At 46.3% G+C, this 115,343-nt stretch carries 84 protein-coding genes and 4 pseudogenes (1 of these 88 running past the window's edge); 48 read left to right on the forward strand and 40 right to left on the reverse strand.

The annotated features are described in order from the left end of the window. Positions 1-24: 24 nt before the first annotated feature. The 8 genes and pseudogenes from U2F10_RS35945 to U2F10_RS35980 form a co-directional block, all read right to left on the reverse strand. Positions 25-1,223, reverse strand: a pseudogene (locus U2F10_RS35945) (IS4 family transposase). Positions 1,224-1,431: 208 nt separating this feature from the next. Then, entirely contained in the window at positions 1,432-2,997 is a 1,566-nt protein-coding gene (locus tag U2F10_RS35950; RefSeq protein WP_499874870.1) for a TrbI/VirB10 family protein, read from the reverse strand. Between the two features lie 15 nt (positions 2,998-3,012). Beyond that, on the reverse strand, positions 3,013-3,867 hold the full coding sequence (locus U2F10_RS35955; RefSeq protein WP_499874871.1) for a hypothetical protein: 855 nt from the start codon (positions 3,865-3,867) through the stop codon (positions 3,013-3,015). Then, a complete protein-coding gene (locus tag U2F10_RS35960) occupies positions 3,864-4,985 on the reverse strand; it encodes a hypothetical protein (protein ID WP_499874872.1) in 1,122 nt (373 codons plus the stop codon). The genes U2F10_RS35955 and U2F10_RS35960 overlap by 4 nt, the downstream gene beginning before the upstream one ends. A gap of 2 nt (positions 4,986-4,987) precedes the next feature. After that, positions 4,988-6,013, reverse strand: a complete 1,026-nt coding sequence (locus U2F10_RS35965) for a hypothetical protein (RefSeq protein WP_163668390.1) — start codon at positions 6,011-6,013, stop codon at positions 4,988-4,990. A gap of 12 nt (positions 6,014-6,025) precedes the next feature. Next, on the reverse strand, positions 6,026-8,821 hold the full coding sequence (locus U2F10_RS35970; RefSeq protein WP_499874873.1) for a putative type IV secretion/conjugal transfer ATPase: 2,796 nt from the start codon (positions 8,819-8,821) through the stop codon (positions 6,026-6,028). Then, entirely contained in the window at positions 8,818-9,138 is a 321-nt protein-coding gene (locus U2F10_RS35975) for a hypothetical protein (RefSeq protein ID WP_006513277.1), read from the reverse strand. The genes U2F10_RS35970 and U2F10_RS35975 overlap by 4 nt, the downstream gene beginning before the upstream one ends. Positions 9,139-9,190: 52 nt before the next feature. Next, positions 9,191-9,784 carry a hypothetical protein gene (locus U2F10_RS35980; RefSeq protein ID WP_499874874.1) on the reverse strand — a complete coding sequence of 198 codons (594 nt, stop codon included), beginning with the start codon at positions 9,782-9,784 and terminating at the stop codon, positions 9,191-9,193. A gap of 434 nt (positions 9,785-10,218) precedes the next feature. On the opposite strand from U2F10_RS35980, the gene U2F10_RS35985 reads away from it, so the two are divergent. Together U2F10_RS35985 and U2F10_RS35990 are read left to right on the forward strand one after the other, a co-directional pair. Further along, positions 10,219-10,599, forward strand: coding sequence for a hypothetical protein (locus U2F10_RS35985; RefSeq protein WP_499874875.1), 381 nt, complete (start codon positions 10,219-10,221; stop codon positions 10,597-10,599). Between the two features lie 6 nt (positions 10,600-10,605). Further along, positions 10,606-11,301 (forward strand): hypothetical protein, encoded by a 696-nt coding sequence (locus U2F10_RS35990; protein WP_499874876.1) that lies wholly within the window; start codon positions 10,606-10,608, stop codon positions 11,299-11,301. On the opposite strand, the gene mobF is transcribed toward U2F10_RS35990, so the two are convergent. After that, positions 11,258-12,955, reverse strand: a complete 1,698-nt coding sequence (gene mobF / locus U2F10_RS35995; RefSeq protein WP_499874877.1) for a MobF family relaxase — start codon at positions 12,953-12,955, stop codon at positions 11,258-11,260. The two genes, U2F10_RS35990 and mobF, sit on opposite strands and share 44 nt — an antisense overlap. A 432-nt stretch (positions 12,956-13,387) precedes the next feature. Between mobF and U2F10_RS36000 the strand changes: the two genes are divergently transcribed. The 7 genes from U2F10_RS36000 (at position 13,388) to U2F10_RS36030 (ending at position 20,005) form a co-directional block, all read left to right on the forward strand. Then, complete coding sequence (locus U2F10_RS36000; protein WP_499874878.1) at positions 13,388-13,840, forward strand: hypothetical protein; 453 nt, start codon at positions 13,388-13,390, stop codon at positions 13,838-13,840. A 34-nt stretch (positions 13,841-13,874) separates the two neighbouring features. Next, on the forward strand, positions 13,875-14,690 hold the full coding sequence (locus tag U2F10_RS36005) for a P-loop NTPase family protein (RefSeq protein WP_499874879.1): 816 nt from the start codon (positions 13,875-13,877) through the stop codon (positions 14,688-14,690). A 69-nt stretch (positions 14,691-14,759) separates the two neighbouring features. Then, complete coding sequence (locus U2F10_RS36010; protein WP_499874880.1) at positions 14,760-15,266, forward strand: DUF192 domain-containing protein; 507 nt, start codon at positions 14,760-14,762, stop codon at positions 15,264-15,266. A gap of 129 nt (positions 15,267-15,395) precedes the next feature. Next, on the forward strand, positions 15,396-16,199 hold the full coding sequence (locus U2F10_RS36015; protein WP_499874881.1) for a RecB family exonuclease: 804 nt from the start codon (positions 15,396-15,398) through the stop codon (positions 16,197-16,199). Positions 16,200-16,865: 666 nt separating this feature from the next. After that, entirely contained in the window at positions 16,866-17,243 is a 378-nt protein-coding gene (locus U2F10_RS36020; protein ID WP_499874882.1) for a Pepco domain-containing protein, read from the forward strand. 19 nt (positions 17,244-17,262) lie between these two features. After that, on the forward strand, positions 17,263-19,269 hold the full coding sequence (locus U2F10_RS36025) for an SUMF1/EgtB/PvdO family nonheme iron enzyme (protein WP_499874883.1): 2,007 nt from the start codon (positions 17,263-17,265) through the stop codon (positions 19,267-19,269). 31 nt (positions 19,270-19,300) lie between these two features. Beyond that, complete coding sequence (locus U2F10_RS36030; protein WP_499874884.1) at positions 19,301-20,005, forward strand: hypothetical protein; 705 nt, start codon at positions 19,301-19,303, stop codon at positions 20,003-20,005. A 268-nt stretch (positions 20,006-20,273) separates the two neighbouring features. On the opposite strand, the gene U2F10_RS36035 is transcribed toward U2F10_RS36030, so the two are convergent. From U2F10_RS36035 to U2F10_RS36045, 3 genes are read right to left on the reverse strand one after another with little or no spacing between them, the layout of a single operon-like run. Next, positions 20,274-21,083, reverse strand: coding sequence for a hypothetical protein (locus U2F10_RS36035; protein WP_499874885.1), 810 nt, complete (start codon positions 21,081-21,083; stop codon positions 20,274-20,276). A gap of 1 nt (position 21,084) precedes the next feature. After that, entirely contained in the window at positions 21,085-21,453 is a 369-nt protein-coding gene (locus U2F10_RS36040; protein WP_499874886.1) for a hypothetical protein, read from the reverse strand. Further along, positions 21,450-22,586, reverse strand: coding sequence for a hypothetical protein (locus U2F10_RS36045; RefSeq protein WP_499874887.1), 1,137 nt, complete (start codon positions 22,584-22,586; stop codon positions 21,450-21,452). Before U2F10_RS36045 ends, U2F10_RS36040 begins: the two co-directional genes overlap by 4 nt. 448 nt (positions 22,587-23,034) lie before the next feature. On the opposite strand from U2F10_RS36045, the gene U2F10_RS36050 reads away from it, so the two are divergent. Then, positions 23,035-23,328, forward strand: a complete 294-nt coding sequence (locus tag U2F10_RS36050) for a LexA family protein (RefSeq protein WP_499874888.1) — start codon at positions 23,035-23,037, stop codon at positions 23,326-23,328. A 10-nt stretch (positions 23,329-23,338) separates the two neighbouring features. Then, positions 23,339-23,722: pseudogene (locus tag U2F10_RS36055) on the forward strand (Y-family DNA polymerase); the annotation flags it as partial. On the opposite strand, the gene U2F10_RS36060 reads toward U2F10_RS36055, so the two are convergent. After that, positions 23,686-23,862 (reverse strand): hypothetical protein, encoded by a 177-nt coding sequence (locus tag U2F10_RS36060; protein ID WP_499874987.1) that lies wholly within the window; start codon positions 23,860-23,862, stop codon positions 23,686-23,688. The pseudogene U2F10_RS36055 and the gene U2F10_RS36060 overlap by 37 nt on opposite strands. Between U2F10_RS36060 and U2F10_RS36065 the strand changes: the two genes are divergently transcribed. Continuing rightward, positions 23,843-24,601: a DinB/UmuC family translesion DNA polymerase gene (locus U2F10_RS36065; RefSeq protein WP_499874985.1), complete on the forward strand. Its 759-nt coding sequence runs from the start codon at positions 23,843-23,845 to the stop codon at positions 24,599-24,601. The two genes, U2F10_RS36060 and U2F10_RS36065, sit on opposite strands and share 20 nt — an antisense overlap. Before the next feature lie 156 nt (positions 24,602-24,757). Here the strand turns inward: U2F10_RS36065 and U2F10_RS36070 are convergent, their stop codons facing one another. Next, positions 24,758-25,273 carry a hypothetical protein gene (locus tag U2F10_RS36070; RefSeq protein ID WP_499874889.1) on the reverse strand — a complete coding sequence of 172 codons (516 nt, stop codon included), beginning with the start codon at positions 25,271-25,273 and terminating at the stop codon, positions 24,758-24,760. Positions 25,274-25,515: 242 nt separating this feature from the next. Here U2F10_RS36070 and U2F10_RS36075 point away from each other — a divergent pair, with 242 nt between their 5' ends. From U2F10_RS36075 to U2F10_RS36085, 3 genes are all read left to right on the forward strand, one after another. Further along, positions 25,516-25,977 (forward strand): hypothetical protein, encoded by a 462-nt coding sequence (locus tag U2F10_RS36075; protein ID WP_499874890.1) that lies wholly within the window; start codon positions 25,516-25,518, stop codon positions 25,975-25,977. Between the two features lie 1,551 nt (positions 25,978-27,528). Then, on the forward strand, positions 27,529-27,966 hold the full coding sequence (locus U2F10_RS36080; protein ID WP_006513347.1) for a hypothetical protein: 438 nt from the start codon (positions 27,529-27,531) through the stop codon (positions 27,964-27,966). A gap of 172 nt (positions 27,967-28,138) precedes the next feature. Further along, entirely contained in the window at positions 28,139-28,798 is a 660-nt protein-coding gene (locus U2F10_RS36085; protein ID WP_499874891.1) for a SprT-like domain-containing protein, read from the forward strand. Positions 28,799-29,032: 234 nt separating this feature from the next. Here U2F10_RS36085 and U2F10_RS36090 read toward each other — a convergent pair whose 3' ends face one another. The 3 genes from U2F10_RS36090 to U2F10_RS36100 all read right to left on the reverse strand — a co-directional run bounded on the left by U2F10_RS36090 (position 29,033) and on the right by U2F10_RS36100 (position 32,143). Beyond that, positions 29,033-30,694: a hypothetical protein gene (locus U2F10_RS36090; RefSeq protein ID WP_499874892.1), complete on the reverse strand. Its 1,662-nt coding sequence runs from the start codon at positions 30,692-30,694 to the stop codon at positions 29,033-29,035. Positions 30,695-31,180: 486 nt separating this feature from the next. Next, the gene (locus tag U2F10_RS36095) at positions 31,181-31,471 is read right to left on the reverse strand and encodes a hypothetical protein (RefSeq protein WP_499874893.1); all 291 of its coding nucleotides are present in this window, start codon (positions 31,469-31,471) and stop codon (positions 31,181-31,183) included. Positions 31,472-31,627: 156 nt separating this feature from the next. Continuing rightward, positions 31,628-32,143 (reverse strand): hypothetical protein, encoded by a 516-nt coding sequence (locus U2F10_RS36100; protein ID WP_499874894.1) that lies wholly within the window; start codon positions 32,141-32,143, stop codon positions 31,628-31,630. A gap of 172 nt (positions 32,144-32,315) precedes the next feature. Between U2F10_RS36100 and U2F10_RS36105 the strand changes: the two genes are divergently transcribed. From U2F10_RS36105 to U2F10_RS36150, 10 genes are all read left to right on the forward strand, one after another. After that, positions 32,316-32,486 carry a hypothetical protein gene (locus tag U2F10_RS36105; RefSeq protein ID WP_499874895.1) on the forward strand — a complete coding sequence of 57 codons (171 nt, stop codon included), beginning with the start codon at positions 32,316-32,318 and terminating at the stop codon, positions 32,484-32,486. 58 nt (positions 32,487-32,544) lie between these two features. Then, positions 32,545-32,745 (forward strand): hypothetical protein, encoded by a 201-nt coding sequence (locus tag U2F10_RS36110; RefSeq protein ID WP_499874896.1) that lies wholly within the window; start codon positions 32,545-32,547, stop codon positions 32,743-32,745. A 47-nt stretch (positions 32,746-32,792) separates the two neighbouring features. Further along, the gene (locus U2F10_RS36115) at positions 32,793-33,386 is read left to right on the forward strand and encodes a hypothetical protein (protein WP_499874897.1); all 594 of its coding nucleotides are present in this window, start codon (positions 32,793-32,795) and stop codon (positions 33,384-33,386) included. A gap of 92 nt (positions 33,387-33,478) precedes the next feature. Continuing rightward, the gene (locus tag U2F10_RS36120; protein WP_499874898.1) at positions 33,479-34,027 is read left to right on the forward strand and encodes a hypothetical protein; all 549 of its coding nucleotides are present in this window, start codon (positions 33,479-33,481) and stop codon (positions 34,025-34,027) included. Between the two features lie 60 nt (positions 34,028-34,087). Beyond that, positions 34,088-34,384: a hypothetical protein gene (locus U2F10_RS36125; protein ID WP_499874899.1), complete on the forward strand. Its 297-nt coding sequence runs from the start codon at positions 34,088-34,090 to the stop codon at positions 34,382-34,384. Beyond that, positions 34,372-36,621, forward strand: a complete 2,250-nt coding sequence (locus U2F10_RS36130) for a hypothetical protein (RefSeq protein WP_499874900.1) — start codon at positions 34,372-34,374, stop codon at positions 36,619-36,621. Before U2F10_RS36125 ends, U2F10_RS36130 begins: the two co-directional genes overlap by 13 nt. 525 nt (positions 36,622-37,146) lie before the next feature. Continuing rightward, positions 37,147-38,151 (forward strand): ParM/StbA family protein, encoded by a 1,005-nt coding sequence (locus U2F10_RS36135; protein ID WP_499874901.1) that lies wholly within the window; start codon positions 37,147-37,149, stop codon positions 38,149-38,151. Between the two features lie 12 nt (positions 38,152-38,163). Then, entirely contained in the window at positions 38,164-38,445 is a 282-nt protein-coding gene (locus U2F10_RS36140; protein WP_499874902.1) for a hypothetical protein, read from the forward strand. Positions 38,446-38,505: 60 nt separating this feature from the next. Further along, on the forward strand, positions 38,506-38,760 hold the full coding sequence (locus U2F10_RS36145) for a hypothetical protein (RefSeq protein ID WP_499874903.1): 255 nt from the start codon (positions 38,506-38,508) through the stop codon (positions 38,758-38,760). Between the two features lie 118 nt (positions 38,761-38,878). Further along, positions 38,879-39,262, forward strand: coding sequence for a hypothetical protein (locus U2F10_RS36150; RefSeq protein ID WP_499874904.1), 384 nt, complete (start codon positions 38,879-38,881; stop codon positions 39,260-39,262). A gap of 109 nt (positions 39,263-39,371) precedes the next feature. On the opposite strand, the gene U2F10_RS36155 is transcribed toward U2F10_RS36150, so the two are convergent. Beyond that, complete coding sequence (locus tag U2F10_RS36155) at positions 39,372-39,548, reverse strand: hypothetical protein (RefSeq protein WP_499874905.1); 177 nt, start codon at positions 39,546-39,548, stop codon at positions 39,372-39,374. 33 nt (positions 39,549-39,581) lie between these two features. Here U2F10_RS36155 and U2F10_RS36160 point away from each other — a divergent pair, with 33 nt between their 5' ends. From U2F10_RS36160 to U2F10_RS36175, 4 genes are all read left to right on the forward strand, one after another. After that, on the forward strand, positions 39,582-39,794 hold the full coding sequence (locus tag U2F10_RS36160) for a hypothetical protein (RefSeq protein ID WP_499874906.1): 213 nt from the start codon (positions 39,582-39,584) through the stop codon (positions 39,792-39,794). 125 nt (positions 39,795-39,919) lie between these two features. Continuing rightward, entirely contained in the window at positions 39,920-40,720 is an 801-nt protein-coding gene (locus U2F10_RS36165) for a ParA family protein (protein WP_499874907.1), read from the forward strand. Further along, entirely contained in the window at positions 40,713-41,846 is a 1,134-nt protein-coding gene (locus tag U2F10_RS36170) for a ParB/RepB/Spo0J family partition protein (protein ID WP_499874908.1), read from the forward strand. Before U2F10_RS36165 ends, U2F10_RS36170 begins: the two co-directional genes overlap by 8 nt. Before the next feature lie 79 nt (positions 41,847-41,925). Continuing rightward, positions 41,926-43,002, forward strand: a complete 1,077-nt coding sequence (locus tag U2F10_RS36175; protein ID WP_499874909.1) for a PDDEXK nuclease domain-containing protein — start codon at positions 41,926-41,928, stop codon at positions 43,000-43,002. Between the two features lie 279 nt (positions 43,003-43,281). Here the strand turns inward: U2F10_RS36175 and U2F10_RS36180 are convergent, their stop codons facing one another. Continuing rightward, positions 43,282-44,301 carry an IS701 family transposase gene (locus tag U2F10_RS36180; protein ID WP_499874910.1) on the reverse strand — a complete coding sequence of 340 codons (1,020 nt, stop codon included), beginning with the start codon at positions 44,299-44,301 and terminating at the stop codon, positions 43,282-43,284. Between the two features lie 539 nt (positions 44,302-44,840). On the opposite strand from U2F10_RS36180, the gene U2F10_RS36185 reads away from it, so the two are divergent. Further along, on the forward strand, positions 44,841-45,050 hold the full coding sequence (locus tag U2F10_RS36185; protein WP_499874911.1) for a hypothetical protein: 210 nt from the start codon (positions 44,841-44,843) through the stop codon (positions 45,048-45,050). A 303-nt stretch (positions 45,051-45,353) separates the two neighbouring features. Here U2F10_RS36185 and U2F10_RS36190 read toward each other — a convergent pair whose 3' ends face one another. Further along, complete coding sequence (locus U2F10_RS36190) at positions 45,354-45,812, reverse strand: tyrosine-type recombinase/integrase (protein WP_499874912.1); 459 nt, start codon at positions 45,810-45,812, stop codon at positions 45,354-45,356. Between the two features lie 26 nt (positions 45,813-45,838). Next, positions 45,839-46,687 (reverse strand): class I SAM-dependent methyltransferase, encoded by an 849-nt coding sequence (locus U2F10_RS36195; RefSeq protein ID WP_499874913.1) that lies wholly within the window; start codon positions 46,685-46,687, stop codon positions 45,839-45,841. A gap of 239 nt (positions 46,688-46,926) precedes the next feature. Between U2F10_RS36195 and U2F10_RS36200 the strand changes: the two genes are divergently transcribed. After that, positions 46,927-47,577, forward strand: a complete 651-nt coding sequence (locus U2F10_RS36200; protein WP_499874914.1) for a class I SAM-dependent methyltransferase — start codon at positions 46,927-46,929, stop codon at positions 47,575-47,577. Between the two features lie 289 nt (positions 47,578-47,866). On the opposite strand, the gene U2F10_RS36205 is transcribed toward U2F10_RS36200, so the two are convergent. From U2F10_RS36205 to U2F10_RS36215, 3 genes are all read right to left on the reverse strand, one after another. Next, entirely contained in the window at positions 47,867-48,871 is a 1,005-nt protein-coding gene (locus U2F10_RS36205) for a zinc-binding dehydrogenase (RefSeq protein WP_499874915.1), read from the reverse strand. 85 nt (positions 48,872-48,956) lie between these two features. Further along, positions 48,957-49,625 carry an NADPH-dependent F420 reductase gene (locus U2F10_RS36210; protein ID WP_499874916.1) on the reverse strand — a complete coding sequence of 223 codons (669 nt, stop codon included), beginning with the start codon at positions 49,623-49,625 and terminating at the stop codon, positions 48,957-48,959. A gap of 68 nt (positions 49,626-49,693) precedes the next feature. Continuing rightward, positions 49,694-50,146: a nuclear transport factor 2 family protein gene (locus U2F10_RS36215; protein WP_499874917.1), complete on the reverse strand. Its 453-nt coding sequence runs from the start codon at positions 50,144-50,146 to the stop codon at positions 49,694-49,696. A 114-nt stretch (positions 50,147-50,260) separates the two neighbouring features. Here U2F10_RS36215 and U2F10_RS36220 point away from each other — a divergent pair, with 114 nt between their 5' ends. From U2F10_RS36220 to ltrA (U2F10_RS36235), 4 genes are all read left to right on the forward strand, one after another. Further along, entirely contained in the window at positions 50,261-51,160 is a 900-nt protein-coding gene (locus tag U2F10_RS36220) for a LysR family transcriptional regulator (protein WP_499874918.1), read from the forward strand. A 357-nt stretch (positions 51,161-51,517) separates the two neighbouring features. Further along, positions 51,518-52,084: a GNAT family N-acetyltransferase gene (locus tag U2F10_RS36225; protein ID WP_499874919.1), complete on the forward strand. Its 567-nt coding sequence runs from the start codon at positions 51,518-51,520 to the stop codon at positions 52,082-52,084. Positions 52,085-52,851: 767 nt separating this feature from the next. Continuing rightward, positions 52,852-54,531, forward strand: coding sequence for a group II intron reverse transcriptase/maturase (gene ltrA / locus U2F10_RS36230; protein ID WP_499874920.1), 1,680 nt, complete (start codon positions 52,852-52,854; stop codon positions 54,529-54,531). A gap of 630 nt (positions 54,532-55,161) precedes the next feature. Beyond that, a complete protein-coding gene (gene ltrA, locus U2F10_RS36235) occupies positions 55,162-56,880 on the forward strand; it encodes a group II intron reverse transcriptase/maturase (protein WP_499870311.1) in 1,719 nt (572 codons plus the stop codon). 119 nt (positions 56,881-56,999) lie between these two features. Here ltrA (U2F10_RS36235) and U2F10_RS36240 read toward each other — a convergent pair whose 3' ends face one another. Further along, the gene (locus U2F10_RS36240; RefSeq protein WP_499874921.1) at positions 57,000-57,167 is read right to left on the reverse strand and encodes a hypothetical protein; all 168 of its coding nucleotides are present in this window, start codon (positions 57,165-57,167) and stop codon (positions 57,000-57,002) included. Between the two features lie 214 nt (positions 57,168-57,381). Next, positions 57,382-57,540 (reverse strand): annotated as a pseudogene (locus U2F10_RS36245) (ISKra4 family transposase); the annotation flags it as partial. Between the two features lie 48 nt (positions 57,541-57,588). Here U2F10_RS36245 and U2F10_RS36250 point away from each other — a divergent pair. Both U2F10_RS36250 and U2F10_RS36255 read left to right on the forward strand, forming a co-directional pair. Then, positions 57,589-58,002, forward strand: a complete 414-nt coding sequence (locus U2F10_RS36250) for a hypothetical protein (RefSeq protein WP_499874922.1) — start codon at positions 57,589-57,591, stop codon at positions 58,000-58,002. Between the two features lie 30 nt (positions 58,003-58,032). Then, positions 58,033-58,311, forward strand: a pseudogene (locus U2F10_RS36255) (Tn3 family transposase); the annotation flags it as partial. Here U2F10_RS36255 and U2F10_RS36260 read toward each other — a convergent pair. From U2F10_RS36260 to U2F10_RS36315, 12 genes are all read right to left on the reverse strand, one after another. Beyond that, positions 58,307-59,269, reverse strand: coding sequence for a cupin-like domain-containing protein (locus U2F10_RS36260; protein WP_499874923.1), 963 nt, complete (start codon positions 59,267-59,269; stop codon positions 58,307-58,309). The pseudogene U2F10_RS36255 and the gene U2F10_RS36260 sit on opposite strands and share 5 nt — an antisense overlap. A 44-nt stretch (positions 59,270-59,313) precedes the next feature. Further along, positions 59,314-60,258 (reverse strand): cupin-like domain-containing protein, encoded by a 945-nt coding sequence (locus U2F10_RS36265; RefSeq protein WP_499874924.1) that lies wholly within the window; start codon positions 60,256-60,258, stop codon positions 59,314-59,316. 116 nt (positions 60,259-60,374) lie between these two features. Then, positions 60,375-61,142: a sulfotransferase domain-containing protein gene (locus tag U2F10_RS36270; protein WP_499874925.1), complete on the reverse strand. Its 768-nt coding sequence runs from the start codon at positions 61,140-61,142 to the stop codon at positions 60,375-60,377. A 300-nt stretch (positions 61,143-61,442) separates the two neighbouring features. Then, positions 61,443-63,080 (reverse strand): cyclic peptide export ABC transporter, encoded by a 1,638-nt coding sequence (locus U2F10_RS36275; RefSeq protein ID WP_499874926.1) that lies wholly within the window; start codon positions 63,078-63,080, stop codon positions 61,443-61,445. 54 nt (positions 63,081-63,134) lie between these two features. Further along, positions 63,135-67,133, reverse strand: coding sequence for an amino acid adenylation domain-containing protein (locus tag U2F10_RS36280; RefSeq protein ID WP_499874927.1), 3,999 nt, complete (start codon positions 67,131-67,133; stop codon positions 63,135-63,137). Positions 67,134-67,178: 45 nt separating this feature from the next. Further along, entirely contained in the window at positions 67,179-68,765 is a 1,587-nt protein-coding gene (locus tag U2F10_RS36285) for an MBL fold metallo-hydrolase (protein ID WP_499874928.1), read from the reverse strand. 27 nt (positions 68,766-68,792) lie between these two features. Then, entirely contained in the window at positions 68,793-76,655 is a 7,863-nt protein-coding gene (locus tag U2F10_RS36290; protein ID WP_499874929.1) for an amino acid adenylation domain-containing protein, read from the reverse strand. A 3-nt stretch (positions 76,656-76,658) separates the two neighbouring features. Continuing rightward, positions 76,659-81,302 carry an amino acid adenylation domain-containing protein gene (locus U2F10_RS36295; protein ID WP_499874930.1) on the reverse strand — a complete coding sequence of 1,548 codons (4,644 nt, stop codon included), beginning with the start codon at positions 81,300-81,302 and terminating at the stop codon, positions 76,659-76,661. A gap of 42 nt (positions 81,303-81,344) precedes the next feature. Continuing rightward, positions 81,345-82,142 (reverse strand): phytanoyl-CoA dioxygenase family protein, encoded by a 798-nt coding sequence (locus tag U2F10_RS36300; protein WP_499874931.1) that lies wholly within the window; start codon positions 82,140-82,142, stop codon positions 81,345-81,347. Between the two features lie 1,267 nt (positions 82,143-83,409). Next, a complete protein-coding gene (locus U2F10_RS36305; RefSeq protein ID WP_499874932.1) occupies positions 83,410-83,583 on the reverse strand; it encodes a hypothetical protein in 174 nt (57 codons plus the stop codon). A 242-nt stretch (positions 83,584-83,825) separates the two neighbouring features. Beyond that, positions 83,826-84,047 carry a hypothetical protein gene (locus U2F10_RS36310; RefSeq protein ID WP_499874988.1) on the reverse strand — a complete coding sequence of 74 codons (222 nt, stop codon included), beginning with the start codon at positions 84,045-84,047 and terminating at the stop codon, positions 83,826-83,828. Then, entirely contained in the window at positions 83,942-84,217 is a 276-nt protein-coding gene (locus U2F10_RS36315) for a glycosyltransferase family 39 protein (protein WP_499874933.1), read from the reverse strand. The genes U2F10_RS36310 and U2F10_RS36315 overlap by 106 nt, the downstream gene beginning before the upstream one ends. 1,032 nt (positions 84,218-85,249) lie before the next feature. On the opposite strand from U2F10_RS36315, the gene U2F10_RS36320 reads away from it, so the two are divergent. From U2F10_RS36320 to U2F10_RS36335, 4 genes are all read left to right on the forward strand, one after another. Further along, a complete protein-coding gene (locus U2F10_RS36320) occupies positions 85,250-86,014 on the forward strand; it encodes a thioesterase II family protein (RefSeq protein WP_499874934.1) in 765 nt (254 codons plus the stop codon). 221 nt (positions 86,015-86,235) lie between these two features. Beyond that, positions 86,236-87,408 (forward strand): HlyD family secretion protein, encoded by a 1,173-nt coding sequence (locus tag U2F10_RS36325; RefSeq protein ID WP_499874935.1) that lies wholly within the window; start codon positions 86,236-86,238, stop codon positions 87,406-87,408. A 17-nt stretch (positions 87,409-87,425) separates the two neighbouring features. Then, positions 87,426-88,637 carry an ABC transporter permease DevC gene (gene devC / locus U2F10_RS36330; protein ID WP_499874936.1) on the forward strand — a complete coding sequence of 404 codons (1,212 nt, stop codon included), beginning with the start codon at positions 87,426-87,428 and terminating at the stop codon, positions 88,635-88,637. A 121-nt stretch (positions 88,638-88,758) separates the two neighbouring features. Continuing rightward, positions 88,759-89,436, forward strand: a complete 678-nt coding sequence (locus U2F10_RS36335; RefSeq protein ID WP_499874937.1) for an ATP-binding cassette domain-containing protein — start codon at positions 88,759-88,761, stop codon at positions 89,434-89,436. Positions 89,437-89,465: 29 nt separating this feature from the next. On the opposite strand, the gene U2F10_RS36340 is transcribed toward U2F10_RS36335, so the two are convergent. Next, on the reverse strand, positions 89,466-90,548 hold the full coding sequence (locus tag U2F10_RS36340) for a cupin-like domain-containing protein (RefSeq protein ID WP_499874938.1): 1,083 nt from the start codon (positions 90,546-90,548) through the stop codon (positions 89,466-89,468). Positions 90,549-90,971: 423 nt separating this feature from the next. On the opposite strand from U2F10_RS36340, the gene U2F10_RS36345 reads away from it, so the two are divergent. From U2F10_RS36345 to U2F10_RS36360, 4 genes are all read left to right on the forward strand, one after another. Beyond that, complete coding sequence (locus U2F10_RS36345) at positions 90,972-92,132, forward strand: hypothetical protein (RefSeq protein ID WP_499874939.1); 1,161 nt, start codon at positions 90,972-90,974, stop codon at positions 92,130-92,132. 110 nt (positions 92,133-92,242) lie between these two features. Next, positions 92,243-94,081, forward strand: coding sequence for a carbamoyltransferase family protein (locus U2F10_RS36350; RefSeq protein WP_499874940.1), 1,839 nt, complete (start codon positions 92,243-92,245; stop codon positions 94,079-94,081). Between the two features lie 9 nt (positions 94,082-94,090). Then, complete coding sequence (locus tag U2F10_RS36355; RefSeq protein WP_499874941.1) at positions 94,091-94,510, forward strand: SxtJ family membrane protein; 420 nt, start codon at positions 94,091-94,093, stop codon at positions 94,508-94,510. After that, on the forward strand, positions 94,510-94,674 hold the full coding sequence (locus tag U2F10_RS36360; RefSeq protein ID WP_499874942.1) for a DUF5989 family protein: 165 nt from the start codon (positions 94,510-94,512) through the stop codon (positions 94,672-94,674). The genes U2F10_RS36355 and U2F10_RS36360 overlap by 1 nt, the downstream gene beginning before the upstream one ends. A 107-nt stretch (positions 94,675-94,781) precedes the next feature. Here the strand turns inward: U2F10_RS36360 and U2F10_RS36365 are convergent, their stop codons facing one another. Further along, complete coding sequence (locus U2F10_RS36365) at positions 94,782-95,777, reverse strand: TauD/TfdA family dioxygenase (RefSeq protein WP_499874943.1); 996 nt, start codon at positions 95,775-95,777, stop codon at positions 94,782-94,784. A 642-nt stretch (positions 95,778-96,419) separates the two neighbouring features. On the opposite strand from U2F10_RS36365, the gene U2F10_RS36370 reads away from it, so the two are divergent. The 3 genes in view from U2F10_RS36370 to U2F10_RS36380 are tightly spaced (at most 3 nt apart) and all read left to right on the forward strand, a layout consistent with a single transcriptional unit that may run on beyond the window. After that, complete coding sequence (locus tag U2F10_RS36370; protein ID WP_499874944.1) at positions 96,420-103,310, forward strand: SDR family NAD(P)-dependent oxidoreductase; 6,891 nt, start codon at positions 96,420-96,422, stop codon at positions 103,308-103,310. Next, entirely contained in the window at positions 103,307-114,277 is a 10,971-nt protein-coding gene (locus U2F10_RS36375; RefSeq protein WP_499874945.1) for an SDR family NAD(P)-dependent oxidoreductase, read from the forward strand. Before U2F10_RS36370 ends, U2F10_RS36375 begins: the two co-directional genes overlap by 4 nt. A gap of 3 nt (positions 114,278-114,280) precedes the next feature. After that, on the forward strand, positions 114,281-115,343 hold the 5' end (the start) of the coding sequence (locus tag U2F10_RS36380) for a type I polyketide synthase (protein WP_499874946.1). 3,830 nt of this gene lie beyond the right edge of the window; 1,063 of the gene's 4,893 nt are visible here — the first part of the coding sequence; its start codon is at positions 114,281-114,283; the stop codon falls past the right edge of the window.

Here is a 115,343-nt window from a genome sequence, read left to right on the forward strand (position 1 = left end):
GTACCTTAAAAGGTGACAGCGTAGCTATAAAGCATGTTCCATAAGGGACAGAGCGAGAAAACCACGTTGAAAATAGAGCCGTTTATTAGGTTTGAGAGCGATCAACTTCAAGGCCCAATCAGCCCATATAGTCATGGCAACTATCCACCGTTGTCCATACAAACCCAAGCTAAAATCACTGTGATAGGGAGCCTTGTCTAAGTGACTTTTGATACATCCAGCATACTCATCTATCCGTAATGCTTTCATCTGTTGCCCGTGCATCGTAGCCAAACTATAGGCGAGCACAATGACCACGACCAAGGCTAAAAAGCGACGGTCGTTCACCTTGGTCTCTTCGAGGTGATACCCCCCGCTTTTACAATCTTTGAAAAATTGTTCAATTCCCCAGCGACATCGGTAAATTCTTAAGGTTTGTTTGAGGGAAGGGAGATTTGTCAGGATATACCAGGGAGCTTTCGGTCCCGTCTTGCGATACTTGCGTTTCCAATAAACCGCCAGATTAAAGGGACCTAATCCGTCTCCTTTATTCCCTCGAATGCCGCCATAAAATTGAGACCTACCTGGCTTGAATCCTTGGTCTTTGAGGACTTGGTACTCGTCACCAGGGTGTTGTTGGAAGTGGAAGTCTTTTTTCTGACGTAAGGCAAAGAATACCCCTTGTTGGTCCAGCCATTCGGCCAATTTGGGACTATGAAATTCTCGGTCTCCTATCACCAACGTTGGATAGGGTTTCAATACTTTCAGAGCGATTTTTAAGACTCGTTTTTGGGTCCTCAGATTACTGTTGCCTACATGATCTAATAGCTCCCAATAGAGCGGTAAGGCATGAGTCCCCCATACCAGGGTCACCATAAACAGATTCCGCCCTTTCCATTGGGTTCGGTCTATCGCAATCAACCAATACCCATACTTCTGATGGGTCTTTTTTTTAGCTGACGACGCTGATCTCGATTGAGACGATGCCCGGTTTGAGCTTGTCGAATCCAATATTTGATCAATGGAAACCACAACACGGTAAGACTCAGACGAGGCAGGACTAGAAACCGTTGTAGGTTCCGTTTACGACTCGCATATTTGATCGGTTGAGGGAATAGACTGGCTAAGGTTCCAAGCGTGACTTGACGATGCGCTTGTATCAAAAGTAACACCAGCTCTAGCGTTAGATACTGCTGTTCATTGAGATGCTTACGGCAAATCGTTTGGTATACTTGAGGCAACATTTTATTTTTTGTGGGGGATGCATAGTCCCCTATTTTTTTGCCCTTTTATTTTCCCAAATCATTGCCGACTATAGGCTTGAAGTTCCTTGTCACCCTTTAAGTTCGAGTACCTGAAGTGCCTGGGCGGTAGGTGCTGAGATCGCAAGACTGGCCCAGGCAGCTGTGAGTGGGAGTAACGCTCTAAAACGGTTCATGAGTGTCGCTCTCCTCAGATCTGCATCGGTTGATTGACAAAGAGCTGTACTGGAGTTCCGGCTGGTAGATACCAGGTTGATGGACGCTCAGCGAGATCTTCAATGGCCTGGTCATTGCGGTCGGCTAATCGTTCCGCTAAGGCACCGGCTCCCCCTTCGAGAACAGCGCCTAAAAAGTTTGGATCGTCATATTCAGTGGCGATGGTGCCTTGAAAATCTGAATTGATGACTGTAGAACTGCGAGGCCGATTTAAGATGGTGCCGAGATTTGCCAAGCCACTGATGACAAAGAGACCCGCATCCATTGAGAAAATAGCTCCACCTGGATCGTTAAATCGATCGGCAACAAGAGGATTGCCATCCTTCCCACGAATGTGCAGATGTCCGTTAGGAATGGAATAGGACTGGTCATCTCGGAGGATGGCGAGAACATCCAGAGTGGCGACTCCAGATTCAGTATCCATCGGGGCTACGGTGACAACCAGCTGAGCAGCTCTTGGAAAGACAATTCGCTCGTCTGCTGTCATCAAGGGGGCATCCAAGGTGACGATGTACTTGGGTGTGTCTGGCGATCTGGAATTGGTCACCTGACTTCCATCTCCGGGCCATAGGATGGGTGTGGTAACAGTCGCTGTTACGGTTGTTCCGACCGGAATGGTTTGAGTGGTGGGATGACGCATTCCAGGAATAGGTGTGTAGCCATTCACATAGGTGCCAAGAGAGGATTCTGGTGTTTGGGCAACCGCTGGTGTGTTAGTTTCAGGAGCTGGAACACGAACAACTGGCTGTTGAGGTGCTGCGGTGCCAGGGGATACGGTGCGTGCAGGTCCAATGGTGGTTTGAGATTGGCGAGTGATGGTAGGTTGTGGTGTTCGGTTAGTCGTGTTGGGGCGAGCTGTGGGTTGAGCGTTGGGTTGGGTATGGGCCACAAATTGCACTTGACCGAGAGTGCCGGACAGGGCAAACTGTTGCCATTGCTCCCAAGGACCGATGGGTTCAGGCGCTATCTGCACCGCTGGTTGTGATTGAGGCATTGGCTGGACGGGGGCTGGTTGAACTGGCGCGGGTCGTGGGACAGCGGGTGCAGGTTGTGGAGCGGCCCGAGTAACAGTATCTGTGGATGATGTTTCCTCATCTGAACTGTTATTTGAGGGGGCATCATCAGCTTCTGTAAGCGGATCACCGTCGAGATCCTGCAAATCCTGGGCCTGGTCTTTGAGCGCTACTTCAGTTCGTAATTCTCCCAGTTCACCTTTTTCATCATGGGTGGGTGGTTCTAGAGAGAGCGTTAGCTGATCGTCCGCTTCATAGGTGGTTTCAGTGGGTTCATTCGTCGTAACGGTGACAGGCCGAAAGATTTGGTTGGTGATCAACCCAACTAATAGGGCAACGACAGAGACTCCGCCAGCAACAAAGAGGAGTTTGGTGGAGCCCATTTGGGAGAATCGACGAGGGCTAGGCTCATCCTCAGGATGATGGAATGCTCCATTGCCGTTGTCGGGTTCAGCGGCGGTGGACTGATCAAAATTGACGAGCTGTGCCATCTCTCGATAGGCTGCGTCCTGGTGTAGATCGCTCATGGTCAGTATGGGGGCTTATTCAGTGAATTCTTGAAGCTGGAGATCTCGCATGCCGGTGATTTCTAACCCCGATAGCCGAACCGCGTAAATGGCAGCGGCTAAGGGCGTGAGTGTATTGGGTGCCGGTGGTGGGGGCACATTAATGGACTGAACGTAGATGCGTTTATTGAAGGGAACAGCATTGCCAGTTGGTGTTTGGGGAGAATACACCATTAAATCGGCCACCACATCAATACTCCAGGCACCAGGGGTATCGGTTTGGGTTGCGGGATAGCCCACCTCACGGATTTTGAGGACCACTTCTTTTTGGCCTGCAAAGATATCTTCTGGGGTCATGGTGGCCAGCTTCTGCAAGAACTCGGTGCGGAATTCTTCTTCTAAAGTGAAGGAGGCCTGCCAGGCAGGTGTAGTGACCTTTTTAGTAAAGCCATCCTCGAGGTCGACATCGATACCGGCATCCTGGGGAGCTGAGGTGATTGAATCAAATTTGCTGGTCGGTTCAGAGGAGGGCAGATCCGCAGACCAGTTCATTAGATAGATGAGACTATCGGTAACAAATTTACGAATCACCTCCGGTTCACGGTCATGATTGGGCGTTTCATTAACGCGGATGCTGGTACCATCGGTGAGCTGAACTAAGGCTGCGGCTGGTTTCTTGGCTAGATAACGTGTGTAGGAAACGTTAGACAGAATAAGGATGGCAATCAGCCCAGATAGACCAAGATTGGAGATGAGTAAGATCGCGAGAAAACTCTTTTGCCCAACTCGTGTCCAGTTGGTGCCTGATACGGGTTGTTGTCCATTGAGGTTGGTCACCGATGCTCCAATAGAGGCATCTGCTGGCCGATGACCGTTGAGAAAACGCATCATGATTTACCTCCAGGGTAGATATAGGAGCTGATACCAAATGAAGCAATGCCGAATGTGAGCTGTTGAACGGTGGCGAGCACACCATTGAAGACGGCCATGCCACCCCCTGCGGCCATGGCAAACGAGAGAACGGGCGCTAATAGACCCAATAAAATCATGTTGACCATGGGATCTAGGGGACCGGCCTGATAAATCATGGTGACTAACATGGCGGTGACCACGTTAAAACAGAGCTTGGCCAGACCTACAGAGAGAAATGAAATAATCCAGGCATAGAGGGCAATACCGCCGAGAGGTGAGAGTGTGAGTCCGAGCGCAATAGGGCCTAACATGGCTGTCAGGATAAAACTCAGCTCGACTAGATAGTGAAATGCATTTTGTAGGGCGGCTAAAAACGCCTCAATGGCCAAACTGATAAGGGGATTAACAACAGCACCTTTCAAGTTAGCGCCGAGAATCGGGTTATCTCGTAAGTCTGAAATGGCTGTTTTAACCAGATTCGTAAGTCGATTTCCCCAGACCATGGTGCCATATCGAGCATTGAATCCATCCACAATGGCTGTGGCTTGTTGATGCCCCTGTTCTAAACAGGCGACTAGCTGTTCATTGTTGGTCATGCCATTACACTGAGCCCGCACATCACGAATTGCTTTTTCAGCATTGCCATAGTCCAACACTTCATTGAGATGGGTCTCATAGACCAGAGATGCATTAGCGATTTCCAGAACCTGCGCATTGGTTTGGTTGATCAAGGCTCGCATCGTGGTTGAAGTTTGCCGTAGCAAGCTGGCATCATTGCTAAGCAAAATAACAACGACCAGGGGCCAGACCAGCTGAGACATGGCATCGTAGGATTCATCGGCCAGAGCGGCTCGGAGAAATTTGTACATAAAGAACCCGAGCGATAGCAGGGCAAACAATCGACCGATATTGACCAGCGCAATGTAAATCTGACTGGGCTCACCAATAAACAACGTCCAGGATTCATCCCAGGCATTGGCCATTTGTTGAGACAGGGCTGTGCCACAGTTGAGGGCGAAGTCATTCTTATCGAAGAAGGGACTGACGCATTCTTCTACGACCTCGGGTATTTGACTAAAGAGAATCGGATATAGCATGGTTACCTCATCACATGAACGAGCCGGGTGGTGCGGGCCGCATCTTCTGTGGCTCCCGCTGAGGTGGCCATGTCTCGCTGAATGGACTGGTTGAGTTGTTGGTTGAGCAGCTGTAGGTTTTTGCCATTTACAAAGGTGCCATCACGAATCTCACGGCCAAAGTGAAGATCAAGGACTGATAGCTGGGTGTTAATGGCATCCTGTTGCCGACCGTAAGCCACCTGGCTAGAGGTGGTGAACTGGAGCGACACCATTCCAGATAGGGCGGTTTTGAGCACATCTTGAGTGCTGGTTTGCTCGTTAGTAGAGGCTACGACTTGGTCAGCGGCTTCTGCTTGCTGGGCCAAGGCTTGAATGGATTGTTCAACCAGTGCTTTGGAGTTATCCGCTCCAGTTTGAGCTGCCGTGAGTCGTTGTTTGGTGGCTGCTTGACCTTCTTCTGAGAGGCCAATGGCCGTCATCGCTTCAGTGAGGGTACCAACGGCATCTACGTTAGCAGCAACTGTCGGATTTACGCCCGGTGTGATGCTGGCTGATGCGCCACTGAGGACCGATAGAACCGGTGGTATGTTCCCACCAGGGGTATTGGTGCCACCACCAGGGGGATTGTTGCTGCTAGGACAGCTTTGAGGTAAGAAACAGTTCTCTCCTCCCAAGATATCGCCCAGAATGTCATCAAAGATCTCACCTGGATCGGGCAAGCCCATATCTCCCAGGATGCTGCCGAGGTCGATATTGCCGAGATTGAGAATATCCTCTAGACCGCCGATGGAGAGATCTGGAATGCCCGCTGTAATATCGCCGAGGACACTGGAGATATCGGGTAGGTTGATACCGAGATTGCCAATGATATCGCTGAGGCCGCCAATATCACCCAGGCCACCAGCACCGATGGACCCAAAGTCGATGTTGCTTGGAATCAGGCTGGCGTTAGCGGAGGATGTTGTAAGGGGCAAGGATAAAAGACAAACTGCTGATAGAAGGCCGATCAGCTGCCGTCGAGTGGGGTGACGGGATTGAGTTTTCATAGGAAGTCTGGATTAAGCAACCAATGGATGAATCGATGGGCTCTTAGGCAGTTCAATGGCACGTCCCTGTTGGATAGCCGTGACTAAGGCATGGGAGAAGGCGACTAATCCTGCTAGAGGAGATTGGCCAACTGCTTCAGCCTGGGCCATGTAGGCATCACGGGCGGTCTGTTCATCGGGGTTATTCGCGACAGCGGCTAACTGCAGATACGGGGCGTAATACCGACACACGGTAAAAATGCCGGTGTCTTCTAACAGCCATTGACTGTAGAGTTCATCGCGTTTTGGAAAGAAACTCTCACTCGCATTACGAGCGATGAGGTGAGGAGGAACCTTGAGAATGTGGGTGAAATTTTGTTGAGCTGCCGGTTGGATACGACCGATCAGCTTGGTGGATAGATTCGGAAAAATATCAGCCGATGCCTTGGCCCGTGCGATAGTAACCGGATCTTGAGCTGAGATAATCACCCGCACTCCTGACTTGGCACCATTAGCACAGAGACGAGCAACGAGGGCAGCGACTTCTTCGTATTTGAAGAGAATCGGAGCCTCGTCAATAAAGAAGATAGAGGCGGGTGAGGCCAGAGCTCGACGGACGGCAGCTGAATAACAAGACAGCGACAGGATTGCCGCATCTTCATCGTCACTCAACCCGCGCAGGGCAAAGACTAAGAGCTGGGCATCGGTGCGAAATGAAGAGGGTTGACCGATGGCTTTGCCGACGGCTGAATCAAGCCAGAAGTTGAGACGGAGATTGATTTGTGAGATCGCATCCTCAGCTCCCTTCGATACCTCCGTATACTGCTCAATCGTGTTCTTGGTACAAAAGCCCAGATAGTCCCTCAATGTGGGAATCTGACACCAGGCAGCAGAGCCCACACCGTCAGCTAAAGCGGCATCATACCGCTGCTGAATGATTGGATTTTCAAAGAACGTGGTCAGCGTTAGGGTGAGCACCGAACGAATATTCTGTCGCATGATGCGGGTATCGGCACTAATATCTTCGGTGGACGCCCCAAAGACCATGGTCATCAGAGCACTCACCAAAAAGTTCTTATAGTCCTTCATCCGCTCCAGCTGCTCATCACGGGGCAGATTGTGCAGATCAGGAATTTCAAATAGGTTGTTGGACTCCTTTGAGATGTCGAAATAGGCTCCATTGTTACCCAGGAGACCGGTGTAATCCGTGAAGGTGGATGACCCGTCTTGCTTTGGAAAGTCCATTGCCACCACAGGCATCCCGGTGGCTAAAGCATGGGTAAGAATGCCAGAGACGAGAACAGACTTTCCTGAGCGGGTAGTTCCAGCAATAAAGAGATTCCGATGGGCAGTGTAGAGGTCAATATGAATGGGTGTTCCGGCTTCTTCGGCAATCAGCTCAAAGCCTGAGCGATCCAATTGCTTGGTCATCAATAACGGCATCAAACCAATGGCTTCGCTAGCCAGATAGGTCTTTTGCCTACGAAAGGGCGTAAATAAAGGACGCTCTAACGTGAGCTGTGGCTGACACTGAAGCCAGGTGCGCCAGGCATATTCTCGTTCCCGCTCCAGACCAGCCGGTCGCTGGAAACAGTTCATTAAAAAACGACAGGCATCGTCTAATTCTCCCTTGGTCTGTCGTCGTACCAAAACAACTAACGACAGCATCAGGGGAATATCTCCGCTGTAGAGCTTGGCCTGGGCTTCAGTGGCAATGGATGAGCGGAGCTGATTGACCACATCGATAGACGAATGCCGAGCCGAGACTTCCTGGGCCACATTGGCTTGTTTTTGTAACCGCTGGAGATCTGCCTTGATCAGATTGGCATTGCCCTTGGATAAGGTACACACTAACGTGACATCAGCGACCGCATCACGAGCCAGGGCCGACCAGAGGTATCGCATCTGAGCGGCTTTATCGACCCAACCACCGGGTTTGTGCTCAAAGGCCAGCACACCGACATAACCATCGCGATAGGCGACCCATTCACGGTCGGCCACAGGAACCGTCTGAGCTGTTTCAAACATGTATGATGCCGGATGCTCGGAAACATCTTGCTGACAGTGGCACTGCTTGCCATCAAACACCGTGAGCTGAGGCAGGGGCCTTGGTTCAGTGGTATTAAATTCATTCCACTGGATAGCCCATAGATCTTCAGAGGTAAGGGCAACCACATCGAGACCAATTTGAGTGGTCAGCAGCTGTTCCCAGTTCTGAAAGTCAGTGAAAGCTTTTTGGAAGATGCGACTCAGTTTGACACTTTTTTGATGTTGGTCCTCGCCAATAAACTGGAGCCACTTGTTGCCCATTAAGGCCGAGACTTTTTGAATAAATGCTTCGATGGTGTCTTCCGTATCGGCGGCATCGGAATCGATAGTGGCAGAACAGTAAATATGGAGTGACTTAGGTTTGCGTACACCCTGACGTGTGAGCTGCTGCACCCGTGCCTTTTCACTCATCAAAATGGCTTTGAGTTCGCTGTTGGGTGCGGTGTCATAAAGCCGGTCTAGTTGCCGTTGCCGATCAGTATCCGAGGCAATGGAGGTAAACACCAGACTCATGTGCTCACGGCTGGGAAAACATTTGAGTCCGGATTCCACCGCATCACAGAGTTTGGCTAGAGTATCTGCATCGAGGGTGGGATGAATACCGGTAGACCGAAAGGCAAAGCGAAACTGGAGCTGTTGTTTGTGCTTGAGTAAGACCGCACCCACCCGACGCTTACCAATGAGAAACTCAACGTAGTCCGAGAGATGAATTGAGTCTTCAATGGGCGTATATCGTTTTCCTGCATGGTGGATGGCTCCGATTTTTGTCGTGGCTTTCATCGACGACGTTTCCTTGAACGCTGTGGAGAGTGGAGCGAAAAGGGAACAAACAACACATAGCCTTTGGCCCAGCGGGGGACGACTTGAAATTTAGCAAGAAACCGCCAGGGTGTATTTCCAGTGAGAATCCACCAAACAGCCATGCCGCTGAGGATAAAGACCAGAGTCCATACCCAGTTCAGGGCTAGCAGCTGACAGACCAGGAGTGTAATGACACCAATAGAGCCCCAGGGGAGAATCAGCTCAGCGGGAACGGGGCCTAGCCGAGGACGAGCACCCAGATTTTGATTGACGGAACGGAAGGGATGAGGAGACATTAGACAGACGCTAACGATGTACACTCAGAACAAAACAGGTGTGCTAGCCTAGCTAGGTGCCAGCACCACCAATCACGAGATTTGCCATCAGATCACCGATAACGATCGCCATGACGATAATGAGTGGCGTCCGCGCCAGTGTCGTCCAGTCGTCGTCGTTCCTCGCGGCGACCAGGACGCGAATAACAGCAATGGCAATATAGATAACAAAGATGGCTCGCAAGACTCCAAAAATAAGTGGAACCATGGTGGCAGGTACATTACTGCTGCTGAGCAGGTTGGCGATAAACGTTTCGGCATTTTGTAGAAATTGAGCCTGAGCTGGAGCCAGTGTCAGGTCTGTCAGAATATAGGAAACCAGGATCAGTAATGATGGAAGGGAGGTAACGGCTAATCGACGCAGACGGGTTTTGCGGCTCCAACGAGCCAGCCGATTAAACTTCAACCGAATGGCAGCAGACCAGATGGTGCCGATGGAAAGTGCCACTAGCATCATGCTGAATAAGATGCCTTTGAGAGAGGCATCAAAGAGGAGTGAGACCGTCGCAACTCCTAGCAGAATGCTAACAGGCGGCATCTGAAAGAAACGGCTAGATTGAGGCGTGAATGCTTTGGGTGCTGACGAATGAAAGTGTTGCGAAGACATAACGTCACCTATGAGAGATTAGCCTCATCCTATGAAAAACTCTCTTAGGCGTAAACGGCAGCGATCTCAAGTTTCTTAAGAGAGATTTTTTGGGATCTTTTAAGGGAATGTTCAAAGAGTAGAATTTCGGGTGGTAATAATAAGCATTTAGGATCCAAAGCAGCCCATTTATGTGGGTGGCACCCGGCAAATGGAACGGTTTATGTGGGAGCACCCCGGCAATCTATCAAGGTTCGGTGGGGACTGCCTAGCTACCCAAAATTTAAGAAACTTCATGATGGCATCTTGAACACCCAGATGACGAAAAAATCGCTAGGATAGAAACCATTTAAAGTCTCCTGGTAAATCGTCAAGGCAATGTCAAGTTGCCATGAATCGGCTAGGGCTTGAGGTCCAGGGTATCTCTACGTTTGACCTATATAAGGAGAACTTGCATGACCGCGCAATCGAGCCCTTCAAACCTGACACAGTCAGGCTCAGCGCCCTCAAATTCAACGGATAGAACACGACTACATATTGATTTACGAGATCCCAGCTTAATGTCCAAATTGAAGGATCAGGCATCTCATTCAGACCAAACGCTTAAGGCGTTGGTCAATGATGTGCTGGAGCGCTTTTTGGCGCAGCCAACAGTTTTCTCCGATGATTTTATCAATAATCTAGATCGAATGTTTTCAATGTTTGAGTCATTGCCGATGGACCAGATTTATCAGCTAGCGGAGACGAGTCATCGTTCTCCTGATCAGATGCTATTGCACCTGTTGATAAAGGGCTTGACGGTCTATAGCTCGTTAGAGGTATTGGAACGCGATTGACCGGTCATGACAGCACATAAACCATGGTCTGAGGATCTGAGTAAGGGGATTCAGGATCTTCCCATTGTGGAATCTCCGGCCCATTTTGACCTGAGTGAAGCCGATGTCGCTGCCGCGCGGGAACAGGGGTTGGAGATTACGAGTATTCGTGCGTTTCATGCCCATGCTGAGGACCGGTTATATGAGACCCAATCGGTGATTCCAGATGACCAGGCCATGGCGCTGATGGAGCGTCTTGTTACCACAGGTCGTCATTTACCGACTCCAGATAAACCCCGTTATCAGCTAACCTATGACCCCAGTGGCAGCATCACTTTAACGACTTCTGAGGGGCGATTGCTATATCGCTATTCGGGAAATATTCTCCTGCATAATGGTCTGTCACCAGAGGATGATGCTTATTTGTCATCTCAGCTTGCGGCGAACCAGACGGTCACGGTTGTCGATGGAAAGCGCCTGATGCATCAGGTGGTGGCAAATTTAGATAAATGGTCGCAGGACCCATCTGTGGTGTTGGAGCTGGACTATGTGGCCGGTCAGCACATTTTGCTGAAGCGGGCTGATGGCACGACGGTGTTTCATCAGGTTGAACAAACCGTTCTCTGCAGTGATTTTCTACCAGCAGAATGGCAATCGCTGACACATCGGTTAGCCCGTATTAACGATCCAACTCCAGACCCCGATCCAGATTTGGAACTGTGATGGCCTTAGGCTCACGCTGCGTGTCGAGTTGGTAAACCGTGATGGGGATATGGACCTTTTTTCTTAACTGATTCAGCCGTTGATCGCCGATGTTTCCCACCAGATGGATTTCATCAATGTGCTGTTTGGGCAGGGTTTTCCCTGTGTGAACCCAGGCAAACTCAAATGCTTTGGGATGCTCAAGGTTCCAATCGGTGACCTTCCCGTTACGGTGTCTGAGCTGAACCCATCCAGGACGATCACTGGCTTCAACCTGAACGTACACAGGGCCAACCCGGCCTGGAATCCGTAAACGATCTCCTGAACAAATGGTGACATCAATGGAATCCATTGATGTCTGTTGTAGCGCGGTTTGAGGAGAATGCAGGATGCCTAATTGTTTGAGCCGTTGCCGAATGGCCTGGGTAAGTCTGTCGTGAAGTTCAGCAGGGGCAATTAACAATGCTCGCGTATTCTGGGCAATGGCATGGGCGAACTGGCCAACCGCATCGGTGTAGGGATAGGGCGTCATCAGTGTTTTTGTTGGCCGATTTGGAGCCTGGATAGGGATGTGGGCAGAGCGACACAGGTGACCGTTTTGCTCATACAGATGTCTATCTGCTTTAGCGTCCGTGATGGCCTGAGCTAGGTCACGATAGCCAAAGAGCTGGTCAGGATTGCCCCAGCCGTCATCACCGAAGACCTGCTGCATCAGGGTAAGGGTATCGAGGGTTTCGGTGAGACCAAGGGACTGGGTCAAATGCTCCAGGGCTGCTCTAGCTGCATCTAATCGATAGGCCGCATCTGGGGTCTGAGAAAGTTGGGGTTGGGGATGTTCAATGCCCAGGCCTATCTGTTGGTTTTCTGTATCCCATTGCTGACGCAGTGATTCCAGAGAGCGGTGTCCCTGTTTTTTAGGGCGGGTACGGAGACAGGCGATTTGTTTTTGGGCTCGTGATGCGTGATGGCCGACTGTCTGGAGAATTTGCTGGCGTCGTTTAGACCAGTAATCAAGTTGTTCAGGGGTATAGCCAGCCAGTTCTAGATGTCCCTGGTAGCGCGTTATTGCATAGCCTAGCTGCTGAGCATTGATGGCAAGGTCTTGATGATAGACCGTTTGCCACAGCTTGCGGTGCTTAAAGAGTGTGCGGGTGTCGAGGGCTCGCCAATCCTGGCCGGTATGGGTGGTATTCAGAACAACATTATGGGTATGGAGCTGAGGATCTTGGGCACGACTGGTGGTATGGGCGAATTGAGCAATGATGAGATTTTCCGTTCGTTCAAAGAATATGCGCTGACCGTTCCAGCGGCGAGCACCACTTTGACTCTCAATCAGGGCTAAGGCTGTTTTGACGGCCTGGTGGTGAGCATTGAAGAGGTCCACAGCACCCTGCCAAAGGGTGGCCAAGCTGATGGATTTGGGGGCACTGAAGGTGAGATCGATACCAGCGACATGATGCATTTTGAAAGCTTGGTGGAGTGGCTTGCCATCAGGGGTATAACCATTCAACAGTGTGGAGAAGATTTGATTCTCGACCGGGCCATCCAGCTGTAGCGCATCACAACCGTTGCCAGTCCATTGACTGGCGGTTTTAGCTTCGTCCAGGGAGCAATAATTGTCGGCTCCATAGTAATGAGCCGCGTGTTGGCTGGAGACAGAGGCAATGGACAACATGGCAGGTGTGATGAAGGGGCAGTTTACAAATGTCAATATTCTTGCAACAGTGTGGCCGTAGATTTCGGGTGTAGATACCCATGTAGATTTGTTATGTAGATACCCATGTAGATTGACTGTGGATATCCATGTAGATGCACTGTAGATATCTGATGGTGATATGGGTGTTGAGTCGTTGTAGACATCACTGTTGAGTCAATGGTGATAGTTGTTGAATCACCGTTGATTGAGGAGGTTAGTCTTTGTAGATAGGGTGTAGATATCACCGTTGAGTCAATGGTGAGTCTCTGTAGAGTTGATAGAGAATCTAAAGAAAGACTTTGTTGATGCAGAATTTCAACAGTCTTGTTGTTATGGTAGTGACTATTGGTTGTGTGTTATTCAATCCGTCAGACTGAAACGAATTAGTTCTCGCCGCAGTAATAGTTCAGCATGACCCATGCGAGGGAGTCTCTAGAAACCTTTCTGGGTGAACCCGGCCCCGGCGGTAGACTGTCAGATCGTAATGTTGTGGGCCAAATTTTCCCAGAAATTGAGACGTATCGACAACGAGGGTACTCATTAAGTGCAATTCATAGTGCACTGGTGCGTGGTGGGGATTTGAGCTGTACGATTACCACATTTAGAACGTATTACTATCAAGAGCGACAGCAGCGGTCTGATGAACAGTTATTACCAGAACAAGGTTCAACGACTGACTTAGCTGTCCCAATGACAGAGCCTCTTCCATTGCAGAATGCTGAAGAACAGATTTTGACAGACACATCTGATTCAAAGTCATTATTGACGATCAGTGACACAGAGTTAAAGGCTCAACAAGCATTGGCCAAGCGTATGTTTGCCCAACGACGGGCTGAGTTGGGAATGACCCGACGCGAAAACTAGACACTAACAACCCATTAAATTTTGGAGGACTCCCATGAGTAGTTCCACAAAGAAACAGGCTGGCTCGAAGTCAGCAGAAAAGCCACGTATTCATTTGGTGAGCGGTGATAAAGGGGGCACAGGTAAATCGGTAGTCTCGGCCATGCTGGTGGATTATTGTCGATCTAAACAGCAGGTGATTCAGCCGATTGATGGGGATATGACCAATCCCACCTTGAGTGGGGCTTATCCCGATGCGATTGAAATGGTGGTGTCGGATGATCGCGATATGCGATCGCAACTCAACACCATTTTTGTTTCTGCCCAAAAAGAGGGCAAAACGGTGATTGTTGACCTACCGGCCCGGTCAGAATCGGCCCTGAGTGCCTGGTTTAGTGAGTACAATGTGCTGTCATTGGCCGAGGCTCAGGAGATTAAGTTTATTAAGTGGTGGGTGACGGATGGCGATCCATCAACGCTGGATTTGTTTTCCAAGTCGGTTAAGGGCTTCCCTGAGATTCGCCATATCTTTGTGAAGAATATGGGCCTGACCAAGCCGGTGCATTGGACGGTGTTGGAGTCATGGCCAGAGATTGGTCAGTGGCAGCAGGATGGCACCATAGAGATGATCGAGTTTCCGTGGATGGATAAGCTACTGATTTCTCGGGTACGTCGAGCCCAGCAAACGTTTGGTGAGCTGGCGGATGCGGCGGCGACGGATGATATTTTGACCCAGGGTAGAATCCAGGGATTCTTGCGACAAGGGTTTATGGCATTGGAGCAGACCAGTGTGTTTAGTCAGGAGCCTGACAAGATACTGGCGAGGAAGTCTGTTGCGTCGGCTTCTGAAAAAGAAACTGTCTCCAAATAGAAATAGTGTTTGCGCTTTAGATGGTGATGATGGGTGTATCAGGTTCTTGTTGATTATATCTGATGAATCATGAATAGAAAACGATGGGTGTTTGGGATCCTGGGCGCAGGTGCGTTAGGAGCAGTGTTGTTGGTTTCTTCGCTGGGGCGTTCTGGCGACAAGATTGTACCCGTGGCGGCACAACAGTTGCCGGTGACGGCGAAAGCGGTGATTGGGGGTGAAACGATAGAATTGGAAGTGGCTTCGACAGCTGAGGAACAAACGATTGGGTTAATGTTTAGGGACTCATTGCCTGCGAATCGTGGGATGTTGTTTGAGTTGCCGCGACCCAAGGCGCAGGTGCTGTGGACCAAGGATGTGAATTTTCCGATTGATGCGGTATTTCTGTTGGATGGCAAGGTGGAGATGGTGCTGGCTGAGTTGCCGCCTTGTTCGGGGGAGCCTTGCCCGGTTTATGGGGTGAGTAAGGCGGTGGACCAGGTGTTGGAGTTGCCGGGTGGGCGTGCGGCTGGTTTGGGATTGGTGCCAGGGAAAGAGGTGCGGATTCAACAGGTAGATTATGAGATTCAAGGCTGAAGATGTAGGTTGCGTTGGCGAAGCCGCTCCAGCGGAGCATCGCATGTTTTGAGAATTGCGATCGCATCCTCCAGGTTTCCTATGACAACTTGATAAAACCCTGTGCCGTAGCTGAATGTCAGCAGTAAAATGCTGGCTATGGCGTATCTTCTCTCGGCAACTAAGCTCAAGTCCTATGCCCAGTGTCCCAGGGCGTATTACTTTCGCTATGAGTACGGTTTGAAAAAATCGTCAGTGTTTGGTGCGGCGGTTTTGGGTAGGGCGTTGCATGGTGCCCTGGCGCAACTGTATCAGGATTGGCATTATCAGGATCCGCTACCGTCTGAGGAGTGGCTACGCTATTGCTGGGAGAATCAGATTGGTGCGTTGACTGCGGCCCAGGTGGAAGAGGGGTGGCAGATTCTGTGGCGGTATTTTGAAACTGAGATTGTTCCGTTGGGAGTGATGCAGCGTCCGTTAGCAACGGAGGGCAGAATTCAAGGTTTGACCCAAGTGAATGGTCTGGAATTTAAGCTGACGGGGCGCTATGACCGATTGGATAGTTTGGAAGAAGGTCTGGAGCTGATTGATTATAAGTCGGCAAAGAATCCAGTATTGCCTACGGAAGAAACGGTGGACCTGCAACTGGGATTATATAGTTTGGCGTTGGAGCAGCGTTATGGAAAATTGCTGCGGCGTATGAGTTTGCTATTCCTGCGCACCGGGGAGCGGGTGACCTATGAGGTGACCTATGAGCATCGACGGCAGGTGGAAGCAGTGATTGGTGAGTTGGCGTTGCGGCTGTTAGATGAGGAGGATTGGCAGCCTAGGTGTGGAGAGCAGTGTGGGCAGTGTGCCTATGCGAGGTATTGTTCGGCAACGGAGTCTGAGCCGGAACCTTTGCCAGAGGTGCGGCAGAAGACGCGGAAGTTGCAGTTGTGTTTTAGTTTTTGAGTATTGGCAGGATTGGCTAAGATCTTAACTGAGAAATGATCAAAGTTGAGACCCTGGCCAATACAGATCAAGAGTAATTCTTGTCATGAGTGAAGAGCGATTCGTTTTGGATACGAAGGATGCCAGCGAATAGCACCTGGTTTATCTGTGTAGATTGCAATGAGACGCCCATCGCTTCCAAAAATGTGGCAAAAGTCGTCAGATCAGCTGTAGCTAACTATTTGAAGTTTTTTGATAATATCTGAGAGTAGATTTCATACTCAAAGCATCTTGTTAATGTATCTATCGATTTACATTTACTGTATAAAATAAATTAAATGTAAATCTCCTAAATTTACCATCAATCTTGATTCACTTTCGTGTGAAGAACTCCCTCATAGTTTCTTCTTGAAAGTTCAGTCTTAATTTGAACTCTATCAAAACTGGATGTATCTAAACTTATCTGAGGTTTTATATCGTTATGCTTTTGAGCATATTTCCCTTATTTTTGGTTTTAGAATTATTTCAATAGAGCTAAATAAAATATAGAAACCTAACAAGGTTAATGATATTTCTTTTTTCGATATGTATCTTTACTGAATGTGCTTCAAAAATGTTGTGTTGAGCCTAGATATTAGAGCTAGAAACATGTTAAAAACTTGAAAAACTAGAGATAAGTTGCTCGCTATGTCCGATATACCTACGATCTGGGTTGCTGTAGAAACAGCGCTTTCCAGTGAAGATACGACTACTGAAGGTGAGCGGAGTGGTCATGTTGATATTGGGCCAAGATTTGGAGCTTCTGAACCAGAAATAAGAGAGACAGAACATGTTGTAAACCGTCAACGTATTCCCTTAGATGTCAAGCTCTTGAAGGAGCAAATGTCCGGTCTGTTAACTGTAGTCAATGATCTTTTTGTGCAAGCAGCTCAACAATCAGAAATGAAGCTTGATGAGTTAGAGCTTTCAGTAGAAGTTGATGGCGAAGGAAAGGTTAATTTGATTGGTAACGGAGTAAGGCTAGGCAGTAGTGGTGGTATAACTATGAAATTTAAATCTAAGTAAGCTACTTTGAGAAGATTTGATGGGTAAAAATTTAGCGATCACAGTTGGAATCAATCATTACCAAAATCTTCAACCGCTAAAGTATGCGAGAAAAGATGCGATAGATATGCATCGTTACTTTGAAGAGTTAAATTGTGAAACGACATTTCACTTTACAGCCGCTCTTCCTTATTTGTCACAAGAAGAAGAGGAAATAAAATGTTTTCCTCCTAACTACACTACACTCCGCCGGTTTTTTCAGATTCGATTTGAACGCCCTTTTCTCTTTGCTGGTGATAATTTATGGTTTTTCTTTGCAGGTCACGGTTGTCGCTATGGGGATCAAGACTACTTGATGCCCAATGATGCTGATCCAGGAGACGTCCCTTATACGGCACTTCCTTTACACTATATAACCGAGCGGTTGAGACGTTCTGGTGCAGGTAATGTCATTCTATTTATTGACGCTTGTCGCAGTGTTGGAAATCGCCAGAGAGATGGAATAGGAGTAGGGCAAGATAAGCAGAAAGGAGTGATAGCTATTTACTCTTGTAGTCCTGCTCAATCGTCATATGAAATTGATAAGTTAGAGCAGGGATCTTTTACCCATGTTTTATTACAAAGCTTAAGACTAGAAGGTGCAGATAATTGTGCCACTGTTGGGCGTTTGTATCAAAGGCTGTTACATGAAGTCCCAAAACTAAATCAAGAATATGGAAGACCGATTCAAGTGCCATATGGTCGGATTGAACCTCCTACGAAACTTTATTTAGTATTACTGCCGAAGCAAGCAACTAGTAGCGATAGAGCAGATCTTCAAAAGAATGCAAGAAAAGCTGAGTTACAAGGAGACCTTAATCTAGCTAAGGATTTTTGGGTTCGAGTGTTAGAGGTTGCTCCTGGCGACAATGAAGCTGTAGAAGGAATAGGAAGAATAGCCCAAATTAAAGCTGGCTTAGAAACAGTTCAATCGAATTCTTTGTCTTCAGTCTCTAAAGAAGATGCAGAAAAACATGATTTTGCGAATGAAAAGTCTGAACAGGTTGAGACTGTTGATAGAGGCTGGCAAAAAGCTCTAGAACAATTTACTGCAAGGGAAGCTTTGCAACCACGTGTAGTATTCTGTACTGCTACTTTAGATAAAAACTGTAATGAGACAGAGTATAATCAAAAATATGTTGAATATCATGAGGAAGAGTTAGGAGAGTCTTCCACTCTTATCTTAGTTAAGATTCCTGCCGGTGATTTTTTGATGGGATCACCAGAGACTGAAGTAGGACGAAGGAATAGAGAGTCTCCACAACATTTTGTTAATGTCATTTCTTTTTGGATGGGAATGCATCCTGTTACACAGAAGCAGTGGCGTGCTGTTTCAGCATTACCAAAAGTAAAACGTAAGTTAAGAGCGAACCCTTCTAGGTTCAAAGGGGATAACCGACCGGTTGAAAGAGTGTCTTGGAATGATGCTGTTGAATTCTGTGCACGACTATCCAAACGTACAAATAGACAATATAGATTACCTAGTGAAGCTGAGTGGGAGTATGCCTGTCGTGCAGGGACAGAGACGCCATTCCATTTTGGTAGAACTATTACTTCTGAACTTGCCAATTATGATGCCAGTTATTTATATGATCAAGGACTCATAGGCATATATAGAGAAGAAACTGTAAACGTAGATGAGTTTAGGATAGCTAATAACTTCGGGTTATATGGCATGCATGGAAATGTTTGGGAGTGGTGTCTAGATCCTTACCATAAAAACTATGTCGATGCACCGAATGATAGTAGACCTTGGAAGGAAGATGGTATTGCCTTCCAAAGAATAATGCGTGGTGGATCCTGGTATCATCTACCGAGAGATTGTAGATCTGCCTTTCGTCGAGGAGCTGGGCACAATCAAAGAAATCAAGATTTTGGATTCCGCATCGTATGTTTCTCTACAAAACGCATTCTGCCTTCTTCTAAGGCTACTCAACAAGATTTGAAAGATAAAGTGAACCCATACTCCACTTGGGTCTCTTCCTTTGATAAGGATGACTATTTTTAACACTTGGATAGATAATGAGGCATCAGATTAAATGACTAAGAAAAAGATTGGATTCTTCAGTAGAAAAATTCCAGTTGTTCTACTAAATGTTTATGGTGATATCTTTTCCCGCATAAAACGCTCTCGTTCTGGCTTAGATAAGAGAGCAAAAGAAGTTGACCCTCAATCTTTAACTCACATATTCTTGACTGTCGAATATATTTTAAAAGGTTTGCTGTTTCTTGGTTTATTCATTCTTTTAACAGCTTTTCTATTTAAGATTGGCTCTAAATTATTTATTAGTTCTTCTGCTACAGTTCCCGAGCATCCCTCCAGATCTTGGACAACTCAGGATCTACTCTTCTATATAGTTATTCTAGGTGGTCTCTTCAGTATTTTCTATTCTGTCAGCCGTGTTAGGATATTCACTGCACTTATCAAGTTTGTAGCTTTTGTGCTTTTTGGTATGGGGCTGTGGAGTCTTACTTCTGATTTTACCACTGAATTATCAGAATTAGAAAACTTTGACAGTGTGAGCTTTTTTAACTTTATTGATAGCATTGCACAGCCTGAATTTTTAGACAAAATAACAGAAATTGATTTTATTACGGGAGTAATACGCAGAGAGAGACATTCTTTATTACTTATGGGGCTTGCCTCGTTCCTTGGCTTTATAAGTGAGTTTGCTGCTTCTATTGGTTCTCGTTCAAATGAACGTAACATACTATCTGAAATAATTTCTCGAACAAGAGGATGAAAACACCATCATTATAGATGGTGTTTTGGTTAGTAGAATTAGTTGAATGTAAGTTACAGCAAAGTCATGATTTTTTATAACAAATTTTAGAGAGAGTCTTGCGTGAAACTTTGCATATGCGGCATAGTCAATCTTCAACTCATCAAGAGCTAGAAGGTATTAGTATTGTTAGTACGTCTGAAAGAGATGTTCGAATACCCGAATTCTTTTATAGAAATCAGCTAACTCGTCGAAAAAATTATCTAGAAGTACCAGGTAAATCTCTTTTCTAGTTAGTTAGACGTAGTCTTTCATATAATTTTCTGAGATTTTCAGGCAAGACAACTTCTGCGATACTTTCAGCTGAAGTAGGAAGGCCAGTTAGTTCTTCAATTTCTTGAATTTTACGTCCAATAATTCTTAAAAAGGTGCCGTTCTCTGCCAAAGTACGGATATCATTAATGTCCAGCACTATGACAGGTTTGCCAGTATCGATATAAAAGAGAAGCTGTCTTAATCGAGCATTGCCAACATTTTGTGAAGTTTTTTTGCCTTGATTAGCAAAGCCAGAAGCGCCTTTCAGAGTGAAAAAAACACCTAAAATAGATGTGTTCTTCAAATTGGTTTGCATGATGCTGCATAGCCTTGCAAATTGAGCATCATTTACTTTGGCTTTAGTTGCCTTTGCTTCTACTACAATACTGGTTAAGTGTTCTGGAATTTTCAAAGGTAATAAAGACAGCGCAGTTTTCCAGTCTAATCCCTCTCCAGACATAAGAAGATCGTACTGTGAGCTTGCAGAACGATAGCTCTTAATAGATGACCAACCTCTCAATCCATGAAAAACGGCCAAAGTAAGCTCTTCTAACTTGTAACCCGCTAACTGCCTTTCTTTCTGAGTAGGCCTTGGTTTTTGATAATATGAGTCTATTTCATCAATTAACTCTTTTACCAAGACTTTATCAGGACTATAGAAATAAGAATGATGCAATAAATCGTAGTTATGACCAAAATCTTTGCGATATTGATGGATCTTCTCCCGAAAATTTTGGAAAGATTCAATAACGTCTTTTTCTAGCTCCTCTCTATTTTGACGCATTTTAAGTAAAGATTATTGGTGCTTTAGAAATAGCCATTAAGCTGAAAGAAAGTTCGTCTATATTTTCGATTTGCTCTTGACAATTATCACAAAACCAAGGGAGAGAAGGAAAACCCTTTTCAAAAGGGATGTACTCTACAGCATAATCAGGTTCGCAATTGTGATATACAACTATATAGTTTTCACTTAAACTTGCTGCTTGTAATGCTGTTAATATGTTAATGGCTTGGCAATTAGAAATATTCAATGGCCCTGAAATTTCATGAGGCATTATTTTAACTCCAGTTTTTTTGAATTTTGAGTTCAAAAAAACTTTTTGATTGGAGTCTAAATAGTCAAAAATTCCTTGGCAATTAAAGACTGACATCACATGGCCATTTCCTGAAGCAAAAACTTTAAAGCACCATTACTGTTACCATATTCGGAAAAACATTTCAGATGCTGAAAAGCATCTTCTGTTTCCAAATCTTCACGTAGCCCAAAATTACAGAAAGCTCGAAACACTTTTTCTTTTCTTGATTTATCATTTTCATATCTATCTAAGCTAAACTCATAAGCCATTGCACCCCAATCTTTTATCAAAGTTTTCAATAATCTGGTTTTAAGAGTTTCTTGTGCCATTTCCTCACTTTCACTATCAAGTTCAATAGACAAATCATCATGTTCCAATAAAGAATCTAAAGCTGATGTTGCAAGTGCGTCTGCTAAAGCTACTAATCCTTTTAAGTTTATTTCGGAAGGACCTTTTGGAGAAGATTTTGCATTGAGTGCTACTCCAGAAGATTCAGCTTTAATTCTTAAATGCCCCCACTCATAGATATCTGAGTAAAGAGTATTGTTTAAGTATTTATTCCATAGTTTCTCTAATACTAAAGTATATAAATCTGGATATTCCCAAGAAGCTTGAGTTATTTCTGCTAATTCTTCAAAAATCTCAGGAATATGCTTCCAAAAAGGAAACTGATTAGCTCTGCGATTAATATCTTCTCTATATCCAAAACCGTACCAAGATAGTGCAGCATAGTCTTCAGCAATCTTCGCAACAACAGACCAGCGATAGTATCTAGCTTCTGTTACTTTGTCCGTTTCTTCATCATATTGAATTGGCTCCATAACCCGTTTGATATATATGTAATAAAAGCTATATTCATTATCGTCCTGTATAGGGCCATACCAACCAGGAGTTCCAAATTCATTTAATAGGGCGGTAGCTCTTTTCTTTTTAGGTATGCGATTATAGTTTCCTACTTTAAAGCTCAACCACATTCTTGCAGATTTTACATATTCCTTTAAAATATCGTCAGCACAGATACTTCCTAACTCCAGTAAATTGATGGTCTTTGCTATCAAATCAGGTTTTCTCTGACTTTTTTTAATCCTACTGCCTGAAGCAATAATCAACTTCACCAGTGTTTGAGAATTTAGTTCTTGTTCTAGAAATGACTCTAGAAAATCAGTCGAGTCTGCATTATCTTCCCAAGTCAATACTTTTTTAGTAGCCATACATTATCTAAGAATATTTCTTTCAAATGATTTTCAGGGATCGAAATACTTTCATATTTTAATGGCTTATCTCAAGATTCCTCTATTTTGCAAGGATTTACTCGGTTTTCATCATGAGTAATAAGTGATTGCACAATAAAATTCAAAAACTTTAGCTAGGTTAATGCCCAAAGTCTATATCAGATTTTCACGATACACTGATTTACCTAAAAAATAGGCGAATCTTGATGAGTGATGTTGAACTTTTTCCGTTAGTCGAAGTGAGGTGAGCGAAAGAGGATTTTTGGAGATGAGAGCGCACTCCCGTCTTTAAAATTATTTGCGATCTCACCCAACTACACCCCATACAAACTCTCAACATCCCAAAGTTCATAGCCTCTTTGTCTTTAACCCTTGGCAGAAAGCTACTGTATTTGATACAAATGAACTATCTTTATCCATAGTTCCCATGGGATTTCCTATCCCAGGCGATGCCATCGAGCAGCGCCTTGACCTAAACCAGTACCTAATCAAACGCTCAGCCGCAACCTTCCTAATGCGAGTGGACAGTGCCATGGCCACTCATGACGACGTCCAGTCCGGCGATTTACTCATCGTCGATCGCTCCCTCACTGGTCAACCCGGCACCCTAGTCGTCGCCGTTCAAGACGGCGAACTGATGGTCACCCGTTTAAGCACAGACGACTCTCGACCCATAGACCTCTGGGGAGTTGTCACATCCCTAATCCGTCAGTTCTCATGAGGGCAACAAAATGTTAGCCTTAGTGGACTGCAACTCGTTTTTTGTTTCTTGTGAAAGAGTCTTTCGACCAGACCTGGAAGGCAAGCCAGTAGCGGTATTGTCCAACAACGATGGCTGTGTCGTTGCCCGTTCTGCCGAAGCCAAAAAACTGGTTCCCATGCAAGTAACATTGTACTCCATTCGCCACCTGGTACAACAAAAATGCCTGCACGTTTTCTCATCTAACCCGGTTCTCTACAAAGACATGTCTCGCTGGGTGATCGAGACCCTACAATAATTTAGCCCTGAAGTAGAACAATACTCCATTGACGAAGCCTTTCTCGGCCTGGGTGGCTTTACCCACCTGGATTTAACCGACTATGGCCACACCATTCGCCGTACCGTCAAGCAGTGGACCAATATCCCCGTATCCGTCGGCATCGCCCCCACCAAAACCCTGGCCAAGATAGCCGCCCATTTAGCAAAGCGATCGCAAACCACAAACGGCGTCCTTAACCTAGAAACCGTAAACGATGTGGACGGATTGCTAGCCACTATCGATGTGGGAGAAGTCTGGGGCATTGGCCGTCGCAACAAAGCCAAGCTGCTCCAGGCAGGCATTAAAACCGCACTCCAGCTAAAGCAGGCAAGAGACAGCTGGATCAAAAAACGATTTGGCATTTTTGGCCTGCGGACAGTTCTAGAACTGCGGGGCATCCCTTGCTTTGCCATGGAACCCGTGGCCCCTCCCAAGAAAATGCGCATCGTGTCGCGGTCCTTTGGGCACCTGGTCACTGAATTGTCTGATTTGAAAGAAGCGATCGCAACTTACACCACCCGCTGTGCCGAAAAACTCCGTCAGGATAATCTGCTGGCCGGTTGTTTTACCGTCATCATGCGTACCAGCTATTACCAAGAAGAGAACCAGTATTCAGCCGCGCGGACCGTACAGCTAGATCCACCCACCCATGACACTGGCCGATTAATTCAGGTCGCCATGCAGTTAGCAGAAATGGCCTATGAACCCGGCTATGAGTATCTCAAAGCAAAAGTGATTGCCACAGAATTAGTGCAGGCCGATGAAGTACAAGGTAGCCTGCTGGGTGGGCCAGTCCATGATGAAAAGCGAGCCCGCCTAATGGCAATGCTGGACCAGATTAACAGCAAGCTATCGACCGATGCAGTTAAGTATGGCGCGATGGGCCTGGCACCCACATGGGGCATGCGGTCAGAATATTTCTCCCAACGCTACACCACCCATTGGGATGAGCTACCCCTGGTGACCATTGGGTGATTCTTTCCATTCCCACAAAAAAGCCCCTACCCTTTCGGTAGAGGCTTGGAGTGTGTGTGTAGGAGAGTCTGATGAGAAAAAGGGTGCCCTGAAAGTAATGAAGCTTCACAGGAGCCTGCACCGGGCACCCGAGCACCGCAACAGCTCAGCAATCTGTTAGCGGACGACGGACTTAGTACGAGCATCTAGTGCATCTAGGCGAGCTTCCTGGATGTTGTCGATAGCTTTTGTCCGGGCATCCAACGCTTCCAAACGAGCGGCTTGAATATCCTCAACCGCTTTGGTTTGGTTGTTGAGGTGCTCAAGACGTAGCTTGTGAACGCTGTTCTTGGTGCGAGAATCAAGAGCGTTTAGACGTTCAGCTTGGATATTTTCAACAGCTTTAGTGCGAGCATCCAGAGCATCTAGCCGAGCTTCTTGAATATTATCGATAGCCTTGGTGCGGGCATCCAGAGCATCCAGACGAGCCGCTTGGATATCTTCGATGGCCTTAGTCTGGTTGTTGAGATGCTCAAGACGTAGCTTGTGGACGGAATTCTTAGTGCGACGGTCGAGGGCTTCGAGGCGGGTTTCTTGAATATTGAAGTTAGCGGGCTCAATGGCGGAGGCAACGGGTGCGATCGCAGCGGAAGCAACGAGAACAGTTAAAGCGGAAAGAAGTGTGCGTTTCATGGTTAAAGCTCCTTGGGAATCAGTGAATGAACTTCATTGACTACAGAATGCCGGGGGTACCTGAACGCTATCTGACCGGTAACTGAAGGTTGCTTAAGGGGTTTCTGAATTTGGCTGAGGAAATGTCGTGATAGAGGTCACAAGGTGTGGTTAGGCGGTTGCGATCGCAACTCTAATTTGCTTTAACGGAGTGACTAAAGCTGAATGCGCTGAACTTATTGGCTGTGATACCCATCCTGAAAATGAATCAATCTGATATTGAACATCGTGATCAAGTCCTGCGAGCTTACTTTAAGGGACGCAACTGGGACCAAGCCGGTGAGCAAGCACTAAAACGACGGTTTGTTTTGGATAGCAAAACACTGTTGCCTGATTACCCTTTTGTTATTGATGACGAATGGGAAGTAGAGCCAGGCCGAGCAAACGAAGGACGCGGAGATTTAGTCTTTACTGATGGCAATGGCTGCTTTGCCGTTGTAGAGGTGAAATACATTGACCTGACTGGTGATAATCGGCTGGGGACTGGCAAAACCAGGAGAAAAAGTAATCAGGGGAAGCGTAAGACTGTCAAAGACCAGGCTAAAAAATATGCAGCTCACCTTTTAGAAAAACTCGATGCTACTGCTTTAGTAGAGGCCTACTTTTTCACTAATGAACATGAGGTACCTCAGCGGGTAGAGCTGTTGGATGTGGACGAAAGATAGGATGCGATGCTCCGCTGGAGCGGCTCCTCCTTAGCGCAGCCATGCCCTTTGGGTTATACGCAACCGGCTAATATTAATTCAATATAAGAAGCCTCCATGAACCTTAGTGTCCATAGGGGCTTCGGTTTAGATATAGAGGCTTAAGTAATACAGTGTGCTGTTTACTTACCTAAATTCATTTAGGCGATATAGGGTTCGAGATAGGAAGTTATGCAATAGTTTGCTTTGTCCGTGAATCCACTGTATGCCGATATGTGGCAGACCACTCCCTTGGCAGAATAACCCCACCGTCTGCTTACACAACCATCATTTCTTCTTAGGTTAGGTGTGTGATCACAGCGTAATGAGTTGTTTTGATGTTAACTGAAGGATTCTTGGGCTGCCTTAGGCCATGGCTCAGTGAGGTGTAGCGTTGGGCGATTGGTCTAGTGAAGCTTTAAAGCACAACAACACCCAGAACGATCTACCTGAGGAACTCTTCTACATTAGATCAAGACGCTCAAGAGTTGTTGTTAGAAGAGTAATCTTGACTAAAAACAATGCTCTCTAGTGCAAGCAAGAAGAAATATCAGTGACCTGGTTGGGTGCTGGTATTGAGCCGTCAAACGATTTTGTTGAGATATCGATTGTTGACCTCCTTTGTCGTGTTTGCGAGCTTTTCAACTCATGTATTTAGAATATTCCTAGAGTGGATCAATGTCTCTTCTCTGACATAAACGTTAATGTTGTTAGTTTTTGTTACTGGTCAGTGAGGTAGGTCTCTAGGATATTGTGGTTGATGATACTACAAGCGGTGATTTGATCCGTTTAAAATCGAACCGTTCAATCGTGGGTTAAGAGCCGATGCGCTGACCAAGACCGCAAATTGCTAGCCAAGGGGCAGACCCGTTGCCTAAATCGCAGAATGCGACGGGCAAGTTGAAGTACTTTCGACCATCAACTTGCGGTTACACTAAATGCCTACTTATTCAGGCTAAATAAAAGGGGGGAATTGAGTTGAGAGCGTATCACCCCATTGGTCACATTCAAATGCTATGAATTCGTAATGTGAAAGTGTGGCAAATGTATTGCCTAAATCGGGAATAAAGTAGTTTTCAGGGTGTTACAGGTCATTTGCTTTACACTTTGAAGTAACGTAGCCTCTACGTTTCAGCGTTTGGTATACTTGGCCCATGAAGATGTATGCGCTAAAAGACCAGGTATTCAAACTTTGGCGGAAGCTCAATTCTTGGAAAGGCGAATTGACCAGTCCGCCGCAAAATTACGTGTCTGAAATTCGTAGTTACGGAGATCGACGGTATAAGCGAACTTGGATCAATGCGTTGTGCCGGTTGTACTCTACCTGGCTGTATGAAACGACGCTCGATTCCCACATGTTGATTACCCACGGGTTGAATTTCCACGAGTCCGATTCGCTATATCCATACAGACATCAGATTTTAGATGAGTTCCTAATGTTCGAGGATGGTTTAGACATCATCCGTCATGGGTTAGAGGTTGTATTTACGACTGATGATTTCACTACCGAAGAACGCGAGGACGTAAAAAATAATGGGGTTCTTAGACTTTTGGCGGCAGGAGCAGGAAACGCAACCCTCGGAGCATCAATTAACCCTATCAGGTGATTCAGAGAGGCTACCTGACAAACGAGGTAGGACTGATGGGGGCAAGATATTCAAACGCTTCACTGATAGCATCAAGGCTAACGGTGGAGATTGTTACAACGATGCTGTACAAGAAGAAACTGCTGAACTTTTTGGATGTGGTGTACGTGAACTGTACAAGGCAACTGGTGGAAAACGTAGAGACCGATCAACTTTGCCTGAAATAGTTCAGCAGGCATACATGGCTAACGAAGTGCTCACCGCTGTAGAACTCGAAAGGTGGATCGGCAGTCTGCCCCATCAAGAGCAAGAAGCGGTTAACGAAGCGATTCTCAATATTGTTAGGGATGAGTCTAAGAAGACCCGAAATCGTTTGCCCTGGTAGCTGGGTTAGGATTCATCTCTATACAAGCGCCAGTAACCACAGTAGCCATCTTTGATTCTAAAAATTAAATCGTACGATTTAATTAATCAATTAAGTTACTTATTCAAGCTCAATCGGGCATACTCTAGTATTTAAATCGTACGATTGATTAACTCTGAAATGAGTCATCCTGATGACCGTAACGGCTGCAACTCCTACAAAACGAACCTATGACGAACTAAATAGAGCCTATGCATACTTTAATGCCAAGCTCTTTCGTAACGCTTTGCCAGGGTGCCTGATCACCATGCAGCGTAAACGAGGTGCCTATGGGTATTTTGCAGGCCAGCGGTTTACTACCCGTGATGGCGACGAAACTACTGATGAGATCGCCCTGAACCCAGCCCATTTCAAGAGTAGATCGGTTGAGGAAATTCTTTCCACCCTGGCCCATGAAATGGTTCATCTATGGCAGTTTCGGCATGGCAAGCCCAGTAAGAATGGCTACCATAATAAGGAATGGGCTCAGAAAATGAAATCTATCGGGCTGATGCCTACCTCGACGGGAGCCCCTGGCGGTAAAGTGACTGGCTCCAAAATGACACACTACATTATCAAAGACGGAGCCTTTGATACCTGCTGTAAGGAGCTAATTGCCCAAGGGGTAACTCTGCCTTATGTAGAGGTACACAGTGAAGAGCGCCTTCGTCTGAAGGCTAAAAAGGGAGCCAGCAAAACAAAATATTCTTGCCCTCAATGTGGCACCAATGCCTGGGCAAAACCGAAGACTCGTCTCATTTGTGGTGATTGTGTCATTCTGTTAGTTGCTGAGACGCAGGATGAGGATGATTAATAAACCGGATTCCTCGAAGGACAAAGTGATAAAGGGCCTTCGGCCTGGAGATCTCATTGGTCTTTGCCAGCAACCAGTACAGCAATCTTATGAGGTCATCCAGTGCCACCAGCAAAAAGTTCTTGCTGTAAACTGCAAAAGATTTTCTCTGCGGTTGATTGCTGTAGAGGACATTACTCCACCCTTTTGAAATGAGAAAACTCTGGTCAAGTCTGGCCACTGCCTTCTCAATCCTTACGGTTCTCCATTGTGCTTAAACCACTTCCTCGCTTCTGCACTCAAGATAGGGTCGCCTGAGTCACGCCACTGCTCCATTCGTGCCCTATATAAATACTCTATCCGTGCGGTATCCGATTGATTGTAGGTAGTCTGCTGATTCTGGCGTCGTCGTTGCTCAAAGGCCAGCGCCTTTCTAATGTCATCTTTGATCGTTTGGACCTTTTCTTCTGGTGTTAGAGGCGTAGAAGCCTGATTGGTTGGCTGATTACACTCAAGATTGGTTTTGTTGTTATTTTGTTGTTCGCTGGAGTTGTTGTGTCTAAAGGAATCACACTCTATAAAAGGCAATAAGCTTGACTGTGATTTTGTGAAGGCCCTTGCTCTCCTCGCAGAGGGGCCTTCACAAAATCCAGCCTTAAGATCTGGCTCTGTTTGTGTTGCCTCATTCAGTAAGTGCTTGGGGTGCCATAAATCGCGGTGTTTATACAGGGTTTGACCACTAATACCCAGGGCGGTTAATGCGTCATATCGGGCTGTGATACCTGACGGGAGTAAGTTCTCTTCGAGAAGTTTTTTGACTCCTTCGTTGATTCGTTCTCTAGCTTTGTTTTCTACCTGCTTATTTCTCTCAGCTCGTTTATCTGGCTTGTCCAGGTCAGTTTTGCGGATAGAGTCATACCCATAGTGATAATAGTGACTATTTTCTATGCAGGAGACCCATTCACTGACTCGTTTTTCCAGTTCATGTTTATGACTGCAATAATCATCAAAGCCTGGGAGCTGTCTTGCAACTTCTACTACCTTTTTTGCTAGCGCCTCACCTTCAAGTGGCTCGCTTGCACCAAGGACATGTCCGAAGACGAAGTAAAACATGACGATGCGCCCAAGGAGGCGATTGGTTTGCCCAGCGCCTGTCCATCCATATTCAATTTCTACTTTGAGGTCGTTGAGAAATTTTTCTGCTTTGCTGGAGATGCGATAGGTTTTTCGGTAGGCAGTCTTAAGAACTTTCTTGAGTTTTTTCGGTGTTAGGTCGTTCTTTGCCTGAGTAAATTTCCAATGGCGGATAAATGTGTCTTCGTCTCCGTTGATGATTGGTTCCAGTTCATCATTAAGTAAACAGAAGCCGTGCTTAAAGCATGGAAGCCTATGACCGTTAAATAAGTTCAATTGGCCATCACTGCCAAAGTGACGAGCATTGGGAAATACTTCGAGCTGACCAGCCGAAACGGAGAATCCTGCATTTTCAAGAACACTGGTAAGGGCTATCCCCAGTTCCCAGGAAGTAAATTCCTGGTCGAGCGGTAAATATAAGTGGAGACCTTCACTGTAAGAACTCTGGCATGTTACTGAAGTAACGATCCCCATCGTTTTTTCCAGTACTGATTGGATTCTATTAAGTGCTAAGGGGTCTCTCTTTGGGTGATAAGCCGAGCCGGTGTCAATATCGATGAGTGCATAGTTAGTGGTCGGGCCAAACCTTACTCCATATAAATAACTGCCCTGCTCAATAAGTCGATCTGAGAGCGGATGCCGATCCTCGGTAAACCAGATCGGTTTTTCGCCTGGCCGTGGATGGTGTGCGTAGATGAAATCGTATCGATGCTTGAATATTTCTAAGAGGGGATTATCCTGCTCTTCTACAAACGTAGAAGCAGGTGCGCTCTGTGTCTTCACTCTTTAAAACCCATTGCCACTTCACGACACGAAGCAGGAGGCAATTATCTGCAATGGAAGCCTCTTACCCCGTTTGGAGTGCCAGGGATCAAGGAATAGGTTGTAAAGAAAACGCCTTTCCGCTACTAGTAGTGGTAAAGCTGTTACAAGACCCTATCCCGACACTACCGAGAGTGCAGGGATGGATTCAGTCAATGGTTTTAGCTGTTCTCTGCGACTGATAAAGTTGCCAAAATCGCAGATCCGCCTTAAAATACATAAACGAATCCCTCGGTTTTCCAATTTGCCCGTCAAAGCTTTCTGGAATCCGAACCCTAAAACTGAATATCTTTTGGTTTTGCAAAGTCCCGCCTACTGCCAATAGGTTGGGATTTTTGCTATTTAAGACTTATTCATCCATTTCCTCCTTTTTTCACGTTAAGACAGCTACAGGTATCCTGCCTCGATACACTGCAAGCCTATATCGATACAGTGCAAGTGTACTTGTTAGGCTGCTTCTGATGTTTGCTGTTCGGCGAACTGCTGCATCATTTTGGTGAGTACCTCCAGCGCGTTGAGCCCTTCTGCTGAACAGGCAGCACTGAATTGCCCGTACTGAGTCATGAATGGAATCACGACATCACGCATGTTGAGCCCATCGGCTGCACATGCGCTCTTGAATTGATTCCTGGTGACGGCAGGAACCCGCTCAACCTTGAAGGTGATCGTGGACGCGGTTTGTAGTCCAGGTGTGCTCATGGCTTTAGGTTCGCTTGTACTGTTTAAGCTCTCACGCATATTAAGTGATCCAGGCCATATGTCCCGGACGTAACGTCCGATCTTTACAAAATTTAATATTTTGTTTGTGATTGATTTTTCTACTTTGGTGCATTGAGGGTCTGTGTTTGTGGTGTCGAAACTATGGTGCCTCCTTCTGCCTTAATGTTGAGTGACTTATGATTCCAGGCCAGGAGATGGTCTATCCTGACCTATCTGCCCTGCAAGAAATTGTGTTTCTGTAAGGATTGTCGGCTGAGATTTTGCCCACTCAATATCTTCTGCGCCATATGGATAGGAACGCTGAGTGAGGAGTACGTAAGCAGCCTCAAAGGTAAGACCGTTGGTGTTAGCAAAGCTGGTTATTGCTGTGTGGTAGCGGCTGGTGAACTTTTCAAAATACTCCCTCAGATTTTTTACAGCTAACGCCTGAATGCTCGTCACACGTCCTTCTAAATTGCTGGCGAGCGTTAGTTGTTGCGCTAACAGCGTATTTGGCGGAACGATTCCAGTGGTGACTTGAGCACTCGGTAAGCTCGCAGGCACCCGTGGAAATCTGTCTGGGTATTGCGACTCACAACATAACCTAACCAGGTGACCTACCAGGCTTCCTCTCGTCTCGCCAAGGGCTTCAGCCCATTCAGTGAGCGTCTCTGCGTATTCATCTGGAATATTTATAGAAAATTTGGCCATCGTCAGCATTGCTCTAATGCGCTCAGTGTAAATGAACGAGCGCCCTCGCTAATATTGAACCTTTTTGAGTGCTTGACAGAACCTAATTAGGTGACTTATAAAAAGTCTAGCAGGCAATCGCCCCGAATTTGATCCAACAATCGCCCTGATTGACTCATAAATTTTCCCAGCCATGACCAAATCACCCGATAGAAGAGTTCCTCTGACGGCAGTAAATTTCGCTGAGATTGACCGAATCCGTGGTGAGTTAACCATGACGGAGTATTTGAATACTCTTTTGACTCAAATTCTTCAGCCGGTAAAACTTCCCATTATTCACCCTACCTCTCTCAAGAAGTCGTAATGCCTTGCATGGCTTCCTAGATCTTGTTTTCTCTTGTTCACATTACAAACGTTTTCTGATGACGTATGTTTCACCGTCCCGTGACCAAAGCGCATCGTCACCACAGCGACTTCCCATAAGAGCTGTCCTTAGTTTGGCCTTAGCTGCTGGCACCTTCGTTGGTGGCTTTTGGCTTCGCCATAAAGTAGACCCACTGATTGAAGTGTTGGAACGGACGAGCCCTGTTGTCTCAAGGATTCAGCGCTTTTTTCCTAATTAATCCTTGATTGATTCCCACCGTCACCATGGGGATATGGAGGTGTCCAAGTGACAGCAGACAAAGAACGAAAAGTTAACCCCTCTCAGCTCCTGGCAAATCTGCGAAAAACTGACAGCGCCAATGAGCTGAAACAGCAGACACCCCAGCGAGTAACGGTCAGTGTACCGATTGAACTTGTTAACTCACTGGTGCAGTTGGAAGAACGGCAAGGCGATCTTTCTGCCGACCTTGCAACCTACCGACGGCTCCACTCCCGCTCTTTAAGTGACATCAAAGGAACCGTTAGTGAGCTGCACACCGACATTGAACGAGGAATAAGAGAATTCAAAATCCTTAGACAGGAGTTCAATCTCACCCGTGACTGTGCTGATAACAATAATCAACACCTCTCAATTCTGCTTCCCAAACTTGACGTGGTTGAAGAGAGCCTTACCCGATGTAAGCAAGGGCTCTCTCTTGTTGGCACAGAGGTTTCGGCGATGAGGAAAGTGAGGTTAACCATTACCCATATAGCGTTATTTACGGTCGGTGCTGCCTTTCTGATTAATGCGTTTGTTTCCTGGCATGTCGCTGGTGCCAAGGTTAATACCGACGAACGTTTAGATCGCCTTGAGCAGGCTCTTGGCCGCTACCTCTATTAGAGAGACTCTCAAAAGGAGGTGATGCCTATGACATAGCGTTCAACATGCTTTGTTCTCACTACTCATCTTGATATATAGGAGCGTAAACGCCGATGGCAATTGGACTATCAGAGAACCTGGACAGGCTTCTCGGTGTCAAAGGAGGAGGGCTCACAGGCACTGCCGTAAACCCTCACAATTTGGAGAAGATCGGTCTCCATGATGGATGGCAGATGCAAACTCTTAAGCAACTTATCAGCCTCAATGAAGAAGGTGCCGATAAGATTATTGACCGCAATACCGAGATGGCCGAAGGACGCACCCAGGCCGAACGGGTGCTTGAGAGCTACGAACATCTTATTGAGTCCGAGCAGAAGCTCATCAATCGTCTCAAAAATGTTCAGAAAAAACTGGCCAAACTTGAGATATCCCGCGAAGAAGCCCATTCTCAGTGGCTTACCCTTAAGCATGAACTGAACGTGTTTCGCCGGAAAACATCATTCCAACATGCTGCGGATGTCGAGAATCTCAATGTTGCATACGCCAAATTCCAGCGTGGTTACCAGGAGAAGCTTAACCGCATCACCGATACCAGCCGAAACGGAACAGAGCGTGGTTCCATCGTTTTGAATAATCATCTGCCTATACCAGTCGCTCGTTAGATTTTGATTCCAAAGAGGGGATTATCCCCCCTCTTTGCAGCAACCCCACTGTTTTTCACTATGAGACTCTCCCATCGGCAACCCGTGTGGTTTGCAAAACATCTTCTAATATCCATTGCTGCTTCAGCGCTTGTAACTTTGGCTGATATCTGGCAACCCATGAGAGCCATCATCGGAGTTGCCTGTGCCATCGCCTGTATCTACCTTGCTGCTTACAGCGTGAGAGTTTACGGCATTCTTAACGGTCGAAGCTGGGCGCGAAACATGGCGCTAGAGCACCTGGATGGAACCATTGTCGATTTTCTTGTGTGTTGCGGTTTTGTTGTCTTGGGAGTGGTAGCAGCATGGCCGACTTAATTAGAATTCTTAATACCGATTTTCTCAATCCAACAGAACGGAATACGCTGCTGACCAGTGCTCAATCCCAAACCGGCACCTTTGCAGCCTACCTCTGGGAGACGTTACCCAAACGGGAGATTGTCTACTACACAGGACTTATCAGTGGCCTTATCCTCTGGTTATGGCCGCTCGGAACCACACTGCGACCCGCATACAAACTGGCAATGCTGATCGGAGCAGCAGGACTTGTTGCTGCATCAGCTGATGCGCTTGATAACTATCAAGACGAACTCGACGACCATCGTGAGAAACACGTAACAAAACGGGCGATCACACTTCAGAATGCTGAGACAGTTGAACTCTCTACTCAATATGCAGCTGCAACCCAGAAACGCCTTGTCAGTAACAGCGCCCTTCCAGAGCACCTGGTTGAAGCCGATTTAGCTGTACCGCAGCAAAAGGAGGCAGATGACGTAAGCGGTGATGATGGCTTTGTAGAGTTTGTAAAAGGCGCTGAAGCCATGCGATCAGAGCTTGACCCTTCTGAGGTTGAAGGCGGAGCTGCTGCCCTGGTTGCAGCGAGCGTTAAGGCATTACCTGCACAGAAGCTTAAGTTTGGAACGCGCACGAATCCCAGAACAAAGCAGAAAGAGCGGGTGGTAGATTTGACAGGCCATACGTCTTATTGCGGTCTACCCATTGTTGACCTCGCCCATGAGATCGCTATTGATGCCCGTGGCTGCTTGGTGGTTGCCCCTACTGGGTGTGGCAAGTCAGAGCTTCAGAAACGGTCAATTCGTGCTCAATGGGAGTATCACGCTCAAACAAATTTCACCATCTTTGCTCATAAAAACCGTAACCAGAAAACAGGTGAAGGGCTTGACTTTGCAGGCATGGAGGATACCAAAGACCTCTTTGTTTTTACAGCGAGCCAGCGCGGTGAGAAACTGCTCTCTGCTGCCCTTGATTTAAAAGCGCGGTTGCAGTCAATCGATAGCTGGATTGATACCGGCTGTGAAGTACCCCATGTGGTGGTCATTGACCAGACTAATCAGGGAATCGTTGCAGCAGCAAATGCTCAGCGAGAGGCAAACCTTCGTGAGGATTATGAGATATTGGCCTCCTTTGAAAATGATTATGTCTCAACGATCAGAACTGGCCTTATCGATGGCAGAACTCAGCTCGTAAAGATATGGAGCTTTGCTCACGCAAATACGAATGAAGCCCTGGGTATCGGCCATCAATTTAAGACCAATGTTTCTTACACGGGGATGGGACGAGCGGGCAACTATTCAGCAGTCTCCTCACCTCTTAAGACCAAGTTCTACGTTGATGATGACGAGACTCGTAAGCAGCTTCTCATTGACCTGGCTACTTACCTGGAGGCCCATAAGCAGAATAAGAGTCCTGTGAATGTTGTAGTTGCACTCACCAATGCTGGTCATGATGGCTGGCGCTTAATTGTGCTTCCGCAACCAGAAGCGGTTCAACCGATAGATTTTTCAGCAACCAACCCAAGCAAAGACGATTTTGATGGTGACGGCTTACCCGATGTTCCGTTGCCATCAGACTCCGCACCCACCACTACTTCAGAGGAGGCATCCCCTGTGACCCCATCAGAAGCCCGTATCACATTCGAGAGTCTGCTTAATGTGAAATACACCGATGAGCAGAAGAGAACAGCCACAGAGTTTGTTCAGTGGATAAAGATTAATTCACGAGACTATGTTGACGCTCACGGTCTTATTGATCCACAAGAAGTCTGGCCTGTATTCCCCGATGTTGCTTCACCGGAAGAACTAGAAGCAATTCTCAATCTCATTATCGAATTAGAAGGAGGTGCCTATGAGGCTCACCCTATTAACGGCGATCAGTACTTCCGGTTAAAGGGGTATCGGAGTAATCGTGAGCGCTATGGTGCCACTTCTTCCTTGATCGATAGCCAGGAGATTGTTTGGAAAAGTGATGTTCCAGAGAGCACCCAAGAAGCACTTACACCAGAAAAAGTGAATCCAGGGGGCATCACCGATGAGGTCTTTACCATCATCCTGGCGCAGATGATGCAGCTTGCTCGGGGGGTAATCATGACGCCTTCAGAATTTATCAACACCTCCAACCAGCTTAAATCGGTGATAAAACTGAAGGTAGGAATTCTAAGGGAAGTTCTGGTTTATTTAGACAGTAAAAAAGTGGTGGTTTTTCCTGAGAAAAATGAGCCAGACTTTCAATTTTTAGGCTTTTCAAACTATCAGTAACTGCAAGGAGGTCTACGCTACGCTGAAAATTCCTTATAAACCTAAGAGAATCACACCATTTTTCCAGAGCCAGATGAGCTTATGAAACCATCCTAACTCTATACGAATGCCCTCAAAGTATTGTAATAAAAGGAGTTGTTTCTCATGCGAGGCACGTATGCAACGAGAATAATCGGAAAGCATCCCTTGTCCTCACCCATTACCTTCATACGATGCATACGTCCCTATTTCCAAGAAAGAGAGCTGAATTCTTGAGAAGTAACTACGCTTTATAAATCCTTTTGTGTGGCTTTGTATGACGAGCGTATGCTCTTCTTTAAGAAATATTTTATTCCACTTTTTATGGCAGAAAAAAGATAATTTATTGTCTGCTTTTCCTCGATTTTTTCTACTAGGAAATAATCTTGTGACCAGCATTTGACGACCATATGACGTACAGATTTTCCTGATTTTGCCATTCATATGACTGGCATATGCCCCCAAGGATATAGCGAACTTTTCAAACAACTAAGGAGACCTTCGATCATGCCAAGAAAAACTGTAGTGAATGTTGGCTTTGACCCAGGCAACGGAGCCGTAAAAATTCAATCTGATAGTGGACGCTATTCAACCGCAAGTGTCATTAGCCTTGCTGGTATGAGCGAAAATCAGATAGCCCTCACAGTGAATGGAGAGACGCAGCGTTACAGCCACGGCTACGCCAGCCGTGAAACTTCGGAACAGACCGGAAAAAGCAGGCGTTACAAAGCTGAAAAACTTCAGCAGCTCTATGGAATAGGGTTGAACATTTTGCCCGAGATTACTGTGGGTGACTATCACGTTAATTTAGTGGTGAGTTCGCCCTATGAGTCAGAGCGGGATGATGAGCTGTTTGCAGAAAAATTAGCAGAACCCCTCACAATCCAGACCAATACTCAGCGAGCTACCATCACCACTTCTGTGCATAGCGTTAAACGCGAAGGATGGGGCATCGTTAGTTGTAAGTCATTCCAGAATGTGGAAGGTACGGTCACTCTTCGGCTTACCGATAAGCCAGTGACGGTAGTGGAGTTAGGATGTGGCACCGTAAATTACAGCACCTATGCCAACGGTCAAAAGATTGACTTTAAGACCGATCATCATGGGGTGTTGTCACTGGCCGAGATAGTTGCTCAACTTGCGACTGCTGCCTACGGCACCCGCTTCGATCAGTTTGAAGTGATGCAGGCTATCCAGACCGTTCGAGCAATTAAGAACGTTGACGGTTACGATTTGAGCGCCCAGTATAAACAGGCGTTGGGACTGTGGCGTGATGGTGGCCTCAGCCTCACTCTGGATGAAGCATTAAAAGCTGCCAAGTCGCGTCCTGTTATCTGGGCTGGCGGAGGTGTGCTCCTTCCTGGTATGTGCAAGGGACTCTTTAAAAAGCACACAAATTTCTATATTCCCTCCCGTTCAGAAGATTCTGAGTACCCCAAGTACGCTCACGTTGAAGGGCTCTACCACCGTTGTGTTGCTATCACCGATGACACGCTTCAAAGCGTTGCTTAATTGAGGTGCCTTATGAAAGATGAGCGAGTTCAACTTACGCTGCCGAAACGTTTTAGGTCTGTTCTGGATAAGCTGTCAACGCCACTGGAGATGACTCATACCGAGTTTGTGAAATGGCTCATTGATAGCTATAACGCACGAGACTTAGCATTTATCCCCACCGTCACGGCCCAATCATTGATACCTGTTCAGCCCCCTTCCTCGGTTCAACCTCACGCTCAGTCGCTGGTAACCAATGGGGCACTCACTGCTGATATCCAGGTTGATGAATCTGAGTTTGATGATGATTTTTGATAGCTCTCACAGCAGAAGTATTCATCCATGACTAATGCTGCATTCCTAATACCCTGAACCATGTTTGATACTTTATCCGACGCTAATTACAGTGCTGCGAACGCTGGCAGTGATTTTTTTGGGGCTGCTAAAGATGCTATCGAACGTGAGTTTCCAGACGCTAGCCACGATGCCAAGGCAACGGCCTCTGCGAATCTGGCCTTATCGATGGCAATCGAGCACCTGTCAATAAGTGTTGCAGGGCGAGTTGAGAATAGTCCTCTTTCGGCAGCTCTCCTCAAGTTTGTTCAAGGTGAAAATTCCTCACTGTCTTAGAACTCACTTCCAGGGATAACTCTCTGGCCGATGGGCTCTTACCAGCACATCAAAGAGGCCATCGGCGGTCACCGATGACCTCAGTTTTAATCCCTAACAACGACGAAAGGAATTACCTATGACTTTATCAAAATCTTCAACGAGTATCGAAGCACCTACTGCCGATGCTTCTTCCTCTTCACTCTCAAAGAAATTTACTCACGTCAAAACACAGCTTCTTACCCTTCGAGCGCAAGTAGTAACCTACCTGGCGCTGGTGCCAAAACCACTTACTCAACGGGTGAGTGCTGTAATCGATATTGCTGATGAAATAGAAATAAGCGACCTGCTTAAATGGGCCTGTCTTACTTTTTTACTCGGCTGGCTGGTTATGGTGGTGAGCTTCTTCGCACCTCTACTTATTGTAAGTACTCGGTTGATCGCACTGGCATTAGTGATAATCGCAGCATTTCATTGCTGTCGTTGGCTATGGACTGAGCTGGACGCTCGGCTCAGTCGATAACGAAATTCTGGTTTGACCAAACGAGGTAAGTACTGTGGTAGAGAGAACTATTCACCTAACCAGGCAATCCGGATTAGATGACAACGCAACTGATAGCTCAGGTAATTTATTAACGTTTTGCGGTCGCTGGACGTTGCCCCTTAATAACGATTTGATTAACCGCCAGACATGCCAACGGGCTCATCAATGCACCTGCCAGGGCTGTAAAAAGACACTGGCTTTTAGGGTGCTCCCGAATAATCGTATGTAGACTGAAGGCCACTAAATTATCTAGTGGCCATACCATACTGCTCATAAGATCCTATTATCAAAAAAACCAATGCCAACCCTCTCGATTCAGCTCACCTGGTATGCCTCCCAGGAGGATGCTAACGCTGAGCGTAACTTACAGCGTGGTAACACCACCGCAACTGTTTCTGATAACTGTCCTGTTCGAGATATACATACTGCTGTGGATGGTGCAGTGAGTGTTCATGCTCAAGAGCATCGCTATTTATTGGATTATCAGGACTGGCAATGGGACTGGACGTAATTTAATATGTCCGTCCCCCTGGCGATTTTGCGTTTGAGTCTAAAAAAAATCAAATAACACAGGATGTGGGATAACGTTATCCCACATCCTGTGTTAGACTTTCCGCGTTGCACTCGCCAATCATTATGCAAACTAGACTGGCTTTACTGTCGAATGCTGGGGGAAGTGGGAAAACCACAATGGCGACCCATCTTGCATACACTCTTGGTGCCAAAGGCTTATCAGTTCTCGTCATTGACCTTGATCCGCAAGGTTCGGTAAGCCTCTTTTGTGGCCTTGATGAGCCTGAAGAAAATGAAACCCTCTCTGCTGTCCTCCGTGATGATTTTGATGGCTACTGGCCTCTTATCTCTCTGTGGTCAGATCGCGTAAAAAATGTACAGGCCATAAGAGGCGATCTTAATCTTGTGCAGTCACAAAACGAGTTAGTGCTGAACGCTCGCGGAGCATATCTACTAGCAGACCGTCTCCAGGACTTCCCCTTGGAGCACGACGTTATTATTTTTGACTGTCCTGCTACCTTGGGTGCTTTGCCTCAGATTGCGATCTCAGCATCAACACATCTCCTTGTACCTCTACAGGTAGAACCAAAATCAACTTCAGGCGCAGGAAAACTACTTGAGTGGTTTTATTTCACGGTGCGTCAACTGCGACTTAAGCCTGAGCCTGAATTACTTGGCATTATCCCTAATCAATATGATCAGCGGATTGCCATTCATCGAAATATTCTTGAAGAGCTTACTCCCCAACTTGAAGAATTAGAGATTCCATTATTTCCTCCAATTCGCTTTTCGAGCGAATTTAAGAATGCCAGTGCTCGTGGGTTGCCTCTTCATGCAGTGCGACCAGGACATGCAGCATGTAAAGATTTTAATCCGATCACCGATGCCGTTCTTTCTTTAGTAGGAGCTGTTGCACATGCCTAAAGCTGGACAAGGAACAGTCATGAAAGCCTTTGCTAGTGCTAAGCCTGCAAAGCAAGTATATGAATTAGAGTCAGAGGTTGAGCGTTTAACGCAGGAAATTGAAACACTACGCGAGCAAGGTAAGGAAGATACAGAAGCCCAGCTTACAGAATTACGTCAGCAGCTTTCTCAAGGAGGTGTTGTAGACGTACCTCTTGAGAAAATTGAACGGAACCCTGACCAGCCCAGGCAAACTTTTTCTGAAGAAAGCATCGCTGGGATGGCGCTCTCTCTAAAGTTAGAAGGTCAGCAAGAACCGATTATTCTGATCGCACGACCAGAGGGTGGTTTCTTTATCTTTGATGGCGAGCGTCGTTGGCGAGGTGCTCAGCGCAATGATTGGGAAACGATTCAAGCAGTTATTATTCCTGAGCCTGAAGAGCTTCATCGTCGAGTCCTGCTTGCTAACCTTCACCGCGAAGAACTGAATGCTTTAGATATTGCTGAGGCAGTGATTCAGGAAATTCAAAGGGTTTATGGGTTTGAACCAGCAACTATACAAAAAACACTCAATACTGCTGTCAAAAGATTGGAACGAAAAAAGACAATTTCTCAGGTGACAGCAATTGTGATCGCACCTCCTGATGAACAAAAAACTGTCCTGGAAGATTTAGAGCTATCAGAGACAGAACATGCTATTTTTTCGACCTTGCTTGGACTCCAGCTTAATCCATCATCTGTGAATGCCAATATATTTCCTATGCTCAGCATTCAAGATGATCTCAAACAAGCTATTCGAGAACAGGGGCTCGGTGGACTTCATGCACTGGCATTGAATCGAATAACTGCGTCTAAACTCGACGTCACCAATGCTACGGCTCGAAAGCGGCGAGCGAAACTTTTGAAGGAAGTTCTGGACAATAAGTTGTCTGTTGCTCAGGTACGGAAACAGGTAAAAACGACGCTCACTGATAAATCGCAAAGTACAGTGAGCGAATCGAAGAAGGCGATTGCCACTATTACCAATAACCTTCAAAGGCTTCCCAACCTACTAGACGATTTAAATCCTGATGAGCTTGCAGAATTAAAAAATCTGGTGGAATTACTTGCTGATCAAGTATCTGCAAGACTCCCTGAAAATAATTAGTGGACAAAGTAGTTTGCTCTTTGATGCCGTGTAAACTATTGCTGCAATGGTTGCACGTATAACTTCTTTTTGCCCCCTTATGCCTGATAAGCAATCCTTAACTCCCCCTGGTGATTACGAACAATTCTTGACGGAGACTAAGGATCGAATACGCCGTGCGCAAGTTAGGGCAGCACTGGCTGTTAATGGAGAAGTTATTCTCCTGTATTGGGATCTGGGACGTAATATTCTGGAACGTCAAGCTACTGAAGGCTGGGGGAGTAAAGTCATTGATCGCCTGTCCAAAGACCTGAAGCGAGACTTTCCTGATATGAAAGGGTTTTCGTCTCGCAACCTTAAATATATGCGTAAGTTTGCCCAGGCATATCCTGACCGAGAAATTGTGCAGCGTATCGCTGCACTAATTCCCTGGCGACATAACCAGGTACTGCTAGATAAGGTAAAGGAGTATGATCAGCGACTCTGGTATGCTCAGAAATCTCTTGAAAATAGTTGGAGTCGGGACATTCTGGCGATTCAGATAGAGAGCGCTCTGTATCAACGTCAGGGAGGAGCAGTAACGAACTTTGAGCAAACGTTACCTCAAGCCCAGTCGGATTTAGCGAGACAGTTAATCAAAGACCCATATAATTTTGATTTTTTATCGCTAGGGGAAGATGCCCAGGAGCGAGAACTTGAGAAAGCTCTGGTTGACCATATTCGAGAATTCCTTCTTGAGCTGGGAGTAGGTTTTGCCTTTATGGGCAGTCAATATCATATCGAGGTTGACTGTGACGACTACTACATCGATTTGTTGTTCTATCATGTCCAGCTACGCTGCTATGTTGTAATCGATCTCAAGGTTACTGAATTTAGGCCGGAATACTTTGGGAAGATGAACTTCTACGTCTCGGCAGTTGATGACATGCTTCGCCATGCTGACGATAACCCGACTATCGGGCTTGTACTGTGTCGTTCTAGCAAGAAGACAACAGCAGAATATGCTATACGCAATGTCAGTACACCTATTGCCGTGGCCACACACCGTTTACCTGAGAAACTTAGACAGAGCCTGCCAACTATTGAGCAACTGGAGATGGAAATCGATACGGTTATCAAAGAGATTACCTCACAAACCGCTGAAAGTACTGAGAGGTCTTCAGAGGAAAAGGCTTGATGGATCAATAGCCTACTCTGCTGATTAAGCTAGCGCTAGACTAGATATTCTCTGATGAGTTGATGATGCCAACCCTCCGTGTCAGTCAAAGGCCTCTTTGAATGGTTGCTCAATCCCCCTCGCTGATCCTACTTTCGATTCGTTTAAGTGTTCTAGCTATTTAATTAAATTATTTAGCTAGAACTAAGTTTGAAAGATAAGTGTTTCAAACGAGTACCCAACCAATGAATTGTTAATTGACTAGACGGCTATTAATTGGCTACTTGTTCCTTATAGGACTTACGCAGCAGCGAACTGAATATCAGGGTTTCTGAGTTGTTGAACCAGATAATTGTCAAGCAACCCACGTTTGAGCTGGTAAAGTGTCTGACCTGTTTGGATCGCTAATTGATTGAGCCTAACCCAGACCAACAGCGCACACCCAATGTGGTTGCGCTGAATTCTGGCAAGCCGACACTGACAGTGTTCCAAGCCCGTGGTCCGTTTTCCCTCTCGGTGTAACTGCTCAATGCGCCAACGGTAGCTACACGCTTCTTGTGTCGCCGCTGTTGACTCTTGAGTCCAATCGTTGGTGACGATATAGTCCGTGCGGCGGGTAGACGCCTCAACCCGGAACAGTCTCACCTTATGGTCTTTGGGAAAGCCTCTAAGCTTAATGACTTTACCTGTGGATAGTTCGGTCTCGTTCCAGTTCAAACTGTCTACACGTTCATAAGAACCTTGTCCTCCTGAATCATCTACTTTGCGATTTGACTTGAGTGGGCAGTAATAGACTTTATCAAGCGATTCGATGAGTAACAACAACGCCTTGGCCGCATACCAACTGTCCATCAGGACGGCATGAAAAGGTAATTGCTTGTGATACACGAGATTTATTAGCATCTCGCTAACATGGTCAAGTTTACTCTTGCCATCGCCATCGGGGTCATAGATTCGGTAATCAATCAACCAGAACTGATCGGTGTTGGGATTGACATAGATGCAGCTGACCACACCGATGCCTTTAATCACTTGTTTGGCATTACCACTGTATTGTCGACGCACCAAATCAATCGAGAACGAATGCCGTTTGTCGAGAACCGTGTCGTCAAAGAGCACATAGCCATAGATATCTGCCTCGACTTGCGATTGTGTGTTCTCCCAGACCAATCGAGGGGTAATGCGTTCTCGTTTTAAGTATCGATTAATGGTGTCATGGGTCCAGGCTTCGCTATGGTCAGCAAAATTGGTCAGCGTATAGTTGACTTGGCTGATCAGGAGATATTGGCAGTAATCAAGTCGGCTGAACGGTTTCCTCATGCCCTTGATCTTATCGATTTCCCCTGTATTAAGCTATGACTAACTTCCTTTTTCTGATCTGCTTTGCGTAAGTCCTACCTTAAAAGCCTTTTCAGCAGAAAACGCAAGTACAAGGGAAAGCCCACGGGATCGTTGGACGATTATGAGAGAGAGGTTAAGGCATTTGGGGATAGACGCTACAAAAAGATCTGGATAGCGACTCTAGCAAGCTTTGAGGCGGCTCCACATTATAAAGGCACTTTAGCCCCTGGACACTTATTGTTCATGGCTTTAATTTTACTTAAGACCGCTGGAATTACGAGTACCGTATGGTGGTGAGGAGCAAGAAGAAGTTAATGACGCGATTTTTAGTCTAGTTCGACAAGAGGCGAAACAAGCTCGTTAGCGGTTGCCCTGGTAAGTTTTTGAGCAAATTTTACCAATAGTTGTATTTACAATTTCCTTATTGTTGTGATGCTGTCATACAGGTTACTACAGGAGGGTAGAAACTCAGAGGATACTTATATACTTGATGGGCAGTGGTTAGACTGGCAATTGCTATGAGTGAAGAGCTACAAGCGACATTGGAGCGTCTTGCTGAACAGCAAGAGGAAAATACGGCTGCGATCTCAACCCTAATTGAACGTCAGACCCAAAACGAAGCAAACATTGCGCGTCTGCTACAAATGACGGAACGTTTAGTCCCTCAGGTGATTCAAAATGCCGAGCCATTAAATGACCTAAGCCGTGCGTATAGACCTGCACCCTGACCTTGACAAAAATGGGCCATAGGGTTGTATCGCTTATATAGCTTATGGTCTAGCCTTCAAATTTCAACACTTTCCAGAAAAGTACTGATAAACAGATAAAAATAAGCTCAGTCAGCAGCAATGATTCCGGTTATTTAAACAAACCCGTACTCTGAAGTACTCTATTCCTCGATCAACTTCCAGTACTTTGGAAGTCTATGTCAGATAATTTCCAATATCTCTAGCCTGTCGCCTGAAAGCCTTTCCCAGTGCTAGTTTCACGTTGTAGACATGTCCACAACGTGAGTTTGAAAAATCAACAAATCATGGCTCTTCTGGTGTGCCATAGAGATCTTCAAAGGCCTCTTCCATTTTGATATCTAAGGCCCGGTCACTATACCTGGCAAAGATCTTGTCAGAGCGAATGCGGACAGCCCGCTTAGCCAACAAGGGATTCATGCCAGCGGCGACGAGAGAGGTGGCAAAAGTATGTCTCATGCGGTGTGGATGGATGTCCTCTAACTCGCTGGCTTCTGCCAAATCCTTGACTAATTCATAGATACCGCTGTAGCCCAAGCGCAACCCCCGGCTGTTATTCGACAAACTGATGAACAAAGGAGTCTCCTGGCTGACGGTAAACCCATTACGTACCAACCATCCCAGATAGCTATCTAATGCGGCAACCGCATCCGGCTTTAACGGCACCAGGCCATCACTGCCCCATTTGGCTTCACGTACGCTTAAGCGTCGTCCATCATAGTCACTGATATTGAGACCGCACACCTCCCTGGCTTAGGTTAACCATACCCCTAGCTCGCATCCGGTTTCTGGCCCAGCACGTACAAAGTAGTGAGATCGTCCCATATGCCTTTCTCAGTCTGCTGCCCTGACAAGGCTGATTCAAACTCTAACTTTACCTTCTCTAACTGGGTAGGTGACAACTGGGATATTCCATTAGACACCTTTAAGGAAAGTGCAGAAGGCGCTTCTATGACGCCTTGCCAGGTAGCGAGAGCGCTCTCGAATTTTATATAGCTACCGTGCTGCTCTTGTTTGATTTTGATGCTTCTAAAGCCTGCTGCATCGAATAGTTTTTGGCACTGCTCGATTGAGCCTGTTCGATTGCTCGGCTCTACTTCGATGTCGTAGGTTGCAAGCACTTTACGAAGAACAACAGAGCCGACATAGGCAGTATCAGCAGGTGTGTGAACGGCGATCTGACCACCCGGCTTCAAGAAGCGATACCAGGACTTTAGAACGGCTTCCTTGTTTGAGATCCAAGGAAAGGTGTTTGCGCATAGTATGTAGTCGAAACAAGCATCTTGATAGATAAGTTCCTCTGCATCTGCAAGCTGAAACTGGAGGTTAGATAGCTCTGCTGCCTTAGCCTTACTACGTGCCTTCTTGAGCATCTCAGAAGACAGATCTACACCCACTACTGACCCTTGAGTACCTACTTTCTTTGCTGCTGCGATCGCCAGATAGCCTGTGCCTGTTCCAATATCTAGAACAGACTGACCTAGACTGACCTGCGAGTAGCTCAGTAGATGATCGCAGACTCGTTTGCGCCACTCTCCTTTGTCATAGTTTGAGCTTCTACGGTCATACGACTCGGCAATTGCTCGCTTGTAGTGGTCTAGATCAAGGGAAGAGGGCATATGTAGTGAGAAAGCGTCTTGTTCAGAAAAGTATAAGGCTATCTGCGAAAGCACTTTTGGGACATGTATTGAGACACAGTTTCTACGTGGTTCAAAAGGTCTAAATTTTGGGACGTAGCAAACGTACTACTAATTTTTAAAAATTTTCTGATAGCGTGTTCTCAACTTCAAAGCTTGCTCATGGCAATGACGTCAGCAAGAAAATATGCTTTAGATCGGTGGTCTGCAAGAGGAGACTCATGAGCAACTATTACGCAGGTTCAGAGAATGAGGCCACTGAACTTGAGCGCAGAAAGCTAGTTGAGAGTATTCACAATGATATCAACCTCAATCGGTTCAATAGAATTGGCATTCGTCAGGGTTGGAGATGTCTTGAGGTTGGTGCAGGCGCAGGCTCAATTGCTTACTGGCTCACAGAGCAAGTAGGCTCAACGGGGCATGTTACGGCAACAGATATTGCTCTCCGATTCCTACAATCAGACAAGTATTCCAATCTAGAGATAAAATTATACGATTTTGAATCTGATGCACTTGAAGAAGATGTGTTCGATTTCATTCATAGCAGAAATGTTTTGATGCATCTTGAAAACCCAACTGATGCCCTGAGAAAACTCACTATGGCACTGAAGTCTGGTGGATATATCGTATTAGAAGAGCCTGACTTTTCTACATTTCTTACTGAAGGAGAACCTAAAGATAGTTTAGCTAGTGTACGTTATGCCTTTGGCTACATAGAGTCTGCTATCTCTTCAAAGCGTATGAGTCTTTACCTTGGCGGAAAGCTACCTGCGATTCTTGATAACCTTGGCTTGGAGAATGTTATTACAGACGAGCACTGCACTATCCAAAATGGAGGTAGCAAGCTTGCCTCCATTCACTGTAGAGGTTGATCTATTTTGATGAGGCAGGGTATGGCAGGCAAGCTAACTGAAGAGGCGTATACTTCTGCTGTCGCGCACATGAATGGTCCTAACTTTTCGTTCAAGGATTCCACTAGCATGGGTGTTTGGGGGCGTAAGCGACCTTTGGTTACGGCATCCGAGTAGTAACGGACACTGCTAACGAACTCTCAATTAGTACAAGTAAATATGTACTGCCGTTATAGGCAGGAGTTCGCCTACAGTATATTTCCTTCCCTAGAGTCATTGAAGAGCGATAAGTCTTGTTCAATCGCAGCACTTAAATTTCGAGTAAGATTGTGCCCTTGCGCCCGCGACTTTCCAGTAAGCGATGGGCTTCGGTTGCTGCTTTTAATGGAAAAGTACCTGCGATCACAGGTTTAATCCAGCCTTTGCGATAGGCATCAAACACCACATTAATGTTTTTCAGCAACTCGGCGCGAGTTCTCATGAAGTCATAGAACATGAAACCAGACAAATTTCGCGATCGATCAATGAGCGCCAATGGATCGACAGAAGGATATTTACCGCCAGCCACTCCAAATGGCACAACCGTTCCCCGCGTACTCAAGGCATCAAAAACTTGATGAAACCCTTCGCCACCAACACCATCTAAGGCAAGTTCAACACCCGCTCCGTCCGTTGCTTCTTTGACTTCAGCCAATAGATCTTGATGTGAAACGTTAACAACAACTGCTGCCCCCAATTGCTTAACCCAATTGGCACTGGTATCAGAGGTGACCGTAGCGATAACTTTCGCGCCCAATTGGCTGGCCCACGGGACTAAAACCGAGCCAATACTGCCGCTCGCACCCGTGATTAATACGGGCATATCTTTCTCGATTGGACGATATTCATAGAGCAATGCCCTTGCCGTCAAACCAGAATGAATTAAGGCAACAGCCACCTCTTCTGAAATATCGTCCGGTAGGACAAAAAGTTTTTCAGCTGGGACAGCTGCATATTCGGCATAGGTTTTGGTCTTATCCCAAAAGAATCCAACCCGTTGTCCAGGGGTAAACCCATCAACGCCAGAGCCTACTGCTTCAACAATTCCGGCACCTTCTTCACCCAAAATCAAGGGTAGTTCCGGGGCTGACGCGCCAGGATGGCGAAAGAAATCGGTGCGAACCATGTAGTCGTTATAGTTGACCCCGGAATAGCTCAGTCGAATTAAAACCTCATTTGCCTGGGCGATAGGACGACGAACATGCGCTAGCTGAAGAACCTCAGGGCCACCAATCTTTGTCATGTGAATCGCACGCATCATTGTTTGGCTTGTCATGGCAAAATCTCCTGAAAATTTTCTGTTGGAATCAGCTATTTAAAAGGGAGGTGAGGCCAGATATTAGTGGCCTCGACCGTTTTGGCTAAGTGACAAGTTCACGCGCTTGCAAAAATGTGGGGGCTAACCGTCCATAGTCGCCACCAAACTGATGGGTGCCGACATGGTGCAGCAAGATGCCCATTTGCTCGATGTAGCGGCCATTGGCCAGGGCTCCGGCATCAAAGGGCTCGAACCCCGCATCGCGAGCTAATTGCATGACAACCTCCTTAGCTGGCTGGTCGTCGCCTGCGACAAATACAGCAGGCTTGACTGGGTTGTTGGCCCACTCATTGGCATCTAGTACAGTCGAGGGCATCGTGCTGAAAGCTTTGACCACGCGAGCTTTAGGCAGGCGCTTTTGCAACTCCTCAGAAGTCGAGTTGGATTGCATAAATTCCAGATCGTGATAATGCTCAAACTGCTCAGTGACGTTGAGCGGATTCATCGTGTCGATGACAATCTTGCCTGCCAGGTCACCAACCTCTGCCAGGGTCGCATCCAGGCTAGGCCAGTAAACCGAGAACAGCGCCACGTCGCCAAACTCGGCAGCTTCCTTGGCTGTACCTTTGGTTGCCCCCTCAACGGTTTTGAGGAAGTTGTCTAACTTGGTTTGGTCGCCCGCTTTGGCGAGCTTGAGTTGATGGCCTGCTTGTAGCCAGGGTTTAGCTAGGGTGCGACCGATGTTACCTGCGTTGATAATGCCAATCTTCATGAAGGTTCTCCTAAACTGTGAATGAAAGGGTTGATGGGGTGCCTATATGTCTTGAAGCGACTTGTGGGCTACGCTGCCTGACGCGCTGCGGCTACGCCCGCTGTATTTTCATAAAACTGGCCACCGGCGATGCGACCAGCGTCCATATCGAAACGAGCGACCCAGTCACTATCGGCAATCTTGCCGGTCTTGCGGTGGCGAAAGGTGAAATGTCCTTCGACGAAGACGTGATCGCCCGCATCGGTGTAGCGACTGGGGGCAAATTCCAGCGCTTCAAACTCTGAAAACAGCAGCGTCACAAGCCGGACGTAGCCTTCTTTGCCCTGATGGGTGTGACCAGCCCAAGGAATGACTGCTCTCAATGCTTCGTTGTTACCACTCGCAACCACCCATTGAAAATTCGGCTGGGCGTAAGCTTGGAAAGCGCTATCAAAATCGCCTGCATACTGCGCTTCAAAAAACTTCTGCACTGCTTGAGTGTTGGTGAGTGTTTGCTGAAGCGTTTTGTTTTGTTCACTCATGATGACCTCTTTAGGAGAAATCTCGAAAGTTCAAAGGTTTGTTTCAACCATGTTTTGACTGTATCGAGTCCGGCTGGATTGATAAATACCGAAAACCTCAATAGACTGTTGATCATGAAGTCAACAATCGATCTGGAATCTCTAGAAATATTTCGAGCCGTCGTGGATGCCGGGAGCTTTACGGCAGCAGGGGTGATGTTGGATAAGGACAAGGCGCATGTGAGTCGGGTTGTCAGTCGTCTAGAAAAACGCTTGGGTGTGGAGTTGTTGAAGCGATCGACCCGGCGTTTGAACATTACTGAAATTGGCCGTGATTTCTACGAGCGGGCTTGTGGCATTTTGACTGCCCTGGAAGAAACTGAAGCCAGCATTGCCCGCGCCCAGGGGGAACCGCGCGGTGTCTTGCGTATCACAGCTGGGGCCGAATTTGGGCCGATGCGGGTCAATCATTGGATTGCCGAATATCTCAAGCGGTATCCCCATGTGCGGTTGGAAGTAGATTTCTCTGATCGTGTGGTGGATGTAATTCACGAAGGCATTGACGTGGCCATTCGGGTTGGCCCCTTGGTGGATTCGGAGCTTTCTGTCCGTCCCCTAGGCGAAATTCGTTATGGCCTTTATGCCAGTCCAGCCTATGTACATGCCAGAGGTGAGCCAAAGTCTTTGCAGTCGCTAGCCCAGCATTCCCTGCTTATGTTTTCGCCGAGGGGCAAACCAGTGTGGCCGCTCGTGCGGGGTAAACAGCGAGAGGACTTAACGGCACAAGCACTGTGCGTGATTAACAACAACCTGGCCGCGAGGGACTTAGCCGCAGATGGTTTGGGAATTGCGTTGCTGCCCCATTTTCAGGCGATATCATTGGTTACACAGGGATGTTTGACTCAAGTACTGGAAGACTGGGAAAGAGTACCTGTGCCGGTTTCAGCGCTGTTCACCTCCAGTCGCTACATGACACCTAAGGTGAGGGCATTCGTGGATTTGGCGATCGCAGATTTCAAATCTACAAAGACTTGAATGGATGAAGACTAACAGTCGTGATGCAGAAAAACGTGGGGTAGGTAGCAATGTCGTACCAGCTCCAAGCTCGTGTCGCTAGTTGGGGTTTCAGCAGCATCAGACCAGAAACCTACGCTAAGCAGCTCCCATTTCTGTACCAATTAAACCTACCTGGCTGAAGGAGGCTGAAACCCTTGATATACCGTTATGATTTTCTGTATCAATTAGGGTAAGCATTAACTGGCACAGAAAATCAGTTCATCTATAGTGCATACGAACTATAGATGAAGCCTTTATACATCAAGGGTTTCAGCCTTAGCATTACTTTCTGTTCCATTACTACTCAAAGGCCCTTATAAAGCAGTGTGAAGTCCGATGCGTGAACCTATTACAACAGAGCGTCTGTTAATCCGAGACATGGTGGAAGCGGACGGAGAGTTGATGTTTGAACTTGATTCCGATCCAAAGGTTATGCGTTATATCGGTTCGCGCTTAGGGGATGATGCTTCCCGATATCGTGACCTCATTCGGACAAAGTTCATCCCCCAACAGAAGCATCCTTGGCACGGTGCCAGAGCTGTATTCGAGCGTGAGAGCGGTGACTTCTTAGGGAGTATTTCAATTCGGCCTGCTAACGAATCTAGAGATGCGCAGAAGCTTGGATGGAGCCGCTCAGATGAGATTGAGATTGGCTTTCGCTTCCGCCGCTCAGTCTGGGGACGGGGTATTGCAACTGAAGCGATAACGCCATTGGTCGAGATAGCTCTATCAGACCCAACTACAGCCGCAATCGTAGCCTACAGCGAAGAGGGTAACGCGGCCTCTCTACGGGTATTGCACAAGCTCGGATTGAAGCGCATCGATAAGATTTTACTACCCGGTGAAGATGAGCCGACGATAAAACTATCGCGGGTTAGAAGCGAAGGTGGTGATGTGCTGTAGAGGTCATCGTTTGACTCGGCGACAGTTACGGACGTCAGCCGCTATTGCATGACGATTTGCCGATCTCGCCACCTCCAGAAGCAGCCTAATTTAATGTCTGTTAGTTAGTACTTTTCTGAGAGGTCGGTTTTTTGGCGGCTGCAATCCAGTCATCTCAATACTTTCAGCCTATGGCCCAGTTTCGCACAAGTCGGGGTGTGTGATGCGTTCTTCCGAAACCAGCTCAGTCTGGGGGATGGGAGACAAGGATAGAACCTTGATAACTGATATCTCGATGAGGGTGAAAGTCCCTCCCTCCCGGTAGTGGAGTGACAGCCTATTCCCCAGGTTCGCGACTAGCCATCAACGCCTGAAGCGGGAATAAACGGCGGTAACTGGCAGCCTAAGCTGGAATCCCGTCTAGCAAGCTATATACGGGTACGCAAGGAATCCATGTTAACGGATCGTTATCGTGAAGTGGTGAAATCAGGCTGATACACCACGGCCAAAAGGCTAAGGATATGAGCTTGGCATGACCCCGGTGACCAAGAACTACCCTCAATAAACCCGGTCTAGAGTGGAGCCCTAAGTATAGCGATTATCGGATATCGGAACGTAGGAACCCTTCATGTCTCTCTCGGCTCAGGTCGATACCGAGAGTAGGTGCTAACCAGATGAGATGAAGGATTGGGATTGTGTAAGAAGCCAATGCCTGGGGTAATGCCCAAGATATGCTGACGTACACACTGTAACTGGGATGTAAAGCCGTTTAGTAGAGTTCACACGTTATGAGCCCGTCACTTCAGACGAGGTATAGATGGGAGACACTACCCTGGAAACGAATCCAGACCAAGGTCTTTAAGCTCCAACGCCGAATTTACAAAGCCAGTCGTCGTCGTCAAGTGAAGTTGGTTCACAAACTGCAACGTCTGTTAGCAAAGTCCTGGTATGCTCGGTTACTGGCCGTTAGGCGAGTGACCCAGGATAACAAAGGGAAGCGTACCGCTGGTATCGATGGCATCAAGAAGTTGACGCCACCCCAACGGTTAGAGATGGCTCAAACCTTAGGAGACTTCTCTAACCCCCGCCCCCTGCGCCGTATCTGGATTCCCAAGCCAGGGAAAACAGAAAAGCGCCCGCTTTCGATTCCTGTCATGCGGGATAGGGCCACTCAGGCTCTCATCAAACTAGCGCTAGAACCCCAATGGGAAGCTAAGCTAGACCCCAATATGTATGGGTTTCGACCAGGACGGTCTTGTCAAGATGCGATTGAAGCTGTCTATCGAACCATCTTTCGCCAGCCCAAATATGTGCTGAGTGTTGATATTCGAGGCTGCTTCGATAACATTTCGCACGACGCCATCCTGAAGAAAAGCCGAACGCCAACCTGGATGAAAAGGCTTATCAAAGGCTGGCTCAAATGTGGTGTTCTCGACAATGGTTTTCATCGCACCGAACGAGGCAGTCCACAAGGGGGAGTCATCTCTCCCCTACTCGCGCTGATTGCGCTCCAAGGACTCGAACGTCATATCAAACGGCTAGGTACCGATACGTATCGCATATACGTGATCGCCTATGCCGACGATATTGTGATTTTAGCTCGTCGTGAAAACGATATCCATCGAGCCCAGGCCGCACTAGCTAAATGGCTCCATACGATTGGCTTAGAGCTTAACCCCCAGAAAACAACCATCAGTCACACGCTCAATGGCGAGTCTCCTGGCTTTGAATTTTTGGGGTTTCAGGTGCGACAGCATTCGGTCGGGAAATACCGAGCCCGACGTGAATACAAGACCCTTATCACCCCCAGTCCTAAAAATGTCAAACGACATCTGGAGCATCTTAAAACGATTCTCCATAAATGCCGGGGAGCAACCCAGCAGGAGTTGATTGGTCAACTTAATCCTGTGATTCAGGGATGGTGCCAATATTATCGAAGTGTTAATAGTTCTCAAACCTTCGCTAACCTCTCCTCAATACTGTTCTTTCGGTTATTAAGCTGGGCAAAACACAGACATGGCAATCTAAACGTTCATCAGATCGTTTCTTGCTACTGGTTAGTCAATGCAGGTGGAGGATGGGTGTTTCAGTCGAAGGACGGGCCTCGGCTTCGATACCATCGACAGACACGCTTTCAACGCCATATCAAAGTCAGGGCTAATCGCTCTCCCTACGATGGAGACTGGAGCTATTGGGGGAGTCGCCTACGGAAATATCCAGGAGCTACTCCACTCAAATCCTTTCTGCTTCGTTCACAGGAAGGGAAATGTAGGCATTGTGGACTTCATTTTCTGCCAGGGGTGCTCATCGAGCTTCATCATCTCGATGGCAACCACGACAACCACCGTCGTCAAAACCTGGCGTTGCTGCATCGTCACTGCCACGACCAGGTACACTCAGCAAGCACTCCATCGACGACTGGTACTCATGACAAGAGCCCGGTTAGAGAGGAGCCGTATGAGGTCTAAAGTCTCACGTCCGGTTCTGGTGCGACGTGAAAGTCGTGCGTTCAGCGCCACTGGCGCATTTTGATTAGGAAGCCGTCTTCCCCAGGGGAGCCTTCCTCCCTGTCCCTACGTAAAAGAGTCACTGACTCCGCTTACGCCAGGAGTAAGTAATGAAACTAGCGGAAAGCAAAGCACGAAAGCTCACGATATTGGCAGCCCAAGTTGATATGGAGAGCAAAGGGAAGACTGAAACGGGTTAACGCAAGTGAATCATCATAAGTCTCGTGAGGCGTGAAAGGTGAAATCAGGCTGATACACCTTAACCAAACTGGTAAGTGGGTAGGCAATGAGTCTCAGAACGCTCAAAGCGAAAGGACAATAATCCCACCGGGGTATAGATGGAACCTAATTCAGTCGCAGATCAAACGCACGGAACACGGTAAGCCCTATAGGTTCTCTGGCAAAGGTCGATAACCAGAGTAGGTCAACCGCAAGGACGACACAACTACCTAGAGGGTAAGGGAAATTGGAAAAAGCGAACGCTCCTGGTAATGCGGGAGATACGGGTTCAAAAATTTGCCCGATACCGAAAAGGTAGCTGACTTCCAACAGGTCTTCAACGATAAATCAACGTGAAGAAATCTAACCAACGTGAAAGATAGAGTCAAAATAGACATCGGAACGGTGGGCCGTCTTCAAGTATGGGCTTCCATCAACTGGAAACGCGTCAAGAAGAAGGTACGAAATCTAAGGCAGCGAATTTATCGTGCGACTCAGGAACATCAATGGAATCGGGTGAGAAGCCTGATGAAGTTGATGCTCCGCAGTTACTCTAACCTGCTGCTAGCAGTGCGACGGGTGACCCAGCAAAACCGAGGAAAGAAGACGGCTGGCATTGATGGCCAAGTTGCCCTGACTCCTCAAGCCAGGGTCAATTTGGTTAATGAGATGCAGGCTTACTGCTTATGGAAAGTTCACCCTGCTCGAAGGGTTTATATTCCCAAGGATAATGGGAAAAACCGTCGTCCATTAAGCATCCCCACACTCAAAAATCGAGTCGCACAAGCAATTGTTAAAAATGCACTAGAACCGAGCTGGGAAGCTCGATTTGAGGCACATAGTTACGGTTTTCGCCCTGGCCGCAGTTGTCAAGATGCCATTAAACAATGTCATTCTCGATTGAGGAAAGGCGTGGATACTTGGGCTTTAGACGCCGATATAAAAGGTGCATTTAACAATATCAGTCACGATTATATCCTCAATGCCATCGGGCTAATTCCTGGCAGAGGACTCATTAAACAATGGCTGAAAGCAGGCTATATTGAAGCAGAGGTGTTTTACCCGACAGAAAGCGGAACCGCGCAAGGTGGAATCATTTCACCTGTACTCGCAAATATTGCACTGGATGGAATAGAAGAACTTTTATCTCAATTCAAAAAGGTAAAAGAATATCGAAGTTTCAACCAGAAAACAGGGAGATATCAAACCAAACGCGTATGGAGCAATAAGTATGGATTTATTCGCTATGCGGATGACATTATTGTGACTGCGCCTTCTAAGGAGGACATTGAAGCGGTCAAACCCATCTTAGAGGATTGGCTAAAACAAAGGGGCCTGACATTCAATCGAGAAAAGACGAAAATTGTTCATATCGAACAGGGTATCGACTTCCTCGGATTTACTGTCAGACAATTCAAAGGCAAATGCCTGATCACCCCAGCCAAACAAAAGGTGAAAGATTTCCTCCAGCGCATCAGAGACTGGCTCAGAGCCAATCCCTCGCACAAGCCGGAAGTTGTCATCGGACATCTCAACCCAATTCTCAGAGGATGGGCCAATTACTACAGACATGTTAACAGTGCAAAGGTCTTCTCTTCCCTCGACCATTACATCTGGAAAGCCCTCTTCCAATGGTGCAAGAGGCGGCATCCCAGAAAAGGGAAGCGATGGGTTGTGGATCAATATTTCAAAGTGTTTCGGGAAAAGAAATGGTACTTTACGGCCTCGGCCACAAGCCGAGACGGTCGAGCCATTCACTACTCCCTGACTCACTTGGCAACCATTCCCATCGAACGCCATGTCAAGGTTACTGGCAAGGCATCACCAGATGACCCAACGCTCAGAACATACTGGCAACAGCGTCAAACCCGGCAAGGTAAAATTTACTGGGCCAAAGGCTCGAAGTACTACCAAGTAGCTGAGAACCAAAATTGGCAATGTCCAGCCTGTGAAGAGCACCTGTTTAACGGAGAGCAACTGCATACCCACCATGTAATTAAGGTGGCAGACGGAGGGACAGACCGGGTTGAAAACCTACTCCACCTTCACAAAGTGTGTCATCAGCACCTACACATGGAGACAACCTTCTGAGTTGCAGAAGGCTTGAGCCGGATGGCATGTAAGTGCCACGTCCGGTTCTAAGGGGAGGGAGATGAGGCGACTTACTCTCCCTTACCCGACAAGCCAAGTCGGGGAGGCGACTCCCTGGCTTAGGTTAACCATACCCCTTCATAGGCTTTGAGGGGACTGGCGGATAGCTCACGCGATCGCAAAAACTCCACTACCCGCTGCCAGCCCAAATCCTCAGCTACCCGAACCGGTTCCTTAGCTGCCTGGCCAAACTCAATAAAGGTGGGCTCAGGGATATCACGAGCCATCGCCAACTCCCATTCTTTGAAACAACCCGCAGGGTGAAACGCCCCATCTAGCGTAGGCCTCTCCCCATGGCTCAAATTCTACCCAAACTAATCCCCTTTATATTGGTTACACTAAAAATACGACTAAAAATAATCTGCTGAATGTGAGTTATCATGAACCTTGAAATTAAAGCGTTTTGTCGATTCCTCGATTTTTGATGGCAGATGGCACGACGCTTTGGTAGACTTTTGTCTCTTTACCTTTGCTGGTCCAGTGCTGGCCTGCGTAGTCGAGGGGGCTACCATCGCTACCGTATTGTTCAAGTGCCTTTTCTGTCGCCAGTTGACCCGCTATATTCAACACCTCTTGAATCTCATCCTCACTGGTTAACATCGCACCGCTTCAATTACCCCTACCGGCAAACGTCAATTTGCTCAACGATTGCGTCGTTTTCTCGAACGGACACAATCGGTGGAGCTTCCCAACGCCATCCATGACCGATTACAACGACTCAGAGAAAAATCTCTATTTTTCCAGAGAGCCTTCGACTTTCCTAATGCCTATCGCACCAGTAATCAGGTAGATCGCCCCATGAACTATCTCGACCGGGCACTCTATGCCATGCAAGATTTTCATGGGGCTTGGGAGGCTGCTGAGTTATCCGTTCGCTCCATGGCGATGCTGTGGAACTTTCATCCATTCTGTCGTAAAACTCAGCAGCAAAATGGAGGCTGTTTGTGTCCCTTTGAGAAACTCAATGGCTTCCGATATCATGACGACTGGATGCGTAATTTGTTAATTGCCTCTTCTCTCAATGGACGGAGACCGTTGATTAAATCCCCTCACACAAACTGAGGTGGAATCAGACTTAAGCATCAGGTTGTAGCCTTGTTACCCCGTGTTGATTTGCCAGAGATCCTCCTGGAAATCCAGGCGAAAACAGGCTTTCTCGACGAGTTTACTCATGCCCATGAAGAAGGGACTCGCGCTGAGAATGTCACCATCAGTTTGTGTGCTGTTTTAATTTCAATGGCTTGCAACATTGGTCTGAGACCGTTGCAACGCAAGGCTATAGTAGCGCTTACGCGACATCATTTAGCCTGGATACAGCAGCACTATATTCGCCCTGAAACGCTGATCCAAGCGAATGCTCGTCTGGTTAATAATGCGGTGTATTTAATGCTGCTGTTGCCATTAGTGGCCTGCCAAAAAAGTTGATAGAACAAGACGGCTCTTTGTTAACAACCTGGTGAAACCATCCACAAGGTATATATAAAAGTTCACCAGGTTGTAACGTTACGTTGATAAAATGCGCCTGCTTTGCAAGTGGAAATTTTTGGTAGTTAGGGTTTACGGCACTAAATTTGCTTGAGTTGAGTCCCGATCTTGTCTCCCAGGTATATAGGAAATCACTCTCGTCAGGGGACGCCAAATAGAATGTTTTGGTGCCGTTAAGGACTAAGACAAAGTTATCGCATAGGTCACGATGTAGATGTGCCCCAGTCGCTTTCCCTCCGATCCAAAGTTGGGCTCGTTCATAGGTAAATGCATTAACTCCCACATACTTACTAGGCAGTGGAACATGCTTGTACATTTCCTGGGGAAGACGATTGTTGCCAAGGTAGTAAGTTTGAGTCCCTTTTAGCATTGAATCGATGTACTGCTCCAGTGATATTTGATATCGTTCTAAAGTGTCGTAGTCTTGACCACGGCGCACCAGCATCAGGGTTTTGCCAAAGGTATTTTTGAGGATATCAAAAGACCATTTTTCAATGACTTCCTGCCCTACGCTTTCAGTTATGACAACAGGTTTTCCGGTTTGGCTATAGTTTTGTTGAAATATCTCCGCAGTAGGAGCCTTCAGGTAATTTAAAGTCTTTAAACGAGGATGACTTGCAGCTTGATGCTCTATCTTCTCTAGAAGATTACGAGCTTCTGGCGTGATGATCCGTAGCCAAACTAGTAATTGACGCCTTACGTTTTTGCCTAACCATTGACCAATTGTGACAATGCTCCAAGAAAATATGCCACTGCCCCGGAAAAAATTATAGCCAAGACTAATAGGAGCGAGGATGAGGGGCTGAATTGTATACTGTGGTTTTGACGATATCTTGCTTGGCATATTTTTTATTAAATGGATGGTTGAGTAGATTCAATGTGTGTCGATTATTGGAGGGGCAAACTCGATAAAATCGGTTGCGAGATTGGATTTAAACTGATTAAAGCTGCTGCCCCTAGACGTTGGCCAAATATACTTACAGAAGAAGAGGGGTGATTATTTACAACCTGATGGAACCATCCACAAGGAATGTAGAGAATATCTCCAGGTTGCATGGTTACAGAAATAAAATGAGCATTGCGAGCAAGTGGGAACCGACGATAGTCTGGAGCAAGAAAATTAAACTTACTAGAGTTCAACGTTGAGTGAACTTCCCAGATGTATAACCATTGACTTTCGTCAGGAGCTGCCAAATAAAATGTTTTGCTACCCTGATAAAGAAAAACAATGTTATCAAATAAATCTCGGTGTAGATGAGCTCCAGTGGACTGACCGCCTATCCAAAGTTGGGCTCGTTCATGGCTAAATTGATTGCATCTTGTCAGCACTTCGGGAATATTAACCATGTCATACATGATCTTAGGTAAGAGATTATTCCCTAAATAAAATGCCTGCTCACCCGATAGCATAGAATCAATATAGTCGGTTAATGAAATTCTAAATCGCTTCATCCGATCGTAGTCGCTGCCTTTACGCACTAAGAGCATCAGGTCACCATGGTGACGTTTTAAATTTTCCCAAGACCAGTGCTGAACCTGGTTTTGGGAAACCAGACCTCTAAGGATGACGGGTTTACCTCTGTTTGCATAATCTTCTTGAAATTCTTCCTGGTTGACGCATTCAAGGCGTTGAACTGCTGAAAGACGAGGTATGCTAGCTGCTTGGGCTTCAATGTCATCTAACAACTGTTTTGATGCTTGGCTAATAATTTGTAGTTTCACCAAATAGTATCGACGGGCATCAACTCCCCACCGTTTGCCAATGGTGATCAGTATCCAGGAAAAAAATCCTGTTGCTTTAAGGGTTCCATAGAGTGACTTAAAGATTTGCATGACACCTAGTTGCTTTTTGGATCTTCGAGTTGATGCAAGAACTCTATATAGCATTTGTCAGGTTAATAGCTAACCGGATGTGAAATCAACGCATACATCCATTGATTGTTATATATTTATTGCCAGCCAAAGTCCTGACCAATAAATGTGTAGAGTTCTTGATTAATGGGTTTAAAGAACTCGCTCAATAGCTGCTTGGCAGATTCTGTCATCTGATCTGGCGGAGCAGAATTTTTTCGAGTGCTGATAATCAGTTCATAATCTGGTAATTCCAGAAATTGGTAAATCTGTTGTGTAGTTTTGACCGGATGCTCAAAGAAATCACTGGCATTTATAAATAAAACCTGTTCTCTGTCAAAGAATTCAAAGAGCTTTTTGATAAATGGAAGGTAATGGCTGAGTTGAATATACCCTCCACCAGGACCACTAATGGCGAATCCTGAGATACTGGCCAGTTGGTGGCTATATTCAATTTCTAGACGGATAATGTCCTCAAAACTTGGGTAGTTTTTCCAGAGGGGATCTTGTTTAACCTTGGATATTAAAACCTGATCCCAACGCCACTGTGCAAACGCTCGTTCCACGGGATCTCTCATCATGATAATGATCTTGACATTGGTGGTCAGAGCTGATGCAAAATAGGGCAGATCTAACCTTGGCATTAGGGGAGTACAATATCCTGTGATTGCTTTTCCGTAGCGTTGCTGAACTTTTTTGCCTGCTTTTTGGGTAGGAAACTGGGCTAATATTAACTCTTTAGTCGGAATATTGAGACCAATTTCCTTGGCTAGGGGTAAGACAACACAGGGATGCTGCATGATGTAGTTGGAAAGCACCGTTGTGCCTGAACGCACTGCTCCAATCAACGCAAAATCCGGAATCATTCGCTCTGAGCTAAGTTTTGCCCTAAGAACGGCCTTCCAGAGAGGTGGTCTTAGAAAGTGATAGCTCAAAAATTGTCTTTTAAAAGAAGGAAAAATTTTCTTGAGAATGAGCTGGTTTCTAAATACTCTTGATCAAGAATATTGGTTTTCTCGATTTTGCGGATTTTTTGCCAGTCTGGAGAAAGTTTAACCCCTAAATGGGCTTGAGGTAACCGAAAATCTTGAACGGGCGCTGGACTCATATCATTTCACGGATATAATCTTAATGTTAAAATACTTACACTGACTTACTGAAAAGAGTTAAATTACGCTTATTGCTTGGTTAGATTGGTAGCGATCATACTCAATTTTTCCATCATTTAATTTGATAATTCGGTCTGCCAGATAAAAGTACTGATCATCATGGGTGACGGCTATAACAGTTTTACCCTTTTTCTTTAAGTCTGGGAGGATTTGAGTATAGAAGACATTTTTGAATGATGGATCTTGATCGGAGGCCCACTCATCGAAAACGTAGATCGGTCTATCTTCTAAATAAGCGGTTAACAGAGCTAATCGCTTTCGTTGTCCTTGGGATAGTGCTATTGTCGATAGTACACCATTCTTAGTGGTGACTTTGTGGTCTAGTTGAAGTTCGATCAAATATTGGTTGATTTTTGGATCACAGACATTCTTGCTAATGCTTGAGAGTCGATCAAATAAATAGTAGTCTGAGAAAATGACAGAAAAATGTTGGCGGTACCAATCCCACGTTTGAGCCGTGATTGATTCTTTATTTAGGTAAATAGATCCATGTTCAGGTAAGTAGAGACCTGTAAGTAGTTTGATGAATGAGGATTTACCGCTACCATTTCCACCCGTGATAAAGACGATTTCTCCTCCTATGAAGGTAATCTCGGCTGGGCCAAATGAAAAGGGTAAATCACTGGAGTCTGTATAGTAGGTATGGGAGACTTGCTTTAGGGTCAGCGTATGGCAATAAAGGTCATCAAGACTAATGGTGGATTCTCTTTCGGTATCGGATAGCTGTAGGTTTAATTGCTGGATTTTATCAACGGCGACAATCGCTTTGCTAATGGCTGGCAATGTCCGCATAATTGAGTCTAGCGGCATAATTAAATAGCTGATAGTGAGCACATACCCTGAGAGAACTTTGGGTTCTAAGAGTCCAAGCCTGGGAAGTGCGAAGAGAATGACACCAATCGCTATAAAGAAAAGTACATGACTCCAACTCGATGCGATCGCAAACAAAGTCATGCCGCTAATATTGTTTTTTTGGTAGGCTTTGGCAGCTGTTTGTAAGTCATTATTGAAAAATAGTCTACGCTTTCGGCGATGTAGCTTTAATTCTTTAATGCCCTCTGTAATGCTGCGAAAGTGTTGATAAAGCTGATCTTGATGACCACGTGCCTGAGCCATGAAAGCTAAGGCAGTTCTTGCTGGAAGCTGATAGCTGATAATTCCTAATCCAAGGAATGCAGCAGAGAGGGCAAATACTGTGGGAGAAAGCCAGTAGAGATAAACAGCACAGCAAAGTGAAATTGCCACACTAATACAGAGGTTCGGTAAGATCAGTACTGTGGCTGCAATAGATTGAATATCATCCGTTAGAGCAACTAGCAAACGTGGTGTTCCTAGTTGCTCTAAATGGTAAAGAGATGTGGTGAGTATTTGACGGCACACTTGCAGTCTTAAGTTCAAAATTGACTTTTGAGATAACCGAATTAGCATGACCTGAGCTACAACATTACTCAAAAAGCGTAGAAAACATAGCCCTGTAAAGCTCAGAACCAGCAAAAGGCTTGAGGAAGACTGATTGAGCTGCGCATTCATAGCTGAGAGTAATGCTGCCGTACTCATTCCACTCACGATACCTGCCACAATGGCCAGACTGAGAAATTTCCATGAGGAGCGCATTAGAAGCTGCAGCAGGTTCATAGGGGAGATTAGTAACAATAGTGACTGGGAGTAAGCCTGGATGGATACGAAAAATTAATTAATAGGTTCCAGACAAGTTTGTAATGTTTCAGCTAATACCTGAACTTGAGGATCTCGAAACATACTTCGATGATCTCCTGGGACCCAATGCAAGACAACATTCTCAGTTAAGGTTTGCCATGCTTGAGTGAGATCAGCTGTTCCAGCAGTGATGCCTGTTTGTGCCTGAAAGAGTGTTATCTCTCCGGTATAGGAACGTGGCCTATAAGTTGCTGTGGCCTCAGCATGACTTCTCGCTACTTGAAGAAAACATCTGCCCGCTTCAATACTGATGCCAGGGGGAAGCATGTCAAAGCGTTTGGCCTGTTCCATTGCGTACTTGAGCTGTTCTTCCTCGGTCATCTGGCAAAAATCCTCGACAGATAAAGTTAGGTTATCGCCCAAGAAATCTAACAGTAATTCTGTGTCGTTTGGAACTGTTTCTGGTGTTGCAAATGGTGCATAAATATCCATCAAGCCCAAGAATGCAACTGTTTGCCCCTGTGCTGTCAAGCCTTGAGCTATCTCGTAGGCAATCATACCGCCTAAACACCAACCAGCTAGCAGATAAGGTCCCTCAGGTTGATGGGTTTGAATCGCCTCAATATAGGTTTTGGCCATTTCTTCTACCTGATTTTGGGGAGATTGGCCTGGCTGAAACCCGCTCGCTTCTATCCCATAGAGAGGGCGATCACAATCGAGATATTGACATAGTTTAAGATAGGCCAGAATTCTCCCCCCCCCTGGATGGACACAGTAGAGCGGTTGCTTAGTTCCCTGGGGTTTCAAGGGAACTAAGGGAGACCAGGACTGGGTTTCTAGTTCTTGGCGCAGAATAGCCGCCTGTTGTTCTACGGTTGCTCCCTGAAATAAGGTGGCTAGAGGCAGGGTTTTTCCCATTGTCTGTTGAATACGCGCCATGAGAGATACGGCCATCAGAGAGTGTCCCCCAAGTTCGAAAAAGTCGTCTTGGACACCTATCGGATAAACATTTAGAATTTCTGACCAGAGCAGAGCTAGGTCTAGTTCCAGACGATCTCGGGGTGGCTTAAATAGCTGTCCTGGCTGCATTCCCTGGCCAGGTTCTGGTAAAGAGCGGCGATCCACTTTTCCATTAGGGGTGAGGGGAAAGGTTTCTAAAAATATAAAACTGTTAGGAATCATATACTCTGGCAATTTCTCTTTAAGAAACTGGCGGAGTTCTGCACTGGTGGGTGGTGAGGCTGCCCCTGATACCATATAAGCTACCAACCTCTGTTCATCTGGCTGATCACCATGCACTAAAACCACGGTGTCCTGGATGACGGGATGATGGGCTAAAGTTGCTTCAATTTCTCCAAGTTCAATGCGCAACCCTCGTAGTTTGACTTGACTATCGAGTCGTCCTAGAAATTCAATCTGTCCATCGGGACGGTACCTAGCTAGATCCCCTGTTTTATAAAGGCGTTGATCTGTTCTGTGGGCAAATGGATTGGGGATAAATCGTTCTGCAGTGAGGGCAGGCTGATTTAAGTAGCCGCGCGCGACGCCCATCCCTCCTATATACAATTCTCCTGGTACTCCAATTGGAACAGGACGAAGGCGAGCATCCAGAAGATAGCAAGAAACATTATTGAGGGGGGTACCAATGGCTGGACGAATGGTATCGGGAAAACATTCTGAAACAGTGGCACAGACTGTGGACTCTGTGGGGCCATAGGCATTAAAGAAAGATCTCTGGGGAGCCCAGCGCTGAATCAAATCGGGGGAACAAGCTTCTCCGGCAACGATAATGGTTTGTAAAGTGGGTAGGTCCTCAGCAGGGAGGAGGGTCAAGACCGACGGGGGAAATGTTGCTAGAGTAACAGCCTGGGTTTGCAGAAGAGCGATCAATTTTGGCCCAGGCATAAGATCTTCGCGGGGGGCTAGCACTAACGTCGCACCGGCTAGTAATGCCATAACCATTTCCCAAACGGATGCATCAAAACTGAGGGATGCATATTGGAGAACTCGACTCTGGGTGGTGATGGAAAAGCGCTTTTGCTGAGCTATGGCCAAATTACAGACCCCTTGATGTTCGAGTAAAACCCCTTTAGGTGTGCCTGTCGAGCCAGATGTAAAGATAATGTAGGCCAGGTTTTTGGGTGTTACCTGGGTCACCAATGGGGAAGTAGATGCCTGGGAAATTTCATCCCAATCGGTATCGAGACAAAGCACCTGCCCCCAGGTCACAGGCAGGTTATCCACCAAGTGGTCTTGAGTCAATAAAACAGGGGGCTGAACGGCATCAATGATCAACGATAGACGCTCAAAAGGATAGGTGGGGTCTATGGGCACATAGGCTCCACCTGCTTTCAAAATTCCTAGCACCCCAATGATCATTTCTAAGGATCGCTCGACGCAAAGACCAACGCATATTTCGGGACCGATTCCCATTGCCTTTAGCGTATGGGCTAGTTGATTGGCCTTTTGGTCAAGTTCTTGGTAAGTGAGTTGCTGCTCTTGGAAGACAATCGCGAGCGCATCAGGATTTTGGGTAACCTGGGTTTCAAACCATCTATGAATACAGCGATTTCGTGCTAGGTCTAGTGCCGTATTGTTCCAGGTGACTAAAATTTGCTGAGCGTCAGCTGGGGTGAGTAACGACAGACTACCCAAAGGTTGTTGTGGATTTTGCAACATTCCATCTAAAAGAGTTTCTAGATGGATGAGTAAATTGGTGATAGTTGTTTCTGTAAACCGATCACAAGCATAGGTAAGGTGTAACCTAACTTGAGGGTTTTGGACGCTAGGCTCTGCAGACTCAGAAACAACGGAAAGGGCGAGGGGAACCGTTTCGCTGTGCAGTGCCACTTGCTCATAAACCTGAATGGTTCCAAAATCTTGGAGGTGATCCCAAGGTAATGGAGAAATAACTGTTTTATAGCCCTCGATTGCTAAGTCTGAGGCTGACGCCTCCGGTGCAGATGCATAGAAAGCAACAGTGCTATTAAAGAGGGGGGTATAGTCGGGCCATTCTCCCCATTGATGAACTTGTTCAACTGAACAATATCCGTAGCGCTCTAAGCTCTCCCGTTGTCGCTCTACAGTCATTAACCAGCTAGAAATAGAAGCTGAATCTGGCAGTACCTTGATCCGCAGGGGTAGGGTATTTAGGACAGGGCCAACTATCGTCTGTTGATTCGATAGCCTGACACCAAACGTAATCTCTTCATCACCGCTATAGCAATGCAGCAGCCAGCCCCAGCCAGCCTGAAAAAGTGTTTCCACCTCCAGCCCGTGCTCCTGGGCAAGTTTATACAGGCGTTCTACCATTAGAGGTCTGAGGGAACGTTGTTGTGTGGCATAGGGAAAGGCCTCAGAGGGCAGGGCACCGTTTACCTGTTCAATGCCAAGAGCTGGTGGGGCAGTTCCGCCAGCCAATGCCCGTTGCCAAAACTCCTGGGCCTCCTTAATATTCTGTTGTTTAATCCAGGTAATGTGGTCTCGATAGGGGCTGTTCGACGTACACTGCCACAGCTGATTCTGCGGCTGGGATTCATGTATCTGGGCATAGTTTACGAACAAGTCTGCCAGAACCGTTTGCAAGCTTGTCCGATCCAGAATCAGAGGATGGTAAACGCATAGTAATTGGTAGGTTTCAAGATCTGTTTGACATAGTGAGAGGGAAAGCAACGGAGCCTGACTCGGCTCCAAGCCATCTGCTAAACAGGCCTGTAGTCGGTTTTGAATAGCTTTTTTTTGTTCTGTCGTTGATAGGGAACGATCATCGTAGGTCTGTAGGCCGATCTTCAGCTGCTTTCTCACAATCTGAAGAGGTTGTTCTACTCGTTTCCAGGCAAAGCTAGTTCGCAGTGTGGGATGCTGATCAACCACGTGCTGCCAGGCTTGTTGAAGCTGATTGATATTGAGACTGCCTTGCAGTTCGTAGCAGCTGTGATAGAGCTGCTGAAACTGTGGCACCCGAGTCCCTAGCAGACATCCCTCTTGATGGGGAGAGAGGGCATAGATTTCTTGAACGTTCTCAATATTCATTCAACACCTTACTTTTGGAATGAGAAGACCTGGTGGCAGAACTACCTAGGATGTTATAATAATCTCTTTTTGGCCACAAAGTCGTTCGGCAATAATGTCGCGATCGCAACAAGCTTGAATTAAGCGATTGGACTCAACAATTGGACGAGAATCTTGCGTATATTGTGTGGCCATGATGAAAGATAGCCAAGGTTCTTGACCCATGGCATAAACATAAACCTGCTGCGGCTGAAGACATTCTATAATGCCGATTGCCCGTTCATAATTAGAACCATCTAATCGGCGAGATTGATCCATTTTCCGAGGAATCGGACGGGTGATTAATGGATTGTAAATCCAGCTAAAAGGAGCCCCATCACATTCCATACCCAAAAACAAAATATCTGCGTCTATGATCTCTTTGAGATGTTCATAGAGTCTTGGCTCGATGTTATTAGAATCAGCTGCCACCAAAATTGATTGTTCATGGGCACGAATGTGGTACGCTGTTTTAGTCAAAATATTCAGGTCACCATGCTCACCCAAAAAAGGTAACCCTTGAATAAATCCCCCCTCAAATTCTATCGTCTCCAACACATCGAGTTCTCGCACTTGCTTAAATCCGATGGTTTGTAAAATTAGCTTAAGAGAGGGATCAATCAGTTCCCCCCCGCTACTTTTAGGTACAATCACCGTTTGAGTTTTGTATCGCAACTGTAGAAGGGTTTCCAACATACAGTGATCTTGATGATTGTGGGTGATCAAAATGTAGTCAAGCGTGTCGGGTAAATCGGCAAATGTGTAACGATCCAATCCTGCTTCATGTCGGTAACTCAGCAGTGGATCACAGAGGATTGTTGTCCCTTGCACCTCAATTAATAAACAGGCATGGCCTAGATAGCGTATACGTACCCCATCCATCAGGGATGTCCTGACAGGGGGAGGTTCTTCTGTAAAAAAAGAGGCAAAGAGAGATTCCTCAGCAATTGGGATATTTAATTTTTTCTGGATTTCCTGAGCGGGTGCAGGCTGGTGACGCATTTGGAAAAAGTCATCCCAGAGGCTTGAGTGGAAGGGAATTGGCACATGCAAGGTGTGCTCGTCTCGCAGTCGAGGTGTACTTAGAGCGAACGGGCGATTGTTACCGTGAATTAAAGAAAGCGCTATGCTCTGGCAGGATAAATTATAGTAGCGACTCTGGTAAAGCAATCCCTCAATCAATCGGAACGAAGGTCGGTTCTCTGAGTCATACACTAATTCTACATAGCCGCGTAGTGCATCGGGAATTTCTGGATAGAGAGGTTCCAGGGAATAACCTTCTGCTTTTTTAAGGAGGTTTCTAAGGGCTTTAATAGCCTGAGCAAGTTTCCGTAGATGGGGAATATTCTGAAGAGTCTTATCCAATAGAATTTGAATGTCAGCAACTCTATCAACATCGTAGTTAATAAACGGCCCTCCTACCATTTTAGGATTCTTAAGAGCAGCCACATGGACCTGAGGTGACGTCACAAAAGAGGATAGGGTCTTAAGATGAGAATTCTCGACATACATCGCTGCACAGGCTGGAGCAATCAGGTAAGACCAGGCATACCACTGATTAAACAGGGGTTCTACCATCACGTTTTGTTTGAGGTATACGGGTTGATTGTGCATGTCACTTCCCCAAAAAACGGGGCCAAACTACGATAGATTGTTGAGTTCTAGCATGAGTCCTTCTAGATCCTGTTGACTGAGTGTCATATTTTCAGCCACTTGAACCTGAGCCAACTGCTTTCTCTCGATATCACTCAGCAGATTGATATCTGTCAGAGCGGTGTCTGGAGCATCAATAATTTTTTCTAAAAGGTTTTCAAAGCGTTGGAGTAGCTGATCGATGGTAGTTGATTCAAATAGAGACTTATTGTAAGTAAGCGTACCTGTTAACCCGTGACGACCTTCTTTAAAGCTTAAGATCAAATCAAAGGGGGCTGTGGTCTCATCTATTTGTAATGGAACCAGTGTAAGGCCAGGAATCTCTAAAGATGACTCTTCAGTATTTTGTAGAATCAGCTTAATTTGAAAGAGTGGGGTTTGGTTTAGGGCACGCTCTGGCTGAAGTGCTTGAACCAATTTTTGGAAAGGTAAATCCTGGTGTGCATAAGCTGCCAGGGTTGTCTGTCGAACTCGCTGCAGGAGATCCTTAAAGGTCGGATTTCCGTCAAGACTCGTTCGCAAAACTAACTGATTGACAAAGAAACCAATCAGATTTTCAATTTCCTGTTGGTTGCGATTGGCAATATCGGTACCAATGACAATATCTGTTTGCTGGGTATAACGGTACAACAAAATCTTAAAGGCCGTTACCAGGGTCATAAACAGTGTGACCCCATTGGCCCGACTAAATTCATTTAGCTCTGCAGTCAGTGCCGCTGAGAATCGGAGGGATGCGATCTCACCTGTAAAATTTTGGGCTGAGGTACGAGGATAATCACTGGGCAACTCACACGCGGGTAAATCCACCAACTGCTCTTGCCAATACGTCAGCTGAGGCTCCATTACATCCGACACTAGAGCTTGTCGTTGCCAAGCAGCAAAATCAGCATATTGTAGGGGCAGGGGAGCTAAAGGCAGCGGCTGCTGATTATCAAAGGCTGGATACAACATCGCTAATTCGGTCATTAAAACACCGACAGACCAACCATCTGCTGCAATGTGATGTAGCGTCACCAGCACAATGTGCTCAGTCTCCTTAAGACGCATTAGGGTAACCCGTATCAAGGGAGCCTGTGTCAGATCGAACGGTTGGTTGGCCTCTTCAGCAGCCATACTTTGAACTTTTTGAGCCTGTGCTTCTATGGATAAAGACTCTAAATTGATGATCGGAATCTCTAAATCGAACGGTGGCATAATGTGCTGGTAAGGCTGACCATCTTCCTGGACAGAGAATGCAGTTCGCAACACTTCATGACGATGGACAATGGTTTGAAAACTTTTAACCAAAGCGTGAGGATTCAGTGCGCCCACCAACTGCATGGCAGCTGGCATATTGTATAAAGGGCTATTGGGCATCAACTGATCTAAGAACCATAGACGTTCTTGGGCAAAGGAGAGGGGTAATCGCTGGGCTCGATCTACAGGCAAAAGTGGCGGAATATGGTTCTGATGTTCCTGGGTAAGGGTGATATCAATCTGCTGTGCTAGGGCAGATAGGGTTACTTGCTCAAAGAGAGTTCGCAAAGGAAGTTCGATCTGGAATTTTGACCGTATGCGTGAAATCAATTGAGTTGCCAACAAAGAGTGACCGCCCAAATCAAAGAAAGCATCTTCTCGGCCAATGGGAGAAATATCTAAAACCTCTTCCCAAAGGGTGGCTAAGATCTTCTCTGTAGATGTGCTAGGGGCCTCATATGGCCGAATGAGTGAGGCAAAGTCAGGCTGTGGTAAGGCTTGTCGATCTACTTTACCATTGGCCGTCAGCGGTAGGATTGCCAATGGCATGATCAAGCTGGGGACTATGTAGTTTGGCAACTGCTGGTTAAGGAACTGTTTTAACCCATTGATGTCAAAGGTTCCATCTTTATCCACGACATAAGCCACTAAAATCTTGTTACCTGGGCGCTCTTCGTGTGCGATCACGATACATTGCTGCACATGAACGTAGCGATTGATCACCGCTTCAATCTCACCCAGTTCGATCCGGAAACCTCGGATTTTAATCTGAAAATCTTGACGACCCAGAAATTCAATGTTGCCATCGGGCAGATAGCGAACCAAATCACCGGTTTTATAGAGGCGTGCTTGGGGATTGAATGGGCTGACTATCCAGGTTTTCTCAGTTAAGTCGGGACGATTGAGATACCCGCGCGCTAAGCCATCTCCACCAATGTAAAGTTCTCCTGGAACACCGATGGGGACAGGCTGCAAACTCGAGTCGAGCACGTACACCTGAGTATTGTTAATTGGACGACCAATCGGCATGCTGTGATCTGGTGAGATCGTCCGGGGAATCGGATAGCAACAGGTGAATGTAGTATTTTCAGTTGGCCCATAGCCATTGATAAGGGTGCAATTTGGCAAGGCAGACAGGGCCTTCTGGATATGTTGGATTGAAAGTACATCACCCCCAGCCAGTAGTTGTTTCACCGAGGACAGCGCCTCTGGCTGTTGTTCTATAACAAAATGGAATAACCCAGCGGTCAGCCACAGAATTGAAATGGCCTCTTGCTGCAGGATGGTGGCTAATGTCTCTAAAACAGGCAATCGTTCAGGATAGAGGACGAGTCTGGCCCCATTGAGTAGTGCTCCCCAAATTTCAAAGGTAGCCGCGTCAAAGGACACAGGGGCCAGCTGTAGAAACGTATCTTGCTCACGAATAGTGACATAGTTAGGCTCGATGACTAATCGAACTACACCACGTTGGGGGACACACACCCCCTTGGGAGTGCCTGTAGAGCCAGATGTATAGTTGATATAAGCCAGATTGTCGAGAGTTAAAACAGGAGCTGCATCTCCCTGGAGATTTTCCTCAGAAGACTGACCAATCGTCAACCAGTCTCGATCTAGACAGACTATCTGGGGCTCGTTTCCTGTTTGGGTTTCGAGGTGCGGTAGATTGGCCAACAAATTGACCTGGGTCAAAAGCACCGATGGTTGAGCATCGGACAGCATAAACTGCAACCGCTGAGGGGGATAGCTCGGATCTAGTGGCACGTAAGCCCCGCCTGCTTTAAGAATCCCCAACAAGCCCACAATCATTTCAAGGGAACGGTCTACACAGATGCCCACCAATACATCCGGTCCTACTCCGAGGGATTGAAGATAATGGGCTAGCTGATTGGCTCTAGCATTAAGGGCCTGATAGGTGAGCTGTTTATCTTCAAATATAACGGCAACAGTATTTGGATCTTTTTCAACCTGGGCTTCAAACCAATGGTGAATGCATTTTTCCTGAGGATACGGTTTAGCCGTGTTGTTCCATTCCACCAGCAGCTGGTGTTGCTCTGATGAATTTAGCAATGGCAGAGTTTTTACTGTTTGTGATGGCGTTTCTACCATTGCCCCCAAGAGAATTTGAAAATGTCCAATTAGGCGGTCAATAGTCTCTGCTGTAAAGAGATCGCTGTTGTATTCCCATGTTCCCGCTAGACCATTGGGCGTCTCATTTATAAAGAGGGTCCAATCGAACTTAGCAATGGCACGTTCAGGCTGTAGGGACGTCAGTGTCAAATCAGGTAGTACCTGAGGAGCTAGGGGGGCATTTTGCAAAGCAAACATCACCTGAAAGATAGGATGGTGGCTCAAACTGCGCTGGGGCTGCAACACTTCTACTAATCGTTCGAAGGGAACATCCTGATGGTCGTAGGCATCTAGTGTTGTTTGCCGAACTTGCTGCAGCAACTCCTTTAGTGTGGGATGAGCGCTCAGGTCAATACGCAATACTAAGGTGTTCACAAAAAAGCCAATGAGTGGCTCTATTTCCTGACGATTACGATTAGCAATGGGGGCACCGATAACGATGTCATCTTGAGCGGTATATCGGCTTAGTAAAAGAGCAAAGGCTGAGAGTAACGTCATAAAGAGGGTGACCCCTGATTTTTGACTCAGTGCCTTTAACTTTGTCGTTAGGGTGAAATCTAGATGGAAAGTTGCCTTACGCCCCTGAAACGTTTGGAGCAGAGGGCGGGGATTATCAGTGGGCAGATCTAGCACATTGGGAATGCCTGCCAACTGATGCTTCCAGTAGTTCAGCTGAGTTTCTAAAACTTCTCCAGTTAGCCAGCGGCGTTGCCAGCTAGCAAAGTCAGCATACTGGATGGGGAGTTTAGGTAAGGGCTCTGGGCTCTGGGCTCGAGCCGATTGATAGAGCACAGACAGCTCCTGAATCAGGACTCCCATAGACCAGCCATCGGCAATAATGTGATGCAGAACGGCTACCAAAACGTGGGTCTTTTCCTCAAGTTGAAACAAGGTCACCCGCAGAAGTGCATCAGTAGCCAAATTAAAGGGGCATTGAATCTCCTTGGCGGCCAATCGTTTAGCCTCTACCATTCGCATGTCAGAGGAGCCCATTAACTGCAAATCTACCACTGGCAATCGAATTGGGGACGGGGGTGCAATCTTTTGGACGGGGGTGCCATCAATTACCGGAAAGGTGGTTCGTAAACTTTCATGTCTACGGACAACGGCTGTCAATGCCTGCTCCAAAGCCTCAATATCGAGGCCCCCCTGGATTTGTACTGTTTCGGAGAGATTGTAGGTGGCACTGGGGCCTTCTAACTCCGCCAGAAACCAAAGTCGCTCCTGGGCCCAGGAAAGAGGAATGGGCTGACTACCCCGCTCGACTGGAAGCAGCGGCATGATCCCATTGGTTTGACGTTCTGATGACATTAGGGCCTGGGCCAGTTCAGAAACGGTGGAAAACTCAAATAAGGTTTTGAGGGGAATCTCCATCTGGAGAAGATTTCGTAACCGGGATATAACCTGAGTTGCCAACAGGGAATGCCCCCCTAAGTCAAAGAAATCACTGTAGGCCCCCACCCCAGAGACCTTTAAAACGGCTTCAAAGGTCTCTGCAATCATCTGTTCCGTTGGGTTTCTAGGGGGGGTGTCACTGTTGTGCATGTCCCATTGCTGTGGGGCTGGCAAGGCACGGCGATCAATTTTGCCATTCGGGGTTAATGGCAGAGCAGCCATCTCGACTACAATGGTGGGTACCATCTGTTTTGGGAGTTGTTGGCGCAGAGTTTGCCGGAGTTCCATGGCTCCTGGCCAATCTTTGTCTGGTACTACATAGGCTACTAAACGCGCATTACCCAGGTGGTCGTCTTGGGCAAGAACAACCACCTGTTGCACCTCTCTTAACTTTGCAATGGTCGCTTCGACTTCTCCCAGTTCTATCCGAACTCCCCGAATCTTGACTTGGTTGTCAAGGCGACCGATAAACTCGATATTGCCGTCTACTAACCATCTTGCAAGGTCACCTGTTCGGTAGAGACGTGAAGTACTTGACTCAGATATACCGGAGGCAGACTGCAACGGATTGGGAATAAATGCTGTCGCTGTTTTAGCAGGATTGTTCAGATACCCCCGAGCTAATCCTCTGCCCCCAATAAAAAGTTCTCCAACCGTACCAATGGGGACAGGTTGAAGCGCACCATTGAGAACGTAAAGTTGCATATTCCCAAACGGACGACCAATGGGCACGGATATATCTTTTGCCAGAGTCATCGATGTGGTGTCTTCTGTCAGCTCAAAATAGGTACTGTCAATGGTGGCTTCACTCACACCGTAGGAGTTAATTAAGCGGGTCTGGGGACCACACACGGTCTTGAAGGCGTGGTATTCAGCCATAGACCAACTATCAGATCCCACAATCACCGCTTTCATAAAGGCTAATGTTTGGTCTGTTTGATGGAGGTAAGACGCTAAGCTCCTAAAGACAGCTGGCACAAATTCTGCAATGTCAATATGTTCTGTTTTCAGAAGTTGATAGAGCCGGGCAGGCTCTAATAAGTTGTCTCGAGGACACATGACCAGGCAGCCTCCAGACCCTAACGCACGCACTAAATCGCCGCTAAATACATCAAAGGAAAAGCTGGCCATTTGTAAATGGCGCTTCAACTCCTGGAGGTGATAGGCCTCTTCCCAGGCGTAGTAGGCATTTGTTAAGCTGCCATGGGTCACCATGACACCCTTTGGAGTACCGGTGGAACCAGATGTATAAACTACGTAAGCTAAATTTTCTGGAGCAACCTCAGAAGGGAGGGAAGCCATTGAGGCTTGACTGATGGCGGCTCCATCGCCATCTAGAGTGATAACTTGGGCTGAATGAACTGGTAGTTCAGAAAGTAGGTCACGCTGGGCGACAATTACAGGGACCTGAGCATCGGAGAGCATAAAGCTCAATCGCGGTTTGGGGTAACTCGGATCTAAGGGGACATAGCCACCGCCTGCTTTGAGAACCCCCAAAATGGCAACTAAAAGTTGGGGAGATTTCTCAATGCAGATGCCGACTCGAACGTCTGGACCTATGCCGTGCGATCGCAAATAGTGAGCTAGCTGATTAGACTGTCGTTCAAGATCTTCATAGGTTAATTTCTGTTCACCCCAAACTACTGCAATCGCCTCTGGTTTTTGTTGTGCATGGGCAGCAAACAACCGATGAATCAGCATGTTCTCTGCAGGATAAGCTAACTCGGTTTGATTCCAGACTGATAACTGCTGATGCATTTGTGCCGATAACACTGATATCTCTCCCAGCCGTTGTTGGGGGTTTTCTGCCATCCCAGTCAGTACGACTTGAAGCTGCTCTAAAATACCCTGAATAGTCTTCTCAGTATATTGCTGGGTATCGTAACTAATTCTCAGAGTAAGCGTCTCACCAGCCGAGGCCGTCAGCGTAAGTGGATAATTTGTCCGCTCAAAGTTTTCAACATTACTAATGGTTAAACTACTTTGATTATCCTCCTGGAGGGAGTTATAAACCGGATAATTTTCAAAGACTAGAATACTATCGAAGAGCGGTAAATCTCTAGGTACACTGCTCCAACCTTGGATATCAACCAGCGTAGGATATGAAAATTGCTCCCGTTCGACCTGTTGATCCTGGAGCTGTCGCATCCATTCAATTAGGGGCGTATCCCAGGTTAGTTGGGCTCGCATAGGTAGGGTGTTGATAAACAACCCCACAATGGTTTCAACTCCTGCTAATGAAGGTGGTCGCCCTGAAACAGTCGCTCCAAAAACAACATCAGGTTCACCACTGTTGTAACTCAGTACCAGTGCCCAAGCAGTTTGTACTAGCGTATTGAATGTCAGATGATGTTGTTGGGCCAGGGTACGTAGTTGTTCAGTAACGGTTGGGGGACAAACTATGCGACGCTCAACATAAGCTTCCACTGACTGTTCTGATAAATTTTGGCTGATTCCAATGGACGAAGGGGTTTCAAATCCAGCCAGATTTTCTTGCCAGAAATGCTTCGCTTTAGAACGATCTTGTTCCTGCAGCCAGCCAATATAGTTTCGGTAAGGGGGAGACGTTGGTAACGGAGTAGTTCGTCCAAAAGCGAGAGCTTCGTAGCAGGCCAAAACTTCTTGGGTCAACAGAGTTAGACACCATCCATCCATCAACGCATGGTGATGGCTCCAGACAAATTGATAGGTCTCAGCATCCAGCTGAAAGAGGGCACAGCGCATCAGAGGTGGTCGCCGCAGGTCAAACCCCTGGCTGATGTCAGCCTGCAAAAAAGCGTCTAGTCTTGTCTGTTGTTCTGTGGATACCAAGTGTTGCCAATCTTGTTCAATCCAAGGTAACTCCACCTGCTTGTAAACAACCTGTAGGGGACTCTCCAAGTTTTCCCAAAGAAAACTGGTTCTCAGTACGGTGTGTCGGGCTATTACCTGCTGCCAAGCCTGTCTAAATGCAGATGTATTGAGCAGACCATGAAGCGTAAAATTAAACTGCTCAAAATAAACACCAGAACCAGGAGCCTCCAAAGAATGGAAGAGCATGCCATGCTGCATAGGTGAGAGTTTGTAAATATCCTCAACATTCTGTCGACCCATGATTCAATCTCCTACGCTATTAAGTTCTTCGAGCAAGCTAGTAACCTGGTCTAATTGCTGTTCATCCAACTGAGCTAGAGGAAAGTCAGACGGAGTGAAGCCTCCTGCACTAGGATCAAGACAGTGTTCAATCAGGGTCAACAGAGATTGCTTATAACTGTTAGCCCAATCTTCAATTGTGCTAGCGCGATGCAGTTTGTGACTGTAGGTCCATTCCATCCGTAGACGTCCGTCAATGATACGTCCGCTGATTTCTAACAAATGAGACCGACGACCTTGCGGATGGCGATTAGCCCCTGTAGATTCACTTGCTAAGCCCAGTAACATGCCTGAGTCTGTTCCCTGGGATTGATCAAACTGTCCCAGGTAGTTAAAACTGATCTGGGCGGCAGGCAGTTGTTTCAGGGACTGTCTGATAGCTTCATCGGGATGCAGATATCTTAATAACCCATAGCCAAATCCTCGACCAGGTAGCTGCCGTAGCTGCTCTTTGATGGCTTTGAGTGCCTCTCCAGGGCCAGTAGTATTCCGAAGCTGTAAAACAACTGGAAATACGGTTGTAAACCACCCCATCGTACGGGATAAATCGATATCCTCAAACAGGTCCTCTCGTCCGTGACCTTCTAGATCGATGCGTAGCGAGGTCGTCCAACTTGAAAATGCCTGTAGGAGAGCCGTCAACAGTACATCATTAATTTGAGTGTTATACGCGACAGAAACTTTTTGCAGTAATGCCTGGGTGTTCTCCTCTGAGAAGGTAATCACCACTTGGGCCGTTGTCCCGTGACAGTTTTCTATTTCATTGGTAAAGTCCAGGGGAAGAGAATGTGTCACCGCAGTTTGACTTTGCCAGTAAGTCAGCTCATCTTGAAGGTCTGCGGATGCGACATAATCATGCAGACGGTTAGCCCACGTCTTAAACGAAGTGGTTTTAGGCGGCAGTTGGACGGTTTCTTTCTGTTGTAGCTGAGAATATCCATGGTTGAGATCTTCCAATAGAAGTCGCCATGACACACCATCAATAACTAAATGATGGATTACTAAAAAGAGACGACTGGAAAGATTTTCCCCACGTTGAAACAGGATACCTCGCAATATGGGACCAGTTTCAACATTCAAACTCGTTTGACAAGCTGCCGTTTCTTGTTCAATAACTGTCTGCTGTACATCCAGTGCTAACCCAGAAAGATCCCGCACCTGTAAAAGAGCCCCTTCAGCATTAGTGTGATCCTGATACCAAGCTGATTCACGTTGATGAAAGTTGAGGCGTAACGCATCATGGTGCTGCATCACTGCCTGAAAAGCCCGTTGTAGTAAATCAGGGTCCAGATAGGAGGCCACTTCGAGAAAGACCACCTGATTGAAATGATGGGAAAAATCACTGTGTTCTTCAAAGAAGCGAACCTGAATTGGTAGTAATGACATTTCCCCAGCAACAGATCCTTGCTCAGCCACCACCACTGCTGAAGTACCTGCTACTTCGAGTAACTCAGAGATAGTTTGATGCTGGAATATTTGCCGGGGAGTCAAGCGTATACCTGCCTGATTTGCTCTGGCCACAATCTGAATAGAGAGGATCGAGTCTCCACCGAGTTCAAAGAAATTATCATGGACACCCATCTGCTCTCGTCCCAAAACCGCTCGCCAAATATCAGCCATGAGTATTTCTTGGGCGGTTTCCGGTGCCAAAAATTGATTATCCAGATTTCGCTGGGTTGGATCTGGCACCGGTAAGGCCTGCAGATCAACTTTGCCATTTGGGGTAAGTGGCAGGAACTCAATCTCCATAAAGATGTGAGGAACCATGTAATCTGGTAATAATTTTTTCAGATTACGACGTAAAGTACCTACAGCAACCCCAATCTCTGTCGGCACCACATAGGCAACCAAACGCTTGATTCCAGACGCACTGTCGTCATCCAGAACAACTACAGCCTCCTGTACCTCGATTTGCGACTCCAGGGCCGAGATAATGTCTCCCAGTTCAATCCTAAATCCCCGAATCTTGACCTGTTGATCTATACGGCCCAGAAACTCCACTTGACCATCGGGACGGTAACGTGCACAGTCACCTGTTCGATAAAGTCGGGCATTTGATACATCAATAAATGGGTGGGTAATAAATCTTTCTGCTGTCAGCTGTGGCTGGCCCCAATAGCCTCGAGCCACCCCTGCACCACCAACGTATAATTCTCCCGGTACTCCGACTGGAACAGGGTGCTGTTGCTCGTCTAGAATGTACAGCTTAACGTTTGCCAATGGACGACCAATCGTAGGGGTAGGAATGTCCTCAGTAATCTCACAAAACGTTGCATCAACAGTACATTCCGTCGGCCCATAGAGATTAAAGAAACGGCAGCCTTTAATTTGCCCTAGGGTTTGCCAGGTCGCCTCCGTAATTGCTTCTCCCCCCAGTAAAATCATCTTGGGGAGATAACTATTCTTAAACCATCCTCTGGCTTCCAGTAACTCTAGCTGTGACGGTGTACATTCAAATACATCCACCTGATGAGAGGTTAGATAAGATTGCAATGCGTCTCCATCTAAACGTATATCTTCAGGAATTAGCACAAGAGTGTGCCCTTGCAGCAGCTGAATAATTTGCTTGACAGATGTGTCAAATGCCAGTGGACCATTGACACTTATCTGCAAATTTACCTGCGATTCGCCTTCATAAAAGTGTTGATAAACAGATGTTTTTAGGGCCTGTAATAAATTTAAAACTGACCGTTGTTCTACCATCACACCTTTTGGGGTGCCCGTCGAGCCAGAGGTATAGATAACGTAAGCTAGATGATTGGGCGCTATTGCAAGGGCCAGGTTATGGCTAGGTTGAGTCGCAATACTATGCTTTTCTTGATCCAGACAGATTACTTGAAGATCAGAAATTTCTGTTGAGGCTAACGCTTTACTTAGGGCGGTATGGGTTAGTAAAACCTGGATTTGCGAATCCTGGAGGATAGCACGTTGTCGCTCAACAGGATAGCTTGGGTCTATGGGCACATACGCCCCACCTGCCTTAAGTATCCCCCACAGGGCAATGATTAACTCTAAAGAACGTTCATAACAGAGACCTACCCGACTCTCAGGGCCAATGCCTAGATGTTTCAAATAATGGGCTAGCTGGTTGGCTCGCTGATTTAATTCCTGATAGGTTAGACGGGTCCCTTGATAGAGGACGGCTGGGCGTTCAGGTGTTTTCGCGACTTGTATCTCTAATCCTTGAGATAAACTATCAAGAATTGGCCCAGCCTGTTTGGTCTGGTTCCAGGATGCTAAAATTTGATGCTTTTCTTGGCTACTCAAGAAAGAAACCTGACTAACAGGGTTCTCGGGATGACTCAAAACCGCTTCCAACAAACGTTGAAAATGTCTGATCATTCTCTGAACGGTTTGCTTTGAAAAGAGCGTCTGGTTATAGGCCCATACCCCTACCATGCCAGCTGAGGTCTCTCGCATGGATAGCGTTAGGTCAAATTTGACGGTCGAGTGGTCTGCTTCCATGGGAGTCAACGTCAGTCCAGTCAATTCCAAGGGTTCCAAAGGTACATTTTGCAAAACAAACATGACCTGAAACACAGGATGATGACTTAAACTGCGTTCTGGTTGTAGCACTTCAACCAATCGTTCAAAAGGTAAATCCTGATGTGCATAAGCGTCCAAGGTGGTCTTACGAACACGTTTTAACAAGGATTGAAACGATGGCTCGTCCCTCAAGTTGACTCGCAGTGCAAGCGTATTAATAAAAAAGCCGATTAAAGGTTCTATTTCCTTCCTATTCCGATTGGCAATAGGCGACCCAACTACGATATCCTTTTGCTGACTGTAGCGGGATAGCAAAAGAGAAAAAGCTGCTAGTAGTGTCATAAAGGGAGTTACCCCAGACTGTTGGCTGAACTGGTTGAGCCGTTCTGTCAGTTCAGCTGTTAGGGTGAATTTCTCAGCATCCCCAGTATAAGTTTGTACCGCAGGGCGAGGATAGTCTGTTGGTAAATTGAGGAGTGGTGGTATATCCGACAGATTACTCTGCCAATAATTCATTTGTTTAGCCAGGACATCGCCCGTTAACCACTGTCGTTGCCACTCGGCGAAATCCGCATATTGGATAGAAAGCTCTGGAAGTGGAGAAGGCTTCCCTTGAACATACGCAGGATAAAGTGTGGCTAACTCTCGGACAAAGACCCCCGTTGACCAGACATCTGCAATGATGTGGTGTACGGTAATTGCCAAAATATAGGAATAATCTTCTAATTTTAGCAGTAAGGTACGCAACAGTGGACCTCGGGCTAGATTAAATGGCTTACGAGATTCCTCTTTAAGAATTGCTTTTGCCCATGCTAGGCATGACTCTGACGCAAGCTGTCCTGGTGATTCCATCAGAGTCAGAGCGACTGAACTTCGAGCCGCGATCACTTGGTGAGGAGTGCCATCAACAACCCTAAAAGTAGTGCGCAGTACTTCATGACGTTGCTGAATTTCCTCTAAAGCCTGCTCCAATGCTTTCAGATTTAGATTACCTTCTAACCGGAGCGCTCTAAAAATATTATATGAGTGATTATTAGGTTCCAAACGGTCTAAAAACCAGAGTCTCTCCTGGGAAAAAGAAACTGGAAAAACATATACATCTTCTAAAGTTTGAATTTCCATATCTACTGGTACTACTTGTGTCAGTAGGTTGTTAGACAACCATTATGCTAAACTCATCTCTAAAAGTGTTTCATTCTCAAGCATCTCCAAAGGTTGATACTCCCTAGAAACAAGAAAGTCTGGACGAGGATTATCTTTACAGGTGGGCGTGTTGCTGATACTGGAGTATGTAATCAGGATCAACCTTCGATCATAGGGAGAAATGTTGGAAGCTGAAGCATGAACAACGTTTCCATGGAAGAAGACAACTGACCCTTTTGGCCCTGTCGGTGCAATCATACCGTTTTTCTGGACCATACTTGCTATCAAGTCCTCTCCAACACAATACTTGAGATCTGCACTAACATTAGCAATCCAGTCTTCTTCTTCATTGGTCTGTGCTCGAGCTCCAACATTAATGACACCATCGGTATGGGAGCCAGGGATGAAAAATAAAGGTCCATTGAATTGATCAATATCATCAATGAAAATTGCAGCACTGATCACCGCTGGAGTTAGTAAACCATCTTCTCCATACCAAAACATATAATCTTGATGCCAAGGCCAAGCATCCCCAGAGAATGCAGCTTTCATATTGATTTTGAACTGATATAGATATACTTGTTCTTTCAATATCTGCTGTGCTGGTTCCAGGAGTAGTGGATGCCTGACAAGACGTTTTAATAAATAGCTATGCTGATGGCTACCATGGAGGGCACGGACAGTTTGACTATCCTTCTCAAATACTCTCCCTGGTAAGTCTTCTGGTAGTTTTACAATCTCAGCCTTCAACAAGGCTACTTCTTCTTGAGATAGATACTCAGGCAAAAACAGTACACCTTCTTTTTCGTACTGTTGCACCTTATCACTTGGCAGTTTCATTTAGTAAACCTCTATATTATTATGAGCAGAACAATAGAGCAGCAACTAACAATTCCCTTATCGGTTCTTGTTCCTCTATCAGTTCTTGTGAATTTACTTAAAAGCGTTTCTCTTTAAACCCATCGATGAGCTGAGAAGAGAATGGAAACATTAAAACAGGACAAGCATGGTGACTTATATGATGATAATCCTTCAACCTGATTAAGTAAGTGATTTTGCATACATACGCTCCATGGATCTCTTCTGAAAGTTAAACCCAGAGGAACGTAATTTTTCTTTTTGCATACGTTTACTCATAGCTCGCTGATTTATTTAGTGTTTCTATAAAATCTCAAGACACTACATATAGATTACAATTAGTATTTTTTCTCATGATTGACTGACTAACGATATAGCGAGGATAAGTATAGGTTTATATCTATTTGTTGCTTGCCTGAAAGCCTATTGCTTTCGTAGCATTTCTGAAACTCCAAATATTTTGAGCGAACCATGAGCATGTAGTTTTTCTCTAGGAATGTCAGTTTCTTTTTACAAGGACACAGAAAAAATATACTTTGATATAGTATTACTCTAGTAGTGTTAAACTCTCCCTGTGGAAAATAGAGTGTGATGTTATTGCTGACTTAAGGCCGTGCCTTCTTGATTTGTTTGGCAAACAACTTGTTAAACACATCAGCCGCCGTTTCTCCCTTTTCCAGTTGATCACTAACGCTGCATAGATGCCCCTTAGATCGGCTGTTTCAAAATGAAGCATTAGATGGTCCTTCCCCATCCCCGGAATGCACGCTCATAGGGTAAAACACCAATCAATAAACATGAGCTCCGGCCTAACCTGGCTTCAAAGCTGTTTTGGGAATCAATGACACCAGATCTTAAACCTTGATATACGATTTCTGAAGACGATTCGTTGTCCCCTATTATCTTTCAGGCGAATGCTGTAACTTTCTAGGTTCCGATTCGCTTTAAGCAAACTTACCCAATCTTTACCATGCGCCCTAAGATGATGGGCAGAATCACTCGATAGATACCAGCTATACATCAGCACTGTACCGAAAGCGAAGTCTCGCTCAATGGCTTGGTCGACTAACTGCATCCCAATGTCGATTTTGGTGCAAAAGAATTTGTCGAACTTTGCAAATGCTGGGTCTTTCAGCAAGGTTGAGTCTACCTGTTTGTATAAATTTGTTCGAGCATTACGGGTCTTCGGAATTTCCTAATCTGGAAAATGCCTGACCACAAAGGTTTCCTACTCCGTTACCTCCTCATACCGACGACAGACTTCAAAATCCATGGGGAACCGAACCACTCCACTTAAATCGTGTCGATAGCTGTTGCGAACTGATCGGTCCTGACTTCGTGCTCGGTTAAAGGTTGGATCAAGGCTGCGCTGACGATAATACTCACCATACCAGCTGCTCAAAGGGCTCGATAACTGGGGTTAAGCATACGGTTGGCCCATATCTTTAGAGTATCGAGGGCTAACCACACCAGGCCTGATAAAGAGACAACACTGAAGGGTAGATATCGGGTTTCCAATCGTGAAAGAATTACAAGGAATGGCACTGTTGCTAGACCTAGCCAGACGACCATAAACCATTTCCAGCGACGGTTAGGATTGAGTAACGCTAGGGGTAACGCTAGTAAAAATAAACCATAGGTGAGCTATGCTTGAAAAAGCTTAGCGACCAGCGGTTTAGTTTCCTGACTGGCCACTGCCATAAATCCTAAAAATTGGCTTAGCGGAATATTTAATACAAATACCGTTATTCCAAAAAGGATTAATGAGTCAATGCCGATGGCAACGATGTGCAAGATGGCGTTACGTAATGAGCATTTATATTGGCCAAAAAGTAAATAGTTCCGGCGAATGAAAGATACATCCATGCATGGACGTGTTTGGTTAACCCAGTGAGTGCAAGGAAAATAGCGGAAAGTATTAGCCACCTAAACCGTTTTTGGTGTTCAAGTGACATTAGTAGAAAAAGACAGGAAAAGGTCGCAAATAGGAGAGCAGGTATGTCAGGGCAGGTCTTAAAGGCGAGAAACACCGTCATTGGTGTAAAGAGAGAGGGAATTGTTGTTTGCCCTAATCCCTTGGCACCGGGGCATGGGCAACGATTGGAATTGCATTGGCCACATGGGTACAAACCTCTGAAACTGCCTACTGTTTGGCCATCGAGTCAGTCTGATAATTTTCATCTCAACAGAGTGAAATACTCAAGATATTATTTCGGCTTGTTAGTGATTTTGCTCCTACCAGCCTTCTTTCCCTATAGTTTCTTTTCCTAGAATTTGTCCATAGGCTCTTGATCGTTTCCTGATTAGGAGCCTGTCCATCAACTCTGAATCTGATTGTAGTATAATATTGATTAAGTTTCCTGCAGATGCAAAGGTTTTATTTTAAGGATCCTCATGTGTTCAGCTTTGAGCTGAATTTTAAACCCAGAAGAAAGTAATTTGTCTTCTGGCATACATGTAGTTTCCATCTGAGAATGTTAGGTCCTTTGATAAGATTTTGAAACATTTTCAAAATCTTATTATTGTAGCTTGCTACAGCTTTCGCTCCTGTTTGAAACATTTTCAAAATCTTATTATTGTAGCTTGCTACAGCTTTCGCTCCTGTTTGAAACATTTTCAAAATCTTATTATTGTAGCTTGCTACAGCTTTCGCTCCTGTAAGCTTTCCTTTTGTGCAATTCGTCTGTAAGCTCTTGACTGCTTACTGATTAGGAGTCTGTTAATCAGGTCTGAAGCTGACTGTAGTATAGGGGTGATAAGTTTCCTGCAGATGTAGAGGTGTTATCGTAAGAGTTCTCGTGTGTTCAGTTCTGCTGTGTGAACGGTGCTCAGGTTTTAGATTTCTGAGAGAAACGTAGGCATTATATTAACGAGTTGTGATCAGAATTCGATTTAGTATTTTGATGCTGTGGAGTTCCTCAGATTATCCGAATATTACTTCTCCTATGCAGAAAGGCTTTTTAACTACTATTCGATTATGGTTTCTTCTGTGGACAGTATTTATCTATTTCGAGAACTCTAGGTGATTTCTATCCTTGTAAGGTTGGTGTGGTTGTTTTGGTTGGTCTATGAGTCTTTCTTCTCCATGGATTTTTCGATCCTCTATTAAGCCGAAGGCATCGATACGCTTGTTTTGTTTCCCTCACTCAGGGGCTGGAGCTTATGTATTTAAGAATTGGGATTTTCAGAAGTTTAGTGAATTAGATATTGAGGTGTGTGCTATTCGTTTGCCTGGACATGAAGGGCGCTTTAAGGAGGCAGCCTTTAATCGATTTCAACCCCTGATTTCAGCGTTGGCCTCTGCTCTTCTGCCTTATTTAGATCGACCTTATGCTTTTTTCGGTCACAGCTTAGGGGCAATGATTTGTTTCGAATGGGCTCGCCAACTCCGACGGGAAGGACGTACAGGTCCTGATAGGTTATTTGTTTCAGCTCGACGAGCCCCACAGTTGTTGCCAGTTAATCCTTTCAGCCATACTTTAACAGATGCTGACCTTAAGACAGAACTCAGGGACTATGATGGTACACCGGAGGCAGTTCTTCAGAATTCTGAATTGATGGATTTGTTTTTGCCAGTACTGCGAGCCGATCTGGCAGTTAATGAAACGTATACCTATGTAGACGAGGCTCCGCTTGATTGTCCCATTTCAGCATTTGGTGGTATTCGAGATGACAAGGTGAGCGTAGAAAGTATTGAGGCTTGGGCTAACCAGACATCTAAAACTTTCAAGGTTCGTTTCTTTTCCGGAGGTCATTTCTTTATCAAACATGAGGTAGATAGTATCTTGGAGGCGATAGCTCATGATCTAGAAGGTAATCTTGTAAGCTCCTGATGAAACTAGTTTGATCAGGAGGTGCAAGAGAACGGATTTAATCGTCTCCATCTATCTGTCTTCTGGAGGATATGTGTGTGTCTGGAGAGACGTAGACAAATATTCTTTAAGATTTTATCTTCATTTATTGTCATTGCATCATCTGATTTGAGTTGTAAGTGGATGAGTTTGGACTGGTTGGGTAAGCTTCTCGATGTTAGTCTGTAAGGTTTGTAAAGATAATGCTCCGATCTAGATGGATAGTGTGCAGTCAAGTCTTATTGATGGGAATGTTTAGCCTCGCTGCTTGTTCTCCGTCAGTAACTGTTGAGCCTTCGGCTGTGGCTGTTGAGTATCAGACAACGGTTTCTGCATTGGGACGTTTGTCTCCTGAAGGGGATGTAATCAGGCTTTCGGTGCCTAATGCAGAGGACAGTCGCGTTAATCAGATTTTAGTCAAGGAAGGTGACTGGGTAGAAGCAGGAGATATCATTGCTATCTTGCAGGGGTTTGAGCGTCGTAAGAGTGATCTAGCGGAAGCTTACAAGGTAGTAGAGGTTCATAAGGCTCGCTTAGCACAAGTAAAGGCAGGTGAGTTTACGGATTCGGATATTGCGGCTCAGGAGGCCAATGTTGCGAGATTGAGAGCGCAACTACAAACTGAGGTTATAGAGCGACAAGCTTCAATCACAAGTGCTCAAGCTGAATTGCAGCGGACACAAAAATTCCATCAACAACAGTTGAGTCTGGCACAGCAAGGTGCTATTAGTCAGTCGGCATTAGATTTAGCTCACCAGGATTGGCAGGTTGCTGAGTCCACATTACGGCAGCGGCAGGCCCAATTAGCAAATACTCAACAGACATTACAAGAGCAAATCAATCAAGAAGAGCAAAATCTAGTTCGTTTGCGTGAGGTCCGCCCTGTTGATGTGCAAGTTGTAAAAGCAGAGCTTGATCAGGCGCTGATTGCTGTCGAACAACGTCAGGCTGATCTTGATGATACCCAAGTGCGTGTACCCATAGCTGGAAAAATACTGCGTATCAACACCCGTGTCGGCGAACAGGTCAATACCCAAGCGGGGATTGTGGAGCTAGGGCAAACAAATGAGATGTATGCGATCGTAGAAGTCTACGAAACCCAAATCACCCATGTTCGTCAAGGCCAACCAGCAATTATCATCAGCGAATATGGTGGCATTGTAGGAGAACTCAGTGGTGTAGTTGAACATATCGGGATGCAGATCGGTAGGCGAACCTTAGCAAGTGATCTAGCTAACCCAACCACAGATGCTAATGAGCGTGTTGTGGAGGTCAGAATTAAAATTGTTCCAGAAGACAGCAAGCGGGTTGCTGATCTAACGAACATGCAAGTGCGTGTTCAAATTGATATTTCTGACTCAACTTCACCGCTTTAACATTATCAACCTCTACTATGATTTGCTTCAAAACGCTGAGATCTCGATTACAAACTTATAAACCGCTTGCCTGGTCTCAACTATCACATCAAAAAGTGCGGTTGGCGATAGCGATGACAGGAGTTGCCTTCTCTAACATTTTAATTTTTACTCAACTGGGATTACGGGCACTTTTGTTTGAAGGAGTCACCTTGCTACCGGACAGCCTTCAAGGTGATTTATTTATGCTCTCGGCCTATGCACCTACAATGATTCGAAGTAGCTTTCCAAGAATCTACCTTTATGAGGCAGACTCAGTCTCTGGTGTTAAATATTCTGCGCCACTGTATATGAAAAATGCAGAGTGGGTTAATCCGGAAGAGTTAGGGCAGCAATCACAAAAACAAGGGTTTCAACTATTTCCTAATCGAGTAAGAGTTTTAGCGTTCAACCCAGATAATCCAGTTTTAGGAATCGATGAAGTCAATCAACAGCTTGCTCGTTTAGCCACACCCAATGCAGTTCTGTATGATCGTTTAGCCCAAGAGAAACTAGGTTCTGTGCCTAAATTATTTTTAGAGCAAGGTCCAGTAACAACGCTAATGAATAATGAACGAGTGACTGTAGTTGGTTTATTCAGCTTAGGCAGTGACATTATCAATAATGGTCATGTCATCATGAGTGACTGGAGCTATAGTCAGCGGAATTTTTCGAGTAGTTTGGAACAAGTTAACGTCGGAGTACTGACCATTGCGTCTGGTGCAGATATTGCAACTGTGCAGGCTCAATTACAGGAGGCCTTGCCTGTGGATATTAAAATCCTGACTCAGGCAGAATTGACTGAGGCGGAACAAGCTTTCCAAGCCTCTTTACCAAACGGGAAAGTCCTCAATTTTGGTGCAATGATGGGTCTTATTGTTGGTGTGGTTATTGTCTATCAGGTACTTTTTACTGATGTGAATGATCATTTGCCTGAATATGCTACGCTCAAAGCCATGGGCTTTCCTGATCGCTCTTTGGTATGGGTGGTTTTGCAAGAAGCTCTAATTTTAGCGGTTTTAGGGTTTATCCCCGGTTACTTTGCTTCCTGTGGAGTTTACGAGCTGTTAACTCGTTTTACACGTATTCCGCTGTCAATGCGGCTGAATGTTGTTATTCAAGTGTTTGTTCTGACACTATTTATGTGTGCTGTTTCGGGTTTGATTGCTATAAAAAAATTACGTTCTGCCGATCCAGCAGAGGTATTTTGATAATTATTTAAGTGGTCAAGAAGTGAGTGAGCCATTTGTTATTAGATGCTTATTTTTCAGTAGTATCATCAATATTCAAAAATTAGTTTTGATAACTAAAATTTAAATATTAAACAAAATTATGAAAACTATTGTAGAAGCACGTAATCTTAACCATACCTTCGGAAAAGGTTTATTGCAAAAACAAGTGCTAATAAATGTATCTTTAAACTTATTTATAGGAGAAATAGCGATATTAGAAGGCCCTTCTGGCAGTGGTAAAACAACGTTACTTAGTCTGATTGGTGCTTTACGCTCTGCACAAAAAGGCTCTCTTAAAGTGTTAGGGAAAGAGCTGTTAGGTGCAAAGAAAAAACATCTGATTCAAATTCGTAATCAGATCGGTTTTATTTTTCAGGATCATCATTTACTCACCTGCCTCAAAGTTTGGGAAAACGTGAGTCTTCCTCTTAAGCTACATTCCCACATCCCCAGGTCGGAATATCGTTCTCGATCAGCCGATTTTTTATCAGCAGTGGGACTAAGTCAGTTTCTTGATTACTATCCTGGACAGTTATCAGGTGGTCAAAAACAGCGAGTAGCAGTAGCACGAGCACTTACGAGTAGGCCTAAGTTAGTTTTAGCCGATGAACCAACCGCATCGCTCGATAGCCAATCGGGGCGTAAAGTGGTGGATACCATGCAAAAACTGGCGAAGGAAGAAGGATGCACAGTATTGCTCGTAACTCACGATAATCGAATTCTAGATGTAGCAGATCGGATTTTCCGCATGGAAGATGGTTGTTTACTGAATAGTTAATAACCGTTCTCTCCATAGAAATACTTGAACTATTTACTGTAGAGTAGGCGCAAAGGAGCTGCTAAAAGGGTCCAGAAAATCTCTTGAAAGGTGGCAGCTTTTACGACCTCATGCCATCGAGGCATACTTTCAAGATTTTCTTTTAATAATGTCCGATACATTGGGGGCCAAAGTAATAACCATCGAGTTTGTGGATCACTTAATCGTAATCTGAGAGGAGGATACCAAAGCGGCACTGTTATACCAATTTCATCGTCTAAAGAAACAACAGCATGCCACCATGGGTTAGGAATATATAATGCATCTCCAGGATGTACATCGACAATCCACGGTTGACTTAGCTGAAAATTTTTGTATTCTGAAATACCTTGTGCTTCGAAGAGGCGCACAGGAGACCAATTGCGTAGAAATAAGGGGTTTGCATACAAAGCTTTTGCGTTGTCTTCGTCAGGGGGAAAAAGAAAAACTCGTTTTATACCCCTAACCTGGCACATGAGAACATCGCTTCCATGGTGCTCATGACAATCTGTATAAGATCTTCGACCAATAAAAATTGACATTCCATGGGGCTCAGAAGACATTTGAGGCATAGGGGCGATGTCCGCCTTTAAAGGTTCAGGAATAGAAATATTTCGAGCGTAGGGTAGTTTCTCGCCGACTTTTGTTTGCAAAAGGACCTCAATTAAATCGGGAACACTCAGACGATCAAATAATTTTCTTCGAAGAGCTAACTTTTTTGCTTTTGATAGCAACCAGTAGTTTGGATGCTTTTGCATCTTCATAATATCTAGAATTAATGCATGCGTTGTTGTAACCTGCTGATCTTGACAAGCTATTTTGAGATATGGCAAATTCTGCCATTTTTTAAATGCAGGCCAATGCTGAATTCCACCTTTCAATAAAGTCGGTTTAAGAGGGTACCTGTAGTTCGCCTCAAAAAAATCACAACCTATGGATGCTAATGAATGTTGAACGCAATTGAGTTGAGAATTTGGTAAATTTTGCTGTACTTCTTCAGCTGTAATGTGAGTGTCTCTGTCCAAATCATATTGGAAAGATTGGAGGTGAAAATACATACAATTTTCCTCTTTTAAGCTAAAGCTTCGATGCATGCTCTCCCTCCAGAGCGAATGCTTGAGAGAGATTAACTGTATCCCTTAAAATTGTTGAGCCGTTAAAGGTCCTATTCAAAAAAGACTGAGCTTTGTTTGATTTCTATAGACTAACGTTTGCCTTAAGCTCAGATGCTATTCTTCCTTAATTTCTAAAGTTCCTTGATCAAGGCTTAACCCTAAAGGAGAATGTTTCAACTTAGAAGATAACATGATAATATTATTTTTAAAGTCTATTTGAGTAAATACCAATACGAACAACAGCATTTTCCGTATTGAATATTGGACCTGCCTATTTCTCTGGGTATATTATTTTCAATATATAAGCATTGAGCTAGTCGCTAGTGGTTAGGACTTGTTTGGAGTTGTTTAGACTGATCTCGTGAGTCTTATTTGAAAGGATTTGAGGACTTTCTGGCTAACATGAAAATGCGTTTCAAAGATGTTAAATCGGGATTTGGATTGATCGGAGTTAATGCTGCGGCCACACTTGTATTTATATTTCTGTTAAACGCACTGAGCAATGTTGTGCTTTTGATCTATAAAATGGCTGAGTATCGCGCTATTATCAATCAGGAAAGAGATATGGCTGCTCTGCCTAACTATGAGGATAATAGCGAGTTCTCTGAGATTCATTTCCAGGAATTTGCTCACCTCCCGGTGCAGTATGAGCCCTTTATTGGATGGTCAAGGCTCCCTTTTCAAGGTAGAACTATTACTGTTGATGTTGAAGGGAATCGTCTTCATCCTAATACTCAAACCAGTCCAAAGGGACTTCCCTCTAAAGCAGTTCACTTTTTTGGTGGTTCTACTATGTGGGGGACTGGTGCGTCTGACTACGAAACTATTCCAGCCTTCTTCAATGAAGATACTGGAATACCAAGTTTTAATCTTGGCGAGACTGGGTTTAACGCTCGACAATCACTTGCACAACTGATTCAACTTTTAACCGTTTCTGACAAGGATATTAACTCTGTTGTTTTTTACGATGGTGTTAATGAGGTTTTATCCTTATGTCGCTCTGAACATGATGTTGGTGAGCATATTCGTGCGCATCGAATGAGAGAAGTGCTCAACGATCAGGTCAATGCCATTCCTTTGTCAGAATTTCAGTACTATTTGGATTTTATGTTTTTACGCGGAAGCCGGTCTTTGGTCTTTGGCATCGCACAAGCTCAATCCGATAAGCAACCTTGGAATTGTGATACCCAACCTCAGAAAGCTAGACAGGTTGCTAAGAGTCTACTTAGGACTTGGGAGTTAGCCCATAGTATTACTGAAAAAGAAGGGATTCGGTTTTTAGCAGTTCTTCAACCTGTTGCATTTCTGGGAAACCCTAAGCTTGATCATATTAGTCATTTGCAAGATGACGATAATCCTTTAGGCAAACAGTTTAGAGCAGTTTATCCCTTAATTCAGGAGCTTATTCGTGAGCGTCAGTATGACTGGATTGTGGATTATACCAATCTATTTTCAATGGACGAATATATTTACGTTGATTTCTGCCATGTGGCAGCTAATGGAAATAAGATTGTTGCCCAACAGGTGTCTAAAGATTTAGATATTGTCTGGAGGGCTAATTAATTGACTGTTAAGCATTTTTAACTGTCGATTATTGATGCTTGAGAGGGATGATCAAACGAGTCCAGGAGTCGTGCCGATCATACTAAACCCAAATGATAGGAACTTGAAATATGAAAATTCTTGGAATTTCCGCATATTATCATGATAGTGCTGCTGCTTTAGTAATTGATGGTGAAATTATCGCGGCTGCTCAAGAGGAGCGATTTTCTCGTCAAAAGCACGATTCGCGTTTTCCAGGTCGTGCTATAACCTATTGTCTTGAAGCAGCAGGAATTCGGCTTCAAGATTTGAATAATATTGTCTTTTATGAAAAACCTTTAGTCACTTTTGAACGTCTTCTAGAAACTTATCTAGCCTATGTGCCAAAAGGCTTTCGGTCTTTTATGATGGCAATGCCAGTGTGGCTTAAGGAAAAGCTATATCTTAAAGCTGTATTAAAGAGGGAACTAGCTACTCTTGGTGGATGTCGTCGCTCACAGCTTCCTCAGCTTTTATTTACTGAGCATCATCAAGCCCATGCAGCTTCTGCGTTTTTTCCTAGTCCTTTCCAACAAGCTGCCGTACTTTGTTTAGATGCTGTTGGAGAATGGGCTACCCTGTCTTGTTGGCATGGTAAGAAAAATCAACTGATTCCTGAATGGGAACTTGACTTTCCTCACTCTCTTGGACTACTGTACTCTGCTTTTACCTACTACACTGGTTTCAAAGTCAATTCTGGTGAGTATAAATTGATGGGGCTTGCCCCCTATGGAGAACCCAAGTATGTAGATAAAATTCTAGAACACTTGTTGGATATCAAGCCTGATGGTACCTTTCGACTAAATCTAGACTATTTTGACTATATGACTGGGCTGACCATGACTAGTCACAAGTTCCACACCCTGTTTGGAGGACCACCCCGCCAGCCTGAAAGCGTAATTACCCAGCGAGAGATGGATCTTGCGGCTTCAATACAGAAGGTAACTGAAGAAATTGTTCTTCGACTTGTTAAGACAGTACATAACGAAACGGGTGAGAAGAACCTATGCCTGGCTGGAGGATGTGCTCTAAACTGCGTTGTAAATGGGCGTATTTTACGGGAAAGTCCCTTCTCTGAACTTTGGATTCAACCTGCTGCTGGGGATGCTGGTGGGGCTTTGGGGGCGGCATTGGCTGGCTGGTATCAGTACCATGCTCAGCCGAGAGTACCTCAGAATCAGGATATGATGCAGGGAGCCTACTTGGGGCCTGAATTTACTCGGAATGAAATTTATCACTATCTTGAAAGAATTGGGGCGCACTATCAGCTTTTAACAGATACCGAACTTTTTTATCAAGTGGCCGAGTTGTTAGCTCAAGAAAATGTTATCGGTTGGTTTCAAGGTCCTATGGAATATGGACCACGGGCACTGGGTAATCGTTCAATCATTGGCGATCCCCGTAGTGCTAAAATGCAGTCTATTATAAATTTAAAGATTAAATATCGAGAATCTTTTAGGCCCTTTGCACCCGCAATTTTGAAAGAGCGGGTTACCGACTACTTTGAAATTGATCGTCCGAGTCCATATATGTTATTGGTTGCTTCACTTCAGAAAGAACAGAGGATACCCCTGTCTCCAGAGCAAGAACAACTATCAGGAATTAAAAAGTTAAAAGCCATTCGCTCAACGCTACCAGCAATTACCCACGTTGATTACTCTGCTAGGATACAGACGGTCGACGCAACTACGAATCCTCGTTTTCATAATTTGCTGTCTAGCTTTGAGCAAAAAACAGGCTGTCCAGTATTGGTAAATACCTCTTTTAATGTTAGAGGTGAACCTATTGTTTGTTCACCAGAAGATGCTTATCGATGCTTTATGCATACTGAAATGGATTATCTTGTTCTTGATAACTATATTCTAGCTAAATCGGAACAGACTTCATGGGAAAAAGATAACTCATTACAAACAACGTTTGAACTAGACTAGGAAAGTTTGATGAATTTGCCAAGCAATAGTGTATCTAAGCCTGCTAACCGTCAGGAGTTACGACATTTTGGTCTGCTTACAAGTTTGATCCTTGTTATCCTATTTGGATTTCTACTACCCTGGCTAAGACATCATGTTAGACCTCAATGGCCCTGGTTAATAGGCGCTGTACTTAGCGCTTTAGCATTGGTAGCACCTATGGCCCTTCAGCCCATTTATCACGGATGGATGAAAGTAGGACTTGTACTTGGCTTTATTAATACAAGAATCATTCTTGGTGTGATTTTTTATGGTCTACTTACTCCAATAGGTTGGTTGATGGGGATTCTGAATAAACGAACGTTGCCCCGGGCCTTTGATTCTGAAGCCCTTACCTATCGTATAACTAGTGATTCAAAGTCAATTATCAATATGGAGAAGCCATTTTAATGTTAGATTCCTTTATTGATTCCATAAAAGATTTATGGGATTTCATCAATGCTCGTAAAAAATACTGGCTTGCACCATTAATTGTTACCTTAGTGTTGGTAGGTGCTTTAATTGTTTTTGCTCAAGGTTCAGCGATCGCACCTTTTATTTATACTCTTTTCTAGGGTAAGTGTATTACAGTTCAGACCTTTAGCAAGACTGGTAAAGGTCTGAACTGACATCAATTTCAGGATCAATAGCTTGGAACTGCTTTAGTGTTGCAGCGACGAAATTAGTTTTGTTCTGGTGCTAAGCTATGACTGCCAACAATAGAGACTAGAATTTTACGATCACCTTCAAACGGCATCCTGCCATGCATAGTAAGCATATTATCGATAATGAGAAGATCTCCTTCCTGCCAAGGAAAACGTATTGATTCTTGCAGACAAGTTTGTCTAATCTTTTCTATCCATTCTTCCTTAATTAAGGTTCCATCTCCAAAGTAGGCATTCATAGGCAGATCATCTTCTTTGCCAGCATATAGTTTCTTGAGTGCTTGGTAGTAAGTGTCTCCCAAACTCGACAGGTGAAACTGGTCTACTTGATTAAACCAAACCCATTCGCTAGATATGGGATGCTGCACAACTGCAGGACGTATCTGCTTAATATATAGATTGGAGTCATTCTTCCATCTATATTCACATGCCGGATCCTGTTGAAGGTAAGATTCGACCCATGCTTTGTCCTGTGTTTCGAAAGTATCTTGCCAAGATGGCCCAAGACCTTTTCCATCATGTAGATTTCGAATGTACATAACCTTTTTATTAACTAGCGCTGATAGAATATCTCCATCTAATTGCTTTAAAAGTTGACGACCATCTACTATGGGAGTCTCTCCACCTTTCTGGGATGCTCTACAACAGCAGAATAGAAGTTTCTCCGGCCACGTATGAGAATAGGAAAGTTCATTATGCAGCGTGATAGTTTGCGCTGCTGGATACTCTGTCGAAGTGTAAACTCCATCACCTACTAGAGATCTAGGGGAATTTCCATCTACGTAACCTGAAGGATTTCCAAAAATGAGCTGAACGTAATCTTTTAACCGTTCAGGATCATTGATAGAGAACCCTCGGAAGAGAATTGCACCATACTTGAGGATTTTTTCTTCTACAAGCTCTCTGTTTCTCTGATGCCACGCTAACAAAGCCTCAATATTTTGATCTTCAGTTGACGATACTTCTATGCACAGAGGCTGATAGCTTGTTGCCTCCAAAAGCTTTATTTCCATTGAAGCTACTCCTTAATCATAGCAGAGACAATAAAACAACTTTCACATACCATTTCTGTAGATGGCGTTGTCTCTAAACCCTCTATCATCTAGCTAGAATTTTGGATATTTGTCAACATTAGCGTTAGCTTTCTCTAGGTACTCACTTGAAAATGGATGCTTGTAGTTCTGAATACTCTCTGGTTGTTAACAATCTGTTGTATGGTAGAACACTTGATTCGCTATTACTGAAGTGTTATTCTTGTATGAAGAGAGTTAAGCCTTTTAAAAAATATTCTCTCCTATGTTTGACTAGGCGTTGAATGTGTTTGTCTAATAAAAGCTCTGATTAGAGATGATTTATAGAAATGTAGAGTTTAGTAGGTGGCTCAATTGTTTCTATATAGCTAGGCTGTGATGTATCTGGTTTTTCTTTTAGGATTGTTACTGCCGATAATTATGCTGCAGTCTCTTTATGATTTGAGTTTTCAGATCAATGGTTGTTCTGAGGTTAGAGCTTAAAGGTAAGTCTTGGAGGCGCTAAGTTGCTCTGAGGTCAATTCTGGTTTTAATGGCACAAAGATGTCAATGGTTGGACCAACTATATGATGGTATGGAAATTTATTTTTATACTGCCTGATTTTAGAAATTTGGGGATAATTTATGATGTTAGGCCAAGATGCGACATTTGTTGATATTCTGTGTCATCGCGCAGAAGAACAACCAGGTTCTCTTGCCTACAGATTTCTGGAGATGGGTGAGACTGAGACGGAGAGATTTACCTACCTGTCTCTAGATTACAAGGCTAGGGAGATTGCTGCGCACTTACAGTCTCGCTGTGCCTTTGGTGAACGTGCATTGTTGATCTATCCACCAGGGCTGGATTTTATAGCTGCCTTTCTGGGGTGTCTGTATGCTGGGGTTGTTGCTGTTCCAGCGTATCCGCCGCGACGCAATCAGCGGCTTACTCGATTGCAGGCTATTGTAGCAGACTCCCAGGCAGCCATTGCATTGACAACATCAGAATTGTTATCTGTTTTAGAAGAGCTGAAATCGTCTGAATCTGTTAAATTTGACTGTCTTGCGACTGACCATAGTGATTACGGTCTGGCAGACGCTTGGATTCGGCCTAAATTAGCTCAAGATACTCTTGCTTTTTTGCAATACACTTCAGGTTCGACAGGAACTCCTAAAGGTGTGATGGTCAGCCATGGGAACTTGACTTGTAACTCCGCCATGATTGCAAGTCGATTTGGTAATGATCATCAGTTGCGTGGGGTAATATGGCTTCCTCCGTATCACGATATGGGACTGATCGGCGGTATTCTTCAGTCTGCTTTCGTTGGGGCATCGGTAACTTTGATGGAGCCTGTGAGCTTTCTTCAGAAACCTTTACGCTGGTTGAAAGTAATATCCAGGTATAAAGGAACTGTTAGTGGCGGCCCCAACTTTGCCTATGATCTCTGTACTCAGAAAATCACGGTCGAGCAGCTCGAAGAATTGAATTTGAGCAGTTGGCAGGTGGCATTTACTGGAGCCGAGCCTGTCCAGCTTGAAACGCTTAGACGATTTGCTACCAAGTTTGAACCTTGTGGATTTCGCTGGGAAGCATTTTATCCTTGTTACGGTATGGCCGAAACAACCCTAATCATTGCAGGTGGAGATAGATCTAAAGCACCCAGTGTCTGCACAGTTGAGAATATTGCTCTAGCGGAGAACAGAATTGTTCCAAGTCCCCCAGACAGTGAGACTAGTCAGTCAATTGTAGGGTGTGGTCCAGCGGGACCAGAGATGCAAGCGATTATTGTTGAACCGACATCGACAGTCCCTTGCCAGGAGGGGCAAGTGGGAGAGGTTTGGGTCTCTGGAAAAAGTGTAGCTCAGGGTTATTGGAATCAACCTGAGTTGAGTGATCAATGCTTTAATGCTCGTTTGGCTGAAGACCAGAGCCAGTGTTTTCTGCGCACAGGTGATCTGGGATTCATTCAGGGGGAGGAGCTGTTTATTACAGGACGTTTAAAGGATGTCATTATCATCTATGGCCGTAACCACTATCCCCAGGATATTGAACGCACCGTTGAGCAGTGCCATCCTGCACTCCGGCCTTCTGCAGGAGCAGCTTTTGGGGTTAATGTGGAGCAACAGGAACGACTGGTCATTGTTCAGGAAGTCGAGCGTCGTTATCTCCGTAAGCTCGATGTTGTAGAGATTGCTAAATCTGTCCAACAAGCTATTTCAGACCATCATGGATTACAGGTTTATGCGCTCTTGTTGCTGAGAACGGCTAGTATTCCTAAAACATCGAGTGGTAAGATTCAGCGCCATGCTTGCCGCCAGGGATTTTTAGAAGAAACCCTGAGTGTTGTTGGTCGTTGGGATAGCGAAGCGAATTCACAATCGAATCCTTCAGTGGAAACAGATATTCAACAGCCGTCTCATGGGTTTGTTTTGTCTACCCAGAGTCATTTGATGCAGACTGATGAGCAGAGTCTAGTAGTAGCTACTACTGCGTGGGATACTTCGGAGACATCGGCTATTCGACACTGGTTAATTACTAAGATAGCGGAGGCATCAGGTCTTAAGCCTCAGAGTATCGATCCGAATCGACCCCTAGGAGAATATGGGCTCAGCTCTGTACAGGCTGTGGGACTATCTGGTGAGTTGGAAGCCTTACTGGGTCGTCGAATTTCGTCGACGGCTATCTATGAATATCCAACTATTGAGCAACTAGCTTTGTTTCTAGCCAGTGGAGAAGATGCTTTTCAAGTTTCTCAGGCAAGGAAAATGTACACTGACAGTAGGACGACAGAGGACATTGCAGTAGTTGGTTTAGGTTGTCGTTTCCCAGGGGGTAAAACCCCTGAAGACTTCTGGGAGCTTTTGGCCCAGGGGCAGGATGCCATTACTGAGGTGTCGGTAAATCGTTGGAATGTTGAGCATTTCTACAGTGAAACACCCGCAACACCAGGCAAAATGAATACTCGCTGGGGCGGCTTTCTGGAGAACATTGAGCAATTTGATGCTCAATTTTTTGGCATTTCACCGCGAGAGGCCCATTGGATGGATCCTCAACAACGTCTGGTGTTGGAGGTTTGTTGGGAAGCTCTAGAGCAGGCGGGTATTCCACCTAAAAGTTTAGCGGGAACTACAGCGGGAGTATTTCTTGGCATTAGTACTTCAGACTACTCATGGCTAACGCCCTCATGGCAGACGATTAATGCTTACGGAGGGACTGGCAATGCATTGAGTATTGCTGCCAACCGTCTATCTTACATCCTGGATCTACATGGTCCGAGTTTGGCGATTGATACTGCATGTTCGTCTTCTCTGGTAGCTGTCCACCAGGCGTGCCAAAGCTTGAGAAACCAGGAGAGTACGTTGGCTATTGTGGGAGGCGTCAATTTGATTCTGACGCCCCATCTAACGCTTACATTTTCCCAGGCACAGATGATGGCATCTGATGGTCGCTGTAAAACGTTTGATGCGGGGGCGGATGGGTATGTACGTGGAGAAGGCTGTGGGGTAGTCATTCTGAAACGTCTGTCCGATGCGGTTCGAGATCAAGATTCAATCTTATCTGTCATTCGAGGGTCTGCGGTTAATCAGGATGGAGGGAGCCATGGTTTAACTGCGCCCAATCGGTTTGCGCAACAGGCAGTGATCGGTCAGGCTTTGCACAATGCGGGAGTGAATGCCGCTGATATTGGTTATGTGGAAGCTCATGGGACTGGCACCCCACTGGGAGACCCCATTGAGATGTCGGCTTTGAAATCAGTTTTAGCAGAAGGACGACAGCCGCATCAACTCTGTTGGGTTGGCTCGGTTAAGACAAATATTGGTCATCTTGAGGCTGCTGCTGGTATGGCAGGTTTGATCAAATCTATTCTGGTTCTACAAAAAGGTGAAATTCCACCTCTACTACATCTTAAGGAACGTAATCCTCATCTTGATCTAGAGGGAACGCCACTAGACATTCCAACATCGCTGCAGTTCTGGCCAGAGGGAATGGACCGCTACGCGGGTGTAAGTTCTTTCGGCTTCGGGGGAACCAATGCCCATGTTGTGTTGCAGGGGCCCCCTGGTTATCAAAATCCCGGTCAGAAGAAGAACTCGGGTTTAACCCTTTCTAGGCCTGGTCATGTGCTGGCGATATCTGCTCGGACCCATGAGGCATTGCAAGATCTTATTGTCAGGTGTTGGGATTATTTGGAGGATAAAATTTCCTTTGATGCAGAGGTTGCGGATTTTTGTTTTAGTCTCAACACGGGGCGCGATCACCATGAATATCGTCTGGCAGTGGTTGTCAATACGTTTGATCAGTTGAAAGGGCGGCTCAAGGAGTTAGTGACCCCGTCCAAGTTATTTGATACTTTATCGATAGCGTCTGCGGCAAAACATCAGGTTAGCCCTGGTGTGTGGATAGGTCAGAGCGCGTATACCCCCCCTAAGATTGTTTTTGTATTTTCAGAACTTTGTGCAGACTATGGGGAGATAGCGAGAACACTTTATGAGACCCAACCGATCTTTCGAGAGACACTTGTTCGGTGTGATGCAATTTTTCAAAGTTATAGTGAACAGTCTTTGCTGGATGGATTACTGACGCCGTCAGCGGATTTGATTTCTGGAGCAGCCTATGGTCAGCCAATCGTATTTGTGGTGGAGTATGCCCTGGCAAAGCTCTGGTGTTCCTGGGGAATTGCCCCCCAAGGAGTTTCGGGATGTGGTTTAGGGGAATATGTGGCGGCTTGTTGTGCGGGAGTTTTTTCGCTGGAAGATGCATTGCGTTTAGTGATAGCGCGAGAAAAGTTAATGCATCCCTATCAGGGGGAGGCTGTTGAGGAGATGTCTCCGTCTTTAATTGGCTCTCTTGTGTTAGAGTTTGCTGAGGTGGCGAAGACTGTGACCTATTATGAGCCCACCTTAGCGGTGATTGCTCATGATTCAGAAATGTCTGATCTATCGGCCATCGTCACTGCGGATTATTGGGCCCATCGTATTGCTCAGTCTGTTGAGTGGATGCCCTGGTCTGAAGGATTGCAGCAACAGGGGTATGAGATCCTGCTTGAAATTGGGAATTCGTCAGTCCTGCGGGATACTGTAACGTCAAGGGGGGCGACTGGAGTTAGCGGTTGGCTGCCGAGTTTAGGGCCTAGCCTATCTGTTTGGGGTACTCTACTAGAGAGTTTGGCGTATCTGTATGTGCACGGTGTTAATGTTGATTGGCGGGGGTTTGATCAGAATTATCCTCGGCAAAGGCTCGAAAACTTACCCACCTATCCCTTTCAGCGTCAGGAATATTGGGTGAGTACTCGAGGAGAGACCTATTGGCAAACGGGCCTAACCCCTGGTGGTCTAACTGCTGCCTCAGAACCGCCATCAGAGCTTTCGGAAGAGACTGTAGAGGGCGTTGTCTGGCGAAATAGTTGGAATGATGAATCGCTGATCCAGGCAGTGGTTGCCACTGGAACATTTACTCCTGAACAGAGGCAGGTGCTGCCACAGCTGATATCTCAGTTAAAAACTGTATTGAGATCGCAATACCAAGAAGACCAGCTAGCTAAACAGGTTATGCAGTGGGGGTATCAAATTCAGTGGCAGCCTTTGCCCCCAGAACAGTGGAGTTCCCAGACGACAGATCTGAATACTCAGCCAAAACACTGGCTGATTTTTTCAGATAAAACAGGTCTGGGAGAGGCGATTAGCAAGCACTTAAGGCAGGCAGGGCATGTGTGTACTGTTGTTTATGCTGGGTATACTTATCAATGTCTGGACGACCACACCTATTCTCTGCATCCATCAGTAGCGGATCAGCTGGCTCAGCTATGGTCTAGTCTATCGGCAACAGAAATTCCGCCCATTGAGCAGATAGTCCATCTGTGGAGTCTGGATACTAATGCTACTGACACCCTAACACTTACGGCCTTAGAACAGGCCCAGCAGTTAGGATGTGCCAGTGTTTTACATCTGGTACAAATGTTGTTGCGATCTCAACAGCAACCGTTACCAAAACTTTGGCTAATTACGCAACGTGCCCAGGTGACGCAGGTTGAAGATCGCGACAAATTGTCTGTAGCTCAGACCCCACTGTGGGGAGTCGGTCGGGTGCTGAGTTTAGAACGCCCTCAACTTTTGGGAGGGATGATCGATCTAGATGACACAACAGAACAGCAAGGAGAACGGCTGCTCCAGTTGATTGAGCAACCGCATCACTCAGAAGATCAATTTGCGATGCGCCAGGATGAGTTCTATGTACCACGTTTAGTTAAGCAATCGCTTGTTGCTCCCCCTGCCCAAGTCAGCTTGCAGCAAGATGGCACCTATTTAATTACAGGGGGACTGGGTTTTCTTGGTTTGCATATGGCCGATTGGTTGGTGCGTCAGGGAGCACAGCACTTAGTATTGGTGGGGCGTCGGGCTGCCAATACTGACGCCAAAGCCGCGATTTCTCAGTGGGAAGAAAAAGGCGTTCATGTGAGAGTTTGTCAGTCGGACATAACTCAGCTAGAGTCTGTCAAGATGGTTTTGAAAGAGATTGAAACCTCTATGCCGCCTTTGCGAGGTCTTATCCACGCTGCGGGTATGGCCGGATTTGACCCCATTGAAAACATTAGCTGGCAAGATTTTATGGCGGTGCTCAGCCCGAAGGTGCAAGGCACTTGGCTCCTTCATCAGCTGACGCAACCTTATGCCCTTGATTTTTGGATGAACTGTTCTTCTATTGCTTCAGTGTGGGGGTCAAAAGGACAGTCCCACTATAGTGCTGCCAATCTTTTCTTAGACGGGTTTTCGCATTATCGTCACAGCCATGGTCATCCTACCCTCAGCATCAATTGGGGACCCTGGGATCAAGGGGGGATGATTCAGGAGAAAGAGCGATTCTTGTTAGAACAAATGGGCGTAGGTTTGCTGCAGCCATCGGAAGCTGATTATGTCCTTGACTGTCTGTTGTCCACCGAGCAACTAAGCCATACCCCTCAAACAACCATTGCCAATATCCATTGGCCGCGCTTTAAACCCCTGTTCGAGGCAGAGCACCGTCGTCGGCTTATGGCCTTGATTGATATCGGGTCTACGCCTTCGCGTAAGATCACCACACCAGCTTCATCAACCCTGTTAACTGCTCTACAGGCAGCTCCTGTCGCTGAACGAAAAGATTATTTGCAAGACTATCTCCAAAAAACAGTGGCCGAGGTTTTGGAAATCAATAATGCTCAACCATTGGGATTAGATCAAGGTTTCTTTGATATGGGCATGGATTCTCTCATGGCCATGGATCTAAAAGCGCGTTTAGAGAAAGATTTACAAACTCAGTTGCCTACGACCTTGGCTTTTGAAACACCCAACCTCAGAAGTTTAGCGAAGTATATTACCCAAGAAGTTTTACATTGGCCACTGCCACAGCAGGAGGGCTCACCAACAGTCATGCAAACTTTAGTAGATACCCCTTTGTTCGATAGTCCTGACGCTGCTCAAAAACTCGAAGAAATGAGTGAAGACACCCTTGAGGACTTAATTGATCGTGAGTTGGAAGCCTTGACAGGAGAAGTATTATGAGTAGTGTGCAGGGCTCAGGACAAACATTAACTCCCCTACAGCGTTCAGTTTTGGTAATTGAGAAACTGAAGGCAAAACTAAATGCATTAGAAGCTAGAATCAATGCCCCCATTGCGATTGTTGGTATGGGGTGTCGACTACCTGGTAATGTACGAGATCCACAATCGTTTTGGGAATTGTTATGCACAGGTACTAATGCGATTGACGAGGTACCTGCTGATCGATGGGATGTTAATGCTTATTATGATCGTGACCCAGAGGTTCCTGGAAAAATGTCGACTCGCTACGGTGGATTTTTGCCAGCGGTCGATCAGTTTGATCCTCAATTTTTTGGTATTTCTCCTCGCGAAGCAGTCACGATAGATCCCCAACATCGTTTACTCCTAGAAGTCAGTTGGGAAGCACTGGAACAGGCAGGAATTATTCCAAGTCGGCCCACTGAGAGTACCGTAGGCGTCTTTGTTGGAATCACTTTGAACGACTATGGAACCTTAGCAAAAGAGTCTCTCAGTACCCAAGGATTAGAAGGTCACTATGTTACAGGATTACCTTTAAATGCGGCAGCAGGTCGAATTGCCTATACCTTTGGTTTTACGGGACCTACAGTTGCTATTGATACGGCCTGCTCATCATCGTTAGTGGCAGTGCATCAAGCCTGTCAAAGCTTGAGACAGGGCGAATGTGAAATGGCTTTGGCGGCTGGCGTCAACCTGATTCTGTTGCCAGATAGTATGATCACCACTTCCAATGCCGGTATGCTATCACCTGATGGCCGCTGCAAGACCTTTGATGCGGCGGCGGATGGCATTGGTCGAGGAGAAGGCTGTGGTGTCGTGATCTTAAAGCGGCTTTCAGATGCCTTGGCCCATGGGGATAATGTTTTAGCTATTATTCGTGGTTCGGCTGTCAATCAAGATGGGCCGAGTAGTGGCTTTACGGTGCCTAGTCGGAGCGCTCAGGAAACTCTAATCCGCAAGGCTCTCGCTGCCGCTCGCGTAACCTCTGAAGATGTCAGCTATGTTGAAGCCCATGGTACAGGTACGCCCCTGGGCGATCCGATTGAACTGCGGGCCTTAGCTGCTCTCTTTAAGGCAAGTCGTTCAGCTCAGGAACCGCTGATTTTGGGGTCGGTCAAAACCAATGTCGGGCACCTAGAGGCCGCCGCCGGCATTGTGAGCCTGATCAAGGTAGTTTTGCAGTTGCAACATCGGCAAATTGCTCCCCATATTAACTTTACGACTCCAACTCCCCATGTTGATTGGCAAAAGATGCCGGTGTCGATTCCTACGACAATTAGGCCGTGGACCGCTGTTAATGATCGTCGTATCGCTGGTGTTAGTGCGTTTGGTGCCAGTGGAACCAACGCTCATTTAGTTGTGGAGGAGTTTTGCCGAAGGGTTGATAATTCAGATAGTTCACCAGCTGTTGGGGAGAATGACCCATCTGATCGGCCCCTGCATGTTTTGACTCTATCTGCACGGACTGAAACAGGACTTTTGCAACTCCTAAACCGATATCGAGGATATTTTCAAACAGCGTCAGTTGCCATTGCTGATGTCTGTTATAGCGCCAATATCGGGCGGGCTCATCTGAATCATCGGGTGGCAATTGTGGCTGATACGACAGCAGCGTTACAAAGTCAGCTGGAAATTCTAACGGCGGATTACAGTCAGTCTGCAACCGCAGAAGTTGTACAAGGGGGATATCGCCATAGTCTTTCAGAACTGTCTGCGCCTGCTCCTAAGGTTGCCTTTTTATTTACAGGTCAGGGCTCCCAATCGCCTTATATGGGACAACAACTTTATCAAACGCAGCCGCTTTTTCGGCAGACATTGGATCGATGCGCCCATGTCTTGGCTAATTATTTGGATGTGCCGCTTTTGGAGTTACTTTATCCTGCGAGCAATGCCAATGGCACGGACCTACAGTCTTATATCAACCGTTTAAATAAAACGGCCTATACGCAACCTGTCTTGTTCGCTTTAGAGTATGCCTTGGCTCAAGTCTGGATTGCCTGGATTGGGAAACCTGACGTGGTGATGGGGCACAGTGTAGGTGAGTATGTGGCGGCTTGTATTGCTGGTGTCTTTAGTCTTGAAGATGCCCTCCGGTTAATTGTCGAACGAGGTCGCTTGATGCAGGCGCTGCCGCAAGATGGCCTGATGGTGGCTGTGGAAGCGACGCCCTCTGAGGTTAAGGTTATCCTTGACTGCGACGATTCTGAGGTTGAGATCGCAGCCATCAATGGCCCTAGAAGTCTCGTGATTTCTGGACGACATCAAGCGGTCACAACAACCGTTTCAAAACTGGAAGTACAGGGCATTAAAACCAAGTCGCTGCAAGTTTCCCATGCCTTTCATTCACCGCTGATGGAACCGATGCTGGCAGACTTTGCCCAGGTTGCCGCTGGCATTACCTATGGCATGCCCAAGATTCCACTGATTTCGAATGTCACCGGTAAGCGTGCAGGTCCTGATATTGCAACCCCCCATTACTGGGTACGTCATATTCGTCAGCCGGTTCAATTTGAAGCAGGCATGCGTACCCTGTGGCAACAGAAATGTCGCATCTTTTTGGAAATAGGCCCTAAGTCAACATTATTGGCCATGGGCCAAGCCTGTATACCTGAGTATCATTCTGTTGAAACTGTCTGTCTACCAAGTTTGCGACCTAATCAGCCAGATTGGTTACAGATGCTACGAAGTTTAGCCCACTTATATGTCTTGGGTGTGAAGGTAGATTGGCAACAGTTTGACCAAGAGTATTCCCGTTGCAAGGTCGATTTGCCCCTATCACCTTTTCAAAGACAGCGATACTGGGTCACCCCCTCTAATCAGTCCGTAGCAGCTAAGCTCCAAGAGCATCCTACTTCATCTGTGATTGATCTGTTGCAAAAGGGAGATCTGCAAGCACTGGCTGACGTTTTAGAATTCGATCACCCCCTCAATGCGCAACAGCGACAAACCCTGAATCGACTCTTTCAGAAGCATCAACAACAGACGGTGGCAATTGCTGTTCAGGATTTACTTTACAATCTGGAATGGCACAAAAGTCCTCTGATAGAAGAGGCTCAACAAGATCCAGAAACTGTTGGAGATTGGCTTGTCTTTGCACCGTTTGGCCCCCAGGAAAAGGCAATTGTTTCACAGCTTCAACAAACAGGCTATCGAATCACATGGGTAACGCTGGGAGATATGAATGGCTCTCCCCCTGAAGGGGTTGCCATCTATGCGATGGAAAACTTGAAATCCTCTGAATTTGAAAGGCTCTGGCATTTTCTTCAAACGCAAGCAACTCCGTCGATCACACTTCAAGGTATTCTCTATTGCCCAGGGTTTTTCACCCCCCTATATTCTACTCTAAGCGAGCAGGTAAACACTCTTTGTACAACCCTGCTCCAGCTGATGCAGGGGCTTTTAACCCACCCATTTGAGACTTCCCCAAAACTATGGGTGCTGACTCAGAATGCAGTTGCAGTTGAAGCCTTTACTGAAACACCCTCTGTTGAAGCAGAACCTATGTTGTCTTTGGCCTATGCGCCTGTATGGGGCTTAAGCCGGGTCTTTGGTTTAGAAAATGCCCAGCTTTGGGGTGGGTTAATCGATTTGGATAACCCAACAAATACCCTAGCTACTCAAGCCCAAGCGATTATTGCAGACCTTAGAGCATGTCAGGAAGACCAAATTGCCTATCGTCAGGGCACACGATACGTGGCGCGCTTGGTGAAACGACCGTCACCCCCTTTAGCTAAGGACATCAGTGCAACCATTCACCCAGATGCTACATATCTGATTACGGGAGGCTTAGGTGGTTTGGGGTTAGTAAGTGCCCAATGGCTAGCGGCCAAAGGAGCACGTTATTTGATTCTGCTTTCTCGTAGCGGGGGCAATACTGAGCAACGTCGAGAGGCCGTAACTTACCTGACGGAGGCAGGGGTAAACGTGCTAACCCCGATGGTTGACGTCGCTGATCAGGCTGCTATGGCCAAATTGTTTACCCAAATCCCTCAAGCCTTCCCGCCCTTGCGGGGCATTATTCATGCGGCAGGTGTTGGTGGATTCAATTATATTTCCGAACTTTGCAGCAGCGATTTAGAAACAGTCTTGGCTTCTAAAGTGGCAGGTACCTGGAACTTGCATGAACTCAGTCGGTCATCGGCCTTAGATTTCTTCATCTGCTTCTCTTCGATTGCCAGTGTTTGGGGCTCTGTGGGACAGGCCCATTATGCAGCAGCCAATCAGTTTTTAGATGCTTTTGCCGCCTACCGTCAACAGTTAGGCCTGAGTGCATTGACCATTAACTGGTCTGCAGTGACCGGTGCAGGTATGTTAAAAACAAACAACGCAGTGGACCTGGAGCAGTACCTGAGTCGCATTGGTGTTGGTAGATTACATCTATCTCAGGTAACGGCATCTCTGGAATTTCTCCTGGCTACTGAGACTGGGCAACATGTAGTTGCACCGGTAGATTGGGATCGCTTTCGTAATATTTATGAGGCCGGACGGCGGCGTCCCCTGTTGGACAACTTAGGTCAGTCAGATACGGATAGTGAGTCTATCTCTCAGGGAACTAAAGCGTTTTTGAAAGAACAGCTAGAAGCGAATCCGGCTGCCAAACAATTAAGCCTATTGCAACATTTACTCCAGCGTGAGGTTGGCCAGGTATTGGGCCTCCCCGCAACAGAATTACCTGCCACCGATGTGGGCTTCTTCGAGTTAGGGATGGATTCTCTCATGGCTGTGGAGTTGAAAAGCCGACTCTCCCAACAATTGGGAGACCGCTTACCTGCTACCCTCGCCTTTGATTTTCCAAATATTGAACGCCTTAGCCAATACATCGGGAATGAGGTACTGGGGCTATCTTTAACAGCACCCTCCACCCCATCGGTCACGGTTCAAACCCATGCCCATGATCCCATTGCCATTGTTGGTATGGCCTGTCGATTCCCAGCAGGTATCGACACCCCCGATGACTTTTGGCAACTTTTACAAACCGGGGGCGATACTCGTAGCCAAATCCCTTCAGAACGCTGGAATCTAGATAACCACTACGATCCCGATCCCGATATTCCGGGGAAGATGTATACCCGTTTTGGACACTTTCTGACAGCAGTGGACCAATTTGACCCGGGATTCTTTGGTATCTCTCCTCGAGAAGCAACGGCAATGGATCCCCAACACCGTCTACTGTTAGAGGTGAGTTGGGAAGCACTAGAACGAGCAGGACATCCGGTTGATCGATTGTCAGAAGCTCCTGTCGGGGTGTTTATCGGTAATGATGGTCAAGACTATCCAAGATTGTTAGCTCGTCATTTGGAGCATCATCCTGACAGTCCTCTGTCCACCTATTTGGGTACCGGGGTGGCACTATCTAGTGCGCCGGGGCGGATTGCTTATGCCTTTGGGTTTACGGGGCCAGCCATGGCCATCGATACTGCCTGTTCCTCGTCTTTGGTTGCTGTCCATCAAGCATGCAACAGTTTGCGTCAGGGAGAATGTTCTGTTGCTCTGGCCGGTGGTATTAAGTTGCATCTGACCCCAGATGGGTTTATTGGCACGTCTAAAGCGAAAATGCTGGCCCCCGATGGCCGCTGCAAGACCTTTGATGCGTCAGCCGATGGCTATGCTCGCGGAGAAGGCTGTGGAATGGTAGTGCTCAAACCCTTGTCCCAAGCGATCGCAGACCGAGATAACGTGTTAGCAGTGATTCGGGGCAGCGCCGTCAATCAAGATGGCCCTAGTGGTGGACTGACGGTGCCTAATGGTCAGGCCCAGCAGCGTTTGCTACGTCAGGCTTTAGTGAATGCTGGTGTAGAGCCAGGAGAAATTGACTATTTGGAGGCCCATGGCACTGGCACTAGTTTAGGAGACCCGATTGAACTCACAGCAGCGGCAGCCGTCTTAGGCGAGGGACATTCTACCGAGTTGCCACTGTGGATTGGAGCCGTGAAGACAAATATTGGTCACCTAGAGGCAGCAGCTGGTATTTCTGGCTTGATCAAGGTGGTGCTAGGGATGCAGCATCGAGTTATTCCCCCCCATCTGCATTGTCAATCCCCTAACCCGAATCTGGACTGGTCACAGATGCCGATGCAAGTGGTACAACGGCTAATGCCTTGGCCTGAACAGGGACAGCCGTTGGCAGGCATCAGCTCCTTTGGTTTCACGGGAACCAATGCCCATGTGATTGTTGAGGCGGCACCGTCGCTAGTAGCACCTGAACTCCCAGACCATGAATTCCTAGGAGAGTCTCCCTGGCAGGTGCTTACCCTATCAGCTAAAAATGCAGAGGCCCTAAAGTCGTTGGTCCATCGATATCACCATCATTTGGCTACCCATCCCCATTTGGATCTCGGCGATATCTGTTTTAGTGCAAATACGGGACGCACCGCATTTGCACATCGGCTCGCTCTGGTGGCTAAAACCTATGAAGATATGCAGTTGCAACTACAGTATGTGGCTACCCAGGAAGGGGGGAATGAGGGACCTGGTTGGGACTCCCTCCAGCATTACAACATGGGCAAATCCTCAAAGTCGGCTGATATTGTTTTTCTATTTACCGGTCAGGGGTCTCAGTTTGAGCATATGGGGCGTCAGCTTTATGAGACTTTGCCGATTTTTCGAGAGACTTTAAATACCTGTGATCGGCTGTTGCAATCTGAGTTAGACCATTCACTCTTGGAGGTGCTCTATCCCCCTGCAGGAGAGCCATCGCTTCTGCATACTGCGGCCTATACTCAGCCAGCGTTGTTTGCTGTCGAGTATGCCCTCGCTTGTGTCTGGCGTGACTGGGGGATTGAACCTGATGCGGTGATGGGGCACAGTTTGGGAGAATATGTGGCTGCCTGTGTAGCTGGGGTCTTTTCCCTTGGGGATGCTCTGAAGTTGGTTGCTGCCCGTGGCAGATTGATGCATGCCTTGCCCGCCAACGGCACAATGATTTCCCTGATGGCCTCGTCTAAACAGGTGGGGACGGTTATTCAGACGCTTGGGAATAGGTCAGACGAAGTTGCGATCGCAGCCATAAATGGTCCTCAAAGTACGGTAATTGCTGGCTGCTCAGCCAGTGTCAATGCAGTTGCTGCAAGCTTAACGGACCAAGGAATAAAAGCACGGCCCTTGAGGGTTTCCCATGCCTTTCATTCCCCACTGATGGCCCCAATGGTGGCCGACTTTGAGCAGGTGGCCCAACAGATTACCTACCAGGCACCCGCCATTAAACTCATTTCAAATGTCACAGGCCAGGTACTCACTCCAGAAGACCTCACCTCTGCTTACTGGTGTTGCCACATTCTTTCTCCCGTTCAGTTTGCGGCGGGAATGACCTGCCTCCATCAAATCAGTCATCAAGCAGAACATCAAATCTTTATAGAATGTGGTCCCAAGCCAACCTTGTTAAGCATGGGCCGCGATTGTTTGCCCGATGGAGTTGGCCATTGGATACCGAGTTTGCGCTCTGGGCAAGAAGACTGGGAAACCCTACTGCACAGCCTGGGAGAACTGTATGTGCAGGGAATCCCTGTTAATTGGCAGGCCGTTTATCGCTCCACAACTCAGCGTAAAGTGAATTTGCCCACCTACCCCTGGCAACATCAGCGATATTGGGTGGAGACTCCAGAACTTTCAACGGCGACAGTCAATGGAGGTACATCATCCCCCACCGATACAGCTGAAGCATCCACCTCAATTGTGCAGTTATTGCAACAAGGAGATACTCAAAAGCTGACCCAATTACTGCTGCAAAACACAGACTTTTCCGCTGAACAAACCCAGTTACTACCTACCCTGGTGGAATATTTGGTTGAACAGCAACACCAACAGGAACAACCGGCATCGCTTCCAGACTGGTTTTATGACGTCGAATGGCAGCCCCAAGGTCGCTTCATCGACGGACAATGCCCTAACTATTTACCTGAAGCTAATGTCATCGCCCAAACCTTGCAACCCACTCTGGCAGAGCTAATCTCCCCTGAAGGACTAGCCCAACATACGGCCTTTATGGCTCAGTTGGAAACCCTCAGCGTTGACTATATTGTGATGGCACTGCAGGACATGGGGTGGCAGTTTCCACAACATCAGTCATTTACAACGGCCGCAGTCGCTCAACAGCTGGGCATTGTTTCACAGCAGAGAAAACTCTTTGAACGTCTCCTTGAAATTTTAGCAACTGTCGGGATTGTCCAAGCTGATGCTGATTCCTGGCAGGTGAGACAACAACCTGATCCGCCCCAATCCCCCAGTCAGGCGCTGGCCGTTGCTGAGCTACCTGCAGAAGCTGTCTTACTTCAGCAGTGTGGCAACCGTTTGAGTGACGTGTTGCTGGGAGTCGTTGACCCGGTACACGTTCTCTTCCCGGCAGGAGATACCACCACTCTGACCCGACTCTATCAAGATTCACCCGGTAATAGAGTCATGAATACGCTGGCCCAAAAGGCACTGACAACAGCGTTAACTGATCTACCGGCGGACCGAGCTGTGCGTATTCTGGAGATTGGTGCTGGCACGGGAGCCACCGCCAGCTATCTCTTGCCACAGCTTAATCCTCATCAGACGGAGTATGTTTTTACTGACATCGGCCAGGGTTTCTTAACCCTGGCCCAGGAAAAATTTCAGGATTTTCCATTCATTAGCTATCAACTCCTGGATATTGAAACTGACCCCCAGGGCCAGGGCTTTGAACCCCATAGCTATGACATTATAATTGCAACCAATGTTCTACATGCGACCCAGTCCCTGGCAACGACCCTAAGGCATGTGCAACAACTCCTGAGTCCAGGTGGATTACTAATCCTGATTGAAGCCACTGAACGTCAACGCTGGCTTGATCTGACCTTTGGATTGTTAGATGGCTGGTGGCGCTTTACTGATTATGACCAACGTCCTAACCATCCTTTGTTGGATGCAGCCACGTGGGGGCAAGTGCTGCTGGATAATGGATTTAACTCGGTAAAAGCAGTTCCGTCCCCCGAAAATAGCGGTTCTCTAATACTAGCCAAAACAGCTCCCAATCCGGTCACTCAAGCAGTTAAAAACTGGCTGATTCTAGCTGATCAGCAGGGAGTGGGTCAGGGCCTGGCAGATCAATTAGAAGCCTCGGGGGATCAGTGCACATTGGTGTTTGCGGGTCAGCATGATCAGCAGCGTAGCGCCAATATTTATACCGTTAATCCCCAGACGTCTTTGCCATCCTTTATTTCCCAAAGACTAGCTGAGACGACCATTCACGGCATTATCCATTGCTGGGCAATAGATAATGCCCAGCCACCGAATCTAAAGGCGTTTCAGCTACCGAATCTATTAGGCGATAGCTTTAAGGAGTCTTTACATCAAGGATGTGGCACGGCCCTATCGGTTGTTCAAGGAATTGTGCAGGAGCCCCCTTCCACTATCCCCCGGCTGTGGTTCGTGACTCAGGGAGCCCAGGCAACCCCTGCAGTCTCACCTGGGTCTGCTGGTCTCAATCAGTCGCTACTGTGGGGCTTTGGCAAAAGTTTAGATCTCGAACACCCAGAACTTCAATGTGTTCGAGTTGATTTAGCCGTCGCTGTACCTCTAGAACAGCAAATACAGAACTTATGGGCCGAAATTATATCGACCCATCCGGAGGAGCAGGTTGCCTTGAGGGGAGAAAATCGCTACGTAGCTCGCTTAGCGCGACGTCATTTCTCGCCGCCCCGAGGAGACGATAAAACGCTGTCGTGTCAGCCATCAGCAACCTATCTCATTACTGGTGGTTTAGGTGGGTTAGGGCTGCTATTGGCTGATTGGTTAGTACAACGAGGGGCGAGACATTTGGTCTTGGTCACTCGGGGGGGAATGAGAACAGCAGCTGAAGCGCCTATTGCCCGAATGAGGGCCATGGGTGTCAAGGTGGTCGTTGCCCAGGCTGATGTGTCTGACCCCAGTGCTTTAAGCCAGGTTATAGAGGATATCGAACAATCTTTACCACCGCTGCGTGGAATTTTACATGCCGCTGGTGTGCTTTCCGACGGTATTATCCGACAACAGACCTGGGAAACGTTTTTGCCTGTTATGGGACCAAAGGTTTTGGGTAGCTGGTATCTACACCAACTCACCCAAGAGTTATCTCTTGACTTCTTTGTTCTCTTTTCTTCAACGGCTTCTCTGTTTGGCTCTCGGGGGCAAAGCAATCATGCAGCAGCCAATGCATTTCTAGATAGTCTGGCCCACTTTCGACAATCGCAAGGTCTACCAGCCTTGAGTATTCACTGGGGGCCCGTGTCTAAGGTAGGAGCAGCGGCCAACAATGATCAGCTGGAGGCCTATATTCAGAAACTAGGGATGGGTATGATTGCCCCAGAAAATGTTCTGCAGGGTATGGAAGTAATGATCCAAAGTTCTCTGGCAGAGGTGGCCATGGTACCCATTGAGTGGCCCACGTTTCTATCTAATATACCTGAGCAGAATTCATTTCTGGCTCACTGGCAAACTGTTAAATTATCCTTGGAAACCACTCCTGAAACTTCCGAGTTTCGGCAAAAATTCCAGAAAATGGGACCAGCTGATCGTCGCGATTACTTGATTAATCATTTGCAAAATCAGGTTTCTCAAATTCTCGGCTTTAACTCTTCTCAGGCTATTAGTTTGAAGGAGGGGCTGTTTGACTTAGGGATGGATTCATTGACTGCTCTGGAATTTCGAAACCGACTGCAACGCAGCTTACAGTGTTCAATTCCAACTACGGTTGCCTTTGACTACCCCACCCTTACTGATTTGGTTGATTTTCTCTTGCAACAGCTCTTGGAAACAGACGATCCCCTGGTAGAATCTGTCTCAGAGCCAATGTCAACATTAGTCGCAGACATTGGCCATCCATTATCAATACCTTCCCAGGATAAGGAGATCTCCCCTCCATCAGATCCAGCACAATCGGCAGCATTAGAATATCTTTCTGATGAAGAAGCTGAAACTTCCCTAATGCAAACTTTAGAAAATCTGGGGTTCTGAACCATGGAAAAAGAGAACGTTCAAGAACTATCATCGGTTAAGCGTGCTTTACACGCGATCCAGGCTCTGCAAAGTAAACTGGAGGCCGTAGAATATGCCCAGCGAGAACCCATTGCCATTGTGGGAGTAGGCTGTCGGTTTCCAGGCGGGGTTCAGACGCCAGAAGAGTATTGGGAATTGCTATGTCATGGAAAGGATGCAATCACAGAAATTCCGGCAAATCGTTGGCCGGTGGATCAGTTTTATCATCCTGATCCTGAAACATCCGGTAAAATGTATACCCGTTATGGAGGATTTATTGATGATGTTGATAAGTTTGATGCGCCCTTCTTTGGTATTTCTACTCGGGAAGCCCTCTGTTTAGATCCTCAACAACGTTTGCTGTTGGAGGTTACCTGGGAAGCTCTTGAGCGAGCTGCTATTAATCCTCAGCAGCTCGAAAAGACTAAGACCGGAGTCTTTGTTGGTATTAGTAATCATGATTATGTGGGGCGATTTGCTGATCGCTTAGAAGACATTACTCCCTATGTTGGCTCTGGTAATAGTCACAGTACAGCCGTGGGGCGTCTATCATTTTTCTTAGGGTTGACAGGACCTAACCTGGCCATCGATACGGCCTGCTCATCATCTCTGATCGCTGTGCATACAGCCTGTCAAAGTTTGCGTCAAGGGGAGAGTGATTTAGCGATCTCAGGTGGGGTAAACCTCTTACTCGCTCCAGGTACCCATATTAATCATTCCCGCGCTCGAATGCTGGCACCAGATGGTCGCTGTAAAGCCTTTGATAGCCGAGCTGATGGCTTTGTTCGAAGTGAGGGTTGTGGTGTTGTTATCTTAAAGCGTTTATCCCAGGCTCTGACAGAGGGCGATCGGATCTGGGCAGTACTACGGGGATCGGCTATCAATCAGGATGGTCGTACCAGTGGTCTGACCGTTCCCAGTGGACCATCTCAGCAAACGGTGATTCGTCAGGCATTGGCAAATGGACAGATTTCTCCATCACAAATCAGCTACATAGAAGCTCACGGAACTGGGACTGCCTTAGGAGACCCCATTGAAATGGGGG

Origin of the sequence: Leptothoe sp. EHU-05/26/07-4 (assembly GCF_043421015.1) — a bacterium.
Lineage (GTDB): Bacteria > Cyanobacteriota > Cyanobacteriia > Phormidesmidales > Phormidesmidaceae > Leptothoe > Leptothoe turfae.

What these genes read in the sequence shown, in the direction of transcription:
- U2F10_RS35950 (WP_499874870.1), bottom strand. Translation starts at nt 2,997, where the DNA reads ATGAGCGATCTACACCAGGACGCAGCCTATCGAGAGATGGCACAGCTC.
- U2F10_RS35955 (WP_499874871.1), bottom strand. Translation starts at nt 3,867, where the DNA reads ATGATGCGTTTTCTCAACGGTCATCGGCCAGCAGATGCCTCTATTGGA.
- U2F10_RS35960 (WP_499874872.1), bottom strand. Translation starts at nt 4,985, where the DNA reads ATGCTATATCCGATTCTCTTTAGTCAAATACCCGAGGTCGTAGAAGAA.
- U2F10_RS35965 (WP_163668390.1), bottom strand. Translation starts at nt 6,013, where the DNA reads ATGAAAACTCAATCCCGTCACCCCACTCGACGGCAGCTGATCGGCCTT.
- U2F10_RS35970 (WP_499874873.1), bottom strand. Translation starts at nt 8,821, where the DNA reads ATGAAAGCCACGACAAAAATCGGAGCCATCCACCATGCAGGAAAACGA.
- U2F10_RS35975 (WP_006513277.1), bottom strand. Translation starts at nt 9,138, where the DNA reads ATGTCTCCTCATCCCTTCCGTTCCGTCAATCAAAATCTGGGTGCTCGT.
- U2F10_RS35980 (WP_499874874.1), bottom strand. Translation starts at nt 9,784, where the DNA reads ATGTCTTCGCAACACTTTCATTCGTCAGCACCCAAAGCATTCACGCCT.
- U2F10_RS35985 (WP_499874875.1), top strand. Translation starts at nt 10,219, where the DNA reads ATGACCGCGCAATCGAGCCCTTCAAACCTGACACAGTCAGGCTCAGCG.
- U2F10_RS35990 (WP_499874876.1), top strand. Translation starts at nt 10,606, where the DNA reads ATGACAGCACATAAACCATGGTCTGAGGATCTGAGTAAGGGGATTCAG.
- mobF (WP_499874877.1), bottom strand. Translation starts at nt 12,955, where the DNA reads ATGTTGTCCATTGCCTCTGTCTCCAGCCAACACGCGGCTCATTACTAT.
- U2F10_RS36000 (WP_499874878.1), top strand. Translation starts at nt 13,388, where the DNA reads ATGACCCATGCGAGGGAGTCTCTAGAAACCTTTCTGGGTGAACCCGGC.
- U2F10_RS36005 (WP_499874879.1), top strand. Translation starts at nt 13,875, where the DNA reads ATGAGTAGTTCCACAAAGAAACAGGCTGGCTCGAAGTCAGCAGAAAAG.
- U2F10_RS36010 (WP_499874880.1), top strand. Translation starts at nt 14,760, where the DNA reads ATGAATAGAAAACGATGGGTGTTTGGGATCCTGGGCGCAGGTGCGTTA.
- U2F10_RS36015 (WP_499874881.1), top strand. Translation starts at nt 15,396, where the DNA reads ATGCTGGCTATGGCGTATCTTCTCTCGGCAACTAAGCTCAAGTCCTAT.
- U2F10_RS36020 (WP_499874882.1), top strand. Translation starts at nt 16,866, where the DNA reads ATGTCCGATATACCTACGATCTGGGTTGCTGTAGAAACAGCGCTTTCC.
- U2F10_RS36025 (WP_499874883.1), top strand. Translation starts at nt 17,263, where the DNA reads ATGGGTAAAAATTTAGCGATCACAGTTGGAATCAATCATTACCAAAAT.
- U2F10_RS36030 (WP_499874884.1), top strand. Translation starts at nt 19,301, where the DNA reads ATGACTAAGAAAAAGATTGGATTCTTCAGTAGAAAAATTCCAGTTGTT.
- U2F10_RS36035 (WP_499874885.1), bottom strand. Translation starts at nt 21,083, where the DNA reads ATGCGTCAAAATAGAGAGGAGCTAGAAAAAGACGTTATTGAATCTTTC.
- U2F10_RS36045 (WP_499874887.1), bottom strand. Translation starts at nt 22,586, where the DNA reads ATGGCTACTAAAAAAGTATTGACTTGGGAAGATAATGCAGACTCGACT.
- U2F10_RS36050 (WP_499874888.1), top strand. Translation starts at nt 23,035, where the DNA reads ATGGGATTTCCTATCCCAGGCGATGCCATCGAGCAGCGCCTTGACCTA.
- U2F10_RS36070 (WP_499874889.1), bottom strand. Translation starts at nt 25,273, where the DNA reads ATGAAACGCACACTTCTTTCCGCTTTAACTGTTCTCGTTGCTTCCGCT.
- U2F10_RS36075 (WP_499874890.1), top strand. Translation starts at nt 25,516, where the DNA reads ATGAATCAATCTGATATTGAACATCGTGATCAAGTCCTGCGAGCTTAC.
- U2F10_RS36080 (WP_006513347.1), top strand. Translation starts at nt 27,529, where the DNA reads ATGGGGTTCTTAGACTTTTGGCGGCAGGAGCAGGAAACGCAACCCTCG.
- U2F10_RS36085 (WP_499874891.1), top strand. Translation starts at nt 28,139, where the DNA reads ATGACCGTAACGGCTGCAACTCCTACAAAACGAACCTATGACGAACTA.
- U2F10_RS36095 (WP_499874893.1), bottom strand. Translation starts at nt 31,471, where the DNA reads ATGCGTGAGAGCTTAAACAGTACAAGCGAACCTAAAGCCATGAGCACA.
- U2F10_RS36100 (WP_499874894.1), bottom strand. Translation starts at nt 32,143, where the DNA reads ATGGCCAAATTTTCTATAAATATTCCAGATGAATACGCAGAGACGCTC.
- U2F10_RS36105 (WP_499874895.1), top strand. Translation starts at nt 32,316, where the DNA reads ATGACCAAATCACCCGATAGAAGAGTTCCTCTGACGGCAGTAAATTTC.
- U2F10_RS36110 (WP_499874896.1), top strand. Translation starts at nt 32,545, where the DNA reads ATGACGTATGTTTCACCGTCCCGTGACCAAAGCGCATCGTCACCACAG.
- U2F10_RS36120 (WP_499874898.1), top strand. Translation starts at nt 33,479, where the DNA reads ATGGCAATTGGACTATCAGAGAACCTGGACAGGCTTCTCGGTGTCAAA.
- U2F10_RS36125 (WP_499874899.1), top strand. Translation starts at nt 34,088, where the DNA reads ATGAGACTCTCCCATCGGCAACCCGTGTGGTTTGCAAAACATCTTCTA.
- U2F10_RS36130 (WP_499874900.1), top strand. Translation starts at nt 34,372, where the DNA reads ATGGCCGACTTAATTAGAATTCTTAATACCGATTTTCTCAATCCAACA.
- U2F10_RS36135 (WP_499874901.1), top strand. Translation starts at nt 37,147, where the DNA reads ATGCCAAGAAAAACTGTAGTGAATGTTGGCTTTGACCCAGGCAACGGA.
- U2F10_RS36140 (WP_499874902.1), top strand. Translation starts at nt 38,164, where the DNA reads ATGAAAGATGAGCGAGTTCAACTTACGCTGCCGAAACGTTTTAGGTCT.
- U2F10_RS36145 (WP_499874903.1), top strand. Translation starts at nt 38,506, where the DNA reads ATGTTTGATACTTTATCCGACGCTAATTACAGTGCTGCGAACGCTGGC.
- U2F10_RS36150 (WP_499874904.1), top strand. Translation starts at nt 38,879, where the DNA reads ATGACTTTATCAAAATCTTCAACGAGTATCGAAGCACCTACTGCCGAT.
- U2F10_RS36155 (WP_499874905.1), bottom strand. Translation starts at nt 39,548, where the DNA reads ATGGTATGGCCACTAGATAATTTAGTGGCCTTCAGTCTACATACGATT.
- U2F10_RS36160 (WP_499874906.1), top strand. Translation starts at nt 39,582, where the DNA reads ATGCCAACCCTCTCGATTCAGCTCACCTGGTATGCCTCCCAGGAGGAT.
- U2F10_RS36165 (WP_499874907.1), top strand. Translation starts at nt 39,920, where the DNA reads ATGCAAACTAGACTGGCTTTACTGTCGAATGCTGGGGGAAGTGGGAAA.
- U2F10_RS36170 (WP_499874908.1), top strand. Translation starts at nt 40,713, where the DNA reads ATGCCTAAAGCTGGACAAGGAACAGTCATGAAAGCCTTTGCTAGTGCT.
- U2F10_RS36175 (WP_499874909.1), top strand. Translation starts at nt 41,926, where the DNA reads ATGCCTGATAAGCAATCCTTAACTCCCCCTGGTGATTACGAACAATTC.
- U2F10_RS36180 (WP_499874910.1), bottom strand. Translation starts at nt 44,301, where the DNA reads ATGAGGAAACCGTTCAGCCGACTTGATTACTGCCAATATCTCCTGATC.
- U2F10_RS36185 (WP_499874911.1), top strand. Translation starts at nt 44,841, where the DNA reads ATGAGTGAAGAGCTACAAGCGACATTGGAGCGTCTTGCTGAACAGCAA.
- U2F10_RS36195 (WP_499874913.1), bottom strand. Translation starts at nt 46,687, where the DNA reads ATGCCCTCTTCCCTTGATCTAGACCACTACAAGCGAGCAATTGCCGAG.
- U2F10_RS36200 (WP_499874914.1), top strand. Translation starts at nt 46,927, where the DNA reads ATGAGCAACTATTACGCAGGTTCAGAGAATGAGGCCACTGAACTTGAG.
- U2F10_RS36205 (WP_499874915.1), bottom strand. Translation starts at nt 48,871, where the DNA reads ATGACAAGCCAAACAATGATGCGTGCGATTCACATGACAAAGATTGGT.
- U2F10_RS36210 (WP_499874916.1), bottom strand. Translation starts at nt 49,625, where the DNA reads ATGAAGATTGGCATTATCAACGCAGGTAACATCGGTCGCACCCTAGCT.
- U2F10_RS36215 (WP_499874917.1), bottom strand. Translation starts at nt 50,146, where the DNA reads ATGAGTGAACAAAACAAAACGCTTCAGCAAACACTCACCAACACTCAA.
- U2F10_RS36220 (WP_499874918.1), top strand. Translation starts at nt 50,261, where the DNA reads ATGAAGTCAACAATCGATCTGGAATCTCTAGAAATATTTCGAGCCGTC.
- U2F10_RS36225 (WP_499874919.1), top strand. Translation starts at nt 51,518, where the DNA reads ATGCGTGAACCTATTACAACAGAGCGTCTGTTAATCCGAGACATGGTG.
- ltrA (WP_499874920.1), top strand. Translation starts at nt 52,852, where the DNA reads ATGAGCCCGTCACTTCAGACGAGGTATAGATGGGAGACACTACCCTGG.
- U2F10_RS36240 (WP_499874921.1), bottom strand. Translation starts at nt 57,167, where the DNA reads ATGGCTCGTGATATCCCTGAGCCCACCTTTATTGAGTTTGGCCAGGCA.
- U2F10_RS36260 (WP_499874923.1), bottom strand. Translation starts at nt 59,269, where the DNA reads ATGCCAAGCAAGATATCGTCAAAACCACAGTATACAATTCAGCCCCTC.
- U2F10_RS36265 (WP_499874924.1), bottom strand. Translation starts at nt 60,258, where the DNA reads ATGCAAATCTTTAAGTCACTCTATGGAACCCTTAAAGCAACAGGATTT.
- U2F10_RS36270 (WP_499874925.1), bottom strand. Translation starts at nt 61,142, where the DNA reads ATGATTCCGGATTTTGCGTTGATTGGAGCAGTGCGTTCAGGCACAACG.
- U2F10_RS36275 (WP_499874926.1), bottom strand. Translation starts at nt 63,080, where the DNA reads ATGAACCTGCTGCAGCTTCTAATGCGCTCCTCATGGAAATTTCTCAGT.
- U2F10_RS36280 (WP_499874927.1), bottom strand. Translation starts at nt 67,133, where the DNA reads ATGAATATTGAGAACGTTCAAGAAATCTATGCCCTCTCTCCCCATCAA.
- U2F10_RS36285 (WP_499874928.1), bottom strand. Translation starts at nt 68,765, where the DNA reads ATGCACAATCAACCCGTATACCTCAAACAAAACGTGATGGTAGAACCC.
- U2F10_RS36290 (WP_499874929.1), bottom strand. Translation starts at nt 76,655, where the DNA reads ATGGGTCGACAGAATGTTGAGGATATTTACAAACTCTCACCTATGCAG.
- U2F10_RS36295 (WP_499874930.1), bottom strand. Translation starts at nt 81,302, where the DNA reads ATGGAAATTCAAACTTTAGAAGATGTATATGTTTTTCCAGTTTCTTTT.
- U2F10_RS36310 (WP_499874988.1), bottom strand. Translation starts at nt 84,047, where the DNA reads ATGGATGTATCTTTCATTCGCCGGAACTATTTACTTTTTGGCCAATAT.
- U2F10_RS36315 (WP_499874933.1), bottom strand. Translation starts at nt 84,217, where the DNA reads ATGACGGTGTTTCTCGCCTTTAAGACCTGCCCTGACATACCTGCTCTC.
- U2F10_RS36320 (WP_499874934.1), top strand. Translation starts at nt 85,250, where the DNA reads ATGAGTCTTTCTTCTCCATGGATTTTTCGATCCTCTATTAAGCCGAAG.
- U2F10_RS36325 (WP_499874935.1), top strand. Translation starts at nt 86,236, where the DNA reads ATGCTCCGATCTAGATGGATAGTGTGCAGTCAAGTCTTATTGATGGGA.
- devC (WP_499874936.1), top strand. Translation starts at nt 87,426, where the DNA reads ATGATTTGCTTCAAAACGCTGAGATCTCGATTACAAACTTATAAACCG.
- U2F10_RS36335 (WP_499874937.1), top strand. Translation starts at nt 88,759, where the DNA reads ATGAAAACTATTGTAGAAGCACGTAATCTTAACCATACCTTCGGAAAA.
- U2F10_RS36340 (WP_499874938.1), bottom strand. Translation starts at nt 90,548, where the DNA reads ATGCATCGAAGCTTTAGCTTAAAAGAGGAAAATTGTATGTATTTTCAC.
- U2F10_RS36345 (WP_499874939.1), top strand. Translation starts at nt 90,972, where the DNA reads ATGAAAATGCGTTTCAAAGATGTTAAATCGGGATTTGGATTGATCGGA.
- U2F10_RS36350 (WP_499874940.1), top strand. Translation starts at nt 92,243, where the DNA reads ATGAAAATTCTTGGAATTTCCGCATATTATCATGATAGTGCTGCTGCT.
- U2F10_RS36355 (WP_499874941.1), top strand. Translation starts at nt 94,091, where the DNA reads ATGAATTTGCCAAGCAATAGTGTATCTAAGCCTGCTAACCGTCAGGAG.
- U2F10_RS36360 (WP_499874942.1), top strand. Translation starts at nt 94,510, where the DNA reads ATGTTAGATTCCTTTATTGATTCCATAAAAGATTTATGGGATTTCATC.
- U2F10_RS36365 (WP_499874943.1), bottom strand. Translation starts at nt 95,777, where the DNA reads ATGGAAATAAAGCTTTTGGAGGCAACAAGCTATCAGCCTCTGTGCATA.
- U2F10_RS36370 (WP_499874944.1), top strand. Translation starts at nt 96,420, where the DNA reads ATGATGTTAGGCCAAGATGCGACATTTGTTGATATTCTGTGTCATCGC.
- U2F10_RS36375 (WP_499874945.1), top strand. Translation starts at nt 103,307, where the DNA reads ATGAGTAGTGTGCAGGGCTCAGGACAAACATTAACTCCCCTACAGCGT.